This window comes from Burkholderia sp. MBR-1, from assembly GCF_013822785.1.
Taxonomy (GTDB): Bacteria; Pseudomonadota; Gammaproteobacteria; order Burkholderiales; family Burkholderiaceae; genus Burkholderia; species Burkholderia vietnamiensis.
The window spans coordinates 622649-737991 of record NZ_CP053611.1; the positions used below are offsets into that span (position 1 = coordinate 622649).

At 65.9% G+C, this 115343-nt stretch carries 100 protein-coding genes (2 of these 100 running past the window's edge); 47 read left to right on the forward strand and 53 right to left on the reverse strand.

From position 1 onward, the window contains the following. On the forward strand, positions 1 to 1407 hold the 3' portion of the coding sequence (locus MBR110_RS27295) for an efflux transporter outer membrane subunit (RefSeq protein WP_060043629.1). It extends 96 nt beyond the left edge of the window; 1407 of the gene's 1503 nt are visible here — the last part of the coding sequence; the start codon falls outside the window, past its left edge; it ends in the stop codon at positions 1405 to 1407. Positions 1408 to 1451: 44 nt separating this feature from the next. On the opposite strand, the gene MBR110_RS27300 is transcribed toward MBR110_RS27295, so the two are convergent. After that, on the reverse strand, positions 1452 to 1892 hold the full coding sequence (locus MBR110_RS27300) for a hypothetical protein (protein WP_181709525.1): 441 nt from the start codon (positions 1890 to 1892) through the stop codon (positions 1452 to 1454). A gap of 285 nt (positions 1893 to 2177) precedes the next feature. On the opposite strand from MBR110_RS27300, the gene MBR110_RS27305 reads away from it, so the two are divergent. Continuing rightward, positions 2178 to 3614, forward strand: a complete 1437-nt coding sequence (locus tag MBR110_RS27305; RefSeq protein ID WP_176043277.1) for an MBL fold metallo-hydrolase RNA specificity domain-containing protein — start codon at positions 2178 to 2180, stop codon at positions 3612 to 3614. 326 nt (positions 3615 to 3940) lie between these two features. Here the strand turns inward: MBR110_RS27305 and MBR110_RS27310 are convergent, their stop codons facing one another. From MBR110_RS27310 to MBR110_RS27335, 6 genes are all read right to left on the reverse strand, one after another. Beyond that, entirely contained in the window at positions 3941 to 4426 is a 486-nt protein-coding gene (locus MBR110_RS27310; protein ID WP_052691600.1) for a hypothetical protein, read from the reverse strand. Between the two features lie 953 nt (positions 4427 to 5379). Beyond that, positions 5380 to 5742, reverse strand: coding sequence for a hypothetical protein (locus MBR110_RS27315; RefSeq protein ID WP_034193941.1), 363 nt, complete (start codon positions 5740 to 5742; stop codon positions 5380 to 5382). Positions 5743 to 5944: 202 nt separating this feature from the next. Next, entirely contained in the window at positions 5945 to 6985 is a 1041-nt protein-coding gene (locus tag MBR110_RS27320; RefSeq protein ID WP_181709526.1) for a zinc-dependent alcohol dehydrogenase family protein, read from the reverse strand. Positions 6986 to 7004: 19 nt separating this feature from the next. After that, on the reverse strand, positions 7005 to 8819 hold the full coding sequence (locus MBR110_RS27325) for a PHA/PHB synthase family protein (RefSeq protein WP_059896010.1): 1815 nt from the start codon (positions 8817 to 8819) through the stop codon (positions 7005 to 7007). 133 nt (positions 8820 to 8952) lie between these two features. Beyond that, positions 8953 to 9699 carry an acetoacetyl-CoA reductase gene (gene phbB / locus MBR110_RS27330; protein WP_014726023.1) on the reverse strand — a complete coding sequence of 249 codons (747 nt, stop codon included), beginning with the start codon at positions 9697 to 9699 and terminating at the stop codon, positions 8953 to 8955. Then, a complete protein-coding gene (locus tag MBR110_RS27335) occupies positions 9689 to 10219 on the reverse strand; it encodes a hypothetical protein (RefSeq protein WP_045579796.1) in 531 nt (176 codons plus the stop codon). Before MBR110_RS27335 ends, phbB begins: the two co-directional genes overlap by 11 nt. Before the next feature lie 188 nt (positions 10220 to 10407). Between MBR110_RS27335 and MBR110_RS27340 the strand changes: the two genes are divergently transcribed. The 4 genes from MBR110_RS27340 (at position 10408) to MBR110_RS27355 (ending at position 13858) form a co-directional block, all read left to right on the forward strand. Beyond that, positions 10408 to 11247, forward strand: coding sequence for a universal stress protein (locus MBR110_RS27340; protein WP_011880390.1), 840 nt, complete (start codon positions 10408 to 10410; stop codon positions 11245 to 11247). Positions 11248 to 11255: 8 nt separating this feature from the next. After that, positions 11256 to 12455, forward strand: coding sequence for an acetate/propionate family kinase (locus tag MBR110_RS27345; RefSeq protein WP_181709527.1), 1200 nt, complete (start codon positions 11256 to 11258; stop codon positions 12453 to 12455). A gap of 69 nt (positions 12456 to 12524) precedes the next feature. Next, positions 12525 to 13028, forward strand: a complete 504-nt coding sequence (locus tag MBR110_RS27350; protein ID WP_011880392.1) for a universal stress protein — start codon at positions 12525 to 12527, stop codon at positions 13026 to 13028. Further along, positions 13025 to 13858, forward strand: coding sequence for a universal stress protein (locus MBR110_RS27355; RefSeq protein ID WP_014726026.1), 834 nt, complete (start codon positions 13025 to 13027; stop codon positions 13856 to 13858). Before MBR110_RS27350 ends, MBR110_RS27355 begins: the two co-directional genes overlap by 4 nt. Before the next feature lie 60 nt (positions 13859 to 13918). Here MBR110_RS27355 and MBR110_RS27360 read toward each other — a convergent pair whose 3' ends face one another. Beyond that, a complete protein-coding gene (locus tag MBR110_RS27360; RefSeq protein ID WP_014726027.1) occupies positions 13919 to 14389 on the reverse strand; it encodes a universal stress protein in 471 nt (156 codons plus the stop codon). A 612-nt stretch (positions 14390 to 15001) separates the two neighbouring features. On the opposite strand from MBR110_RS27360, the gene MBR110_RS27365 reads away from it, so the two are divergent. Both MBR110_RS27365 and fnr read left to right on the forward strand, forming a co-directional pair. Then, on the forward strand, positions 15002 to 15649 hold the full coding sequence (locus tag MBR110_RS27365) for a response regulator (RefSeq protein ID WP_011880395.1): 648 nt from the start codon (positions 15002 to 15004) through the stop codon (positions 15647 to 15649). 381 nt (positions 15650 to 16030) lie between these two features. Next, the gene (gene fnr / locus MBR110_RS27370) at positions 16031 to 16804 is read left to right on the forward strand and encodes a fumarate/nitrate reduction transcriptional regulator Fnr (RefSeq protein WP_014726030.1); all 774 of its coding nucleotides are present in this window, start codon (positions 16031 to 16033) and stop codon (positions 16802 to 16804) included. A gap of 134 nt (positions 16805 to 16938) precedes the next feature. On the opposite strand, the gene MBR110_RS27375 is transcribed toward fnr, so the two are convergent. After that, positions 16939 to 17928 (reverse strand): zinc-dependent alcohol dehydrogenase family protein, encoded by a 990-nt coding sequence (locus tag MBR110_RS27375; RefSeq protein WP_045579798.1) that lies wholly within the window; start codon positions 17926 to 17928, stop codon positions 16939 to 16941. A gap of 176 nt (positions 17929 to 18104) precedes the next feature. Between MBR110_RS27375 and MBR110_RS27380 the strand changes: the two genes are divergently transcribed. The 6 genes from MBR110_RS27380 to MBR110_RS27405 all read left to right on the forward strand — a co-directional run bounded on the left by MBR110_RS27380 (position 18105) and on the right by MBR110_RS27405 (position 24410). Further along, positions 18105 to 19106, forward strand: coding sequence for an Acg family FMN-binding oxidoreductase (locus tag MBR110_RS27380; protein ID WP_059621894.1), 1002 nt, complete (start codon positions 18105 to 18107; stop codon positions 19104 to 19106). Positions 19107 to 19125: 19 nt separating this feature from the next. Beyond that, entirely contained in the window at positions 19126 to 19461 is a 336-nt protein-coding gene (locus MBR110_RS27385) for a c-type cytochrome (RefSeq protein WP_014726033.1), read from the forward strand. 22 nt (positions 19462 to 19483) lie between these two features. Then, a complete protein-coding gene (locus MBR110_RS27390) occupies positions 19484 to 20524 on the forward strand; it encodes a TIGR00730 family Rossman fold protein (RefSeq protein WP_181709528.1) in 1041 nt (346 codons plus the stop codon). Between the two features lie 140 nt (positions 20525 to 20664). Continuing rightward, positions 20665 to 20886, forward strand: a complete 222-nt coding sequence (locus MBR110_RS27395) for a hypothetical protein (protein ID WP_059463993.1) — start codon at positions 20665 to 20667, stop codon at positions 20884 to 20886. 201 nt (positions 20887 to 21087) lie between these two features. Then, positions 21088 to 22845, forward strand: coding sequence for a SulP family inorganic anion transporter (locus tag MBR110_RS27400; protein ID WP_059463994.1), 1758 nt, complete (start codon positions 21088 to 21090; stop codon positions 22843 to 22845). Between the two features lie 401 nt (positions 22846 to 23246). Beyond that, the gene (locus MBR110_RS27405; RefSeq protein ID WP_059605271.1) at positions 23247 to 24410 is read left to right on the forward strand and encodes a GGDEF domain-containing protein; all 1164 of its coding nucleotides are present in this window, start codon (positions 23247 to 23249) and stop codon (positions 24408 to 24410) included. Between the two features lie 141 nt (positions 24411 to 24551). Here the strand turns inward: MBR110_RS27405 and MBR110_RS27410 are convergent, their stop codons facing one another. Continuing rightward, a complete protein-coding gene (locus MBR110_RS27410; protein ID WP_181709529.1) occupies positions 24552 to 25463 on the reverse strand; it encodes a LysR family transcriptional regulator in 912 nt (303 codons plus the stop codon). Positions 25464 to 25575: 112 nt separating this feature from the next. Here MBR110_RS27410 and MBR110_RS27415 point away from each other — a divergent pair, with 112 nt between their 5' ends. The 4 genes from MBR110_RS27415 to MBR110_RS27430 are packed head-to-tail and all read left to right on the forward strand — an operon-like array spanning position 25576 to position 28699. Continuing rightward, entirely contained in the window at positions 25576 to 26022 is a 447-nt protein-coding gene (locus MBR110_RS27415; protein ID WP_059562306.1) for an ester cyclase, read from the forward strand. 47 nt (positions 26023 to 26069) lie between these two features. Continuing rightward, positions 26070 to 27014, forward strand: a complete 945-nt coding sequence (locus MBR110_RS27420) for an NADP-dependent oxidoreductase (RefSeq protein ID WP_309486122.1) — start codon at positions 26070 to 26072, stop codon at positions 27012 to 27014. A 15-nt stretch (positions 27015 to 27029) separates the two neighbouring features. Continuing rightward, positions 27030 to 27962 (forward strand): SDR family oxidoreductase, encoded by a 933-nt coding sequence (locus MBR110_RS27425; RefSeq protein WP_181709530.1) that lies wholly within the window; start codon positions 27030 to 27032, stop codon positions 27960 to 27962. Next, a complete protein-coding gene (locus tag MBR110_RS27430; protein WP_014726043.1) occupies positions 27959 to 28699 on the forward strand; it encodes an SDR family oxidoreductase in 741 nt (246 codons plus the stop codon). The genes MBR110_RS27425 and MBR110_RS27430 overlap by 4 nt, the downstream gene beginning before the upstream one ends. Before the next feature lie 573 nt (positions 28700 to 29272). Here the strand turns inward: MBR110_RS27430 and MBR110_RS27435 are convergent. Continuing rightward, positions 29273 to 29923, reverse strand: coding sequence for a BON domain-containing protein (locus MBR110_RS27435; RefSeq protein ID WP_059562314.1), 651 nt, complete (start codon positions 29921 to 29923; stop codon positions 29273 to 29275). A gap of 229 nt (positions 29924 to 30152) precedes the next feature. Between MBR110_RS27435 and MBR110_RS27440 the strand changes: the two genes are divergently transcribed. Further along, complete coding sequence (locus MBR110_RS27440) at positions 30153 to 30818, forward strand: nitroreductase family protein (RefSeq protein WP_060122195.1); 666 nt, start codon at positions 30153 to 30155, stop codon at positions 30816 to 30818. A gap of 128 nt (positions 30819 to 30946) precedes the next feature. On the opposite strand, the gene MBR110_RS27445 is transcribed toward MBR110_RS27440, so the two are convergent. The 4 genes from MBR110_RS27445 to MBR110_RS27460 form a co-directional block, all read right to left on the reverse strand. Continuing rightward, a complete protein-coding gene (locus tag MBR110_RS27445; RefSeq protein ID WP_034193566.1) occupies positions 30947 to 31381 on the reverse strand; it encodes an Hsp20/alpha crystallin family protein in 435 nt (144 codons plus the stop codon). Positions 31382 to 31562: 181 nt separating this feature from the next. Beyond that, positions 31563 to 31838: a DUF1488 domain-containing protein gene (locus MBR110_RS27450; protein ID WP_045579812.1), complete on the reverse strand. Its 276-nt coding sequence runs from the start codon at positions 31836 to 31838 to the stop codon at positions 31563 to 31565. Between the two features lie 41 nt (positions 31839 to 31879). Further along, on the reverse strand, positions 31880 to 32350 hold the full coding sequence (locus tag MBR110_RS27455) for a universal stress protein (protein WP_011880410.1): 471 nt from the start codon (positions 32348 to 32350) through the stop codon (positions 31880 to 31882). 128 nt (positions 32351 to 32478) lie between these two features. Next, positions 32479 to 32919, reverse strand: coding sequence for a hypothetical protein (locus MBR110_RS27460; protein WP_181709531.1), 441 nt, complete (start codon positions 32917 to 32919; stop codon positions 32479 to 32481). A 373-nt stretch (positions 32920 to 33292) separates the two neighbouring features. On the opposite strand from MBR110_RS27460, the gene MBR110_RS27465 reads away from it, so the two are divergent. Further along, positions 33293 to 34894, forward strand: coding sequence for a bifunctional aminoglycoside phosphotransferase/ATP-binding protein (locus MBR110_RS27465; protein ID WP_176043283.1), 1602 nt, complete (start codon positions 33293 to 33295; stop codon positions 34892 to 34894). A 39-nt stretch (positions 34895 to 34933) separates the two neighbouring features. Here MBR110_RS27465 and MBR110_RS27470 read toward each other — a convergent pair whose 3' ends face one another. The 5 genes from MBR110_RS27470 to MBR110_RS27490 all read right to left on the reverse strand — a co-directional run bounded on the left by MBR110_RS27470 (position 34934) and on the right by MBR110_RS27490 (position 37817). Beyond that, positions 34934 to 35383 carry a CBS domain-containing protein gene (locus MBR110_RS27470; RefSeq protein ID WP_011880413.1) on the reverse strand — a complete coding sequence of 150 codons (450 nt, stop codon included), beginning with the start codon at positions 35381 to 35383 and terminating at the stop codon, positions 34934 to 34936. Between the two features lie 228 nt (positions 35384 to 35611). After that, positions 35612 to 36076 (reverse strand): hypothetical protein, encoded by a 465-nt coding sequence (locus tag MBR110_RS27475; protein WP_014726050.1) that lies wholly within the window; start codon positions 36074 to 36076, stop codon positions 35612 to 35614. 517 nt (positions 36077 to 36593) lie between these two features. Next, on the reverse strand, positions 36594 to 36776 hold the full coding sequence (locus tag MBR110_RS27480) for a hypothetical protein (RefSeq protein WP_146230240.1): 183 nt from the start codon (positions 36774 to 36776) through the stop codon (positions 36594 to 36596). Positions 36777 to 36824: 48 nt separating this feature from the next. Beyond that, complete coding sequence (locus MBR110_RS27485; RefSeq protein WP_045579989.1) at positions 36825 to 37289, reverse strand: hypothetical protein; 465 nt, start codon at positions 37287 to 37289, stop codon at positions 36825 to 36827. A 78-nt stretch (positions 37290 to 37367) separates the two neighbouring features. Further along, the gene (locus MBR110_RS27490) at positions 37368 to 37817 is read right to left on the reverse strand and encodes a CBS domain-containing protein (protein ID WP_014726054.1); all 450 of its coding nucleotides are present in this window, start codon (positions 37815 to 37817) and stop codon (positions 37368 to 37370) included. 560 nt (positions 37818 to 38377) lie between these two features. Between MBR110_RS27490 and MBR110_RS27495 the strand changes: the two genes are divergently transcribed. Then, positions 38378 to 38593: a hypothetical protein gene (locus MBR110_RS27495; RefSeq protein ID WP_045579814.1), complete on the forward strand. Its 216-nt coding sequence runs from the start codon at positions 38378 to 38380 to the stop codon at positions 38591 to 38593. A gap of 109 nt (positions 38594 to 38702) precedes the next feature. Then, entirely contained in the window at positions 38703 to 39896 is a 1194-nt protein-coding gene (locus tag MBR110_RS27500) for a Crp/Fnr family transcriptional regulator (RefSeq protein ID WP_258569997.1), read from the forward strand. Positions 39897 to 39915: 19 nt separating this feature from the next. Here MBR110_RS27500 and MBR110_RS27505 read toward each other — a convergent pair whose 3' ends face one another. Next, positions 39916 to 40293 (reverse strand): hypothetical protein, encoded by a 378-nt coding sequence (locus tag MBR110_RS27505; protein ID WP_258569998.1) that lies wholly within the window; start codon positions 40291 to 40293, stop codon positions 39916 to 39918. A 103-nt stretch (positions 40294 to 40396) separates the two neighbouring features. On the opposite strand from MBR110_RS27505, the gene MBR110_RS27510 reads away from it, so the two are divergent. Next, a complete protein-coding gene (locus MBR110_RS27510; protein ID WP_014726061.1) occupies positions 40397 to 41788 on the forward strand; it encodes a PAS domain-containing sensor histidine kinase in 1392 nt (463 codons plus the stop codon). Between the two features lie 88 nt (positions 41789 to 41876). On the opposite strand, the gene MBR110_RS27515 is transcribed toward MBR110_RS27510, so the two are convergent. Beyond that, complete coding sequence (locus MBR110_RS27515) at positions 41877 to 42767, reverse strand: amino acid ABC transporter substrate-binding protein (RefSeq protein WP_181709533.1); 891 nt, start codon at positions 42765 to 42767, stop codon at positions 41877 to 41879. 306 nt (positions 42768 to 43073) lie between these two features. After that, positions 43074 to 46451: a YadA family autotransporter adhesin gene (locus tag MBR110_RS27520; protein ID WP_181709534.1), complete on the reverse strand. Its 3378-nt coding sequence runs from the start codon at positions 46449 to 46451 to the stop codon at positions 43074 to 43076. A gap of 987 nt (positions 46452 to 47438) precedes the next feature. On the opposite strand from MBR110_RS27520, the gene MBR110_RS27525 reads away from it, so the two are divergent. Continuing rightward, complete coding sequence (locus tag MBR110_RS27525; RefSeq protein ID WP_014726065.1) at positions 47439 to 48254, forward strand: response regulator transcription factor; 816 nt, start codon at positions 47439 to 47441, stop codon at positions 48252 to 48254. A 351-nt stretch (positions 48255 to 48605) separates the two neighbouring features. Then, entirely contained in the window at positions 48606 to 49514 is a 909-nt protein-coding gene (locus tag MBR110_RS27530; protein ID WP_059696755.1) for a LysR family transcriptional regulator, read from the forward strand. A 216-nt stretch (positions 49515 to 49730) separates the two neighbouring features. Here MBR110_RS27530 and MBR110_RS27535 read toward each other — a convergent pair whose 3' ends face one another. The 4 genes from MBR110_RS27535 to MBR110_RS27550 all read right to left on the reverse strand — a co-directional run bounded on the left by MBR110_RS27535 (position 49731) and on the right by MBR110_RS27550 (position 53062). Then, a complete protein-coding gene (locus MBR110_RS27535) occupies positions 49731 to 49883 on the reverse strand; it encodes a hypothetical protein (RefSeq protein WP_155624700.1) in 153 nt (50 codons plus the stop codon). A gap of 31 nt (positions 49884 to 49914) precedes the next feature. Beyond that, positions 49915 to 50328, reverse strand: a complete 414-nt coding sequence (locus MBR110_RS27540) for a DoxX family protein (protein WP_059740356.1) — start codon at positions 50326 to 50328, stop codon at positions 49915 to 49917. Positions 50329 to 50519: 191 nt separating this feature from the next. Further along, entirely contained in the window at positions 50520 to 52316 is a 1797-nt protein-coding gene (locus tag MBR110_RS27545; RefSeq protein WP_176044280.1) for an ATP-binding protein, read from the reverse strand. 320 nt (positions 52317 to 52636) lie between these two features. Beyond that, complete coding sequence (locus MBR110_RS27550) at positions 52637 to 53062, reverse strand: DUF3331 domain-containing protein (protein WP_046422863.1); 426 nt, start codon at positions 53060 to 53062, stop codon at positions 52637 to 52639. A 407-nt stretch (positions 53063 to 53469) separates the two neighbouring features. On the opposite strand from MBR110_RS27550, the gene MBR110_RS27555 reads away from it, so the two are divergent. Then, positions 53470 to 54450 carry an alpha/beta fold hydrolase gene (locus MBR110_RS27555; protein WP_011880429.1) on the forward strand — a complete coding sequence of 327 codons (981 nt, stop codon included), beginning with the start codon at positions 53470 to 53472 and terminating at the stop codon, positions 54448 to 54450. Between the two features lie 89 nt (positions 54451 to 54539). On the opposite strand, the gene MBR110_RS27560 is transcribed toward MBR110_RS27555, so the two are convergent. Beyond that, positions 54540 to 56117 (reverse strand): MFS transporter, encoded by a 1578-nt coding sequence (locus MBR110_RS27560; protein ID WP_059456650.1) that lies wholly within the window; start codon positions 56115 to 56117, stop codon positions 54540 to 54542. Between the two features lie 83 nt (positions 56118 to 56200). On the opposite strand from MBR110_RS27560, the gene MBR110_RS27565 reads away from it, so the two are divergent. Then, a complete protein-coding gene (locus MBR110_RS27565; RefSeq protein WP_176315263.1) occupies positions 56201 to 57250 on the forward strand; it encodes an HlyD family secretion protein in 1050 nt (349 codons plus the stop codon). Next, a complete protein-coding gene (locus tag MBR110_RS27570) occupies positions 57247 to 58680 on the forward strand; it encodes an efflux transporter outer membrane subunit (RefSeq protein ID WP_181709535.1) in 1434 nt (477 codons plus the stop codon). Before MBR110_RS27565 ends, MBR110_RS27570 begins: the two co-directional genes overlap by 4 nt. Before the next feature lie 39 nt (positions 58681 to 58719). Here the strand turns inward: MBR110_RS27570 and MBR110_RS27575 are convergent, their stop codons facing one another. From MBR110_RS27575 to MBR110_RS32655, 11 genes are all read right to left on the reverse strand, one after another. Further along, on the reverse strand, positions 58720 to 59985 hold the full coding sequence (locus tag MBR110_RS27575; RefSeq protein ID WP_046422868.1) for an NAD(P)/FAD-dependent oxidoreductase: 1266 nt from the start codon (positions 59983 to 59985) through the stop codon (positions 58720 to 58722). A gap of 258 nt (positions 59986 to 60243) precedes the next feature. Then, positions 60244 to 60723: a type VI secretion system lipoprotein TssJ gene (gene tssJ, locus MBR110_RS27580; protein ID WP_226246230.1), complete on the reverse strand. Its 480-nt coding sequence runs from the start codon at positions 60721 to 60723 to the stop codon at positions 60244 to 60246. A 53-nt stretch (positions 60724 to 60776) separates the two neighbouring features. Next, the gene (tssF, locus tag MBR110_RS27585) at positions 60777 to 62537 is read right to left on the reverse strand and encodes a type VI secretion system baseplate subunit TssF (RefSeq protein ID WP_258570019.1); all 1761 of its coding nucleotides are present in this window, start codon (positions 62535 to 62537) and stop codon (positions 60777 to 60779) included. 146 nt (positions 62538 to 62683) lie between these two features. Beyond that, on the reverse strand, positions 62684 to 66256 hold the full coding sequence (locus MBR110_RS27590; protein ID WP_181709536.1) for an ImcF-related family protein: 3573 nt from the start codon (positions 66254 to 66256) through the stop codon (positions 62684 to 62686). Then, positions 66237 to 67586: a hypothetical protein gene (locus MBR110_RS27595; RefSeq protein ID WP_176315266.1), complete on the reverse strand. Its 1350-nt coding sequence runs from the start codon at positions 67584 to 67586 to the stop codon at positions 66237 to 66239. The genes MBR110_RS27590 and MBR110_RS27595 overlap by 20 nt, the downstream gene beginning before the upstream one ends. A 2-nt stretch (positions 67587 to 67588) precedes the next feature. Next, positions 67589 to 67849, reverse strand: coding sequence for a PAAR domain-containing protein (locus MBR110_RS27600; RefSeq protein WP_083854929.1), 261 nt, complete (start codon positions 67847 to 67849; stop codon positions 67589 to 67591). Beyond that, positions 67846 to 68214 carry a hypothetical protein gene (locus tag MBR110_RS27605; RefSeq protein WP_148278614.1) on the reverse strand — a complete coding sequence of 123 codons (369 nt, stop codon included), beginning with the start codon at positions 68212 to 68214 and terminating at the stop codon, positions 67846 to 67848. The genes MBR110_RS27600 and MBR110_RS27605 overlap by 4 nt, the downstream gene beginning before the upstream one ends. A 329-nt stretch (positions 68215 to 68543) precedes the next feature. Further along, positions 68544 to 69080, reverse strand: a complete 537-nt coding sequence (locus MBR110_RS27610) for a hypothetical protein (protein ID WP_148278615.1) — start codon at positions 69078 to 69080, stop codon at positions 68544 to 68546. Between the two features lie 19 nt (positions 69081 to 69099). Further along, a complete protein-coding gene (locus MBR110_RS27615; protein WP_258569999.1) occupies positions 69100 to 71388 on the reverse strand; it encodes a M23 family metallopeptidase in 2289 nt (762 codons plus the stop codon). A gap of 74 nt (positions 71389 to 71462) precedes the next feature. Next, positions 71463 to 72848, reverse strand: coding sequence for a DUF2345 domain-containing protein (locus tag MBR110_RS32650; protein ID WP_408913050.1), 1386 nt, complete (start codon positions 72846 to 72848; stop codon positions 71463 to 71465). Between the two features lie 38 nt (positions 72849 to 72886). Continuing rightward, on the reverse strand, positions 72887 to 73816 hold the full coding sequence (locus MBR110_RS32655) for a contractile injection system protein, VgrG/Pvc8 family (protein WP_408913051.1): 930 nt from the start codon (positions 73814 to 73816) through the stop codon (positions 72887 to 72889). 184 nt (positions 73817 to 74000) lie between these two features. Here MBR110_RS32655 and MBR110_RS32660 point away from each other — a divergent pair, with 184 nt between their 5' ends. After that, the gene (locus MBR110_RS32660) at positions 74001 to 74390 is read left to right on the forward strand and encodes an integrase core domain-containing protein (protein WP_155626609.1); all 390 of its coding nucleotides are present in this window, start codon (positions 74001 to 74003) and stop codon (positions 74388 to 74390) included. Beyond that, positions 74362 to 74484, forward strand: coding sequence for a hypothetical protein (locus MBR110_RS32665; RefSeq protein WP_407061761.1), 123 nt, complete (start codon positions 74362 to 74364; stop codon positions 74482 to 74484). The genes MBR110_RS32660 and MBR110_RS32665 overlap by 29 nt, the downstream gene beginning before the upstream one ends. Before the next feature lie 16 nt (positions 74485 to 74500). Here the strand turns inward: MBR110_RS32665 and tssJ (MBR110_RS27630) are convergent, their stop codons facing one another. From tssJ (MBR110_RS27630) to tssB, 12 genes are all read right to left on the reverse strand, one after another. Next, positions 74501 to 75031 carry a type VI secretion system lipoprotein TssJ gene (gene tssJ / locus MBR110_RS27630; protein WP_155624669.1) on the reverse strand — a complete coding sequence of 177 codons (531 nt, stop codon included), beginning with the start codon at positions 75029 to 75031 and terminating at the stop codon, positions 74501 to 74503. Positions 75032 to 75112: 81 nt separating this feature from the next. Beyond that, positions 75113 to 76210, reverse strand: a complete 1098-nt coding sequence (tssG, locus tag MBR110_RS27635) for a type VI secretion system baseplate subunit TssG (protein WP_059696856.1) — start codon at positions 76208 to 76210, stop codon at positions 75113 to 75115. Continuing rightward, positions 76207 to 78021, reverse strand: coding sequence for a type VI secretion system baseplate subunit TssF (gene tssF, locus MBR110_RS27640; protein ID WP_060123102.1), 1815 nt, complete (start codon positions 78019 to 78021; stop codon positions 76207 to 76209). The genes tssG and tssF (MBR110_RS27640) overlap by 4 nt, the downstream gene beginning before the upstream one ends. An 11-nt stretch (positions 78022 to 78032) precedes the next feature. After that, positions 78033 to 79613, reverse strand: a complete 1581-nt coding sequence (tssA, locus tag MBR110_RS27645; RefSeq protein WP_181709538.1) for a type VI secretion system protein TssA — start codon at positions 79611 to 79613, stop codon at positions 78033 to 78035. Then, a complete protein-coding gene (locus MBR110_RS27650; RefSeq protein ID WP_258570000.1) occupies positions 79610 to 83140 on the reverse strand; it encodes an ImcF-related family protein in 3531 nt (1176 codons plus the stop codon). The genes tssA and MBR110_RS27650 overlap by 4 nt, the downstream gene beginning before the upstream one ends. Further along, the gene (locus MBR110_RS27655; protein ID WP_181709539.1) at positions 83137 to 84249 is read right to left on the reverse strand and encodes a hypothetical protein; all 1113 of its coding nucleotides are present in this window, start codon (positions 84247 to 84249) and stop codon (positions 83137 to 83139) included. Before MBR110_RS27655 ends, MBR110_RS27650 begins: the two co-directional genes overlap by 4 nt. A gap of 72 nt (positions 84250 to 84321) precedes the next feature. Further along, positions 84322 to 84585, reverse strand: a complete 264-nt coding sequence (locus MBR110_RS27660; protein ID WP_181709540.1) for a PAAR domain-containing protein — start codon at positions 84583 to 84585, stop codon at positions 84322 to 84324. Between the two features lie 107 nt (positions 84586 to 84692). Beyond that, complete coding sequence (locus MBR110_RS27665) at positions 84693 to 85760, reverse strand: formylglycine-generating enzyme family protein (RefSeq protein ID WP_181709541.1); 1068 nt, start codon at positions 85758 to 85760, stop codon at positions 84693 to 84695. Between the two features lie 2 nt (positions 85761 to 85762). After that, positions 85763 to 88135, reverse strand: coding sequence for a hypothetical protein (locus MBR110_RS27670; protein ID WP_181709542.1), 2373 nt, complete (start codon positions 88133 to 88135; stop codon positions 85763 to 85765). Further along, on the reverse strand, positions 88128 to 90605 hold the full coding sequence (locus MBR110_RS27675) for a type VI secretion system Vgr family protein (RefSeq protein ID WP_181709543.1): 2478 nt from the start codon (positions 90603 to 90605) through the stop codon (positions 88128 to 88130). The genes MBR110_RS27670 and MBR110_RS27675 overlap by 8 nt, the downstream gene beginning before the upstream one ends. 83 nt (positions 90606 to 90688) lie before the next feature. Next, positions 90689 to 92221 carry a type VI secretion system contractile sheath large subunit gene (tssC, locus tag MBR110_RS27680; RefSeq protein WP_014726091.1) on the reverse strand — a complete coding sequence of 511 codons (1533 nt, stop codon included), beginning with the start codon at positions 92219 to 92221 and terminating at the stop codon, positions 90689 to 90691. Between the two features lie 73 nt (positions 92222 to 92294). Further along, positions 92295 to 92807, reverse strand: a complete 513-nt coding sequence (gene tssB / locus MBR110_RS27685) for a type VI secretion system contractile sheath small subunit (RefSeq protein WP_014726092.1) — start codon at positions 92805 to 92807, stop codon at positions 92295 to 92297. 594 nt (positions 92808 to 93401) lie between these two features. Between tssB and tssK the strand changes: the two genes are divergently transcribed. The 17 genes from tssK (at position 93402) to MBR110_RS27770 (ending at position 114063) form a co-directional block, all read left to right on the forward strand. Next, the gene (tssK, locus tag MBR110_RS27690) at positions 93402 to 94754 is read left to right on the forward strand and encodes a type VI secretion system baseplate subunit TssK (protein WP_059740255.1); all 1353 of its coding nucleotides are present in this window, start codon (positions 93402 to 93404) and stop codon (positions 94752 to 94754) included. Beyond that, a complete protein-coding gene (locus MBR110_RS27695) occupies positions 94751 to 95482 on the forward strand; it encodes a DotU family type IV/VI secretion system protein (RefSeq protein WP_176327133.1) in 732 nt (243 codons plus the stop codon). Before tssK ends, MBR110_RS27695 begins: the two co-directional genes overlap by 4 nt. Beyond that, complete coding sequence (locus MBR110_RS27700) at positions 95479 to 97200, forward strand: OmpA family protein (protein WP_181709544.1); 1722 nt, start codon at positions 95479 to 95481, stop codon at positions 97198 to 97200. Before MBR110_RS27695 ends, MBR110_RS27700 begins: the two co-directional genes overlap by 4 nt. A 97-nt stretch (positions 97201 to 97297) precedes the next feature. After that, complete coding sequence (locus MBR110_RS27705) at positions 97298 to 97783, forward strand: Hcp family type VI secretion system effector (RefSeq protein WP_014726096.1); 486 nt, start codon at positions 97298 to 97300, stop codon at positions 97781 to 97783. Positions 97784 to 97921: 138 nt separating this feature from the next. Then, positions 97922 to 100645, forward strand: coding sequence for a type VI secretion system ATPase TssH (gene tssH / locus MBR110_RS27710; protein ID WP_181709545.1), 2724 nt, complete (start codon positions 97922 to 97924; stop codon positions 100643 to 100645). A 15-nt stretch (positions 100646 to 100660) separates the two neighbouring features. After that, positions 100661 to 101086 carry a type VI secretion system baseplate subunit TssE gene (gene tssE, locus MBR110_RS27715; RefSeq protein WP_181709546.1) on the forward strand — a complete coding sequence of 142 codons (426 nt, stop codon included), beginning with the start codon at positions 100661 to 100663 and terminating at the stop codon, positions 101084 to 101086. A 170-nt stretch (positions 101087 to 101256) separates the two neighbouring features. Beyond that, positions 101257 to 101730, forward strand: a complete 474-nt coding sequence (locus MBR110_RS27720) for a VOC family protein (RefSeq protein ID WP_011880434.1) — start codon at positions 101257 to 101259, stop codon at positions 101728 to 101730. Between the two features lies 1 nt (position 101731). Beyond that, positions 101732 to 102958, forward strand: coding sequence for an FAD binding domain-containing protein (locus MBR110_RS27725; RefSeq protein WP_181709547.1), 1227 nt, complete (start codon positions 101732 to 101734; stop codon positions 102956 to 102958). Positions 102959 to 103022: 64 nt separating this feature from the next. Then, on the forward strand, positions 103023 to 103382 hold the full coding sequence (locus MBR110_RS27730; RefSeq protein ID WP_014726100.1) for a DUF485 domain-containing protein: 360 nt from the start codon (positions 103023 to 103025) through the stop codon (positions 103380 to 103382). Then, complete coding sequence (gene actP / locus MBR110_RS27735; protein WP_034193605.1) at positions 103379 to 105052, forward strand: cation/acetate symporter ActP; 1674 nt, start codon at positions 103379 to 103381, stop codon at positions 105050 to 105052. Before MBR110_RS27730 ends, actP begins: the two co-directional genes overlap by 4 nt. Beyond that, complete coding sequence (locus MBR110_RS27740) at positions 105049 to 106197, forward strand: amidohydrolase family protein (RefSeq protein WP_181709548.1); 1149 nt, start codon at positions 105049 to 105051, stop codon at positions 106195 to 106197. Before actP ends, MBR110_RS27740 begins: the two co-directional genes overlap by 4 nt. Before the next feature lie 260 nt (positions 106198 to 106457). Beyond that, entirely contained in the window at positions 106458 to 107744 is a 1287-nt protein-coding gene (locus MBR110_RS27745; protein ID WP_011880439.1) for a c-type cytochrome, read from the forward strand. Further along, a complete protein-coding gene (locus tag MBR110_RS27750) occupies positions 107741 to 108241 on the forward strand; it encodes a (2Fe-2S)-binding protein (RefSeq protein WP_011880440.1) in 501 nt (166 codons plus the stop codon). Before MBR110_RS27745 ends, MBR110_RS27750 begins: the two co-directional genes overlap by 4 nt. Next, complete coding sequence (locus MBR110_RS27755; protein ID WP_046429384.1) at positions 108241 to 110502, forward strand: xanthine dehydrogenase family protein molybdopterin-binding subunit; 2262 nt, start codon at positions 108241 to 108243, stop codon at positions 110500 to 110502. The genes MBR110_RS27750 and MBR110_RS27755 overlap by 1 nt, the downstream gene beginning before the upstream one ends. Before the next feature lie 85 nt (positions 110503 to 110587). Next, a complete protein-coding gene (locus tag MBR110_RS27760) occupies positions 110588 to 111505 on the forward strand; it encodes a LysR family transcriptional regulator (RefSeq protein WP_014726104.1) in 918 nt (305 codons plus the stop codon). 181 nt (positions 111506 to 111686) lie between these two features. Beyond that, positions 111687 to 112904: an MFS transporter gene (locus MBR110_RS27765; RefSeq protein WP_011880443.1), complete on the forward strand. Its 1218-nt coding sequence runs from the start codon at positions 111687 to 111689 to the stop codon at positions 112902 to 112904. A gap of 46 nt (positions 112905 to 112950) precedes the next feature. After that, positions 112951 to 114063: an alkene reductase gene (locus tag MBR110_RS27770; RefSeq protein ID WP_181709549.1), complete on the forward strand. Its 1113-nt coding sequence runs from the start codon at positions 112951 to 112953 to the stop codon at positions 114061 to 114063. Positions 114064 to 114151: 88 nt separating this feature from the next. Here MBR110_RS27770 and MBR110_RS27775 read toward each other — a convergent pair whose 3' ends face one another. Together MBR110_RS27775 and MBR110_RS27780 are read right to left on the reverse strand one after the other, a co-directional pair. Then, positions 114152 to 114826 carry a hypothetical protein gene (locus tag MBR110_RS27775; RefSeq protein ID WP_014726106.1) on the reverse strand — a complete coding sequence of 225 codons (675 nt, stop codon included), beginning with the start codon at positions 114824 to 114826 and terminating at the stop codon, positions 114152 to 114154. Between the two features lie 84 nt (positions 114827 to 114910). Beyond that, positions 114911 to 115343 carry the final stretch of an amidohydrolase gene (locus MBR110_RS27780; protein ID WP_181709550.1) on the reverse strand. 1475 nt of this gene lie beyond the right edge of the window, so 433 of the gene's 1908 nt are visible here — the last part of the coding sequence; the start codon falls outside the window, past its right edge — the gene reads right to left on this strand; it ends in the stop codon at positions 114911 to 114913.

Sequence of the window (115343 nt, forward strand, 5' to 3'; positions counted from 1 at the left end):
CTCGCGGGCGGCTGCACGGTCGGGCCGAACTTCGTGCCGCCGCCCGCGCCTCGCGTCGAGCGCTTCGTCGCGCCCGACGATCCGCACGCGGCGTCCGGCCCGTGGACCGGCGACGGCCGCACGCAGGCGTTGTCGCCCGACGCGCCGCTCACGCGCGACTGGTGGACGCGCTTCGGCAGCCACGCCATCGACGCGAGCGTCGACGCCGCGCTGACCGGCAGCCCGACGCTCGCGCTCGCCGAAGCGACGCTGCGGCGCAGCGAGCACGCGTTGCGGGCCGGCCAGGGCGTGTTCTTCCCGCAGATCGACGCGCAGGCCGGCGCGGCGCGCGAGCGCGCGACGCCGTCGCGCGGCCCGGCGTTGCCGGCGTCGATCTTCAACCTGTTCACGCTGTCGGCGACCGTCAGCTACACCCTCGACCTGTGGGGCGGCGAACGGCGCCAGGTCGAGGCGCTGGCCGCCGGCGTCGACGCGCAGCGCCACGCGCTGGCCGGCGCGTATCTGATGCTGAGCGCCAACGTCGTCAACACGATGATCGCGCGCGCCGCGTATCGCGACGAAGCCGCCGCCACGCGCGAGACGATCGGTCTCGTCGACGAGCAGATTCGCCTGACGCGCGCGCAGGTGACGGCCGGCGCGGCGGCCTACGTCGCGGTGCTGACGCTCGAGTCGCAGCGGGCGACGCTGCAGGCAACCTTGCCGGCGCTCGACCAGAAGCGCGCGCAAGCCGACGATCTGCTCGCGCTGCTGGCCGGCCGATATCCGGCCGACTGGCGGACGCCGGAGCTGTCGCTCGCCGCGATCGAACTGCCGGCGAGCCTGCCCGATACCGCGCCGTCGTCGCTGGTGCGCCGCCGTCCGGACATCCAGCAGGCGGAAGCCGAACTGCACGTGGCGAGCGCCCAGGTGGGCGTCGCCACCGCCGCGCTCTACCCGAACCTGACGCTGTCCGCGTCGGGCGGCTTCGACAGCGGCGTCGCGGCCAATCTGTTCTCGCCGGCCGGCCGTGCTTGGAGCGTCGGCGCCGGCGTCACCGCACCGCTGTTTCACGGCGGCGCGCTGCTGAACCAGCGGCGCGCCGCGCAGGATGCCTACGACGAGGCCGACGCGTCCTACCGGCAGGTCGTGCTGGCCGCGTTCTCGCAGGTGGCCGACGCGCTGCGCGCGCTCGCGAACGACGCCGCGGCGCTCGATGCGCAGGCTCGCGCGATGGCCGCCGCCCGCGATGCGCTGCGGCTCGCGCAGGCCGGCTACGACGCGGGGATCACCGGCTACGTGCCGTTGCTGGTCGCCGACGTGCAATATCACCAGGCCCGCATCGCATGGCTTCAGGCGCTCGCGCAACGCCTGCAGGACACGGTGGCGTTCTACGTCGCGCTCGGCGGCGGCTGGGGCGAAGCTGGTTGACGGACATGGCGCGGGCGGGCCGGCTGCTCGACGGTGCGATGCGCTCAGGCGACGATGTCGGGCCGTTCCCAGCGCGGCAGTTCGGCCCAGCCGAGCGGCGCGTACACGGTGCCGCCGGCCGCGTCGATCGTTTCGACGAATGCGGCGAGCGTCGCGCCGGCCGGTACCGTGAGCGTGGTCGCATCGACGAAATCCTCGCTGCGCAGCCACGGCGCCGCGCCGCGGTTGATCTGCTGGACGCTCCACGCGTGGCCGTGGCGCCCGGCTTCGGGCGGCAACAGCCCGGGCGCCTCGAACGCGACCCGCAGCAATTGCGCGCGCGAATCGCTGTACGGCGGTTTCGCCGCGTTCTGGTACGGCACGTCGGCCCAGTTCTCGCCGCATTGCTGATTGAGCAGCAGGCACGTAAACCACGCCCATGGCGAACGAACGAAGCACAACCGGTACAGGTGCGCGGCGCCGTCCAGATTGGCGATCAGCGTCATGATGGATCGATCCCGAGAGACTCGCGATGCCGATGCGCAGCGCGCGCACGGCAGGCGCGGATCATCGAATCATGACACCGCATCCGCGCGCCGGACCGCCATGCGCGGGCCGACGCGGCCGACGATTGATCGTAGTCAAACGGCGCGAGCAACCGCATTGTGCGGCGCAGGCGGTGCGGCCGGCGCGGCATGGAATCCTGCAATTGCTGACTTCGGTCAAGCGTCGCCCGCGCGTTCGCGCTGTAATCGCCTTACCGATCCGTCGATTCCCGGCGAGGCTATCTCATGAAACTGACTTTTCTCGGCGCGACCGAAACCGTGACCGGCTCGAAATACCTGGTCGAGCACGGCAGCCGGCGCATCCTGGTCGATTGCGGCCTGTTCCAGGGCACCAAGAACTTGCGGCTGCGCAACTGGCGGACGCTGCCGTTCGCGGCCGACACGCTCGACGCCGTCGTGCTCACGCATGCACACATCGATCACACCGGCTATCTTCCGGTGCTTGCACGTGAAGGATTTCGCGGGCCCGTGTACTGCACGGCGGCCACGGCCGAACTGTGCGACATCATGCTGCGCGACAGCGCGCGGCTGCAGGAGGAAGAAGCCGACTTCGCGAACCGCCACGGCTATTCCAAGCACCATCCGGCGCAGCCGCTCTATACGCTCGACGATGCGCAGCGCGCGCTGCACCTGCTGAAGCCGGTGGCGTTCGACGAATGCACGTCGCTCGGCGGCGGCGTGTCGTTCCGGCTGCTGCCGGCCGGGCACATCCTCGGCGCGGCGAGCGTCGTGATGCACTGGGATCACAAGGTGCTCGCGTTCTCGGGCGACCTCGGCCGCTACAACGATCCGATCATGCAGCCGCCGCGGGCGCCCGCGCATGCCGACTATCTGGTGGTCGAATCCACGTACGGCGACCGGCTGCACCCGGCGTCGGACCCGGAGACCGAACTCGCCGCGATGTTCGACAAGACCTTCGGGCGCGGCGGGGTGGTCGTGATGCCCTGCTTCACCGTCGGCCGCGCGCAGGAAATCCTGCACTACATCGCGCGGCTAAAGGCGTCCGGCCGCATGGCGCGCGTGCCGGTGTTCCTCGACAGCCCGATGGCCACCGACGTGACGGAGATCTATCGCCACCATATCCTCGAACACCGGCTGACCGTTTCGGAAGCGAACGCGCTCGGCCACGCGGCGACGATGATCCGCTCCGTCGACCAGTCGAAGGCGATCTCCGATCACCACGGGCCGATGGTCATCATCGCCGGCAGCGGCATGGCGACCGGCGGACGCGTGCTCCATCACCTCGCCCGCTATGCGCCCGATCCGCGCAACACGATCGCGCTGGTCGGCTATCAGGCCGCCGGCACGCGCGGCGCGGCGCTGGCCGCGCACGAGCCGACGGTGAAGATTCACGGCGAATACGTGCGCGTGCGTGCGCAGATCGAATCGATCACGACGCTGTCGGCTCATGGCGATTACGAGGACGTGCTCAAATGGCTCGGCACGATGCAGGGCGCGCCGGTGCGAACGTTCGTCACGCATGGGGAGCCGGCTGCCGCGGATGCGCTGCGTCGGCGCATCGCTGACACGCTGCACTGGACTTGTGAGGTGCCGGTTTATGAGCAGTGTGTCGATTTGAATGAGGGGGATGGTCTCCATCAAGAGGCAGCCGAAGCCGAACCGGCCGACGCCGCGCAGCAGCCCGCTGCACGCTCGTCCTGACGCTTAGTGGCGCCGGTGAAGCGCCGCATACGCATGACGCGTATAGGCCGAGACCTGACCGGTCAGTCAACGTCAGGTTAAGTCTCGGACAATACGACTGTTCGTCGCCGTTGGCGGTGATCGACCCTAAAGAGACCGTCAGACCTCCCGCAAGCGGACACTCGGCGCATGAGCAGGTGCCGGAGCGAATTCAGGCGCGAGTTCCAGTCGATGACCTCGCTGGTCATGTGCGTTTTCCAGTCCGTGTGCGTTTAGAGCGAACCAGTGACAGAAAACGTACGACGAGGGAAGGACAGGCGAGGCGGCGGCTGCTATAGCCGCCGAGCCTAGTCGTTCCACCACCCAGGTGTGGGCAGCTTCTTGGTGTAAGGCGAGCACTGCTCGCGAAGAAGTCGCATGCCCTTGTAGTCCAACGTTACGACCGAAACGGCAGGGTCGGTTGGCCACTCCGCAATCGCGAAATCAGCCTCGTACTCTTTGCCTTCAATGCACGCGATATAAGGCTCGCCCTTGAAAGGCACAGCCGTAATCGCCCAGATACGCGCTTCTCCATGTCGATCGAGGGTGCCATCGAAGACAGTCGATTGGTAATGATTGCAGGAGGCCTCGGACAATCCGAACATCGGGATGCACGGCGTCTGCCATGTCGTTTGGTAAACCGTGACATCTGCTCCCGATAGAGGGTGCCCTTCTCCAGCGACTACCCGTAACGTAAAGTGCCGGGGGAAGACCCAAGGCCCCGCGTGCCCCCACACCAGGAAAAAGAGCGCCGCAGGAATGGCAACGAAGAGCCAACTTTTTCTAAGCTTCATTCGCGCCTACGCGTCAAATCCCTGCGCGTTCAAAGCCGCAGCGCCCCCAAGAGGCAGCGCGCGATGCGCCGCCTCCAAGGTCACCATGTTGAATGCGTCGCGGCTTTTTGCATCCGTCCGAATATGCGCTATCCACTTTCTGATGCTCATCGTTCCAACGCCATGCCTGGTTTAGAAAGCCAGTGCCATCGGTTTGATTTGAGGGGGCGTGGCTGTGGTTTGGGCTTGCATTGTCGACGATTCAGATTTCGTTGTCGAACGGCCGATTCTGGCCGCCTGTTGCCGCAGAGCTACTCGGTTCCGTCAATCGCCGACGCAGCGAGTACAGAGCCTTTATACCTATATGCGTCGAAAGAAAACGGTCCAAACGCCTCAACTATCTGCAAGTCAGATTCACTTGTCTGGTAGGCGAAGCTCTCCCAAACGTAGGATTCGCGTTCACGCCGTACAAGGGCCGAATATGCACCGCACGCGACGTCGCCACACTCAGGGCAGATGTAGAGTAGTACGCGCTTTCCGCTCTCCGGCGGAACGTCGAGCAGCATAGCGGACATGCGTTCGCATTCCTTCGCGTAACCACTCACGAAACAACCCATGAAGTCGGCATGTCCACCGGCACTTTTAACCAGCATTTCCAGCAAAGACTGTCCGTCTATCAGAAAGTCCGCAGAGGTTCGCTCTGTGCAGGTGGCGCCTCCCGACGAGGTTGCTGGTCGATGCAGTCGGCGATGCCCAAGTAGGTTCATGTTCGTGTGCGGAATAGGTATGACGTGCCAAGATTGTCACCGATCGCGGAGCCTGTGTCGAAGGGCCGTTCCTGGCCGACCTGTGACCGACGACGCCGTCGCACCGTGCCCGGTCCGGCGGACGGCCCGCGTCGACCCGGAGCGGTCCTTCGGATTTCTCGAAACCGGTCATTGGGGCAGCGCTAGACCGCCGCCACTTTAGACAATCTAATCGCCTTGGTTGCCCTGCCAGTCGATATACGCGGCGGTACCCATTGCGTCGAAGTTCGGCATTTCACCGACCTGAACGTGCTGGAAAAAGCCCAAGCAACGGCCCCAAGACGACATTCCCGGGTTGGGCTCGACCCAGCACGAATATCCAAAGCGCGTCCAATCCAACGACCTATCGTCATTGCAGCGGCATAGAAGCTCCTGGGCGATTGCCCTGCACCAAATCAAAGCTTCTTCTGCCGCCGCCGCTTTGATGAAGACTCCAGTCGTCGACTCGTAGTCTTCGATCACTCCGCGGTCGAATAGCTGTCGCGGTTCGGGCTCGTGGTACTGGAAAATGACAAGGTATTCGTGTGACATGTTGCAGGAGCTTGTTTAACGACTTCATAGTTTCGTCCGTCACGCCGGTTCTAGACGATCTTGGCGGAAACATCGGACGACCGGTAGTGCCCGAACTGAGTCAGCCAACCCGCCACTGCCCGTTTAGTCCGGTCCAAGCGCTTTCCGCATGCGCCCTACAACCCGGCGCAAGCACCGGCCCGTATCGCACCCAGCCCCACCCTCAACTAACCTCAATAATCACCTTCAACGCATGCGTTTGCGCCGCGCGCCTGAACGTGTCGTAAGCGTCCTCGACATCATCGAGCGCGAACCGGTGCGTAATGAGTTGCGCCGGATCGAGGCGCCCCGCCCGCACCGTTTTCAGCAGCATCGGCGTGCTGACCGTATCAACGAGCCGCGTCGTAATCGCGATGTTGCGATCCCACAGCTTCTCCAGATGCAGATCGGCCTTGACGCCATGCACGCCCACGTTCGCCACGACGCCGCCCGGCGCCACGATCGACGTGCACAGCTCGAACGTCGCCGGAATGCCGACCGCCTCGATCGCGCAATCCACGCCGATGCCGTCGGTCAGCTTCATCACGTCCGCCGCCGCGTCGCCGCTGCGGCCGTCGACGCAGTCGGTCGCGCCGAAGCGCCGCGCGATGTCGAGACGGTTGCTGTCCGGGTCGATCATGATGATCTGCCCCGGCGAATAGAACTGCGCCGTCAGCAGCGCGGCAAGCCCGATCGGCCCGGCGCCCACGATCGCCACCGAGCAGCCCGGCTGCACCTTGCCGTTCAGCACGCCGCACTCGAAGCCGGTCGGCAGGATGTCGGACAGCATCACGAGCGCGTCCTCGTCGGCGCCGGCCGGGATCGGATAGAGGCTCGTCTGCGCATGCGGAATGCGCACGTACTCGGCCTGCGTGCCGTCGATCCGGTTGCCGAGAATCCAGCCCCCGGTGGTGCAGTGCGAATACAGGCCGCGCCGGCAGTATTCGCAGCGGCCGCACGACGAAATGCAGGAAATCAGCACGCGGTCGCCCGGCTTCAGCGCATCGACCGCAGCGCCAACCTGCTCGACGACCCCCACCCCTTCGTGGCCGAGCACGCGCCCCGGTTCGCAGGTCGGCACGTCGCCTTTCAGGATGTGCAGGTCGGTGCCGCAGATCGTCGTGCGCGTCACGCGGACGATCGCATCGGTCGGCGACTGCAGCTCGGGTTTCGGACGTTGTTCGAGCGCCATGCGCCCAGGGCCGTGATAGACGAGTGCTTTCATCGGTATTCCTCCATGGAAATCATGTTTCTAGCACGTATGCGCCAGGCGCTGCCGCGAAGCCGGCCGCCGGCACGCGGGCCGGCACGTCGCCCGACGAATGCGTGCGCAACCAGCCGCTCCAGCAGGTCCACCACGAACCTTCTACGGGCGGCGTGTCGCGCACGAAGTCGTGCCCGCTGCGGTAAGGCGCGCCGTGCTCGCGCGTCGCGCAGCGGTAGTGGCGGCCGGGATGGCCCGGTTCCGACACGATGCCGGCGTTGTGGCCACCCGACGTCAGCACGAACGTCAGCGCGTGGTGCGTCATCAGATGGAGCTTGTACACGGAACGCCACGGCGACACGTGATCGCGTTCGGTGCCGACCACGAACGTCGGCACGTCGAGATCCGACAGCGCGACCGGCCGCCCGTCGACGCAGTAGCGGCCGGCCGCGAGATCGTTGTCGAGAAAGAGCCGCGTCAGGTATTCGGTATGCATCCGGTACGGCATGCGCGTGGTGTCGGCGTTCCACGACATCAGGTCGTTCGGCTTGGTGCGCGTGCCGAGCAGGTATTCGCTCATCATGCGCGACCAGATCAGGTCTCGCGCATTCAGCAACTGGAACGTCGCGGCCATCTGCGCGCCGTCCAGATAGCCCTGCCGCCACATCAGCGCATCGAGCGCGGACAGCTCGCTCGCGTCGATGAACAGCCCCAGCTCGCCGGGTTCGCTGAAATCGGTCTGCGCGGCCAGCAACGACACCGAGCGCAATGCCTCGTGTTGCCGGCCGTCGCGCGCGAGCGCGGCCGCGGCGATCGCGAGCAGCGTGCCGCCGAGGCAATAGCCGACCGCATGCACGGCTTCGCCGCAGATCGACCGCGCGGCGTCGAGCGCGGCCATGCAGCCGTCGCGCAGATAATCGTCGAGCCCGAGCCCGCGCGCTTCGGCGCCAGGGTTGTGCCACGACACGGCGAACACCGTGTAGCCGGAATCGACCAGGAAGCGGATCAGCGAATTGTGCGGCTGCAGGTCGAGGATGTAGTACTTCATGATCCACGACGGCACGATCAGGATCGGCTCGCGTGCGACGTCGGTGGTCGTCGGGTCGTATTGCAGCAGCTCGCACAACGCGTTGCGCCACACGACGCGGCCCGGCGTGACCGCGACGTCGCGGCCCGGCAGATAGGGACGCGCATCGTGCGCGCGCTGCTCGCCGGTGTGCTCGAACAACGCGCGCGCGTCGTCGGCCCAGTGCCGCAGACCAGTCGCCAGATTCGCCCCGCCGCTGCGCATCGTAGTGTCGAGCACGACCGGATTGGTCGCGAGAAAGTTACCGGGCGAGCACGCGTCGAGCCACTGCCGCGCGGCGAACCCGACCAGTTCCTCGTGATGGCGCTCGACGCCCGGCACGCCGCTGGTCGCGTCGCGCCACCAGCGCTGAATCGCCAGGAAATTGTCGCGATAGACGTGAAACGGCCAGGCGTCCCACGCGGGCGCGGCGAACCGCGGATCGGCGTCGCCCGCGTGCACGGCCAGGCCGCCGGGGTCGGCCGCAGCGGCGTCGCGCACCTGCGACGACGGCGCGACGGCCGCCTGCCACGCCTGTGCCGCAAGCTCGAAGCACTTGCCGGGCGCGACCGCGAGATGCGCGCCCCAGTCGAGCATCGCGAGCGCCATCGACACGGGAGACAGGCCGAGCGTCAGCGCGGCCACGTTCGCGTGGGCCGCGCGATTCCATTGTTCGGCCGGCGTCGCATCGGCCGGCGCAACGGCGAGCGCACACGGCGCCGGTTCGTTCGGCTGCGGCAGCCGTATCGCTTCCTGCGCGAGCGGCGCGCGCATCGCGGGTGCATTCATCAGATTTGCTCCGGGAAACCGGCCTGCCGGTCGCAAGACGCGTACAGTGGAGCGCGTATCGCGCCGGACCTTCAACGCGGCGCACGCGCATCGCCGAATGAGGAAAGCCTGCGTCCGCGGACGCAGGCACACGTCAATGCATGTGCATCCCGCCGTTGACGTCGAATTCCGCGCCGGTCGAGAAAGCGCCGGCGTCGGAGCACAGAAACGCGATGAGCTCGGCGATCTCGTCCGGGTGGCCGAGCCGACCGACCGGAATCTGCGGCAGGATCTTCGTGTCGAGCACTTCCTTCGGCACCGACTCGAGCATCGCGGTCGCCAGATAGCCGGGCGCGACCGTATTGACCGTGATCCCGTGGCGGGCCAGCTCGAGCGCCAGCGCCTTCGTGAAGCCGTGAATGCCGGCCTTCGCGGCCGCATAGTTGGCCTGCCCGAACGCGCCGCGCGAGCCGTTCACCGAGCCGATGTTCACGATCCGCCCGAAGCCGGCCGCGATCATGCCGGGCACGAACGGCTTGGTCATGTTGAACATGCTGTCGAGATTGGTGCGCAGCACCGCATCCCACATGGTCTTGGTCATCTTCACGAACGTCGCGTCGCGCGTGATGCCCGCGTTGTTGACCAGCACGTCGACGTGCCCGAACTCCGCCAGCATGCGCGCCGCGCAGTGCTGACACGAATCGTAGTCGGCCACGTCGACCTCGAACGCATGAAACGTGCGGCCCGCCTCGCGCTCGCGTGCGATCCACGTCGCGAGTTGAGCGTCGCCGTTCATGTACGACACGGCCACGGTGATGCCGGCATCGTGCAGGCGCCGCGCGATGGCGGTGCCGAGGCCACCCGTCCCGCCGGTGACGAACGCAACACGTTCAGCGCCCATGGCCGCTCTCCGGTGCGTCGACCTTGCCCTTCAGGCGGCGTACGGCAGTCGGTGCGCCGTCGGTCGCGTCCTCGATCCCGTGCTCGAGCGCCGTCATCCATTCCGCCCACGGCATGCTCGCTTCGTTGACGGCGGCGAGCCGCTCCAGGTCAGGCAGCCAGTCGGTCTGACTGCGCGACAGCACACCCGCGCCGTATTCGCGCAGCCAGGTACGCCACACGCCGGCATGCTCGAACTGCGCACGCATCGACAGCTCGCTGGCGTCCTGCCACAGCGCGACGCTCGCGAGCGCGTAATCGCTCATCACCTGCCGGCTCGCTTCGCCGAACGCGGTCCATTCGCCGCTGCCGGCGAGCGCCTGCTGCAACCGGCGCACCGCGTCGCGGTCGCGCTCGATGCCCCGGCCCGCCAGTGCGTGCCATTCGTGCTGCCAGTCGCGGTTCAGCGCCGCCATCCGCAGCGCGAGATCGCAGCTCGCGCGGCAAACGTCAATCGGTGTCGTCAAAGCGTAGGTGCTCATCGGCTTCCCTCGTTCGGTCCGGTCAATCGGTTGGCATGCGCCCGGTGCCCGTACGTGGCCTCGGCGGCGCGACCGCCTAACTGTGCGGGCAAGCCGCGCAGCGCCCGTTGATCTGAGTCAAGCACGCGGAAAGCCCGCTCCGTAGACTGGATTGCACTGGCGGATCACCCGTCGATGGAGCGATTCCGATGAGCTACAAGAGCATAGTCGTGCACCTCGATACGAGCGTCCGTGCGCATGCGCGCCTCGAGTTCGCACTGCGCGTCGCGCGGCGCTTCGGTGCCCATCTGACGGGCCTGTTCTCGGTCTACACGGCCGAGCCGCATTCGTTCTACGTGATGGCCGGGTCCGCCGATTACTTCCGCGAGCATCGCGCGCAGCGCGACGAACGCCGCGCCGCGCTGGAGCGGCTGTTCCATGCCGAGACCGCGCGCGCGAAGGTGCACGCCGCGTGGGTCGAGGCGGACGCGCGCGCCAACGTCGCGGTGCCGCGCGCCGCGCGCGTGGCCGATCTCGTGATCGTCGGCCAGAGCGACCCGAACGATCCCGAGAGCTTCGTCGACAACCAGTTTCCGGAGAGCCTCGTGTTGTCGGCCGGCCGCCCGGTGCTGTTCGTGCCGTATGCCGGCGCCTTCACGTCGATCGGCGAGCGCGTGTTCGTCGCGTGGGACGGCAGCCGCGAAGCGGTCCGCGCCGCGCACGACGCGATCCCGTTTCTCGCTCATGCGAAGCGCACGACGGTCGCCGCGGTGGTCGACGGCAATTCGGCGGCGGCGGCCATGCGCATTCCGGCCGCCGATGCCGCGCTGATGCTCGCGCGCCATGCCCGCGACGTGAGCGTGCTCGACATCGATGCGGGCGACGGCCGCGCGATCGGCGACACGTTGCTGTCGCGCGCGTACGAGACGGGCTCCGACCTGCTCGTGATGGGCGCGTACGGCCATCCGCGCTGGCACGAGCTCGTGATGGGCGGCGCGACGCGCACGGTGCTCGCGTCGATGACCGTGCCGGTCCTGATGTCGCACTGAGCCGGCCGATGCGCACGCTTGCGTTGCTGGTCGTCAACGCCGGTTCGTCGAGCGTGAAGTTCGCGCTCTTCGCGTATCCGCCGCACGGCGATCCCGCGCGGCGGCCGCTGCACGACGGCGAGGCGGTCGCGGCCGGCAACGGCATCGCGATCCGCTTCGACGCCGATCGGGACGGCACGCTGCCGCTCGGCGCCGGCGACCCGTACCGCGCCGTGTTGGCGCAGGTCGCGATGTGGATCCGCGAGCGCCTGCCGCACATCACGCTCGCCGCGATCGCGCATCGCGTCGTGCACGGCGGCGCGCGCTTCGCGGAGCCGGTGCTGGTCGACAACGACGTGCTGGACGCGCTGCGCACGCTGACGCCGCTCGCGCCGCTGCATCAGCCGCACAGCATCGACGCGATCGACGCGCTGCGCGATGCGTTCCCCGACGTGCCGCAAGTCGCCGTCTTCGACACGGCGTTTCATCGCACGCTGCCGCGCACCGAGCTGCTGCTGCCGTTGCCGCACGAATGGTTCGACCGCGGCGTGCGCCGCTACGGATTCCATGGGCTGTCGTACGAATATCTGTCCGTCGCGCTCGATGAAGCGTTCGGCGCGCAGGCGCACGGGCGCGTCATTGCGGCGCACCTCGGCAGCGGCGCGAGCCTGTGCGCGATGCGCGACTGCCGCAGCGTCGCGACGACGATGGGCTTCTCCGCGCTCGACGGGCTGATGATGAGCACGCGCTGCGGCACGCTCGACCCCGGCGTCGTGCTGCACCTGCTCGATGCCGGCCAGTTGTCCGGCGACGCGCTCGGTCAGCTGCTCTATCACGAGTCGGGACTCAAGGGCGTGTCGGGCGCGTCCGGCGATCCGCGCGTGCTGCTCGCATGCGAGGCGGCCGGCGACGCGCGGGCGCACGACGCGCTCGCGCTGTACGTCCACCGCATCGTGCGCGAGGTCGGCGCACTCACTGCGCTGCTCGGCGGGCTCGACATGCTGGTTTTCACGGCCGGCATCGGCGAACACGCGGCGGTGCTGCGCGAGCGGATCTGCGCGGCGCTCGGCTGGCTCGGCGTCGAGCTGGACACGTGCGCGAATGCGGCCCATGCGCACGTGGTGTCGGCGGCGGCGAGCGCGGTCACGGTCGTGGTCGAGCCGACCAACGAGGCGTGGGTCGCGGCGCGCGCGGCGGTGCGCGTGCTGCGCGGCAATCGCGACGGTTGATCCAGATCAGCGCGACCGGCGTGCATGCGCCGATGATGATTGCATCGATCTCCGTTCAAGGAAAACGCCATGTACTCGAACATCCTGGTTGCGCTCGACGGCAGCGACACGTCGTCCCGCGCGCTCGACGCCGCCCTGGATCTCGCGGCGCAAACGGGTGCGCGGCTGACGCCGGTCTACGTCGTCGATTTCCTGGTGCCCGCGTACGACACCTACGGCTACGATCCGTCGATCCTGGTCGACGCGTTCCGTGAAGAAGGACTGCGCGTCACCGACGACGCAGCCCGGCGCATGAAGGCGCGCAACGTGGCCGGCACGCCGCAGATCTCGAACGTCGCGCCCGAGGGCGACGACATCCCGCAGCGGATCGTGACGGTCGCCGGCGAGATCGGCGCCGATCTGATCGTGCTCGGCACGCACGGCCGGCGCGGCTTTCGCCGGCTCGTGCTGGGCAGCGTCGCCGAGCGCGTGCTGCGCCACGCGAAAACCCCGGTTCTGATGATTCCGGCCGGTTGCATGTCGAACCACCCGGCCGAAACCGCCACCGCATCGACCGAAAAGGAGCCGTCATGAGCTACAAGACCCTGCTCGTCCATCTCGACGACAGCGCGCGCTGCGCGACGCGCGTCGACCTCGCGCTCGAACTCGCGGGACGCTGGAACGCGCATCTGATTGGGCTCTACGTCGTCTGCCAGGATCTGTTCGAGCCGCTGCGGCGGCCCGACGAGCCGCTGAAGCTGGCCGTCTACGAGCGCCTGTGCGAGGAGCGCCGCAAGGAAGCCGAGCAGCGCTTTCTGACGGCCGCCGAACGCGCCGGGCGCAGCGTCGAATGGCAGGCGCCGACCGGCAACGCGACGGAAGCCGCGATCCTGCATGCGCGCCACGCCGATCTGCTGGTCCTCGGCCAGGTCGATCCGGACGATCGTCTGACCTATGTCGCGCGTAATTTCGTCGAGGATGTGGTGATGGGCAGCGGGCGCCCCGCGATCGTCGTGCCTTACGCGGGCGACGTGCGCACGCTCGGCGAGAACGTGCTGATCGGCTGGGACGGCGGGCGCGAAGCCGCGCGCGCCGTGGCCGACGCCGTGCCGCTGCTCGCCCGCGCGCGCTTCGTCAACGTCGAGACCGTCAGCCACGGGCAGCCCGCTACCGACGAGACGCCCGCCGGCGTGGACGTCGCCGCCTATCTCGAACGGCACGGCGTGCGCGCGTCGTTCTCGACGACGCCGCGCGAACCGTCGGTCGGCGTCGGCGCGACGCTGCTGAACCGCGCGACCGATCTGCATGCGGATCTGCTCGTGATGGGCCTGTACAGCCATACGCGCATGCACGAGCGCGTGCTCGGCGGCGCGACGCGCACGATCCTCGAGACGATGACGGTGCCGGTTCTGCTGTCCCACTGAGCGGGTTTATCGGGCGGCCGTCTGCTGGCCGCCCGTCTCTCCTTTGACGAAGCGTCGCCGTCACAGCATGCCGGCGCCCGCGCCCGGCCCTTCCCGGACGACCAGCACCGGCCGGTCCGCCTCGCGCAGCAGCGCTTCCGCGACGCTGCCGAGCACCGCGCGGCGCACGCCGCGGCGGCCGTGCGTGCCCATCACGATCAGATCCGCATCGCATTCGGCGGCCGCGCGCGCCAACACGTCCGAGACGTCCTGGCCGTTCGCTTCGACCGTTTGCGCGATGCCGCGCACGCCGGACAGCTGAAACGCCGTTTCGGCGTCCGCGACCGCGATCGCGGCCTTGTCCGCATCCAGCCCGGCCGGGTCGCGCTGCTCGACATAGCCGCTGTCGACGTCGGTCAGCCGCGGCGCATCCGACACCACGCACATCGCGATGACGAGGCCGCCCGACTCGCGCGCGAGCGAAATCGCCTCGTCGAGCGCGAGCCGCGAGCCGCGGCTGCCGTCGAGCGCCGCGAAAATTCTTCGATACATGGTGCCTCCCTGCCGTCATGCGGGTTCGATGGATTCGTGAAGCCAGTCTGATCGCGGCCGGCGGCGCGCGATTGACGCCGGTCAAGCAGATACGGCGGCGCCCGTATCCGTCGGTCCCGATTGGCGAACGTCACCGTGACGCGCATAATTCCGACGACATCGCAGTTCCGGGCGGTGCCGCGTGTCGTGCCACGCGCCGCCAGCCCGCCGACGACCCGCTCCGTCAGGATGAACGGCAATGACAGTGAATCCCCGCCCCTTCAGGGCCGGACCGGTTATGCCCGGTGCCCGACCCGCCCGATGTGCCGCGACGGCCGCGCCGCGGACGCTCGCAGCGCGCCATCTTCCAAGCACGTGCCGCCTCGGCGCTGCCGTATCGGGAGGCGGCACGCGTGCTTCCGTGTTACCGCCTGTCGGGCCGCGATCCGGGGCCGCATCACGCCGCCGGTTCGTGAGTCTTGCTTCGGATGAACGGCGCGAAATTGTCCACATCGGCACTTCGCAGCCGGGCGATGCACCCGACGCCCGGTCAATGCGGCGGCTGCCGCGCACGGCGCGAACGCGGCCGGCGGCGCCGGCCGCAAACGATATCCGGCAGGAGGACGCGCCGACATGATCACGGTACTCATCGCCGACGACCACGCCCTCGTCAGGGACGGCCTGCGGCACATCTTGAAGAGCGCCAGCGACTTCGAGGTGGTCGGCGAAGCGCGGGACAGCGCGTCGACGATCGCGCTGGTGCGCGACCGCGACGCGGACGTGCTCGTGCTCGACCTGTCGATGCCCGGCCGCAACGGCGTCGAACTCATCAAGCAGATCAAGGACGAGAAGCCGGCGCTGCATATCCTGGTGCTGACGATGCACGCGGAGCAGCAATACGCGGTGCGCGCGTTCCGCGCGGGCGCGGCCGGCTACATGACGAAGGAAAGCGCGAGCGCCGAACTGGTCGCGGCGCTGACCAAGATCGCGGCCGGCGGCGTCTACGTGAGCCTGACGATGGCCGAGCAGTTCGCGCAGAGCCTGAACGAGCCGACCGATCTGCTGCCGCACCAGCGCCTGTCGGACCGCGAATTCGACGTGTTCCGGCGCGTGACGACCGGCGAGTCGATTTCCGAAATCGCGCACGCGCTCAACGTCAGCGTGAAGACGGTCAGCACCTACAAGATGCGGATCCTCGAGAAGATGCAGATGGCGAACGACACGGCACTCGTGCGCTATGCGATGCGCCACAAGCTGTTCGACGACCCCGACGAACTCTGACGGGCGGCGCCGGCCGCCCGCGCCGGCGCGCGCCTTCCGCGACGGCGCGGCTCCCGACGCCGCGGCGGCGACCCGCGCGGCAACGCGCCGCGCGCGTGTAGGAAACGCCCTACAAGGCTTCCATCTCGCCTACCGCAACTTCAATTCCGGCTGATTTCCTTGACGTCGCGCAACATCCATACTCCATTTCAACAAAAACACCGAACGTGCCTCGCGGAGCATGGGCGGCATCGAGGAGACCGGCGTAGCGGTCTCCCGGCGCGCCGGACGCGTCAGCGAGGCGTCCCCACAGGAAGGCGGCAGAAACCAAGGCCGCCGGTACAACGGTCAGCGCGAGTCCGCCCGATGGCGGGCCGACGCTGCCCCCAACTGGAGCCGATCATGCAAACCATTGCGAATGTTGCGACGAACCTGCCGTCCCGCCCGTTCATCCCGCTGCACCGCGTCGAGCCTGCCGACCAGCCGAAGCGCGCCACGTCCCGCTGCTCGTCGTGCGCATTGCGCACCGTATGCATGCCGGCCGACCTGTCGACCGAAGAATTCGCACGCATCGACGCGATGATCTGCACGACGCGCAACGTCAAGCGCGGCGAGACGCTGTTCCGCGCCGGCGACGCGTTCAACAGCATCTATGCGGTGAGAACCGGGTCGTTCAAGACGATCGTCATGCATCGCGACGGCGACGAGCAGATCACCGGCTTCCAGATCGTCGGCGAATCGCTGGGGCTCGACGGCCTCCACGCAGGGCAGCACAACGGCGACGCGATCGCGCTCGAAGACAGCACGGTCTGCATCATCCCGTTCGGCCAGCTCGAGCAGATGTGCCGCGAAGTCCGGCCGATGCAGCACCACCTGTACCAGATGATGAGCGGCGAAATCGTCCGCGAATCGTCGCAGATGCTGCTGCTCGGCACGATGAGCGCCGAACAGCGCGTGGCCGCGTTCCTGCTGAACCTGTCGGCCCGCTTCAAGGCGCGCGGCTACTCGGCCGCCGAATTCGTGCTGCGGATGACGCGCGACGAGATCGGCGAATATCTCGGGATGAAGCTCGAGACCGTCAGCCGCATGCTGTCGAAGTTCCAGCACAAGGGGCTCGTCGCCGCGCAAGGCAAGCAGATCCGGATCGTCGATTCGGAAGGCCTCGGGCAAATCTGAGCGCGCGGCGCCAAACGGATCCACGAGGATCCCAACGGCGCCGAACCACTCGGAGCGGACCGAAACGGCGCGCGCGGCGCCGTTCAACCAATCGGCCCACTCAGCCCATTCGGCCCATTCGGCCACTCAACCGCTCACCCGCCCATCCCGAGCACGGCCGCGCCCGACACGCGGCCGGCGCGCAGATCGTCGAGCGCGCGGTTCGCATCGGTCAATGCATAGCGCACGGCCTCGACGCGCAGCGGCATCGCGTCGGCGAGCCGCATGAATTCCACCGCATCCGCACGCGTGAGGTTCGCCACCGACGCGATCCGGCGCTCGCCCCACAGCCACGCGTACGGAAAGCTGGGGATGTCGCTCATGTGAATGCCGCCGCACACGACGATCCCACCCTTGTCCACCGCGCGCAGTGCTGCCGGCACCAGCGCGCCGACCGGCGCGAAGATCAGCGCGGCATCGAGCGGCTCGGGCGGCATTTCGTCGCTGCCGCCGGCCCACACCGCGCCGAGCGACAGCGCGAGCTGCTGCGCTGCGGCATCGCCGGGGCGCGTCAACGCGAACACCTTGCGTCCTTCGAAAAACGCGACCTGCGCGACCAGATGGGCGGCCGCCCCGAAGCCGTAGATGCCGATGCGCTGCGCGTTGCCGGCCATGCGCAGCGTGCGGTAGCCGATCAGCCCCGCGCACAGCAGCGGCGCGGCTTCGAGGTCGGAATAGCGCCGCGGCAGATGCACGCAATAGCGATGGTCGGCCACGGTGCGTTCCGCATAGCCGCCGTCGATCGTATAGCCGGTGAAGCCGGGGCTGTCGCACAGGTTTTCGCGGCCGGACGCGCAATACGCGCAGTGTCCGCACGTCGCGCCGAGCCAGGGCACGCCCACGCGATCGCCGACGGCGAAGCCCGTGACGCCCGCGCCCAGCGCGCGCACCGTGCCGACGATCTCGTGCCCGGGAATCAGCGGCCGCTTCGGATGCGCGAGCTCGCCGTCGACCACATGCAGATCGGTCCGGCATACGCCGCACGCATGGACGTCGATCAGCAACTGGCCGGCTGCGGGCACCGGGTCGGGCACGCGCGCCTCGCGCAGCGTGGGCGTCGTGCCGTCGAACATCATCGCAAGCATGCTTTTCTCCTTCGCGCGAATCGCTTTCGCGCGCTTCGTGTTGCAACGCTAATCGCAGCGCAGCCGGTCTGCACGGCGCGGTGACGCGCGCTTGACGTGGGTCAACGGGCACCCGGCCGTTCCTGACACGATGAAGTGGCGTGACGCCGCCCGAGCGACGCGTTGGAGATGACCGAATGATATCCGTTCCCCCCCTTGCCGCGAGCGCCCATCCCGAAGACCAGCTGAAGGCGCTGCTGGCCTATGCGGTGCTGGCCCCGTCGAGCCACAACTCGCAGCCGTGGCGCTTCGTCGTCAACGGCGCGACGATCTCGGTGTGCGCCGATCGCATGCGTGCGTTGCCGGTGGTCGATCCGTTCGACCGCGAGCTGATCATCAGTTGCGGCGCGGCGCTGCTCAATCTGCGCGTCGCGCTCGACCACGCCGGCCTCGCGCACACGATCACGACGTTTCCGTCGGAAGTCGATCCCGATCTGCTGGCGCTCGTGCGCGTCTGCGACGACGGCTATTCGGACGCCGCGCTCGGCGCGCTGTTCGATGCGATCCCCGAGCGCGTGACGACGCGTGCACCGTTCGACGCGAGCGCGGTGCCCGACGACCTGCAGCAAGCGCTGATCGCGGCGGGCGTCGCGGAAGGCGCTGAGGTCGCGTGCATCGATGCGCTCGCGAATCGCGCCCGAGTGGCCGAGCTGGTCGCCGAAGCCGATCGTCAGCAGTTCGCCGATCCGCGCTTTCGCCGCGAGCTGGCGAGCTGGATCGATCCGCGCCGGCATACCGACGGGATGCCGGCCTTCGCCGCGGGCGTACCGACCTTGCTCGACTTCGCCGCGCCGGTCGTCACGATGGCGGTGCGGACCTTCGATATCGGCAACGGCCTCGCCGCGCTGCATCACCAGCTCGTCGACGCGTCGCCGTTGATCGTCTGCATCGCGACCGCGCGCGACGACCGCGACGCGTGGCTCGCCGCGGGACAGGCGCTCGAGCGGATCCTGCTGGTCGCGACGCGCGGCGGCTATACGGCGTCGTACCTGAACCAGCCGATCGAGACGCCCGCTTTGCGCGCGCACCTGTGCCACGTGCTCGGGCTGCACGGCGAGCCGCAGTTGCTGCTGCGCGTCGGGCGCGGCCCGCAGGCGCCGCGTTCACCGCGCCGCCCGCTCGACGAAGTGATCTCCTGATTCCTGCAAGGACCACCAGATGAAACTCCTGCGTAGCGCAGCGTTGTGCGTGTTCGCCGCGACGGCCGGCCTGGCCGCCGCGCAGACGGCCGTGCCCGAGCCGACCGAGCTGGTCGAAGCGCAGCACTGCATGTTCTGCCACACGGGCGACATGGCGTTCCTCGGGCCGTCGTTCCACGCGATCGCCGAACGCTACCGCGACGATCCGCACGCCGCCGCCGAACTCGAACGCAAGCTGCGCGTCGGCGGCCGCGCGCATTGGGGCGACACGCCGATGCCGTCGGCGATCGATCGCGGCGGCCCGTTGTCCGCGGACGACGCGCATCGGCTCGTGCAATGGGTGCTGAGCCAGTGACCTTCGCATTGCCCTTCCGCTCATGTCGACCGTAGTCAAACCCCCGCTCAAACGCGGGTCCGCCGCTGCCGTGCAGAGCAAGACCGCGCGCCGCACGCCGCGCGACCGGCCTGCCGCGAAGGCGCGCGGCAAACGCGCATGCCGGCGCCCCGGCGCGCTGGTCGGCCACGACGATCGGCTCGGCATCGCGCGCCAGGTCCGGCGCATCACGAAGCGCGCGGCGCGTACACCCGTGGACGAAGACGCGACGCTGCTGCAGGGCGCCGGCATGCGCGGCATCCGGCTGCAATTCGACTACTGGAAGGCCGAGGAGCGGCTGCAGATGGAGCGCATCGGCCATGCGGTCGTGATCTACGGCAGCACGCGCATCGTCGCGCCGTCGGTCGCGAACGCACGACTCGACGACGCGAACCGGCTGCTCGCGGCACGCCCGCACGACGCCGTCCGGCGCCGCGCGGTGACGGCCGCCAGCCGGCTCGTCGAACACAGCGCGTACTACCGCGTCGCCCGCGAGTTCGGACGCATCGTCGCCCATGCGGACCGGTGCGCGCGCAGCGCGCGGCTCGCGGTCGTCACCGGCGGCGGCCCCGGCATCATGGAAGCTGCCAATCGCGGTGCCTACGAGCGCGGCGCGCCGAGCATCGGCTTCAATATCGAGCTGCCGCGCGAGCAGCGGCCGAATCCGTACATCACGCCGTCGCTCTGCTTCAGCTTCCACTATTTCGCGATCCGCAAGCTGCACCTGCTCGAGCGTGCGAAGGCCGCGGTGTTCTTCCCGGGCGGCTACGGCACGTTCGACGAGCTGTTCGAGGTGCTCACGCTGCTGCAGACGCGCAAGATCGCGCCGCTGCCGGTGATTCTCGTCGGCGAGGCGTACTGGCGTCGCGCGGTCGACCTGCCGTTCCTCGCCGACGAAGGCATGATCGATCGCCGCGATCTCGAGCTGTTCACCTACTGCGAGACTGCGCCCGAGATCTGGCATGCGATCGGCAGCTGGTACGCGCAGCGCAGGCCGACACGCGCGGTGCGGCGCAGGGCTGCGCCGAAGCCGCGGGCCGTGTAGGAATCGGCCGACGCGCCGTGCACGATTCCTACCGCGACTTCGGGGCGCGCTGATTGAATCGCGCACGCGCGGCGTCGATACTGAATTCACGGATACCGGCCGCCCGGCACCCCGCTCGCACGGCAACCAGGAGAGACGCCATGTCATACGCCGACTATCGTTCCGATTCTGCGATGCAGGCCGACACGCGCGCGGCTGCACTCGACACGGCCGCGCTCGTCGCGCTCGCCCGCGACGCCGGCATGCTCGTGACGCTCGACGGACAGATCGGGCGCGAGCGCTACGAAAGCGTGACGGGTTCGATCGCGACGCTGGCGCGGTTCGCGCAGGCGCTGCAGCGGTCGGTGCTCGAGGCGACGTGATGCCGCGCTTCACGCTGCCGCGCCGCGGCCTCCACGACCCGCGCGATGGCGCCGCGCGCCACGTGCGTATGCGTACGCGTCGGCTCGCCCGCCGAAGCTGGCGCCGGCTCCGCTGCGCGGTGCGGGCCGCGTCGCGCTGATGCGACTGCCCGTCGGAGCACGTATCCCATTGCACGCCCATCCCTGCCCGTCGAACCCGCGATGAACCGGCCTTGGTCCGCGCGCGTCGCGCGCATGCTCCCCGGCCTCGCACTGCTTACCCACTACCAGCGTGCGTGGCTGTCGCGCGACCTGTACGCGGGCCTCGCGCTGTCGGCCGTGCTGCTGCCGGTCGGCATGAGCTACGCGCAGGCGGCCGGCCTGCCGGCCATCACCGGGCTCTACGCGACGATCGCCGCGCTGCTCGCGTATGCGTTGTTCGGCCCGAGCCGCATCCTCGTGCTGGGGCCCGATTCCGCGCTGGCCGCGCTGATCGCCAGCGCGATCACGCCGCTCGCCGCTCACGATCCGCAGCGCGCGATCGCGCTGGCCGGCGCGCTGGCGCTGTCGGCCGGGACGATCTGCATCCTGCTCGGTGCGCTCGGTCTCGGCTTCGTCACCGATCTGCTGTCGCGCCCGATCCAGTACGGCTACCTGAACGGCATCGCCGTCGCGCTCGCGATCGGCCGCTTGCCGGAGCTGCTCGGCATGCAAACGTCGGGCGGCGACGTCTTCGCCGGCGTGCAGCACATCGCGCATGCGCTCGTCGACGGCCGGTTTTCCGTCGCCGCGGGCGTGCTCGGCGCAGGTGTGCTGGCAGCCATTTTCCTGATGAAGCGCGCGCTGCCGCGCTGGCCCGGCGTGCTGCTCGCCGTGATCGGCGCGACGATCGCGACGAGGCTGTGGCCGCTGCCCGGCGTCGCGACGATCGGCGCGTTGCCGGGCGGCATTCCCGCGCCGCGCCTTCCGGCCGTGTCGCTCGCCGACCTCGGCGCACTGGCGTCCGGCGCGTTCGCCGTCGCGCTGGTGTCGTTCGCCGATATCAGCATGCTGTCGCGCGCGCTGTCCGCCCGTGCGGGCGACACGCCGGACCGCAACCAGGAGCTGATCGCGCTCGGCGCGGCCAACTTGCTGACCGGCGTGACGCAGGGTTGCGCAGTCAGCAGCAGCGCGTCGCGCACGCCGGTCGCGATCGCCGCGGGCGCACAAAGCCAGCTGACGAACGTCGTCGCGGCGGCGTGCATCGCGATCCTGCTGCTCGCCGCGCCGACGCTGCTCACGTACGTGCCGCGCACCGCGCTGGCCGCCGTGGTGATCTACGCGGCATGCGGGATCGCCGACTTCCGCAGCGTCGTGCGGCTGTACCGGATGCGCCGCGGCGAATGTCTGATCTCGGTGCTGTGCTTTGCCGGCGTGATCGCGATCGGCGTCGTGCCGGGCATTCTGCTCGCGAGCGGGCTGTCGCTGCTGTCGTTCGTGTGGCGCGCGTGGCACCCGTACGATGCGGTGCTCGGGCGACTGACCGGTGTGCGCGGCTATCACGACGTCGGCCGGCATCCCGACGCGGCGCAGACGCCGGGGCTCGTGCTGTTCCGCTGGGATGCGCCGCTGTTCTACGCGAACGTCGAGATCTTCTGCGAACACCTGCACGCCGCGATCGCGCGCTCGGCGAGCCCGGTCACGCGCATCGTGGTGGCCGCCGAGCCGGTTACCGACATCGACGTGAGCGCCGCCGACCGCCTCGTCGCGCTGCACGCCGAACTGGCGGAGCAACGCATCGAACTCGATTTCGCGGAGATGAAGGGGCCGGTGAAGGATCGGCTGCGCGCTTACGGGCTGTTCGACGTGTTCGGCACTGCGAGCTTCTTTCCGACCGTCACCGATGCGGTTGCCCGGCACGTTCAGCGAACCGAGGGGCATGCGCGCGCGTGCAAGAAGAAACGCGCGATGCGCAAGCGGGCGGCGCGGAAGGCGCGTTAGGGGTGCTGGAGGTGTCGGCTGCGTCGAGCATGGTCTGCGTTAGGCAAGACTCGATCTCTCAGTCAGCGGGAGTTCAGGTCCGGGATTGCCTGGTCGTCACTTCGTCACGGGCCGCGATCGACCCGGCGCCGCCGTTCGACTCGAGCGCAAGCGATCACTCGAAGGCTGCTAACACCGGATCGCGCGATGCCTGATTCTGCCTCGGACCGGGAACGCGACTCCAGCGATGGCAATGCCCGCGCATGATCCATACATACTTTCCAGACCCGCACATGCGATACGATGCGCACTCGCCGCCGCAGCGGTGCCAGCGAGTCGATTCGTTTTCGTATGACTTTCATTCGTCGAGCGCCGTCTCGTTTATCCTGCTGCGTCCTTCTCTTGTCACCTGCCCCGATCTCATGCTCACCCCGCTCGCTCTGATAGGTATCGTGATCCTGTCTTGCCTGATGAGCGTCGCCGTCCTTGGTTCGCTGCTCCGGACTGCGGTGCCGGGCATAGGCCGCTGGTGCGTGGCTCACGCGCTGCTTACCGCTGCATCGTCGTGGGTGTTCATCGCAGGCGCTCAGCCAGGACAGATCGTGACCCTCGGCGCTGCGCTCATCACGCTTGTGGCGGTGCTGCTGCTCGTGCAGGGGATGCGTCAGTTTTTCGGCAAGGATCCGGCGTGGCACGTAGAGTCGGCGGCGTTCGCCATCGTCTGCGTTGCGTTGGTGTACTTCACGTGCGTGTCGCCGAACATCGACGCGAAGGTCGCGCTCACATCGAGCCTCCTCGCCTATGCACGGATCGCCGTGGGTACGTTGGCGCTGCGTCACGCGCCGCGTGACGGAGCGCGCTACCCCTATCGCTTCGTCGCCGCCGCCGCTTATCTGGGTGCGTTGTTCCACGTCACGCGAGCCGTCGCGGCCGCCTTCGGCATGCCGCACATGGCCTTTCCGCAACCGTCACCCTGGAATGTCCTGTTTCTCGGGCTCGCGATCGTCACGTTGCCGTGCATGTCGACCGGCATGGTGATGCTCGCGCACGATCGGCTCGTCCGAAAGATGGAACAGTTCGCGAGTATCGACGAACTGACGGGCGTACTCATGCGGCGTGCGTTCATGGCGAGGGCGAGCGTCCTGCTTCGCGAAGCGCCGGAAAAGGGCAAACCGCTGTCGATCGCCATTCTGGACATCGACAAGTTCAAGGCCGTCAACGACGGCTTTGGCCATGCGGTCGGCGACCGAATCCTCAGACATGTCACGTCGGTGGTGTCCGCGCGCCTGCGGTCGTGCGACCTTTTCGGGCGTCTGGGTGGAGAGGAGTTCGCGATCGTGTTCGTGGACGCGGGCATGACCGACGCAGCGGCATTGACGAACGAACTGCGGCTCGCGGTAGAACGATCGCCAAACGAAGGCGTGCGCTGCACGTTCAGCGCGGGGGTCGAATGCGTCACGCCCGGCGATACGCTGGCGGGCGCCCTGGCGCGGGCCGACGCGGCGCTTTACATGGCGAAGGCGACAGGGCGCAATCGAGTCGTGACGGCGTCCGAGGTCGACGAGCGCGACCTCGAAACGCATTGAACTACTGGCACGTCAAAGCCGATCCACCTCGGTGTGATCGCGGCGGCGCACTGAGGCGCCCGATTGGGCTTCGGATGGTCCAAGAGTGAAGGCCAGCGGCGTTCACTCGGGCTTGTTCCCGCTCGCTTTCGCCGCACCGCTTCATAGCGCTTGCGCCACCGACTCGATGAGCGCTCTCAACCATTGCTGCGCCGGATTGCCTTCGCTACGCCGATGCCACATCACGTGAAAGACGATATCCGGCAGCGGCATAGGCGGCGGAAACAACACCAGCTTGCCGCCTGCGGGCGAATTGAGCGCGACCCGTTTCAGGACCGTCGCGGTCATCGCCGTGCGCGCGACGACCGCCGGCACGGCGAACATCTGCGGTAGCGTCAGCGCGAGCGTGCGCTGCATGCCCTGTTGCGCCAGCGCCTCGTCCACCAGCCCATGCCGTTGCCCTTCCGGCGACACCAGCGCATGCGGCAGCGACAGATAAGACTTCATGCTCATTCCGCGCCGCGCCGCCGGATGATGACTCGCGACGATCGTCACGAACTCGTCGCGCAGGATCGGACGAGTGAGGATTCGGCCAACCGGCTGCGTAGGCGGTACGCCGATGGCCGCATCGACCTCGCCTGCATCGAGCATGTCCACCGCATCGTCGCGGTCGTTGAACGCATGCACGTTGATCGCGATGCCGGGCGCCTGCTCGCCGAGCGCTTCCAGCAGCGCGGGCAGAAGCACGAACGCCGGGTAGTCCGACAACCCCAGGTTGAACGCGAGCGCCGCCTTGCCCGGCACGAACTCCGGCTGCTTCACCAGGGTCGCTTCGATCTGCCGTAGCGCCTGCGAAATGGGCTCGGCCAGTTCGCGCGCGCGCGGCGTGGGCAGCAGGCCATCCGCGCTGCGCAGAAACAGCGGATCGCCGAGCAGGGTACGCAGCCGGGACAGTGCTGCGCTCATCGCCGGCTGACTCACGCCGACCAGTGCCGCCGCCCGGGTGACGTTGCGCTCGCTCATCAAGACGTCGAAGGCGGCCAGCAGATTCAGATCGATGCCATGAAAATCCATAAATCAAATAATCATTTATATCGGTTATTTGTTTGATGGATTCTACCGGCGGCGCACACTCTCGTCACCTCCAACCGCAACGTCACGACGACGCCACCACGAGAGCAAAACCATGACCGCCATCGACTCCCAACTCTCCGAGCGCCTGCGCATCGAACGCGTGGCCGTGGAAACGCTGTACCGCGCATTCAGCGACAACGACCCCGACCTTGTCGACACGGTGCTCGCCCCTGACTGGGAAGATATTCCGCTTGCGCCGGGCCAGGGTCCTGGGCCGGCCGGCATCAAGCCGATCATTGGCAGTTTTGCGCAGGCCTTCCCCGACGTGCGCATCGTCATTCACGACATGGTCCAGGTGCCGGGGCAGATCGCGGTGCGCGCCGAAATTACCGGCACGCATCGCGGCGAACTGTTCGGAATCGCCCCGACCGGCAAGCAGGTCCGCTTCCGCCTGCACGAATTCCACGCGCTGGACGGTCAGCGCGTAACCACCACGTGGCACATGGAGGACTGGTTCGGCCTGTTCCTTCAACTCGGCCAGTTTCCGACGCAAGCCTGAGCTGCCTCGTTCCGAAATCTCGAACCTCTGAAACCTGGACGGGACCCGTGAGCATCGCCCTCAAGCAAACCATGAAAGCAGCAGTCGTCACCACCTTCGGCCATCCCGATGTCGTCAGCATCGGCGAGACCGCACTGCGGGACATGCGGCCCGATGAGGCCATCGTCCGCATCGAAGCGGCGGCCGCAAATCCGCTCGACCTGAAGATCGTCGCAGGCTACATGCAACAGGTTTTCCCCGTCGCCCTTCCCTACACGCCGGGCACCGATTTCGGCGGCGTGGTCGAGGCGATCGGCGAGCATGTCACGCATCTGCAGCCGGGTGACCGCGTATTCGGCCGCAGTGCGCCGAGTGCGGGCGGCGCATTCGCGCAGCAGCTGGTGATCGCGGCCGCCGAGCTGTGCGCGATTCCTGCCGGAATGAGTTTTGAGCAGGCGGCGTCGCTGCCGACCACATTCGGCACAGCGCGTCAGGCGCTGTTCGATTCAGGGCGCCTGCAACGGGGACAGCGCGTGCTGATCCATGCGGCAGCCGGTGGCATCGGCAGCATGGCCGTGCAGCAGGCGCACCTGGCGGGCGCGTATGTGATTGCCACGGCATCGGCAGGCAATATCGAACTGGTGAAGAGCCTCGGCGCGGACGAAGTGATCGACTACCGCACGCAGGACTTTGCACAGATGCGCAATATCGATCTGGTGCTCGACCCGATCGGCGGCGAGACGCTGGAGAAGTCGTGGGCGGTGTTGCGCGAGGGCGGCCGCATCGCGACGCTGGTGGAGTTCGGCATCGCGTCGCGAAACGGGCGTATCGGTGAGGCGGTGTTCTTCGGAAGCGCGACGCCTTCGCTTCCCGAAGCGGTCAGGCAGTTCCGGGCGGGGCAGTTGCAGATCGTCATCGATTCGATCTTCCCGCTGGAAGACACGCGCGCCGCGCTCGAGAAGCTCGCGACGGGTCATACGCGCGGCAAGGTGCTTATCCGCACGCGCATCTGATCGAGGAGCCGGACGATGACATACGAAACGAATCAGGTGGTGCTGGTAACGGGCGCAGGCTCCGGCATCGGACGGGCGATCGCGCTCTCGCTTGCACGCGGAGGACATAGGGTCTATGCGAGCATGCGCGATCCGCAAGAGAAAGATCGCGAACGCAGCGACGCGCTGCAGCAGCTCGCACGACGGGAATCGCTCGCGCTCGACGTGCTCGAACTGGACGTGCTGTCGGAGACGGCCTGCCGTGCCGCCGTCGATTTCATCCTCGCGCAGCAGGGACGCATCGACGTGGTCGTGAACAACGCCGGCATGTTGATGGTGGGCCTGACGGAAGCATTCTCGGTGGAACAGGCGGCGCAGATCATCGATACCAACGCGCTGTCGTGGCTGCGAGTGAATCGCGCGGCGCTGCCCGCGATGCGTCGGCAAGGCCGCGGTCTGTTGATGTACGTGGGCAGCACCACGTCGCGCCTGCACGAGCCGTTCCTCGGGCCGTATACCGCGAGCAAGGCGGCGGGCGATGCTCTCGCCGAGATCATGGCGATGGAAGTGCGGCCGTCGGGCATCGACAGCGTGATCCTCGTCCCCGGCGCCTTTACTTCAGGCACCGAACATTTCTCCGATGCGGGTTCGCCTGCGTATTCCACCATCGAGCGGCAATACGGCCCGCTGGCACAGCGAATCGCGGGTCTCGGCGAGAAGCTCGCTTCCATCGATGCGGTGAACGGCGGCGCGCTCGATGTATCGGCGGTCGGTACGGCGGCGCTCGATGTATTGGCGATGCCGCACGGCCACCGGCCATTGCGCGTAACCGTCGATGGCCAGCGCAAGGGTACCGAAGCAATCGATGCGGTTCATCACGAGAAGCAGGTCGCGTTTTTGCGCAGGATGGGCCTGGAAGACCTGATCTTGCCGCCGCCCGTCGCAACACGCGAGGAGATGAAAGCATGAGGACGCAACCCGATCGCGCCGCTATCGTGACGGGCGCATCTCGCGGCATCGGCAAGGAGATCGCGCTGCGGCTCGCCGACGACGGCTTCGCCGTCGCGGCAGGTTATGCCGGCAACCGTGCCCAGGCCGACGCGACAGTCGCGGCAATCAAGGCGCGCGGCGGCACGGCCATTGCAGTACAGGGCGACGTGTCCGACGCGGACGATGTCGCGCGCCTGTTCTCGGCGGCGCAACAGGCCTTCGGCCGACTCGATGCAGTCATCAGCAATGCCGGCGTAATGAGCATGGCGAAGATCGAGACCGGCAACGCGGCAGCGTTCGATCGCATGATGTCCATCAACGTGCGTGGCACCTTTCTGGTACTCGCCAAAGCCGCCGAGGTGTTGGGCGATGGTGGGCGCATCGTAGCCTTGTCCACCAGCGCAATCGCCAAGGCGTCGCCGGGCTACGGGCCGTATATCGCCTCGAAGGCGGCCGTCGAAGGCCTGGTCCACGTGCTCGCCAACGAACTACGCGGACGCAACATCACGGTCAATGCGATCGCGCCTGGCCCCGTCGCAACCGAACTGTTTTTCGACGGCAAAACCGAAGAACAGGTGGCGATGCTCGCGAAAATGGCGCCGCTGGAACGACTTGGACAACCGGTAGATATCGCCAATGCGGTCTCGTTCCTCGTGGGTCGGGACGGAGCGTGGATCAATTCGCAGATCGTGCGGGTTAATGGTGGATTTGCGTGACGGACGGTCGTACGCACGGCATGTATGGTATCGGCGTGGGGACCGCTGCGTGCATACGTCGTGCGGCGGGCGTCTCATGGATCTCATGGAATCCGGGAGGTGCGACTTGATCGGCCGCTCCTGATATTTGATTTGCGCGGCACCATGGAACCGATCATTTGATTCGGCCAATGAGTGAGGCTTTACCGCATTGAATGGCCGATAGCGGATCAGCTTCGGCTTTCCGAATGACTGAGTGACGCAATGCTTGGGTGTAGCGTCCTGGCCGAACCGAGTCAGACGATCTGGCACTGTCTGTCTGGTCCAGTCCAGACTTATACATGATCCGGCGTGGCAATCGGCGCAGTGTGCCGATTGCCGCCCCGCGCTCGTTGCGCTCAGAGTGGGTTCCGCAACCATCGGCTCGCAAGAGCCATCGATTCGATGATGATGGATATTCCGCAGCGAAGGCCGCCCGCGTCGGTCGCGATGGTGTCGATCGCGACCGACCGCCTCGCGTCCCGCCCTGCACACCGAAGCATCACCCATCCGACGTAACGTCTCGCCGCGAGCCGCCTTTCACCCGTGCGCGCGTTACTCGACCACCAGATCGTCGACGACCGCACGCACGCCGCGCGCCGACCACGCAGCACCGCGCACGGCCTTGCGCTCGGAAAACGAGCCGACCTTGCCGGACAGCCGCACGGTGCCGTCGTGCACGTCGATCGTGATGTGCTTCGCCTCGCGCTCCGCGTGGCGCATGATCGCGCGCTTGATGTTGCTGCCGATGTCGTCCGCGCCGACCGTGCCCAGCACCACGATGTGGTCTGTCACGCCCGTCACGCTGCGCATCTGCGAGATCGCCCGCACGGCCAGATGACTCTGGTACGCCCAGTCGACGGTGCCTGACAGCGTGATCCAGCCGCGCTCGACCTGCACCTTGATCGCGTCGTCGTGCACCCCGACCGTCCAGTGCAACACCGACCGCACCGCCTTCGCGATGTCCTCGTCGGTGCGCACGTCGTCGTCCAGCAGGTGCACGGTCATGTCGACGACGAGCGCCTTCACGCCGGCCACACGGTTCGCCGCGCGTTCGATCGCCAGCTTCTCCGCATAGCTCGGCGGATGCCCCGAAAGCGTCACGATCCGGTCGGCCACCTCGACGCCGATACGTGTCGCATCGATCGCCGGGTCGGACTCCAGTTCGTCCTGGACGTCCTGCTTCAACTGCTTGTCGGTTTTCATCGTTGCTCTCCTGTGAGCCGCGGCGCGCCTGTTCGCCGCACTCAGCCAGATTTGCACACGCGCGGCGGCGGCTCGCTGACGCAGGTCAACGGATGCGTCGCGCGGCTTCGTGCGCCGGGCCGGCGCGTCGGTTGACGGAGGTCAATGCGGTGCCGCCCCGCCGCCGTATCGTGAAATCGAAGATGCGCACCGTTCCAGGCACGCGCATCCAAGCCTGAAGGAGACTCGTATGACCGAACCGCAACGATTGGCCTACTCGCCGGCGCCCGCTGCACTGCCGGCCCCTGCGCACGGCGAGTCGCCGGAGATCGTCGATCTGCCGAGCCCGATGCTCGACAGCGACGTGCCGCTGATGGCGGCGCTCGCCACCCGGATGAGTTCCCGCGAATTCGCGGCCGCGCCGCTGCCGCCCGCGACGCTCGGCACGATGCTGTGGGCCGCGAACGGGATCAACCGCCCGGCGAGCGGCGGCCGCACGGCGCCGTCCGCACACGCGTTCAATGAAATCGACGTGTACGTCGCGCTGCCGTACGGCGTCTATCGCTACGACGTGCCCGCACACCGCCTCGTGCTGAAGCACGCGGTCGATGCGCGCAACCTGACCGGCTATCAGGACTTCGTCGGCCGAGCGCCGCTCGACCTCGTCTATGTCGTGCGCACTTCCGCGATACTCGACATGCCGCCGCAGCAACGCGACGTGTTCGCGGCAGTCGCGGCCGGCGCCATCTCGCAGAATGTGTCGCTATATTGCGCGTCGGCCGGCCTCGGGACGGTCGTGCGCGGCTGGATCAACCACCGTGCGCTCGCCGACGCGCTGCGGCTGAACGAGGACGAGTTGCCGATCCTCGCGCAGACGGTCGGCTTCCACGTCGGCAACACTGCGACACACGGGTGACGCATGCGCCGGCCGCTGCAACGAAAATGAAACGAAACGGCGCACGGATCGCTCCGTGCGCCGCTTATCGTTTCTCGTTGCTCGCGACGGGCGATGCGCAGATGCGCTTGCCCGCCACGCGCTTGCGCTCAGCTGATCGTGAGCTTCTTCTGCCCGACCGGCGCCTTCTTCGGCAGCGTCAGCGACAGCACGCCATCCTGGTACGTCGCCGTCGCATTCGCGTCGTCGATGTCCGCGGCCAGCGAGAACGAACGGCTGATCGCGCCGCTATAGCGTTCGCGCCGGATCACGCGCTCGCCGTCCTTCTGTTCTTTGTTGCGTTCGACCTTCGCGTTGATCGAGACGGTATTGCCGGTCACCTGGACGTCGATGTCGTCCTTCGCCACGCCGGGCAACTCCGCCTTGACCGTGTACGCGCCGTCGTTCTCGGTGACGTCGATCTTCATCGACGCGAGGTCGGGCTGGTCGGCAAGCGTCATGCCGCGCAACGGCCTGAACAGCCCATGGAACAGGTCGGAAACGGGCTCGATCGAAAACGGATCGTAACGGGTCATATTGCTCATGGTTCGTAACTCCTGAGACGGTTGACGTGCGGCCGGCGCTTGCGTCCCGACAGGCGCGGCCGCGCTGAAGATCGAATGGCGCGACGACGCTGCCGCGCCAGGGACGAATGATCGTTCGAAACGCAACGTACCGGCCCGCCGCCGCGCGCGCTCGAAGCGCGCCGACGGCGGCGGCCGGCACTCATCTGCAGAACCTGAAATAGCCGCTGTGCAGCAGGATCGGCCGCCCGCCCATTTCCTCGAGCAGCGAGCGCGCGGCGCGCTCGATCGCAGGACGATGGCGCGCGAACGCGTCGACCAGATCCTGCTCGCGCGGCGAGGCCGCGCGAAAGTGATCTTCCAGCGCTTCCGCGGTGATCGCGCAGCGCACACGCCGGCCTTCGACGAGCGCCGGGAAGATCAGCGCGGGATCGAGGCCGGAATACGTCGGATGTTCGGATGGAAACGAGATCTGCATGATGGTGACCTGACCAGGTAGCGCGCAGTTCGTCGCGGCCGCTAGGCGGCCGTCTTGGCCGGCGCGGGATCGTCGCTGCGCAGCAGCAGGACCGGGCAACTCGAGCCGCGCAGGAAGCGCTCGGCGACGCTGCCGAGGAACAATCGCCGGACCCCGCGTCGCCCGTGCGTGCCGATGACCGCGAGGTCGATCGCGTGCTCGGCGACATAGCGTTGCAGCCGCTCGGCGACGTCCTGCCCGAGTTCCGTCTCGATGAGCTCCGTGTCGCCGTTGACGGCCGCATGCGAAATCGCGCGTTCCGCGTCGTGCAGCACGGCCGTGCCGTCGCGGCGCACGTCGTCGAGCAGCGCGTCGGGGTCGATGCGCCCGCCGTACGCGAGCAGGATCGACTTGTCGACGGCGAACACCGCGAACAGGCGCGCGCCGCACGACGCAGCGACCTTCAGCGCTTCGTCGAGCGCCCGTTTCGAAGACGGACTGCCGTCCACGGCGACCATGACGTTCTTGTACATACCGACCTCGCTGGGAGAACCGACGCGCCTGTGGCGTTCGGTGCAATTCCATCATCGGCGCTTGCCGCCGGCGGGCGTTGACCGAAGTCAACGGTTTGGAAGCGTGAAGCGATCGGCAGCGCGGCGCGTTAGCCCGGCAGATTCCCGTCCGCGCGGAAGCCGCGCTCGATGTCGAGAATTTTCCGTGCGCATGCATCGTATTGCCATCCGGGGCCGCCGGCGCTGTCGTACATGCCTTTGCACATCGCCTTGAGCCGGATCACCGACGCGCCGTCGCCCGCTGCGGTGCGCGACGCCCACAGATAGACTTCGCCGGCCAGATGCGGCTGCGCCGTTTCGATCCGGTCGGCGCTCGCGCGCGTGATCCGCGTCGCCGAATGGGTTTCGATGTAGCGCCGCACGCGAGCCCACTCGCGGTCGCATTCGGATGCCGTCGAACATTGCACCGCGGCGGACTGACGCGCGGCCAGCAGTTGCGTCTCCGACTTCCTGAACGCGGTCGCCTGCTCCGTGTCCGCACACGCGGCCAACACGAGCAGCATGCCGATCGCCAATACCCGTCGCTTCATCGCCAACGCCTCTCCAGACCAATCATTCCGCACACGATCGTGCGTCGTGAACGCATACGGCCGCGGCCGTGACGCAACGCACATGCCGCCAGCGTGCACGCTCGCGCATCGCTGCGCGACTACTGGCACCGACTGTATTGCTGCTGCGCGGAATGCGGTTGACCTGCATCAAGCGTGCCTCTGCACGGCGGCGTTGACCCGTATCAAGCCGGATCGCGCGCCGATCGGCTGCAATAGCGAGGTCGCGTCGCCGGTCGCCCGATGTCGCTCGATCCGGCGACGTCCGGCCAACAGGCGCACGCTGCGGCTTGCGCGCGAATTCCACCCGCGGGGCGTCGACGAACACGCGCCTCGTCCGACCGCTCCGTTCACCATGTCCCGAACGCGCCACGTATCGTTCTCGCTGGGCCGCGCCAACGCACGACGCAAGGCGATCCAGTTCGATCGCGCATTGCGCCGCCCGGCAACCTATCCGCACCCCGCAGGCCGCATCGAGCGGATCGAAACGCATCTGTCCGTCGTCTATCTGGCCGGACGCTACGCGTACAAACGTATCAAGCCGGTGCGCTTCGCGTTCGTCGATCTCGTGCAGCCCGCGCAGCGGCGCCGCTGCGCGCTCGCGGAATACACGCTCAATCGCGCGCTCGCTGGCCCGCTGTACCTCGGCGTCTGGCCGCTCGTCGCGCGCGGCCGACACTGCGCATTCGGCGAGCCGGTGCAGACCGGCGCGCGCCGGCAACGGCAGCCAACGCCCGGCGAGTACCTCGTACGCATGCGCCGGTTCGACGCCCGCGCGATGCTGTCGATTCGCAGCGCGGCGCACGACGCCGGCCTCGTGGATGCCGATGCGCTCGCCGCCACGCTGGCCGGCCATCATCTGCACGCGCCGCGCAACGCACCGCGCAGCCACTTCGGCAGCGCGGCGAGCGTGACCGCGCAGTGCCGGCCGCTGCTCGATACGCTCGACGTCGCGCTGCCGCGCGAAGCCGCGCTGCACGCGTGGTACGAAGCGGAACTGACGCGCATCGCACCGCTGCTCGCCGAGCGGCACGCGCAGGGCTTCGTGCGCGCATGCCACGGCGATCTGCATCTCGACAACATCGTGCGCTGGCGCAACCGCATCCTGATGTTCGACTGCATCGAATTCGACGACGCGCTGCGCTGGATCGACGTGGCGAGCGATCTCGCGTTCGCGCTGATGGACTTCTCCGCACACGGTCGGGACGATTGCGCGCACCGCTTGCTGTCCGGGTGGCTCGCGCGCACCGGCGACTACGCGGCGCTCGGCGTGGTGCCGTGCTATTTCGTCTATCGCGCGCTGGTGCGCGCCCTGACCGCGCGACTGCGGGGCGACGATGCAGCGCGCGACCGCTATCTGCGCATTGCAGCGGCGATGGCCGACACACGCCGCGACGCGCAACCGCTGCTGCTCCTGTGTCACGGCGTGTCGGGCTCTGGCAAATCGCTGGCCAGCCGCGCGCTGGCCGAGCGGCTCGGCGCGATCCGGCTGTCCAGCGACGTCGAGCGCAAGCGGCGCGCGGGCGTACCGGACGAAACGCGCCTGTCCGCCAGCGCCTATTCGGACGCGGCGATCGAGCGGATCTACGAACGGCTGCTGGCAGCGGCCGCGACCGTCATCGACAGCGGCTACACGGCGATCGTCGATGCGACGTTCCTGCGCGAAGCCGACCGCGCGGCATTCGTGTCGCTCGCCGCACGGCGCGGCGTGCGCATCGCGATTCTGGATTTCACCGCGAGCCCGGCCACGCTCGCCGCACGCGTGGCCGCAAGGGCAGCACGCGGGAACGATTCTTCCGATGCCGACACCGCCGTGCTGGCGCGGCAGCTCGAGCATGCGGACGCGCTGACCGACGCGGAGACTGCGATCGCGATTCGCTTCGACACCGACTGCGATGCCGCGGCATACGAAAGCAGCGAGTTCTGGGCGCCGTTGTTCGAGGCGCTGCACGCGTAAAAGCGGGCTGCGCGCGCCGCCGCAAGGTTTACGCGTGGCTCACGTGCGGAACCGGTGCTCCTCGATCTGCTGCAGCTTGCCGACTTCCGCGACGCCGCCGAGCAATCCGGCGAGATGCTCGACGAGGTCGTCGAGCGTCACGATGCCGACGAGGCGGCCTGCGTCGTCGACGACCGGCAGCCGGCGGATGCCGGACCGGCGCATCTCCTCGAGCGCGACGCCGATCTCGTCGGTCTCCGCCACCACGACCAGACCGCGCGACATGATCTGCCCGGCCGTCACGTCGGCCGGATCGTCGCCGCGCGCCATCACCTCGACCACCAGATCGCGGTCGGTCACCAGACCGATCGGGATGGCCTCGCCGTTGCGGTACTCGATCACGACGATATCGCCGACATGCCCGTGCCGCATCCGGTCGGCCAGTTCGAACGCGCTGCATTCGGCCGTGCACGACTCGACCGGCTGGGTACAGATTCTTCCGATGTGCATGATGACGCTCCCGTTGCCCGATGCATGGGCGATCCCCGCGCCGCGACGACGCGTGCCCACGAATTCAGAGTAAGCGCGACACCCGCGGCCGGGTTGACTCACGTCAACGTGCGTCCGGCGTGCGGGTTTTGGCGGGGTTCGGGTGGCGATGCGGCAGCTGCGACGCCTCGCGCGACGGATGTGCGCGGCGTGTGTCGTCGGCCACGCACGCGCTCCGCCCGGTGCGGCCTAGATGCTGAGATAGCCCTGGAATAGCCACGGAGGGCCGCTTCGCTCGCCTGTCGCGCGGCCGCTGGCTGTCGGTGCGCAGATTCCCGAGAAGCCCGGTGAACCGTCCTGCCAGAACGTCGGCACGAACGAAAACTCGCCGTTGACGGTCATCACGAAGTCGGAGTTGAACGGCGACGGCGCGAAGATCGTCACCTCATGGAAGAACGATGCGGCGTCGTCTCGCGCCGTGCTGCGCGCGGCGAACAGCCCGCGTGCGTCGTAGCGCGCCGGCAGCGTATAGATATTGCCGTCGCGCTCGACCGTTTCGCCCGGCGTGTACACGAGTTCGACGCCCGGATAGGGCAACCGGTACGGCTCGCGACAGACCGGGCCGTCCGGCCCGAGCGCGAGCGGCGGATGCGCCCACATGGAAAGCGCCAGCGGGCTCGTGCGCTGCGCGAAGTATTCGGCAAGCCAGTTCATGATCATTCCTCCCGTAGGCGGTTATTGGAATCGGATGGCGCGGACGACGCGCCGTCGTCGAACGATGCAGTGAGGCTCGCGTGCATCGACGCTTCGGGCATCGGGAAGCGGCGTTCGAACGCGCTGCAACGGCGTATCCGTACCTACTCATCCTTGCGTCTCTCTTCGTTGCTCTCGCGCTTTTCGCTGCGGATCGATGCGGCCGGCATTCATGATGCGCAGTTCCACCGTGACCTCATATGCGTATGCGGTTTCGGCCCGACATGTCGAGCGGGTGTCTGAACGAAGCCGTCGACGAACGCTCGGCGCGGGCCGCCGTCGGCTGCGTTGGCAGGAACCGCACATGTCGCCGCTACTGCGCGAGAACGCTGCGATCATTCTCGATCGCGCTGCGCGATGGGGGTTGACGGAGGTCAATGTACCGACCCGCATGCCGCGCGCGTGTTCGAACGCGCTGGAACGCGCGTGCCGATGCGTTACAACGTGAAGGCGTCGGACTTCTTCGTCTCGCACCACGTCATGGCAGTTGCGCAAGGTCTTCAGCGCCGCGCTCGGCCTTGAATATCGGTGACGTGTCGTACTTGCCGTTTGGCGTGGGACGCATCACACGGATGCGGCAGCGATAACGTCCCGCCCGGACGATACTCGTCTCGATCGCCATCAAGCAATGCGCGTCGTGCAATTCAGCTGAAATCGTCACGGTCGTTCTGGCGTTCGTGCCGTCTGGCCGATGCCACAGCGGCGATGCTCACGTATCGATACCTGCGCCGCGATCAAAACGCCGCAGCCACCGCCGGATCAGCATGACCGTCCCCGCGACGACGACCAGAATCGTCGCGCACAGCAACAGCACATAGCCGACCAGATACCGGAATTCGGCGATGCGCTGCTGGAGTACCCACGTGCGGTACGACGCGACGTCGCTCGCGGCGTCCGGATACGACGCGCGATACACGAACAACGGCATGCACAAGTCATTTTCCGGAAGCGGTGTGGTCAGCAGCGAGCCGGCCGGGCGCACGCCCACGCGCGCACATTCCGACGCGTTCATGCCGGCGACGACACCTTCGCGTACAGGATGGTCGTAGATCGCACCGAGCCATGTGATGGCTGCCGACAGCAGCACGCAGAGACCGACGCAGCCGAGCCACCAGCGCAGCCGGGCGGGCGTAGCGGTATCGGCCTCCGTATCGGGATCGGGATCGCGCGTCATCGCATCGCGCACGCACGGTCGATGAGGCGCGCCGTTATCGAGCCGGCTGCTGCGCCGCACACCGCGCACCGCCCCCGCTCACCCACGCTGCTTCTCCTCGAAATACACCTGACGCGCAGCGACGAGACGCAATTCATCGAGCAGCGCCGCGGCCGCGCGCAGCATGTCGTCGAGCGACACGACGCCGACCAGTTCCCCATCGGCGCCGACGACCGGCAAGCGACGCACGCCATGCTGGCGCATCCGCTTCGCGAGCAACCAGATGTCGTCGTCGGCGTTCGCGAGCGCGACGGGCGCCGACATCACGTCGCCGACGAACAGCGCGCCGGGCGCCGCGTCGGCGCGCACCACGGTCAGCACGATGTCCCGATCGGTGACCATCCCGACCGGCACGCGCCGCCCGTCCTGTTCGCTCACGACGACGAGATCGCCCGCGTGGGCGTCGCGCATCATGGCGGCCGCCTCGACGACGGTAGCCTGCGTCGTACACGTGGCGACATCGCGGGTGCAAAGCATCGCGGCATTCATGTCGATTCTCCCGTCAGCAGTTCAGCGCAACACCGGTCGATGCCCGTCGCGACGCACGACGCCCTGCTTCGGCTCGCTGTCGCATTGGATGGCCACCGGCTCGTGTCCGCATCGGATACGAACAACGGTACATGCGGCGTCGCCGCCGCGGATTGATGCTAGTCAGCGCGACACGGCGGCGTCGGAACGCGAAATCGTCGGGCGATTCGGCACATTCGCGAGCAACGCGCGCACGATCCCTGCCGCCTCGTCGACGTGCATGGGAAGACGGCACCCGACATGCCGACGCGGATCGCGATCGACATGCGGGAACGTCGATCTTCGCTCCGACGTGCCGATCGACCTTGACGCAGGTCATCCGGCGAGCTTCGGCGATCGAAGCAATCGAAGCGGTCAACGACGGATCCGACGCGACGACAGCCGAGCACTGCGGCGATGCAGCATGCCGATTCGGCTGAACGTCGCCGCGAAAAATCGGATGAATCGCTGCGTTGAGCGGCATCAAGACACGACCGCGTCGCGAGGCTCAGCATGCACCGGTCAACCTCGGGAGACCACGAATGAACTGGTACTGCGACGTCGAACGCGAGCTGTCCCATATCGAAGGTTCCATTCGTCTGCTCGAGCAGACACGCTCCTACTTCCCGAGCAGCGCATCCGTGAGCGATCCCGCGTACTGGCGCGCGAGACTGAACGCGGTCAGGGAGACCGTCGAGCGCAATAATGCGCTGCTGCGCCGCACCGACGAGATCTTCGCGCTGCTCGACCGCCTTTGAGCGCGACGCGCGAGTCGATCACGGCGTCGCCGTCCGGCGTTTGCGCACCGCGCGTGCGCGCACCGCGAAAGCTGTGCGAAAGACACATGAAAGCCGGTATAGACGCACGGTGGAACGAAGCCGCCCCCGGCCCGACGCCGCCATCACACGATTCGCGTCCCGGTCGACCGCGCCGACCATTCGCGCGCTCGCGATCGCGGATTCATGCGTCATTTATGCTATAAATGGGCGCCTGATCCGATCCCCTGTTGCCCTCGCGACGGGACTGCGTCGCAGGCTGAACATCGTGCACGACTGGTATGCATTATTCGACGAAGTAAAGAAGCTGGGCGGCTATCCCAGCGACGCCCAGCTCGCGGAGGCGCTCGGGTTGACCCGCGCCCAGATATCCGCGTGGCGCACCGGTAAGAGCGACCTCGGCACGCTGTCGAAGCTGCGCATCCTCGATGCGCTCGGTCAGGACGACGTGCGCTCCGCGGTCCTGAGTCTCCTGCCGGAAAGCAACCGCGACATCCTGATCCGTCAGCATCTCGAACTCGTCGCGCGCGTGGCGCAAGGCACGCAGTCCGATCGCGGCAGTCGCGACGGCGCGCGCGCAGCCGGTGCCGCGCCTTCGGACAACCGGCTGCTGCGTGCGCTGCCGGCCGACGAACTCGACCGGCTAGCACCGCATCTCGTACCGGTGGATCTCGCGCCCGGACAAGTGCTCCACAAGCAAGGCGACAGCCTGAGCCACCTGTATCTGCCGACCACCGCGGCCTGCGTCGTCTTCCATTCCACGAAAGCGAGCGCACCGCTCGGCCTGGCCATGATCGGCAACGACGGGCTCGTGGGCTTGTCTGCATGTATCGGCGAGCCGCGCGCGGCCAACCGCGTGGTCGTCCAGGGCGCGGGCCATGCATACCGGCTCGACGCCGACGTCGCCAAACAGGAATTCTCGCTCGGCGGCACGTTCCAGCGACTGCTGCTGCGCTATACGCAGGCATTGCTCGCGCAGATGTCGCAACTCACCGTGTGCGGGCATCACCATTCGCCGCTGGAGCAGCTGTGCCGCTGGCTGCTGCAAACGCTCGACCGGCTGGACGGCAACGCGATCCAGTTCAGCAGGAAAGTCTTTCCGGGGGTACTGGCGTTCGACGGCGCGCTCGCCCGCAATACGCTGCGCAAACTGGAGACCGACGGCGCGATCCGCTATCGTCCCGGCCTGATCACGATCGTCGATCGCGACGCGATCGAGCACCACGCGTGCGAGTGCCACCGCATCCTGTGTCGCAACGACGCACGCGTGTTCGCCATGCGCTGACCCACGACGGGAAACGCGTTCAGGCGGGCGGCGTGTCGCGCACCGCACTGTGCCCGCGTGCCGCGAACACCGCGTCGATGATCTGCTGCAGCCGCATCAGGCAGCCTTGAGCATTGCCCGGGGAGTTCAGTTCGAGCGCTTCCAGCACGTTGACGATGCCTGCCAGAAACGCGTCCCCGACCGGATCCTCGCGGCCGCACGCGCGCAGGTACTCGGCGCGCCCATACAGCGCACAGATGAAATCGACCTGATGGGCCGCAAACGATTCATCGTCCTGCGCGTCGACCTCGAAACGCTCGTGCGCGTGTCCCTGCAGCGCGATGGGCAGACGAAAAAACATGTTCATACCACTGGCCTCGAATGAGAAGGGACCGCTAGGCCGGAGCGCCTGCGACACCCCTCTCTGCCATTGAAACTTTCGCCGGACCCCGCCGGCTCGCCATTTTTCTTCCGCGGCGATCCCTTCGTCAAGTATATTTGACACTCGGAGACTCGCGAAGATGATGCACAACGATTCGATGGACGTATTGACCGTCGCCGGGCTGTTCGTCACGCTCGGAACCTGGGCCTGGGTTTTCTGCAAAATGCAGCGCGTCGCCGCCACGGACCATCAGACGAATGCCGCGTGCGATACGCCCGTCGCGTCCAGCAATCGCGATCACGTCGTTCTGTTCAATCCGGCAGCCGAACGCATGGTCGGACGCAGCGCGCGCATGCCGGCCCACCCTACCATCGCGACGTGTCGATCCGCTGAAACAGAGCACGCGCGCCGTATCGAACCGGACTCGGCACCGCTCGCAAACGCCGCCGGCATCGCGACGTGCGTTCGCGCCATCGACGCATCGCCGGCGCGCGCCGCGCACCCGCGCGCATGTGCCGAACACAACCCCGTTGCGACGTGGCTGATGCGCGACGGCGTGATCGTCGGGGTGAACGACGCATGCCTCGCGCTGCTCGGCGCGCTCGCGCCGGCAGACGTGATCGCCACAGCGGCATCCGCGTGGCTCGACGCGGACGGCCTGAAAGGCGTGCGTCGACAACTGGCGATGGCGCCAGTCGCGCCGCACGGGCGGACCGAGCCGACGGCTGGCGTCCTCACGCGCCGCGACGGTCGGACCCGCGACGTCGACGTGTTGGCGACCGTATCGAGCGACGCAGTTCATGCGCCGGTGCTGTTGACGTTCCACGACGTCACGCGCCGCAATGCGACCGAGCGCGAGCTGCGCGAATCGCGCCATGCGTTGCGCGAGCTCGCGCGCGGCGTGCAGCGTGAGCGCGAGGCCGAATTCGCACGCGTTGCCCGCGAGCTTCACGAAGGGCTCGCACAACCGCTCGACGCGTTGAAGATCGAGATCGCCGCGCTGAACGCACGTTATGCGCAGCTGATGCAGCGAGACGGAACCGCGGACGAAGCCAGCCGGAAGATCGACGCGCATCTGGACCATCTCGCCGCGCACGTGCGGCAACTTACCGCCGACCTCAGGCCGCCGATGCTCGACGAGTTCGGGCTCGCCGCCACGCTCGAGTGGCTCGCGCAGGATCTGTTCGCCCGATACGGCGTGAAGATCGACACCGACCTCAGCGCGACCGTGGTGGACGATGCGGCCGCGTCGGTGCTTTATCGGATCGCACGCGATGCGCTCGAATCCGCGCGGCTGCGCGTGCCCGTTGCGCGCATCGGCGTGCAGTTGCGGCAGGCCAGCGGTTTCGTCAGGTTGACGATCCGGGAGGACGGCGCGCTCGACGACGCCTTCGTCGACCGGCAGCGCCCTCCGGCGCTGTTCGCGATACGCGAGCAGGTCGCGACGATCGGCGGCGACGCCGACTGGAAGACGCTCGCCACCGGCGGGCAGGAACTCGTCGTGCACTTGTCGTCGTTGTCGCGCCGCTAGCGCACACCGGAGGCCGTTCATGACGGTGAGGCGAGCGTAGCGGCAGTTGCGCGTTCGACCGCTGCGCGCACGTCGCCTTCGTCGTCGATCATTGGGCCGGCCGATCGCTGCGCGTGACGAGATTCGCCTTCAGCGCCGCGCTCATCGGCATGTCGAGATTCGCGCCGCGCGGCGGAATCGGCGCTTGGAACCACTTCGCATAGAGCCGCGCGAACTCGCCGCTTCTGATGAGCCGCGTGAGCGTGCCGTCGACGAGCCGCTTGAACGCTGGATCGTCCTTGCGCACCATGCATGCGTATGGCTCGACCTGCAGCGCGTCGCCAGCGACGACCCAACTGCCGGGATCGTCGGCATTCGCCCGCAGTCCGTACAGCAGAACGTCGTCGAGCGCGAGCGCGGCGACCTTGTCGGTCGCGACCATCTGCAGTGCATCCGCATAGTCCTTCGCGAGCACCACGTCGGCATCGATGTGCCGCGCGGCGAGTTCGCGCCGCAACGTCTTCTCGTTCGTGCTTCCGGCAACCGTCGCGACGGCCTGGTGCGCAAGGTCCGCGTAGTCGCCGATGTGCGACGCGCGCTTCGCCATCAGCCGCGTGCCAGCATAGAAGTAGTTGATCGAGAACGCGACGTCCTTGCCGCGCGCCGACGTATTGGTCGTCGATCCGCATTCGAGGTCGTAGCTGCCGTCGACCAGCAGCGGAATGCGGTTCTGTCCGGTCACCGGCACGTAGGCGACCCGCAGGTCGGGCCTGCGCAGCGTCTTGCGGACGTCGTCGACGATGGCCTCGGTCACGTCGACCGAAAAGCCGACGGCCTTGTGCGGCGTCAGCAGATAGCTGAACGGCACCGCGGCTTCGCGGTACGACACGACGATCCGGCCGGAGCGCGAGATCTTGTCGAGCGTCTGCGCGCATGCGGCCGTCGACGCGACGCACGCCGCGAGCAATGTGGCGAGCACGGCAAAGGACCGATGTCTCATGACTCCCCCTTTCCACGATGGGCACCCCGCAGGCGCGGTGTCGCGAGCCGTGCGGCGACGGGCGGAACGCATTCCGCAGCCGTCGCCGCGCGTGTTCGAGACCCGACGTGAATTCACTGTAGGCGCCGCCCCTCGCGTGCCCTTGACGCAAGTCAACGGCGCGGCGGCGCCGTGGCGCAGGGCCGTCCGGATTTTCCCGATCGACAATGCAAACGGCCCGAGGTCGATCGACGACCTCGGGCCGCGCACGCGCCGGGCATCCCGCCTGCCCGCCGCGCGCCGCCGTTCAACGGGCTCGCGCCCGCATCAGAACTGGTAGCCGGCGCCCACGACCGCACCGAAGTCGGAGCGCGTATTGCCCGTCACCGACGCCTTGACGACCCAGCGGTTGCTCTCCGTCACGTACGAATAACCGGCCGCGAACCCTTGCTGCCCGTGATAGTTCGACGTCGCCGCCGACACCATCGAGCGCCCCGCGCCGGTCGGCTGCGGCAAGCCGGCCACCGCCATCGCCGAGGCGACGCCGCCGTACATGTCTTTCTTCAGATCGTTGAACGCGTTGTACACCTGCCCGACGCGCTGGTCGGTGTAGCCGTTCGCCTGCGTCGACGCAGCGTTCAGGTTGTCGTTCAGCTGCTGCACGTTCACCGCGTCGGTCGGCGCCGTGCCGGCCGCGACGTTGGTGATCTGCCGCTCGTTGCCCTGCGCGCCGACCGAGAACGAATTGTCGCGATCGGCCACCGAGCCCTGCCCGACCGCCACCGCGTTCTTGCCGGTCGCGGTCGCCGTCGAGCCGATCGAACCGGCATCGGCACGCGCGATCCACGTGGTGTTCGCATCGGTCGCCGCCGCACGGATCCGGTCGTTGGCCGCCGCGGTGTTCAGCGCGCTGTTGAACTGCGCCATGTTGACCGCGTCGTTCGCGTTCACGCCGGCCGCGACGCCGCTCAGCACGCGGTCGCCCGAAGTGCCGGCGAAGTTCACGCTCGTGCCGCCCGAGTCCTTGCCGACCGTGATCGCGCCGTTCGCGTCCTGCTGCTGCACGAGCCCGGCCCGGCCGTTCGCGATGTTGGTCACGTTGCTCTGCAGGTTCGAGATGTCGGTCGTGTTCTGCGCGACCTGCTGGTTCGTCGCGTACAGTTGCGAGCCGTTCACCGCGTCGGTGCTGGTCGCATTGAGCGCGCCGGCCTTCACGTTGGTGATGCGCGTGCCGCCCGCGCCGCCGAGCGTGATCGAGCTCTTCGAGGCATCGTCGTACTGCACCGCGAGCGCGCCGAGCTGGTCGAGGTTCGACTGCACCGACTTCAGCTGCTTCACGTTCACCGCATCCGTATCGTCGGTGCCCGCCGCGACGTTCTTCAGCACGACCGCCGCGCTGGCGTTGCCGCCGACCAGCGACACCGAGTTCAGCCGGTTGCCGTTGCCGTCGACGTCGTACTTGACGACGTTCTTCACGGCCTCGCCGGTCTGGTTCGACACCTGGGTGATCTGCTGCTCGAGATCGGTCTTCACGCCGTACAGCTGGCCACCGTTGACCGCATCCGTGCTGCCGGCCGCGATCCGGCCGTCGGCGACATTGGTCAGCTGCGTCGGCGCGCCGTCGCGTGCGGCGCTGTAGGCGCCGAGCGTCGGGTCGAACTGCAGCGCGTCCTTCTGCAACCCGGCGATCGCGGTCGTATTGCCGGCGATATGGGTTTCGGCGTCGCCGAGGCGCGTTTCGTGATTCTCGAGCGTCGTCGTGTTGCTGCCGACGCGGCCGTCGAGGTTCGTCAACGCGTCGCCGACGTTGTTGAACGCATCGCCGCCAACCCGGTACGACGGCGCGCCGAGCGAGCCGTCGGCATTCGCCGTTGCACCGCCGCCGAGCGCGGCCGCCGTGGCGTCGGTCGCGCGGCGCAACTGCGCGCCGTTGACCGCGTCCGTGCTGCCGGCCGACACGCTGCCTTCCGCGACGTTGGTCACGCGCACCGGCACGCCGCCGTTGCCCGCGCCGAGCGACACCTGGCGCTTGCTCGCATCGTCGTACTTCACCGCGAGCGCGTCGAGCTGGCTCGTGCCGTCGTGGATCGCCGCATTCAGCTGATCGACGTTCACCGCATCGGTGCCGTCGCGGCCGGCCGCGAGGTTGCCGATGCGCTGCGGCCCGTTGCCGCCGTGGCTCGCGTCATAGGTGCCGAGGCCCGCGTTCCATTGCAGCGCGTCCTGTTGCAGCGCGGCGATATTACCGGTGTTCACGTTCACCTGATCGCCGAGCTTCGTCACGCTGTTGCCGACGTTGGCGATCGACTGGTTCAGCGTATCGGTCGCCTTGCCGAGCTGGCCGACGTTGACCGCGTCGTTCGCGGCCACGCCGTCCGCGACGTTGTGCAGCGTCGTGCCGTTCGGGCCGGCGAACGTGACCGAATCGAAGCCGCTCGCGCCGTCGTACTTCACGTTGCGCGCGTCGGCCGCCTGCAGGCCGCCAATGTTCGACGCCGCGGTGCTCAGCGACGCGCTCAGGCCGGTCACGTTGTTCTGCAGGTTCGTGATGTTCCCGACCGCGGTCGACAGCGACGTCTGCAGCGGCGCGACGGTGCCCTTCAGTTGCCCGACGTTCACCGCGTCGGTATCGGCAACGCCGGCCGCGAGCCCGCTGATCGTCGTGCCGCTCGCGCCGTCGAGCGCGATCGCCGCATGCGAATCGTCGGTGTATTTGACGACGTTCTGCGTCGCGGTGACGATGCTGGTGCTCAGGCTGTTGCCGACATTGGTCACGCGCTGGTCGACGCTGGCGATCGACGTCGACAGCGTATTGCCGACGGAGGTCACGCGCGCATCGACGTTCGCGATGCCGGTGCTCAGCGTACCGTTGACGTTCTTCAGCTGCTCGACGTTCACCGCGTCCGTATCGGCCGCGCCGGCCGCGACGTTGCGGATCTGCCGTTCATGGCCGACCGAACCGAACGACACCGCGCCGCCGACCGGCGCCGCGGTGCCGCCGAACACGGGCGTACCGCCGTTGTTCACGCCGATGCTGCCGGAGCCGATCGCCACCTGGTTGTTGTCGTTCGTCTGCGCGCCCGCGCCGATCGCGACCGACTGCGTGCCGCCCGCACGTGTCTGCGTCGCCGCGTCGTAGGAAGCGCCGTTGGAGACGCCGTCGCTGGTGGTCGGATTCGCGCCGCCGATCGCAATCGAACGATCGCCGCTCGCCAGCGCCGAGTGACCGAGCGCGATGGAGCTCGTGCCGTGCGCGTCGGCGACGTTGCCCAGCGCCATCGAGTAGTCGCCGATCGCGGCCGACTGGCGGCCCACCGCGAGCGCCGTGTTGCCTTGCGCGAGCGCCACCGTGCCGATCGCGGTCGCCGAGTTCGCGAGCGCCTGCGCGCCGACGCCGATCGCAATACCGCCGCCGCTGCTCGAGCCGCCCTGGCTGCCGGCGTTCGACTGGTCGCCGATCGCGATGCCGCTGGAACCGGCCTTGGCGTTCGCGCCCGACGTGAAGTTCGTGCTGCTGGTCGCGACGTACGTGCCGCTCTTCGTCGCGACGCACAACGGGTTCGTGCCGTCGATGCATTGCCCGGTCAACGCGTTGTCCGGATTGCCGCGGTCGACGAAGTTGTCGGCGTGGGCAGCCCCCGCGACCAGCACACCTGCGCTTGCGAACATGGCGGCGACGAGCGCCGATATCTGGTTCCTCTGCATTTTCTGCTCCGTTATATATGGCTTATGGTTTATGGACTACTTACGTTCATTCACACCGTCGAATCCGACTTCTCGTTGCTCGCGCGGCGCGCCGGGCCGTGTTCGCCATTTGCCAGAACCTCAGCAATGCGAAGTTCAGGTTATGGACGAGTTCGTCCCGGCCGATTCTCGCGATTCAGCCTGCTGCAATTGACAATCCGAATGGGACGCACCGCGCGGCGCGACTAACCCCGTTTTTTCTATTTCGTCCGTCGCGCCCCGACCGACTGCTTTACGCGACACATTGTCACCAAGGCAATTCGTTCTGCACCGCTAATGCAGATACGAAGATTGCCGCGCCGAATATGTATCGTGGTACACATCGATTAGCGAAACCGATTTGGTTTCATCAGCGCCAGACTTCTTTGTCAGACCGACCGATCCGGTGAATCGATTCGCCATCCAAAGTTCGGACGAATTATGGGACAGCACCTTGCGTTCGAGAAGATGTCATTCTTTATAAAATGACAAATCCTGTATTTTCAATGACTTACATTATAAAAACGGTATGCGCAAACGATTGCGCATTTCCGCGACCAATAAAAATGTTTTCTGAAGCGGACAAATGCTTTGCCGGAGCGAATCCGAGGGAAACGCAATCAAGTTAAAAAACGTAAAACCGGAAAACCTTCCTGCGGCACTTTCGCCACGCGTCCGAATAATCCATGCCGTTATGCTGGTGAGGATTCGAATCTCCCCCTACAATCCCATTCGCATCGATTCCGGTCGCGACCATGATCTGCCGCTTTATCGCGTCAGCAATAGAAAGAGACAACGCCGGGTATTGGGCCGAGATACTGCCTGCCGTGCAGACCGGCCGATTCTGTTTGTCGATGCGCGCGTGCCGCGCCCGTTCGTGAAGCCATGTCGCAGCTTCCGACGATTTTCCCGCAGTGGAATCGATACGCACGGCAACGCAGCCCGCGGCACTTCCCGAACAGGTAAACGATGCAGCCCTCGACATCCGTATTGAGCAATGCCCATATCCTGATCGCCGACGATCAGCCCGACCAGTTGCGCTTGCTGGTCGACCTTCTGCGCGACACCGGGTGCCGGATCAGCATCGCGCACGACGGCGTGCAGGCGTGCCAGCGCGCGCAGGCGCTGTTGCCCGATCTCGTGCTGATGGACGTGCGGATGCCGCGCATGGACGGGTTCACCGCGTGCCGGCGGCTGGCGGCCGACCCGCTGACGAGCGCGATCCCGGTGATCTTCCTGACGGTGGCCGGCGAACTGCACGAGCGCATCGAAGGGCTCGAGATCGGCGGCGTCGATTACATCGTCAAGCCGTTCGAGCCGGCCGAAGTCATCGCGCGGATCCGCGTGCAGCTGATGCGAATGCGGCGCCCGCTGCCAGACGACGCATCGGACGCGCCCGCCGTGGCTGCGGCCGGCAGGGACGACGGCATCATCGTGCGCGCGGCGATCCGCCACCTGTCGCGTTCACTGCACGAGCCGCCGACGGTGGAGCAACTGGCACGCGCAGTCGGTACGCACGAGAAGCGCCTGTCGCGCGCGTTTCGCGACAATCTCGGACAGACGGTGTTCGAATACGTGCGCCACGAGCGGCTGCGCGTCGCGCGCGATCTGCTGGATTCGACGTCGCTCAGCATCGCCAGCATCGCGAAGGAGATCGGCTTTGCGACGCCCGCGAATTTCGCCACCGCGTTCCGCGAACGGTTCGGCATCACGCCGACCGAATGGCGCAGGCAGCGCGTCGCGGCCGCGCCCGCGACCGGCCGCAAGCGGGAACGCGACGCGTAACCGCGGCGGCAACGACGGCTGCGGCTGCCCCGCCCTGTTTCGCGCTTGGCAGCCCGTGCGGGCATTGCCGAATCCTCACACCGCGAACGAGTGATAGCCGCTCACGGCGAGACGCTCGAACAAGTTGGCGACTTTCATCGCGAAGCGCCGTTGGCATAGCTCGTCGTGCGCACCTACGCCTGCCATCGGCCGAACGAAGTCGTATGAAGAAGTGTCCGACCCGCGAGCCGTCACAAGCCGCGCCAGCGAGCCGACGACGACGCGCACCAGCCCTGCGAATCGCGACGACCCATGCTGCCCGCGCCGCGCTGGCGCTGGTACCATACGCCAGCCTCTCTACCGGAACCCGCGATGAAGCTGTCATTCGAAGCGCTCGAAGCCCTGGACGCGATCGACCGCACCGGCACGTTTGCCGAAGCGGCGGAGCTGCTGCACCGCGTGCCGTCCGCGCTGACCTATCAAGTGCAGAAACTCGAGAGCGACCTCGGCATCGCGCTGTTCGACCGCAGCGGACGACGCGCGAAGCTCACGCATGCGGGCCGCGTCGTCGTCGAGGAAGGCCGGCGCCTGCTGCGCGCGGCCGAACAGCTCGAGCTGAAGGCGCTGCGCGTGCAACAGGGCTGGGAAACGGAAGTGCGCGTCTGCATCGACGAAATCCTGCCGTTCGACTCGCTGTGGCCGTACGTCCATCGCTTCTATGCGCTCGGGATGGACACGCGGCTGCGGCTGTCGACCGAAGTGCTCGGCGGCGCGTGGGACGCGCTGATTTCGCGTCGCGCCGATCTCGTCGTCGGCGCGGCCGGCGAGCCGCCCGAGCTGCCGGACATCATCGCGCGGCCGATCGGCTCGCTCAAGCACGTGTTCGCGGTCGCGCCATCGCATCCGCTCGCCGCGCTGCCCGAACCGCTGTCGATGGCCTCGGTCGTCCAGTATCGCGGCGCGGTGATCAGCGATACGTCGCGCGAATTGCAGCCGCAGTCGATTGGGATCGACCCCGGCCAGCCGTACCTCGCCGTGCCGACGCTCACCGCCAAACTGGAGGCGCAATGCGCGGGCCTCGCGGTCGGCACGCTGCCGGAATGCATCGCGGCGCCCGCGATCGCCAGCGGCAAGCTCGTCGCGCGCGAGGTGACGGGCATGCGCGACACCACGCACTGCTATCTCGCATGGCGCGGCGACGAAGCCGGACGCGCACTGCACTGGTGGGTCGAGCAACTCGACAAACCCGACCTCGTCGATTGCTTCACCGCTGCGCACTGACGCTGCCGTTCGACGGCCCGCGCGCGGGCGCGTTCGCCCTGCGCGGCACGCATGGCGCGTGATCACGCCCGCTTCCACGCACGGCCTCGGGCGCCCCGTGCCGATCGTCTGACACGCCGCTCAGGGCTTTAATCGGCGTGGCCTCTGCCCCGGCTGCATCACGCTGCTCTCCGCTCCCGCTTGCGCCCGGCCGACAGCGCCGCGACTCTGCCGGCGTCAGCCGAGCGTATCGTGCAGGCGCTTCATCTCCTTCTCGAGCCGCCCGATCAGGCTGAACGACGCGTGGGGCTTCTCGGCCGGCGGAACCAGCATCCGCTCCTCGGCGGCGATATGTTTCGCCAGGCCGTCCGGCGACGCGGCGAAGGTCAACGGGCGCAGGCCGGCCGCGCCTGCGCTCGCGCTACGCGCGCCGAAGCGGGATGCGCGGCAGCGCATAGCGGCCAGCGCCGGCGATCGCGATCGTACCGAACAGGATCAGCAGCATCCACGCGAACTGCCCGTCGCGCAGCGACCAGTCGGGATGCACGAACACCAGCGCGACGACGGTGATGATCATCACCGGCAACGCGGCGAGCCTCGGCCACAGGCCGACGATCATGAAGATCGGACACACGACTTCCGCGAAGATCGCGAACAGGATCGACAGCGTGCGCCCGAGATGGAACGGGTCCTCGATCGCGGCCGCTTCGGCCGTGTAGTGGACGAGCTTCGGCAAGCCGTGCACGACGAGCAACAGCAGGCTTGCGCTGACGCGCAGGAACAGCAGGCCGAGATCGACGGCCATGCGGGCGGGGGCGGGTTGGGCAGGATTCATGTAACGGTCGTCCGGATGGGCGGATGAGGCGCCGACGCGCCCGTTCGGTGGCGTCACGCCACCGCGAGCGAACGCGGGCGATCGCGGCACGCACGCCGACATGCGGCCTGCGTGCGCCGTTCGCACAATCTACGCGCGCGAACCGGTGCCGTCCTGTAGCCGGACTGAAACCTTCTGAAGCCTGCGCGGCGTTACGGTTCGCGCGACTGCGCGTCGGCGTCGAGCGCATCGTGGCCGAGGCGATGCACCTGCAGCCATGCGTGATGTGCGGCCTGCGTCGAGCCGCCGGTATGAGCGAGCGCCGCCGCATACGCGGCGAGCAAGCGCACGCGCGCATCGGCGCAGGCCGGCGTCACGTCGGCATCCTGCATCGCGTCGAGCGCCACGCGCGCGCGCTCGCGGCATTCGTCGACGAGCGACAGGTCGAACAGGCACGGCACCGCCACCGCGGCGAGGTCGATGCCGAGCGCGCGGTCACCGCCCGTCGAGAATGCCCAGTCGAGCGCGGCGCGCAGGTTGCCGAGCTCGCGCCGCACGACTTCGAGCCGCACGCTGCCACCCGCGCCGTTGCCGCGCCCGCCGGGCGCGTGCCTGAACAACTTCAGGAAGTAGCACAGATGCGAGCGCGCCGCTGCCGCATACTCGCCGTGCGCCTCGAGCTGCTGCCGTGCATAGGCGCGGGTGGTCGTGAGCAGCCGGTAGCGCGGGCCGCCTTGCGAGGTCTCGAGGATCAGCAGCGACTTCGACACGAGGCCGGCGATCGTATCGAGCAGATCGGTGCCGGACGGCCCGTTCGCGCCGACGACCTCGCGCACGGCCTCGATCGTGAAGCTGTCGCGGAACACGCCGAGCCAGCGCAACAGCAGCTGCTCGTCGTCGCCGAGCAGCCGGTAGCTCCAGTCGTACATCGCCTGCAGCGTCTGGTGGCGCGGCAACGCCGTGCGAAAGCCGCCGGTCAGCAGCCTGAAGTGATCGTCGAGATGCGCGGCCAGCACGTCGATGCCGAGCACGGCGGCGCGCGCGGCCGCCAGCTCGATCGCGAGCGGCAGCCCGTCGAGCCGGCGACACACCGATGCCATCAGCGCGAGGCTGCGTTCATCCAGCGGAAAGCGCGGATCGGCCGCACGCGCGCGCGCCGCGAACAACTGCACGGCGCTCGCGTTCATCGCATCGCGCGGGTCGGCGTCGGCAGCGGGCACGTCGAGCGGCGGCACCGGGCACACGCGCTCGCCATGGATGCGCAGCGCCTCGCGGCTGGTCGCGAGCACGCTCAGCCCGTCGTCGGCATCGGTCAGCGCGCTCGCGATCCGGGCGGCGTCGTCGAGCAGGTGTTCGCAATTGTCGAGCACGAGCAGCATCCGGCGCCGCGCGACACTGGCCAGCACGGCTTCGAGCGTCAGCGCGCCGGCCGGCTGCGCGATGCCGAACGCGCTGGCAAGCGCGTCGGGCACGAAGTTCGAGCAGGCCACCGTGGCCAGCGATACGAACACCGTCCCTTCCGGGAACCGCTCTTCCGCACGCGCGGCCGCCTCGATCGCGACGCGCGTCTTGCCGATCCCGCCGGCGCCCACCAGCGTGACGACGCGCGCGACTTGCAGCGCGGCCTGCACGTCGGCCAGCATCGTTTCGCGGCCGAACAGCGCACCGGGCACCATGGCCGGGCGCAGCGTCTCCGTGCGCACCGGCGGCTCGGCGCCGTCCCGCTCGACCACCAGCCGGTAGCCGCGGCCCGGCACCGTCACGATAAGGTTGCGGTCGGCGGCCAGCGCCTTGCGCAGCGACGCGATATGCACCTGCAGGTTGTTTTCTTCAACAACGGTATGCGGCCAGACGCGCTGCATGATTTCATCTTTCGATACCAGCGCACCGTCCGCCCGAATCAATAATTCGAGAATTTCGAATGCGCGGCTGCCGATACGCAGCAACGTGCCGTTCGAACGAATTTCACGTCTGTCGAGAAAAACGTGAAGTGTTCCTATCCGGATCATGAGAATTTCGCGTTGGTGACGGTCAACCGCGCGCCGCGGGGGCAGCGCGCGTATCCGGCGTCAATGCTACGGTATTTGCATGATCGAATGATTCAAATTATCCGAATGGAACGATCGCATTTTTTGAAATGACCGGAAATTGGTAAATACCGGTATTGGATTCGCCGAATCGGCTACCGCCCCACGCAGGTGCGTTTCACGCATGAAAGCGGGGCTGCGTCGATGAATTTATCGGCCAATAAGCGATGAAAAGGCTTTCGACCGAATGCCGATTTTTATTCGTCCAACGAATACCGGTCGATCGGCTCCCCAGCGTCGCGTCACGCGTGCGGCTGCCGCACGGCGAAGCGGTCGAGCGCCGCCGCGAGGATCATCTCGCGGCAGTTGGCCGGGCGCTTCGCGCCGCGCCATTGCGGCTTGTAGATCGCGTCGCCGGTCGCGATCGGCAGCCCGGTCAGCGCGCAGCGGCCGCGCGAGCGCGCCTTCGCGCTGATCCAGCGCTGCTCGTCGTAGCGGCAGTGGGTCGAGTCGCTCCACGACACCAGCACCGACGAATCGGTCTGCCGTTCGGCGGCGATGATCGCGCTGCGGCGCCGCGCGTCGCCGCTCGACGGGATCGGCGGGTCGTCCCGATGAAGGCGGCTGCGGCCGTCCGTCTGCGCGGCGCGCGGCGTCGGCCGCAGCCCCGCGACGGGCGACGGCCCGAGCGATGTGATCATCAGCTCCCAACGAGTGAACGCGTCCATGGCGGCATATCCAGGCAAGTAACGGGCGGGCCCGCGATTCGGTGATCCGGGCGATCCGGGCTCGTTCGCGTCGCGCGGCGCGGGCTGCGGCCGACGCCAGCCGACGCGACGTGCGCCGGGCGGCCCGATGTCGACGATAGTCGCCGTCCGCTGAAGAGTCTCGGTGACGGACTGAATTGTTCTGCAGCGCGGCCTCCCGCTCGCACGCGGGCGCGTTCAAGAAAATTCAGCCGGATTTCAGTACGGCGCTCGCGGCGCCGGGATACGCTCCTGACGGCATTCGCTCGTCCGCGCCGCGTCGGCCGGCACGTGGCGGCGCAGACCGGCCGCACGACGGGATGGCGGAGGCCGGTCGCACCGATTCACCATCCCGTGCGGCAACGCCGCCGCATACCCCAGGAGTCCAGATGCATCCCGAACAGACCGATGCCGTACCGTCGGCGCGCCGCCGCGACATGCTGCTTGCGGGGGCCACGGCCGTTGCGGCAGCCGCGCTGCCCACGATGGCGGCCGCGGCCGGCAAGCCGGCCGGCAACGCCTCTTCAGCCCACCCAGGAGCTCATACGATGAACACGATCACCACGAAAGACGGCACGCAGATTTACTTCAAGGACTGGGGCGCGGGTCGCCCGGTCGTGTTCTCGCACGGCTGGCCCTTGTGCGCCGACGCGTGGGATGCGCAGATGCTGTTCCTCGTGCAGCACGGCTATCGCGTGATCGCGCACGACCGCCGTGGCCATGGCCGGTCGAGCCAGCCGTCGCACGGCAACGACATGAACACGTACGCGGACGATCTCGCCGCGCTGCTCGACGCGCTCGACGTGCGCGAAGCGACGCTCGTCGGCCACTCCACCGGCGGCGGCGAAGTCGCGCGCTACATCGGCCGCCACGGCACGAAGCGCGTGTCGAAGGCCGTGCTGATCGGCGCGGTGCCGCCGCAGATGGTGAAGTCGCCGACCAATCCGGGCGGCCTGCCGATGGACGTGTTCGACGGCATCCGCAAGAACGTCGCGGAGAATCGCTCGCAGTTCTACAAGGATCTCGCGGTGCCGTTCTTCGGCTACAACCGTCCGAACGCGAAGGTGTCGCAAGGCACGATCGACGCGTTCTGGTCGCAGGGCATGATGGGCGGCATCCACGGCCAGTATCTGTGCGTGAAGGAGTTCTCCGAAGTCGACTACACGGACGACCTGAAGAAGTTCGACGTGCCGACGCTCGTGCTGCACGGCGACGACGACCAGATCGTGCCGATCGACGATTCGGCCCGGCTGTCGTCGAAGATCGTCAAGCACGCGGTGCTGAAGGTGATCGAAGGCGGCGCCCACGGGATGTGCGTCGTCAACGCCGATCGCATCAACGCGGAGCTGCTCGCGTTCCTGCAGGCGTAAGCGTGACGTCCGTCGCGGCGGCGAACCCGCCGCGACGACGCACGCCGCCACAGATTTTTTCAGGAATTTTCAGATGCGCGGTCGCGCACTCACGGCGCACGCGCCGGGCGCAGTACCAGGCCGATCGCCGCGCCGACGAGCGCGAACGCCATCGCGACGCGGAAGTTGTCGGCGAGTGCGAGCGTGGTGGCCTGCACGCGCACCGCGCGATCGACGAGCGCGTAGGTGGCCTGGTTGCCGGTCGCGAACGTCGCGCCGTGCGCCACCAGCGACGCCGCCCCGGCCCGCAGCCGCTCGAGCGTCTCCGGATCGGACAGCGACACGTGCAGACCGACGAGATTCGAATGGGTTGCCTCCCTGATTCGCTGGATCACCGCAATGGCCGTCGTGCCGAGCTGACCGCTCAGCAGACGCGTGGTCTGCACGACCGCGCCGAACGTCAGCGCATGCTCGGCCGTCACGTGCCGGCCGAAGAACACGATGACCGACGTGAGCGCCATCGTCTGCCCGAGCGCCTGCAGCAATTGCGACGGAACGAAGTCGGGCTCGGCCCACACCGGCGTGAGCTGCGCGCCGAGCGCGAACGCGATCGCCACCGTCACGAACCCGGCGACGATCAGCCGGCGCGGATCGACGCGTTGCAGCAGCAGCGCGACGCACGGCGCGAACAACAGTTGCGGTATCGCGATCCAGTGCAGCGTATCGCCGATCTGCAGCGGACGCAGCCCGTAGGTGCTCGCCAGGAACAGCGACGGGATGAAGCTCGTGTTCAGCACGGTGAAGCGCACGAGGCCGACCAGCACGATCAGCAATGCGATGTTGGGGCGCACGAGATAGCTCAGATCGATGCCCGCGCGCGGCGACACCAGCTCGTGAATCAGGAATGCGGCGATCATCAGCGTGCCGATTGCGAGCAGCGCGACGATCAGCGGCGACTGCAGCCAGAACAGCCGCTCGCCCTGGTCGAGCGCGATGCACAGGCACGTGAAGCCGCCGGCGCCGAGCAGCATGCCGCGCGCGTCGATGCCGGATGCGAAGCGGCGGACCGGCTCGTCGGCGAGCGACACCATCAGGCACGCGATGAACGGCACGGTCAGCGCCGCGTTCTGCCAGAACAGCCAGCGCCAGCTCAGGTGTTCGCTGTACCAGCCTTCGAGCGTGGCCGACAGGTTCAGCGACATCTCGAGATTCATCGCGTACGCGGCGATGCCGAACGGAATCAGCCGCGGCGGCAGCGTGCGCACGACGAAGCCGATCGTCAGCGGGACGAACACGCCCGACGCGAGCCCGGCGATCGCCTGGCACACGATGAATGCGCCGAACTGCGTGCACAACGGCAGCGCGGTCTCCGCGCACAGAAACACCGCGGCGCCTGCGAGCAGCACGCGGCGTGTGCCGAACAGGAACGCGGCCGCGATCGCGAGCGGCCCGACGAACATCTGCGATGCGGTGAATGCGGTGTTGATCCACGCGCCTTCGTCGAAGCCCGCGCCGAGCGCGCCGCGCACGTCGGCGAGGCCGAGCGACGTGATGCGCGACGTCAGCGTCGCGATGATCGCGCCGAGCAGCACGGCCGCGATCGCCGCGATCGAACGAAACGTCGGGATGTCGGAAGCGGGGCCGACAGCCGGCGCCGCGGCACTACCGGGGGCGAACGTGGTGTTCATCGTCGAGCGGCTCCCGCCTGTCAAGCTGGCGCAAGCATAACGCGATGCGCCGAAACCTGCCCGTACGATGGAGTTTGCCGAACATGACGCCGCCCCCGTCCCCCACCCCGCCCGTTGCATCGGCTGCGACTGCGCCCGCGCCGTCGCGTGCGCGCGCGCCGGCGATCGTCGCGATCGCGGTGCTCGCGCTGCTGCTCGTCGGGTCGTTGCTGTACGCGTTCGATACGCGCGACCTCGGCACCGACGATGCGTACGTGACCGGCCACCTGCATGTGATCTCGCCGCGCGTGGCCGGCACGGTCGAGCGTGTGCTCGTCGACGACAACCAGTTCGTCCACGCGGGCGAGGCACTCGTGCAGATCGATCGGCGCGACTTCGACGTGCGCGTCGCCGCGCAGCGCGCGCGCGTCGCGCAGACCCGCGCCGATGCGAGCCGCGCCGTCGCGCTGATCGCGCAGGCCGACGCGGCGCTCGTTGCCGCGCGCGCCGATGCCGAGAAGGCCGAGCTCGATTACGCGCGGGCCAGCGAGCTGGCGCACGAGACGCCGCGCGGTTTGTCGAAGCAGGAGTTCGACGCGGCCGATGCCGCGCGCAAATCGGCGCGGGCGCGCGTCGCGGCGGCCGACGCGCAACTGCGCAGCGCCCTCGCCGCGTCGCAGGCCGCCGATGCCGCGGCTGCCCAGAACGACGCCGAACTGCGCGACGCGCAGCTTCAGCTCGGCTATACGACCGTCGTCGCGCCGTCGGACGGCTACGTCGGCAAGAAGACCGTCGAGACCGGCGAGCACGTCGCGCCCGGCCAGGCGCTGCTCACGCTGGTCGAGCCGCATCCGTGGATCGTCGCCAATTTCCGCGAGACGCAACTGCGCAACGTGCGCACCGGCGACGCCGTGCAGTTGCGCTTCGATGCGCTGCCGCAGCGCACCTTCAGCGGCCGCATCGACAGCCTGTCGCCGGCGACCGGCGCGCAGTTCGCGCTGCTGCCGCCCGACAACGCGACCGGCAATTTCACGAAGGTCACGCAACGCGTGCCGGTGAAGATCCTGCTCGACGGCCCGGCGGCGACGGAGCCGCGCATCCGGCCCGGGCTGTCGGTCGTCGTCACGCTGCAGCGCAGCCCTGACGCACGATGAAGCGCGCATCCGCCCTGCTCGCCGCGAGCCTGTTGAGCGCGTGCTCGATCGCACCGCAGCCGCTCGCGCCGGTGGCGCTCGGGCACGACCGGTTTCAGCATGCCGACGCGTCGGCCGAGCATGCGCCATCGATGCAAGCGTGGCCCGCATGGTTCGGCGACCCGCAACTGCACTCGCTCGTCGACGCCGCGCTCGCGCACAACTTCGACGTGCGCGCCGCCGCCGCGCGCGTCGCGCAGGCGCAAGCGCTGCTCGGCATGCGCGACGCCGCGCTGTGGCCGAGCGTGCGCGCCGATCCGTCGTTCAGCCGCGCGCGCGTATCAGGCACCGTCGACAACGCGTTGCCGAAGCGCACGATGCACAACTGGTCGGTGCCCGTCGCCGCGAGTTACGAAGTCGATCTGTGGGGCCGGCTGCGCGGCGACACGGATGTCGGTGCGCAGAACGTGCTGCAGGCCGCGGCCGATCGCGATGCGGTTCGGCTGCGGGTGGCGACCGAGGTTGCCGTCGACTACCTGACGCTGCGCTACGTCGACGACGATCTCGCGACGCTCGACAGCGCGATCGGGCTGCGCCGCACCGAGCTGGACGTGATCGCCGCCCGCGTGCGGGCCGGCGCGGCGAGCGACCTCGACGCACTGCGCGCGTCGGCCGATCTCGATACCGCGCGCGCCGATCTCGCGGACAGCCGGCGCTTGCGCGAGAATCTCGTCGATGCCATTGCAGTGCTGACGGGTGCAGCCCCAAGCGCGTTCGAGCTCGAGGCGAGCACCGTGCCCGTTCGCGTGCCGGACGTGCCGCCCGGCCTGCCGTCGACGCTGCTCGCGCGCCGCCCGGACGTGTTCGCCGCCGCGCGGCGTGTCGATGCCGCGTCGCTCGAGGTCGGCATCGCGCGCACCGCGTGGCTGCCGACGCTGACGCTGACCGCCGACGGCGGCTTCGCGACCCGCGACCTGCGCACCTTCATCGATCGCAACAGCTCGCTGTGGAGCCTCGGCGCGAACGTCGCGCTGACGCTGTTCGACGGTGGCAAACGCGATGCCGCGGTGGCGGCCGCGCGAGCCGGCGTCGAGGTTGCCGACGCGAACTACCGGGCGACTGCGATCGGCGCGTTGCGCGACGTACAGGACGCGCTCAATGACATCGCCGCGCAACGGGAGCGGATCGCGCGCTACGGCGACGCCGTGCGCGCGACGGATGCCGCCGCGCGGCTGTCGCTGAGCCGCTATGCGCATGGTTACGTCGGCTATCTGGAAGTCATCGATGCGGACCGTGACGCGTTGAATGCCCGGCGCCAGTTGATTCACAGCCGGCAAGCGCTCGCGATCGCGACGGTGAGCCTCGTGCGTGCGCTGGGTGGCGGCTGGACGGCGCCCGCGGGAGCGGGCCGGCAAGCGGCGCGCGATGCGGTGCAAACCAATGCGCAGTGAAGCCGCGCTCGTCGTGCGGTGCGCGCATGCACGCGCGCATCATGCGAGCCGGTGCGCATCCTCGCCGAGAAACCGGTGCACGAAGGTCACGGCCATCGCGCCTTCGCCGACTGCCGACGCGACGCGCTTGACCGACCCGGACCGTACGTCGCCCGCCGCGAACGAGCCCGGCACGCTGGTCTCGAGATAGTAGGGACGGCGTTCGAGCGGCCACACCCGTTCGAACGCCGGACAGTCGTACAGATCGGTGCCGGTGACGAGATAGCCGCCGGGATTGCGGATGATGGCGGTGTCCTTCGCCCATTCGGTATTCGGCGCGCCGCCGATGCAGACGAACAGGCGCGTGGCCGGCACGCATTCGGATGGGCCGTCGTCCGTGCGGATTCCGATCGCATCGAGCCAGCCGTCGCCGTACAGTGCGTCGACCGCCGACCGGTAGCGCACCGTGATGTTCGGCGTGCGCTCGATCCGGTCGATCAGATAGCGCGACAACGTGTCGGCGAGCGATGCGCCGCGCACGAGCATCGTGACCTCGCGCGCATGGCGCGAGAAATTCATCGCGGCCTGGCCGGCCGAATTGCCGCCGCCGACGATGAACACGTGTTCACCGGAGCACATCGGCGCCTCGCTCGATCCGGCGCCGTAGAACAGCCCGGCGTTGAGAAACGCGGGCTCCTCCGGCAGCCCGAGGCTGCGGTATTCGATGCCGGTCGCGCAGATGTTCGAGCGGGCGACGAGCACCGAGCCATCGGCGAGATCGACGTGAATCTTGCCGTCGACGAAGCGCGCGTGCACGCCTTCGCGCATCGTCAGCAGTTCGACGCCGAACTTCATGGCCTGTTCTCGCGCGCGCTCCGCGAGTTCCGCGCCGGGAATGCCGTCCGGGAAGCCCATGTAGTTCTCGATCAGCGAGCTGGTGCCGGCCTGACCGCCCACCGCGGCGCGCTCGATCAGTACCGCGCGCAGCCCTTCCGATGCCGCATAGACGGCCGCCGACAAACCGGCCGGCCCCGCGCCGTAGATCGACACGTCGTATTCGACGAAGCGCGGCTGCGCGACCCAGCCGAGCCGCGCGGCGATTTCCGCGAGCGTCGGCTGGTACAGGCGCGAGCCGTCCGGAAAGATCACGACCGGCAGCCGGACGTCGCGCAACGGTGCGATGCCGAGCTCGCGCGTGCAGTCGGCGTCGGAGGTGAGCTCGCACCAGTCGTACGCGACCATGCGACGCTGCAGGAAATCGCGGATCGCATACGCGTCGCGGCTGCGCGGCATGCCGATGATTCGTATGTGGTGCGGCTGATTCATGCGCGGCTCCCGATGTTGGCGATGGGGACGCGGCCGGCTGGTGGGATGATCGCCGCCGCAGTCGCGAATGTACGCCGGGGTGGCGCGGCGCGCGGCGGGGTTCATAACAATTAAGGTGGGGGTGGGTGGGGAATGCTGGCGGGATTCAGCGTCGAGGTGGCTGGACGTTTTCCCTCATTTCGTCATGCTTCGTCATTGGCTACCGCTCGCCTCGCATGGTCGATGTATCGAGAATCGCCGCGCTCATCCGCTGCATCGTCAATGGTTCGCGCCCAATTCAATCTGGTTGCCCGTCACGATGAGTTTCACCGGGTCCGTTTTCTTCCACTGGGACTTGGGGATCACCAATTGCCACGTGGCGCCGTCCTGATCGCGGAAAAATCCCACGACACCCACCGCCTGGACTTCGTCCGCCATCGGCGCCGACAGCTTGACCGTTGCGCCCGGCCCAAGTACGGCCTCCATGCTGCCGGCGAGATCGACCTTCAGCAGTTCACGATCATCGTCAAGCAGTCGGCTGTAGGATGCCTTTTCAAAGGCCTTCGTATCCTTCAACTGATAAGCGCGCACTACGACGGGCAATGATTGGCCCCGCTCGTTCGGATTCAGCGCAGCGCGGCTCTCGATCACGAGGTTCATCTGCTTGACCTTGCGGGTGAATACCGCGCGCGTTGCGTCGACGGTCGTTTCCTTTGCCGACTGCCACATGCCGCAGCCGGAGAGCAGTGCAGCGGCCATTACCCATGCGCCCGCAAGCTGGCTCCGTCGTCGCGTCCGTTTCGTCTGCTGTGTCACAACCAATCTCCCGCCTTGACTGCGCTTGGATAACGGCGAACCGGTCCACCCACACCTTCATGCAGCACGAGTCGCACCGCGTAATGGAAACAGGCGTAACGACCGACGAAGCGGCTCATCACGTCGCCGAACAGCGCGACATCGCCCGGACCGGCGAAGCTCGATGGCTCGATGCCAACATTCACGTTCATGATTCTGTCGACGCGTGCACCCACGATTTCAGTGTCTTCATCCAGCCATACATCGCGAATCGCCTCGATACGCCGCCGGTTATCGTCCTGTGCCGACCAGTCGTACAGCGACAGCGCACCGCGCAGCACACTCGCATCCATCATGTTGAGTTCAGTCGAACCCATCGCATTGAAGTGTGAAACGACTTTCCAGTCGTATTCGCTGCCACGCGGCGGATAAAGCGGCATCGTCGGCGCCGTGAGATTGCGCACCCGCTCGACACCTGCAAACGCCGATACCGGCTCGGTAATCATCGATTCGCGTAGCGCCATACGCGGCAAACGGCCATTATTTGCCAGCACCCGAACCGTTACGTGCCCGTCCGGCAGGCTGTCGGGTTCATCCCATAGATGGCCGCCGAGCGTGATCCACATCTCTCGCTGGCCGGTTACGCCGTGACGAATCGACGCGTGGTAATAGCGCTCGGGCGACTCGTAGCGCATCATCCCGCCGCGGTGCCGAAACTCCTTGAACGACTGGTATTCGAATTGCATCGCATGGCGAGGATCGGCTGCCACGACCGACAAGGCGTCGTAGGGCTCGACATGATCGCCAGCGGAAACAGGTGGACGTACCGGATAATCGCGGTCATGGGCATTGGGGCGAATCGCCTGCGCATCCACTTCGAACAGGTTGATCACCGGCGTGCAGAACAGACGGATATTGTCCGCGTCGAACGTCACGTCGCCGGCCATGCGGCCGTCGATCACGATCTCGAACTCCATGCGCGTCTCACCGGACGGCACGCTTGCCGTGTTGAATCCGCAGAGGTCGACGAAGTGAAATTTTTCCGGGAACGAGAAATACTCGAGCAGTGTCTGTTCACGATCGAGCTCGGCGTCGCGTGCGCCGTGGTCGACCGGCCACAATCGGGTATCGGGACCGAATCCGGCTGCCTCAAAACGCACATCCGGTTGTGGTTGCAACTGACCGTCGAGCACGCGTGGCATACGCACACCGACCGATTCGACCTGCCGTGTGAACACTGCGTACAGCGCCGATGCGGTCGGCCGGTCACCATGGAGATACAGGCGAATACGCGACAGATCGTCGAGCAGACGCTGCTCGCGATGCAGCAGATTGAATGCAAGCCGGATCACCGTGCGGCCGTCCTCTCGCATCCGCACGCCGGCTTCGCGGATCTCGAGCGGCAGCAAGCGTACCGGTTGAGTGGTGCGATAGACACACACCGTGGCGTCGGACCCAATCGGCGTGGAGCGCACCCGCAGCCCCGCCGGTAAGGTATCCAGAATCCGGGCCTCGCCCGTGCGTGGCTCGCACTGAAGGATTGCCAGCGACGGAATGGTACGGCCCGCATGCGGCCACAAATGGTCGATCAGCGGATCAGTCACTTCCGGCAGCGCATCATCGAGCTTCATTCGCAGCCGACTCGCTAGAAATGCGAAGCCCGCGTATGCAGCTTCCACTCGCTCGTCCCGTGCACCGGGCGAAGTCATCCCCAGTTGGCGCGCGGCCTGTGGCTGCGCTTCGGCGAATTCTCTGCCCGCTTCGCGCAGGTAGCGCATTTCCGAATCGAAATACTTCAGAAACGGATCGTCTTGCTGCGTTATCCGCTCGGCATCCATGCGCACTCTCGCTCCATAGTCCACAGTGACGTCCTGCGAAGCGCCGGACTCCCCTGGTAGGGCCGGCGGTCTGTTCCTGCGTTCGTTCATGGCTGGAGCTCCGGCGGGAGGGGCGGCAGCAGCACCGGCATGGCACCCGCTTTCCCGACGATAAAAATCCGCTCGGGCATTCGGAAACCTCGCAACTTCAGCAATTCGAGCGGCCCGGCGCCGATCCGCGTACGCATCACATAGGACAACGGTTCTCCGGCGGCCGCGTTCCACGTCAACTGATAGCGGGTGCTGTCGAGTTGCTTGATGTCCGCTTTGCCAAGAAGGCGCAGCAATGCCCAATCACCGGTCGAATCGAATGCCTGGCGTAGGCCGGCATTGAGCGTCTGCCATGTCAGTCCCGCATGCCCATTCAAGCCGGTACCGGGCCACGAGAGCGGCTTCCAGCTTTCCTTCTGGTTGAAGTACACGATCTGTTTGCCGTCGACCGACAGCTCCAAGCGCGTCACGTTCGGAGTGGGCAGTGCCATCATCTCGAAGCGCTCCCCCGCATCGCCTTGCACGTAAAGCTGCGCGCCCACCGTCGACAATTGCCGAATACCGGCCAGAAACTTCGGATCGAACTGTAGTGCCTGCGGTGCCAGCTCGTTCGGTGCCCAGTGATCGCCTTCGAGCTTCAGCACCCCCGCAAGCTGCGTGGTGACGAAGCGTGCGATCAGCCCCGTGTCGGGCCGCACATAGCGTCCGAGTTCGGCAAATGATGCGTCGGCATTCGTGTCAAAGAATGGATACCTGCCGCTCATCGCCGCGTTGAACGGTGCCGCGACACTCGCCCGCCACGCCTCGTTGAGGCTCGCCGCCGCCGGCTGCAGGATCGTTTGCCAGGCTGCCTCGAGCGGTTGTGCGAACGCCGCATCGCCAAAGCCGGACCACGCCGTGCCGAGGGCTGCGGCTGTCAGCGCCGCGTCGTCACGCGCCTGTGACAACTCCGAGAGCTTGCCCTGGAACACCGCCTGCGCGAGCGAACGTGCCATCGCTTGCGAGTCGGAACTGCTTGCAATCTGCTGCAGCTTCAGACGCATCGTCGTGACCGCCGTCAGGTACCGCGACAAACTCACGCCGTTCAGCGCGATGTTTGCCGCCGCATTGCCCTTGCCTCCGCCGTCGCCGCCTGTAGCCGGTGCGGTACCGGCGTCGCCCATCAGCGCGAGCAGCGGGCCGAACGGTTTGTCGAGCGGGTTGACGCTTAGCGCCGTTGCCTGGTCGTCACTGCCGATCAGACTCTGCGCCTTGCGCACCAGCGTGTCGGTCAGGGCTTGCGATGGCCGCCCTGCCTGCGCCTGGTATTGAACCGCCTTCATCAGTGCGATGAGCGGCGAGGTTTGCGCATCGGCGAGACGTGTCAGTTGCTCGATCGCGTCGCTCAGGTTCGCCGCCGGCTGCCAGCGCACGCTATTGAGCAATCCCTGCCAGGCAGCCGTGTACTCGGCGAAATAACGGGCCGTCAGGCGCTGCTTCAGTTCCTCAGCCGCACGCTTTTCGTCGATCATGGCTGTGGTCCGGATCGCACCCTGCGACAGCGTGTTACCGATGGTCTGCGCCGGTTGTGCACCGGTCAGCACCCAGTCGCCGCTCACGCGCCGCTCGCTCGCCGCCTTTTCGATCGCTGCGCCGATCATGCCGTCCCATGCCGCACGCGTGTATATACCCGGCACTGTCTGCGCGGCCGTAAACAGGCCATGAGCATCCGCACCGGCAAGCAGCGTTTGGAGCGATGAATCTGCGTACTTGCCTTTCGCCTCTTCGATGATGCCCTGATAGACCGTATCGTCAGCCGACGCGAGTCCCATTTGGGTGAGCAACATATTGCGAGTCGATGTCACGAGACCATCGTTCAGTGCAATGCGCCATTCAGGATGCACCTTGAGGTGATCGGCATAAAACCCCGCCAGCCGCTGCCCCGTATCGTCACGCTCACCCAAGGGCATCTCGACCGGACGCGGCCACAGGGACACCAGCATGCGTTTGAGGAACGCCGGTTCGGCACGGGATGGATCGCCCAGCATCAAGTACGTCTTCAGCGCGTTGTAGGTACCGCTACGCGTGTCCTGCGATTCGAGACTATCGGCGCGCGCCTGGCCGGCAGCCTTGAACAGATCGTCAATCGTCTGCATGACGGGCGTCTGCAAGTTGCGGGTCGCAGCAGTCCGATATGGCAGCCACAAACCCGCCAGCACCTCGTCGTTGCGCGAGAGGCCGCCGCGCAAGTACCACGGCGCGCCATGCTGCTGGCGGTACTCGAGCTTTTCGATCAACTGCTGCAACGCGAGTTGTGCGCGCCAGGCCACTGCGGTCTGCGGCCGGGTATTGATCGCAGCATTTGCCGTCGCTTGCGCTTCGCGTGCGAGCTGCTGGTTGCCGACGAACGATACGGTCATCCACACGCACCACGCGACTGCAGCGACAATCACCGACCATGCCAGCACGTTGGGCCAGTAGAAGCCGACCCGCCGGCCGGTCCCGCGCCGGAGCGCGATGGTTTGCCATGCTGGTAGCAACGCGGCCGGTTGATTCTGGAGCAGGCCCGGTCGTTGCGTACCCGCCGACACGAACGCTTCCGCCCCGGCCAGCGCAGTCGATGCCAGTGGGACGGGCGCCGGCGCAGCGACGGTACTCTCGAAGACAGGCGCGAACATTACACCGGTCAGTTGGGACCGATGCCAGTGCGAGGCGAATAGTGCATTCCAGCCCGAGATGATGCTTTCGCACTGTTCGTCAATGTAATGGGAGATCTGGGCCAGATATGTGACCCGTGCGGGTGTGGCGCAGAGCTGCACGCCCGCATCCGCAGTGAACCGCTCAATCGCGGTGAGCTGCTCGCGCAATGCCGAAGCCGCTCGCGAGCCGCGGAGCGACGACGCAGGGAACGCGCCGATTGCCTTGAACGCATCAGGGGAAGCGCCCTTACTCGGTACCGCATGCACGAACGTCACGGGCGCAGCCCAGCCGAGATCCGTCGCGAGCCCGGCGAATGCGCGCGGCAGTTCGGTCTCGCGCGCGTTCGCATCTGTGACATGGACGACGCTGTCGACGGGACGTCGGCGGCGTAGCTGCCGGATCTGGCGGCGCCATTCTCCGGCATCGATGCCGTCCGGTGCTGCATGCACGAGGATCACGGCGCCGACCGGCATCGCGCCCGCGTGCTTCAGGCCCGGCGCGACATCGTCGATCAGGGCGTCCGTACCGTTCAGAAGCAGCCAACGTGTTCGGTAACGCCACGACCAGCCGCGCGTGGCGCGCAGTTCGTCACAGAGGGTCTGCAGGCGAGCGTCGCGTTTGAGCCTTTTCGTCTGCTTTACTGCGGCTCCCCGATCGCGAATTTCCGCGCGAAATGCCCTCCCAACAAGGCGGTACGCTCCACCGAACAGCAGCCCCACGTGCAACAGAAGCACCGCCACGAGCGCCAGGAAAATCCAGACTGATGCGCCGAGCTTCGCCTCGCGCGTGAGCACGCCGAACAGGTCACCCTTGAACCACACCAGCGCGCAAGCGATTCCGGCCAGGATCAGTGTCAGAAATATGGGGCCCCAGGCGAGCAGCCTGCTGGTGTCGGTCGACTCCGCCTCGGCCGTCCCGAGAATCTGCATGTTATTGCGAGCGTTCATCATCAGGTTCTTCGTAATTCATTCGGTCGTTGACATGCAGGATCGCGGCCTGTGCGATCGACGTTGACGATGGTGAATGGAGAATCAGCTGGGTTCCGGCGGTCGCCTCGAGCGCCGCGGCAACCGACAACCACCCGCCAGCCGCGCCAGCGTGCCCGATGATAGAGTCGGGCCGGCGCTGGGCTTCCGGTTTCGCGATGGCCGCGAGGCCGGAGGTACGCAGCGCCGCCAGCAGTTTTGTATCGCTCGATCCTTCCAGGCCGCTGATCCACGCCGTCGCGACGGTGTCGGAATCGGTTTTGCCCCACAGCACGCCGTTCGCCAACACCGCATCCAGAGCATCAAGCTCGTCGTCGACCGGACGGTGCAGTTGGCCGAGCACGCTTATCGGCTCGGGCAACTGGAACACGCCCGGGCCGAGCAGCACGGCGACCGCGCCCTCAGTACTGCCCGGCTGTGGCGCGTCATGCCATTCCGCTGCGATGATCAGCAACGGTCGCTGATCGCGAGCATCCAGCCAGGCATCGGCCACCATCAGACCGTCTGTGGCCGGCACGGCGAAGCACTCGAGGTCCGGCAGGCCAACCCATTGCAGTGCCAACCCGACCTGCTCCACATCCACACGGGCCGTTTCGGAGGCCGTCAGTACGCGCACCGCAGGCGCGTACTTCACGCCGTACTGCGAGAGCGCGAGCAGGCTTTCCACGAGAGGTGTCAGCGCCTGTGCAATCAAGCGCACGGCGGGCGATACGGTTGCGCGGGGATCCTGCGCTTCGACCGGCGCGAAAGCCTCGACATGCCCGGCGTCGAGGTCCTCCGGCAGCTCGGTATCAAATAGAGCGGGCGCATCCGCGTCTTCGCGGAGCGCGGGGTCCTCATCGGCAAAACGGTTGTGCACGACACGACCGGTGCCGCTACGAGGCACGCGTGCCTCCAGTAGTGACGTCTTCCCGGCGAGTACCTCGCGTAGCGGCTTGCCGCCCAATGGCAGACAGTAGCCGGCGCCGAGCACCTGCAGCGGCCGCTGCGCCGTAAGGATGCGGTCGCGGAGCCAGGCTGCGCGATGCCTGTTGCGGAACAGCGCGTGGAGGTAATTCGCCTCGTAGATCGTCCGCGCGATGGCCAGCGCTGCGAAAAACACGGCGTTCGGGATGCCGAACAGGCATAGCCAGAACCGCGTGCCGCGCGCTGGCGTGCCCGTTGGCCACAGCAACAGCACCGCGGCCGCGCCGAGCCCGCAGCATAATAGCCAGCCGAGCAGCCACGGCCAGAAGCGCGGCCCGTGTGCCGGATACGCTGATGGAAGACCGGCTGGCGAGAGATCGACGGGCATGCTCAGCCGATGTGTACGTTCTGCAACGACGAGATCAGCCGACAGCCGCACGCACAACGATGCAGATGCATCGCCACTGGCCTGCCGTCCTGGTCAGGAAACGATTCGTCGCCCTCATCGATGACGGTTTCGCCGTGCCGGTCACAGAGCGCAGCATCGCCTTTGCGGGCCAGCGGTCGGCCCATGAATTCCATGGTCGACGAACCGCCCGTTACCCGGCCGCCGTGCTCCAGTTCATCATCCTTACGAATTGGTGATCTCATTTGCCGTCCGACGATTTATTACCGCCTTGCCCAGAAAATCCATTGCTACATTTAAACTTTTTTGATCGCGAAGAGGGATCGCAAAAAATTCCGGCGCGCCTATCGCAAAATAGTTCAAACCACATATCATTCAGTGGGCCGTCATGTGATTGCCTAATTTTTTCAGTGAATTTTATACTGAAGGAATTTTTATTGGATTCACCCGATGGATTGGAAAACCAACAGAATGGCTGGCCATTCACAAATTCAAAATCAGAATCCCCAATTTTTTCATAGATTGCGCAACCAGCAGATCGACCTATTCCCTCGCGAGCTGCAACGATCATTCCGTGCCCCGCTATTCCGTCCCACGTAATAATCTCCATCACCTTCCTATTTGCATCGGAATTTGATAATTTCCTTAGTGATCGCTCCGTTTCATGGCGAAGAGTGTTATTTATTTTCCCCCTCCTTTTACATTTATATTGATGGAATCCGTGGATTTCGCGACTCCGACATCAGAGAATACCGACGTTGACAGCATGAACCCAAGCCCAAACATCGATGCCAAAAAAATTTTCACCAGATTGCCACCCATTTAATTCCCGCGAGCGAGGCGATTGGATTTCCGAAAAGCCCATCGTCCAAAATATTCAAAGTTGATATGCAGCCAATCCCCCACCTTTGGAGGGGAGTGGGCGCGTTCGCCCGCCACTTATTTGATCATGCGAAGAAATGATCTGTAATCCTTTAATTCCCTCTTTCCCAGGGCGGTATTTGGAGTGCAAAACCGAGATTTGAGGGACCGGGATTCGTCTCCGATTACGTCAATAAGGCAAGAAACTCTACCAGAATACGGTGCGGCATTTTTCCATTGCGCCTTGGGGATGACTTGGACGAAGAAATCAGCTCGCCCCTCGAAACCACCCATTCCATTAACGCGGATAGGTGTTGCCTGATACTGCTTGACCACTTTAATTGTGACATTCGAGTCATCAACATCCTCATTCACGAAATATTGCTTGCCACCTTCATTAACAAGGAACGTGTTATCGGAAAGCACATCTGCTACGTTCGAGCTGAGCAACGTAAGGTAATTCAAGCCAGCCGGATTTATAATATTTTGTGCGACCATAGAGCAGTCACCACCGTTTTCCAAAACAATCGCGCCCACCCTATCTGGCAGCGTGAAACCACATTGGGATACTGCCGACGCGCCCGTTGCAAAGCACATCAGCAGACTGCCACCCAAGACACGCAATTTGTACGACCTAGTCAGGAAGAACTTTATACCCATTAGGAAATACAGATAAATCCGAAAGATAAGCGTATGCATTTTTGAAGTACTCCCGTCTATCATCTCGTCCATCAAGCACAGAGTTAACGCATCTCGTAACGTCGTCGACAGCTCCGTTAATTTGAACGACGTTATAAAAACTTGAAATCTCAACCCTATCAGCCCAATAATTAACACCCAGAGATCCAAGCGGCACAAGTCGGTTTGTTATTGTGTCTTTGCGATACCTTTGTTTGCTCGCCCAATAGTACCCGCCAGCGTCGCATGCGTCATGAGGGTCATTAATTATGTTTTCAGGCCCAGGGTCAACTGTAAAATTTATCCCGCCGTGATACTTTTGATAGGCGCGGTAATTATCACCACCTGTCAGCTGTATCATCCCTTTCCCAGAAAAACGAACACCATCCCCGGGATTGCAATTTCCGAGTGGGCTCAATACCTTCATTGACCCGTTTATTAGTCGACGCACCGGGGTGTTACAACGTCCCTCATAGTAATTTGTCAGATAAGGCTCTTCTCCAAGCTCGCGCATATACGAGAACAAGCCGGTCTCCCGAAACGTTTGCCCAAACCAATGAGCCATCCGCAGGGGTGTATTGATTCCGTACTTACGCATGGTGTCGGGCAAGGCGGGATATAGATTCGCCGGCCGCATGAGTCGATGATGGCGATCTCGAAGTTCGCTCACGAACAGGCGCGAGACTGTTGTAATTGTTCGATGTTGGTCGGCAGGAACCGTTTGTGCCAGCTCTCGCATGTCCAACCACCCACATTTCCTGAAATGCCGGATGAACGCGAGCGGATGGAAAAACCATACCGTTCCGCCTGCAGACAAACCCGTCTTATCCCAGAATTGAAGCTTTTTGACGAATTCCAGAAACTGGTTGTACGCGTTCTGGTTTCCCTCGAAATGCTCCCCTTCGTCCAGCAGGTTGCGATAGCGAGGTTCAAGATTGGCACTATCCCATTCACTGGGCGCTTCGCAGATAAAGCCATGCAACAGCTGCTGTACCGCCTTGTGGTCCGGATCACTGATGTAATGCCGCATGGACTCGTTTTTCTGCTGTGCGGTTTGCAGTGCCACTGGCGCGCCGCTGCCGGCTGCCCCGACGTTCCAGATCGATGCGCGGACCAGCGCTTTGAGCTTATCGAGGTCCCATAGCCCGTTCTGATCAACCGGTGCGGTCTGCGTCTGGATCTTCCGCCACCCCATAAAGAACGGGAAATCCGCGTCCGACAGTTTCTTGATGCTCGACTTGCTAATGTCGATATATCCCTGCTGTCCCCTTGCGAACGGAATGCAATACCATGTCGCGCGCGGATTCAGGGTTGCGGGCGTCGCCTGATCTGGGATCGGCGGCAATGTTGCCGGTTGGCTAAGAATCCGCCCGAACCGCAACATTTCGTACCCGTCGCTCGCACAGAATGAGTACAGTGCAGTTGCACGCTTGTACAAGTCGTATTCGAACTGTGCTTCACACACCGGAGCAGGGGTGAGGAGCATGCGGCTACCGTCGGCCGCAATGCTCCAGACGTTAGTGAATTTGTCCCCCTTGTTGAAATACACCTCAACGTACAAGGGATGTTCATTCTGCCCTTCTTGCTTGGGGGCGAATTGGATCCCGTGCAATTTGTGGTGCGCGTCCACGCCGGGCGGCTGCGCGCGGAAAGTTTGGTTCGCAGGAATCACGTAGTAACTGCGGCCCCAGCAATCACTCCCTTGTGACGTCTCGACCTGCTGGTGCCCTAGCTGCGTGGCGCCAAAATAGCCATCGAAATCGCCGGGCGTCATGAAGATCTCGAAGTGCAGATGCCGTTTGCCCTGACACCGCCCCGTATATCCGAGGATATCCTTGCGCCGAACCTTCCTGCCCCCGCCCGAAACAGCCGCGCCAGTTGAATGCCGGAGCCAGTCGGACATGCTGTGGGGCTCATTGACCGCAGGCGGCTGAATACCATCGGTCGTCATGCCATCCAGATCAAGCAGGTGCATGTACAGCGAGTAGAACGTCAATTTGCGGTTTTCGCCTGTCTCGCTGCTGTGCTTGAGCAGCACGAATCCCGCGTTGGTATTCTTGTCGTCGAACACGTCGGCTATTGGCTTCTGGTACACACCATAGGCCACAACCTCCCCGTCCGCGATGGCTCGCACTGGCAGCGAGCGGTCATCCGACGGAACGAGATGCACACCTGTATGCCATCGGCGATCGAAAGCGACCGGATAGATGCCGCCGCTATCGGCGATCTTGTCGAGTTCGTCCATCAACAGATCGTCCTTCGATCGATCATTCGAAGCAGGAACGGGCAGCAGGAGAGGCGGACTGATAATCATAGGCTTCAGTGCGAAAGCGGGTAGTCGTCGGGTGAATTCAGATTGCTTTTGGGCAGAACGGGCAATGGCGGATTGACATTCCCGGGCCCCTGGAACACAAACGATCCGGCCTTGATCTTGAAGGCTCCCGGACCGATGAATTCGAAGGTGCCGTCTTCGATCTTGAGTGCGGCGCCGCCGCTGGCCAGCACGATTTTCTTGCGGGCGACCACCAGCACGTCTTCGTCCGCACTTGCTAGCTTCAGCTGTTTGGCCGCAACCAGATTCATCGCATCGCTCTGCGACTGGATCTCGACCTTGCCATGCGTGGCAAAAACTTTCAGGCCGAGTTTGTGTGCGCACAGCGAAATCAGTTCGCCCGCGGCGACGGTAAAACGCTTGACCACGCTTACGTCCGCGTGCTGACCAGCCGTCACGATCACGTTCTCGCCGGCGGCCTGCTGGATCGATTTCGGCGTGACAAACGCCATGCCGGCCGGCGCGCTGGCAAGCAGTCCCGCGTCCTTCAACTGGTCCAGCACGTCCATCAGGTTCGATTGCGTTGCCTTATCGGCCGACGTGGCCCTTGCCTGCCCGGTCGCATTGGCCAGCGCGGTCACGCGCTGAATAGCGGCCTGCAGCTGTTTGATCGCGACCTGCATTTCAAGGTGCGGAGCGGTCCGGTTCACCGGGTCGGCCGACCAGAACAGCCCCTTTGCCGCACGCACTACGCCCCAACCTTGCGTGGTGAGCTCGTAGCCTTCCCCGCGCTTGTTCTTCTCTCTGTCGACCAGATAACCCATGTTCAGCGACGACTGCCCGAACACCGTCGCGAGCCGAATGCCCTCGTGATCTTTCAGATCTTCGAAGCGCAGCTTGTTGCCAAGCAGCGGCGAGCGGAACACCGCACGGCTGTACCAGCCCTCCTTGCCATGCACCAGGTCCCGTCGCGCATAGTCGTGGGTGGCCCCAGCGATCAGTAAGCGATCACAATTCCCCTGAGTCGCAATGACGCGAACTTCCGTGTTCGGCAGCAATGGAACATGCAGGCCGCCTTGATATGAGGCCGACGTACGCAGCAAGCGCAAAGACATACTGTTTGCACCGCGCTTGCCAGTGTGCCGCGTAAACAGAAGCCGCACCCGATAACCGCCATACTCGTCCATCCACGCATACGGCTGGTCGTCACCGGATTCCACGATGCCAATAAGTGCACCAGCTACCCAACGCCAATGCCGTTCCGGCACATAGTCGGGCCGGTAGGTTAGATGCGACGGAATCGCCTCGAACTGATTGGTCACCGACTCCTTGCGGCTGCCTGTCGTGACGAGCTTCGTGATCACGAAGCCATGTGGCGCTTCGGGCGTGACGTCGTTCATCACGCGCACCACCATGCCCGGCATCATGCCCATCACATTGCTCTTGCCCGCGATACGCGTCTGACGCGTGATCAGCCCGTCACGTCGCGATCCGCAAGTGCCTGCCCTTCCTCGGCCGTATGAAAATGCTCAATGCTGCGATTGACGCTGCCGTATACCGAGCGGTCGCCCTGTTCAGCCACAGCCGACTCGACCTGCAATGGATCATCGGGCTGCCGGTAGTTGTGATCCCACTCACGTACCGTCTGCGGCACGAGCGAACGCGTCACATTCAGTTCAAGAATCGCCTCATGCCAGCTTACGAGCCCCGAATTCGGCAGCAGCGGAACCTCGATCTCTCGCATGTATCCGCGCGCCGTGTTACTGAATACCAGCGTGTCCCGCTGCGGTCCGTCTTCCTTCTTTGCGTGTTTGAAGTAATAGAAGACACCGGCACGCCTGCAATGCCGGTCGATGAAATTCGCAACCGTCTCCTCGTACATGACGGTCTGATCCAGCTTCGCATCAAGTCCATCCAGTTCGAACTCGACATCGTAGGATTGAAACAGTTCGCGGTCGATAATCGTGTCGGTCAGTAGTTCGCGAAACGACCGATCAAGGAACACCGCCGAATCATGTACCTGCTCGAGCAATGCAAGACGCGGCTTGAGAAGCACCTGGTAAGTCGCCTCATCGCGCGATGTCTTGATCCGCGTCCACTGGGTCACGATGCCGTGCACCGTGCGCGCTGCACGCTGGAAAGGATTGATCAGTTCGGACAATGACGGCACCGACGCATGTTCTTCAATCGTGAAGATGGCGGGGCGCCCGACTACGGCGGCGCCGTCGATATGCTTGTCCTTCGACGTAACGGTAATGTCCGCGACAAACGGTGCATTCATTTCTTCCGTCAGGACAAACGAAAACACAGAAACGGGCGACTGCAGCGTCGCTATCTCGAGATGAAGAGGCTGTGTGACGATCGCGCTCGGGTGAGCAAGCACGTCCTGGATAGTTTGCATGGTCGCCGTAGGATCGAGTGGTTTCACACTGACAAAGTTGCCCGTCAAGAGGTTGGGGACGCAACGCCGTCGACTTCTTACAAGTACATCAAGTCTCGGAAACAAAGTCCATCGGACCGATCCGAATTTGACGATACCTGACAGTAGTTATTTCAGGACCACGATATTTATCGAAATAACGAGGTTGTCACTTGGCATTGACCGTAACAAAAAGATCCTTCATGGCGATCTTCTCCGTGTCGTCGAGGCGTCAGCTTGTAACTCGATCGATTCTTCGTTAAGCGTAAGCTTGAGCGGCTTTTCGGCATCGAGCTTCTTGCTGTCGATTACGCGTTTCACGGTCGGCAACGGGCCAGAGTTCGCTGGCAAGGTGCTGGCTGCACGGGGCTACGAAGCCAGAGTCACGCCGCCGTTCATTCGGCCCCGCAAGCCGGTGGAGAATGCCTATATCGAGAGCTTCAACGGGCAGTTCCGCGATGAATGCCTGAACGAGGAGCACTATTCGTCTCAATCGCCAAGCCAAGTGGCTGATCGAGGAACGACGTATCGAGTACAACATCAAGCGGCCACATAGTTCACTCGACTATCTGACGCCTGTGCAGCTCGCTCATGCGCGCGATGCAAAACACCAGTCTTTAGCCGCGAACTCTAACGGCAGTTCGGGCTAATACCGACGGCAGGCCACTATCGCGAAATGCTCCGACGCGCATCGCCCGACGCAATGAGCAACTGGTCGACCAGCTCAAGCCTCAACGGCTTGTCCGCGCCGAGCTTCTTTTTCTCGATCACGTATTTCCAGCCGTCGCCATCGCCGGGGTTCCGGTAGAACGCGACGATTGCCACGTACTTCGTGTCGGCCTGCATCGGTTGCGTGAGACTCGCGGATGCTCCGGGGTTCAGCACGGCACCGATACTCGTCTGCAGGTCCTGCGCAAGCACCGTGCGGTCGTTCCGCAAAAGGTCCTCGTACGACGCCCCGTCGAACATCTTGCGGTCTTTAAGCTGATACACGCGCACCGCAACCGACGTGGGGCGTCCTGCATCATCGGGATTCAGCGCTTCGCGGGCCGACAGATCGATGTTGAGCACCTTGACCTGCTTGAAGAACACGGCGTGATATGCACTGGACGACGCGTCCGAGACGGACTGCCATGCGCCGCAACCTGACAGCAGCGCGAGAGAAGCAAGCGATGAAGCAACGAAACGGATGGACATCGACGTTCCTGAAATTGTCATGTATTGGACCGGGGGAAAGCACGGCGGCCGTGGGCGGCCTTGCCTTCTTGCTGGCAGCAATTACGCAGCATGCGACGCGGTGTGGCGCGGATTTGGCCTGGGCGCGGGAAACGCTTCGCAGACGCCGAGTGCGATGCTGATAAAGCGCTCTTCATCGCCCGGCAGAACGGTCGTCCAGCCGAGGCGCGGCGACGGATCCGTTAAGGCTGACCCGATCGCCGGCCTGGGCGCATGTCGCGAAGAAATCTCCATACGCAGATGAACGTCCGCCTTTACGCCCACATACAACCGCACCACCGCCATCAGCTCTCGATGCAGCCGAGCACCGGGCAGCAGATCCTGGGCCTGTCGCGCGTCGGCCGGCTGCACCGTGACGAGCACCGCGCGACAGCGATAGGCAAGCCTGCGGCCGAGCACGTAGCCGCCCCCGAGCCCCCGGCGAGCAGCGCCGTCGGACACCGGGGCATGGCCCGCGGAAGTCAGTGGCCGCGGCCGTCCAGCCCGCGTGAGCACCGGAAAGAACTCGTCGACCCGCACACCGACGCCGGGCACCGCGAGCGCAACGACGCCTGCGAGACCTTCGGGCGTTCGCGTTCGCTGAATCAACAAGCCCAGCAGCGCGAGCATCCGCGAATCGGGCAGTCCTGCGCGCTGCGGCTTGTCGCCCCAGCCGAAGCCGGCCAGGCACAGCAGACTGCGCGAATGCGCGTCGGCTCCGCCGTCGCGGAAACTCTCCGGATAACGGTACTTCTTCCACGCACGGTACAGCAGCGTGACGAAGCGGTGATTGAACTGGTCGAGAAACGCTTCGACCACTTCGTGCCCATCCTCGCGCAGCACGATGTCGTCAATCATGTGCGACGGCATCGCCGCATCGACGCCGTATAGCCCCATGAAAGTCGTACGCACGGTCGGCGGCGCATCGGGCCGTTCGTCATCGAAGTCGACCGACGCGACCTCGCCCGCCGGAAAACCCGTACGCGGTCGCGGCCGGAAGCGCACGGATTCGTGCTCCAGCGCATCGCGTGTACCGAACCCCGGCCGCTCGGGAACACGCAGCTCGAGCAGCCGGCAAAGCTGCATGAAGTTCATCAGCGGTGCGCGTGCCATCAACGACGCGACCAGCGGGTCGAGATTCGGCAAGTTCTGCGGCTTCATAGCGGCGCCCGCTCGGCCTTGCTGCGGGGCCATTCGGTGCGCGCCTGCGCCGGCAGGCTGACGATCGCGAGCTTCGTGAACAGGTTGATGTCGGCGTAGAGCGCGAAGAATCGGTGCAGCAGCTCGCCGAACAGCATCACGTCGCCGTCGCCGGCGAACGCGTGGCTGTCGAGCGTCACCTCGATCGACACCCCTCGCTCGACCGCGCCGCCCGACACTTCCTCGATCAGTTCCTGTGACACCCACAAGATGCCCGCGAGACGTCGGCGGTTCAGTTCGTCGTTGGTCCAGTCGTACAGCGCGAGCGCCCCGCGCAGCACTTCCGCGTTCATCATCGACAGGAAGTTCGGCGCGAGATGCGACAGCACGCGCCACTGGAAGCGGTCTTCCGTCGGCGGATACAGCGGCAAGGTCGGCGAAACGAGATTGCGCACACCTGCGACGTTTTGCGTGCTGGTCGCGAGCTCGTTCAGGCTCGCTTCGCGCAGTCCCTTGCGCGGCAGCAACCCGTTCGTGCCGGTCACGCGCAGCGACAGGCTTTCCTCGGGCAGCGCGTCCATCGTTTCCCATGCATGGCCGCCGAGAATCACCCACGTTTCGTGCAGCCCGGAAACGCCCGGCCGCACACGCGTGTGGAAATACCGCTCCGGCGCCTCGTGGCGCAACATGCCGCCGCGGTGGCGGAACGTTGCAAACGGCACGTATTCATACCGCTCGGCCGTTTCGTGGTCGAACGCTTCGATCGCGTCGACGGAATACGTTTCGACGTGCTCGCCTTGATGCCCGGCCGGCACCACGCGGTATTCGGTTTCGTGATGGTCGATCTCGATCGGCTCGGCATCCAGCTCGAACAGGTTGATCACGGGCGAGCAGAATAGCCGCACGTTTTCAGCGCTGAAGCGTTGGTCCGATGGATACGCATGCTTCAGCACGATCTCCAGCTCGAACTGCGTCGAGCGCTCCGGCAGCTTCGTGACGTCCAGTCCGCACAGGTCCACGAACAGGAACTTCTCGCGGAACGTGAAGTACTCGAGCAGCAGTTGATACCCGGAAAACGCAGCATCGGCCTTCGGCCACAGCCGCTCCTCATTCGAAAACCCGGCCGGCTTGATCGTCACGCCGTCGAGCGGCACGGCTTCGCCGTCGCGAATCTCCGGTATCCGCCAATGGATCGCATCGACGTGGCGCGTGAGCGCGACGTGCATCGCGAACGCGGTCGGCAGGTCCGCGCTCAGGTGCAACCGCAGTTGCGACAAATCAGTTTCCGTGCGGCGTGCCGACTCGTCGAGCGTGAAGCCGAGGCGGATCACCGAGCGGCCGTCGTGACGTACGCTTGGACTCGCGTGCGCGATCGCGACCGGCTGCAGCGTCACGGGCTGTGTGGTTCGGTACACGCATTGCACGGTCTTCGGCATCGCGCCTTCCCCACCAGCCGCAGCCGGTACCGCGATCGGCGCAGAGCGCACGGGCACGCCCGCCGGCACGACTTCGGTCTTCTGCAATTTTTCCGCGAGCGGCACGAGCTCCACAATCGACAGCGACGGAATCATCCGCAGATAGTGCGGCCATAGCAGGCTCACCAGTCCTTCGGTCAGTTCCGGAAGTTCGTCGTCGAGCTTCTGTCGCAGTCGGCCGGTCAGGAACGCGAAGCCTTCGAACAATCGCTCGACGTAGGGATCGCGATCGCCTACGCGATCAAGGTTGAGCAGGCGCGCGCGGTCGGGATGCGCCTTCGCGAACTCCTTGCCGGACTCCCGCAGGTAGCGCATTTCCGCTTCGTAGTAGCGCAGGATCGGATCGTCGTTTTCCATTGATCGTGTCGTTATGAAAGTGTCAGTGCCCGAGCGGGATCGAGTACGGTAAGCTCGGCCTGCAGTTCGCCGATGCGGCGCGCAAGCGTCGGCTTGTCGGCGTCCTTGCGGGCACTCATCGCTTTCAACGCTCGCACGAGTTGCTGCTTGACCTCGAAAACCAGCGCCGGCTCCCAGCGGACCAGCGGCAGCGATCGCGCATGCATATCGAGTTCGGCAAGCAGGGCGTGCGCGGCATCGGGCCGGCCGGCATGATCGGCCAGGCGCGCCATCACGAGCCGCTGCAGGTAGCGATGACGATCGGTCTTCATGCCGGGCAGCGCCTCGAGCCACGCGAATGCCGCCTCCACGCCTTCGCGCACGGCGAGATCCCGCGCTTGCGCTTCGATTTCCGGCCAGTCGCCGGCATCGCCTTCGCTATCGGCCGACACCGGCAACGGCGCCACGGCCTCGCCCGCTTCGAGGTCGCGCACGACCGCGTGGCGCGCAATCCATTCGAGCGTCGCGTCTTCGGCGAACGGCGTGCCGTCGTTGAATGCCAGCCGCTCGATGCCGGGCAGGCGCTCGAGGAATAGCGCGAAGTCCGCGCGCAGCAGCTCGCTCCACGCGTTATAGGGCGCGCCGACATGGTCGAGCGCGACGTGCTGGAAATACTGGAGATCGAACCAGAGGTGATTCACGCCCTCCATGAACGCCCCTTCGACGCGTTCGAGCAGTTCGTGCCATTGCTTCTGCAAGACCAGCCGCTTCATCTGCTGGCGCAGCTCGCCGCGAGGCGGCACGAGCCGCGTACGTGCGGCGGCGTCCGTCGGCGGCACCTCGTGCAGCGTGTCCCAGCGGACGCTGCGCACGAGCCGGACCGACGGCAAGTAGCCGTTCTCCTGATCGCGCAACCAAACCGCCATCGCACGCGCCTGATCCAGCAGGTCGCGTGTCGATGCGATGGTGCTCGTCGACGTCGACGCGAACGGTATCGTCGACGCAACCGCTTCCGCCTCCGCGCTGCGCACGGGTTCGCCGCTGCGCTCGAAACGCGCGACGAGCGGTTGCAGGTTCGGACGCGCGGCTTCCGGCCATGCGCTCGTCCCCGCGACGAGCACATCGAGCGCGGCAAGTGCACGCTCGAGGTCGGCCGGAAGGAATACGCCGCGGCTGTCGAGCAGGTCGACCACACGTGCGGTGGCGAGCATTTCGAGCGCGCCCTTCTTCGCCTCCGCGCGCGCGGGCAGCACGGCCTCGCCGAAACGATCGACGAGCGCGGCCGCGAGTTCGAGCGCGTCCGCGAAGCCTGCGGGGCCGTCCTGCCGCAGCCGCGCAAATGCGTAGTAGCCGGCCAGACGCAGATCCTTGCCAGTTTCCTTGAGCAACTGCTCGCAGGACCTGACGACGAGGCCGTCGTCGATGCCGGAAAGCTTCTGCGTCTCCTCGCGCAGTTCGAAAAACACGTCCTCGTAGCCTGGGTCGCGGCCGACGCCGCCGTCGCCCGCAAACGGCAGCAACCATGCATTCCAGGCATCGAGCCTGGCTTGCACCAACTGCTCGGCGTCGACGCGAGCAGGGAAAAGCTTCTGGAACAGTCCGCCGAGTTTCATTCGACCTCCGACAATGCGCCACGCGGGAGCGGTACCGCGGCATGCGTCGCCGCTTCGATCATCGACCGAGGCAGCGGCGGCGGACTCGCGCCCGAAAGTTTCGGTCCCGACTTGGCCGAACCCGTCAGGAAAACTCGCGCCGGCAACGTGAAATTGCGTAGTTGCAGCACGTCGAGCGGACCCGCGCCGGCCTCGCTGCGCAATTGAACCTTGAGCGGGATGCCCTGGCTCGTATCGGGCGTCCAGGTCAGCAGATAGCGCGCGCTGTCCTGCTGCGACACCTTTGCGCGCTCCAGCAGCCGGATCAGGCCGAAGCGACCCTGCGAATCGAGCGCGGTGCGCAGGCCGCCGCGCTCGGTCTGCCATTCGATGTGCGACAGATTCTCCAGTGACTGGCCCGGCCATTCGAACGGCATCCATTCCTGCTTCTGGTTGAAGTAATGCAGTTCGCGGCCGGACAGCACGAACTTCATGTCGGTCACGCCCGGTGTGGGTACCGCTTGCAGTTCGTAGTGCACGTGCGCGTCGCCGGACGGGAACAGCACGGTCGAGATGCGCGTCAGCTTGTTCAGCGCGTTCAGAAAGGATGGATCGATCGTCAACGCCCCATGGTCGGCCCCTTGCGCGGCCACCCAACGGTCGCCTTGCCGTTCGACGACGCCGGCCAGCTGCGTCGCGACGAACTGCGCGATCACGCCGTTGTCGGGCCGCATGAAGCGCGCCATTTCGGGCAGCGACGCGTCGTTGTCCGAGTCTGCAAATGGATAGCGCGCACCGAACGTCTTGTTCCAGTCGGCCACGATCGCGGTGCGCCAGATTTCATTCAGGCTCGATGCGGCCGGCTGCACGACGACCTGCCAGGATTGATCGAACGGTGCGCGAAGCAGTTCGCCGAAACCCGACCATTGTTCGCCGAGGCTCGCGGCCACGCGGCTCGCGTAGTCGCGGCTGTCGGCGATGTCGGATGTCTTGCCTTGCAGCACGGACTGCGCAGCGAGGCGCGCGATCGCGTCCGGATCTGCGCCGGCGACGATTTGCGATGCTTTCAGACGCATCGCGGTCACGCGCTCGAGGTAGCGCGCGAGACTCAGGTCGCCGGTCGCGGCGAGTTGCGCGGCTGCCTTGCCGTTTGCCGGGGCGCCCGACACCAGATCGCTGCCGGTCAAGCGCAAGATCGGACCAAAGGCGGCGGCCAGCGGCGCGAGCGGCGGCTGGGCCTGCTTCGCCGGATCTTTCTCCGTCGCGCCGACGAGCTGCTGCGCCTTGTTGATCAGGCTGTCCGACAGCGACTGCGTATTCGCGCCCGTGCCCGCCTGGTAGACGACCGCGTTCATCAACGCGACGAGCGGCGAGCGCTGCGGGTCGCCCAGCAGCGTCAATTGATCGGCTGTCGCCGACAGCGTCGGTGCAGATTGCCAGCGCAGGCTGTTGAGGAATAGCGCCCACGCGCGCGCGTAATCCTCGAAGTAGCGCTGGCGCAGTTCGGCCTTCAGCGTCGACGGCGTCTGGTTGCTGGCCTTTGCGTCAGACAGCACCCAGTCGCCCGACACGTCGCGCTGCGCGCTGGCGTCGTCGATCGATTTCGAAATGCGTTCTTCCCACGCGGCGCGCGTGAAAACGCCGGGGACGTTCGCCGTCGTGTTGAACAGGCCACGACTCGTCGTGTCGCCGAGCAGCGTGGCGAGGGTAATCGGCGAGTACTTGGGCGTAGCTTCGTCGACGATCTGGCGGTAGAGCGCATCCGTCGAATTCTGGATGCCGCGCACGCCAATTACCGTTTGGCGGGTCGACGCAATCAGGTTGCCGTCGGGCACGATCGCAAGCGCGGAGACATTCGATGCAGTGTCCCGGCCGAGATGGCTCGCGAAAAACGCGATCGTGTGATGGCGCAAGTCTTCCCAGCTGCCCGACGACAGCGACGAGTTTGCGGGGCGGGCGGGTGCGGCAGTCGCGACGAGTTGCGGTGCCAGGAATGCAGCGACAGCCCGCTGCGGCTTCGCTAGCATGAGATACGCCTTGAGCGTGTCGTAGGCGGCTTGAACCTGCGCATTGCCGCCGCTGGCGATTTGGGCATCGGACAGGGACGCGAGCTGGTGCAGGCGTTGTTCGAGTTCCTGACGGATCGGACCAACGAGGATGCGGCTTGCGGCGTCGGCGTAGTTCGGCCAGAGCGCGTCGAGCAGCGCTTCATCGCGGTTCAGGCCGAACCTCGACGTCCATGGGGCGCCTTCGCGCTGATGGACTTCGAGCGTATCAACTTGTCGGTCCAGGTCATTAAGGCCCTGCAAAGCCCGTGTGCGGTCCTGCACCACGGAGAGATTCGTGACCGTGTCTGCTGCGTTCTGGATCGTTACGCGGTTGACGAATCCCGACAGCATCGTGCCGGCGATCCAGCAACCAATGAGGGCCGTCGCGAACCATGCGGCCGCGGTAGAAAACGAGAAGCCTACGCGGCGGCCGTGAATCTTGCGGCTGTGCTCGCCGACGGTCTGCCAGATCGTGCGCTGTTGCGGCCCAACGGCTGGCTCGTCATCATTTGCGTCGGCGGGCACGGCAGGCGCCAACTCTCTTTCCTTGAACAGCGGCGCAAACAGCAAACCATGGACCGCATGCCGCCAGACACGTGATTGGGAAGTTTGTAGCACCAGCCCCGACAGCGCGCTGCACAGATTAGTAATGTGCACAGACAGCTCGGCTGGGTAGCGGTCGTGGCCATCGTTCGTCAAACGCACCACACCCGCGTCAGCGAGGCTGAAAGCCAAGTCCCGCAACGATGCGTCGATCTCGTTGGTGTTGACGCGCGCGTTTGCCCACGTGAAGCCGATGGCCTCGTCGGGACTAGAGGTTTCGCCGCCAAAATCTGTCACGTTGAGCAGATAGGTGGGCGCGGCCCAACGCAGCACGCGCGCGTGCCGTGCAAGGCGCTGAGCGAGACTGTCTGCGTCGAATTGAGAATTGGACGAGCTGCGGTTGCGCGTCACAGCGACGACCGCGTCGACCGGGCGCCGGCGACGCAACCGGCGGATCTGGTTGAGCCAATCAGTGTCGAGCATGTCGCTCGTTTGCTTCGCATACAGCAGAATCGCATTGCCGGTGATCGCATAACCGGTGTCGACGAGGTCCGGCGCCAAGCGCTTAATCAGTGGGGCGTCGCCTGCGATTAGCACCCATCGTTCGCGATAGCGCCAGCGCCAGCCGTGACGGTCGGTCAGGATGCTTCGAAGGTTATCGGCACTAGACTGTGCCTTGCGAGATTGAGCGTCTTCGACAGTCGCCTCGGCCTGCGGCGGCTCAAGACCTTGCGTCCGCGATTTGCTATGTAGATATTGACGAACCTGCCGCCGCTGCGGCAAAGCGACCGCCAACAAAAACAAGACCACAAGAGTGGCCACGCTGAGGATTTTTCCGTACTTCGAAAACCACTGATTTAACTGCGCACCATCAACAGTCAAATAGACGAAGGAAGCCGCAATGACTGCAATACCGACAAAAATCAGCCACCTGCCCCACGTATACTTGTTGTTCAATTCGATACGTCCTTTTTTGTTGACGCCACGGCACACATCAGGGCCCGCGTCCCGCTGTCGCCTACTGCCACTAACTGCGGATATCCCGTGCGTGACCCAATATCGAGCGCCAGAGCTAGCGCGATCCAAGAGCTGACGGGCCCCGGAATCCCAAGTACGGCATCGACGTTGCGTACACACGCGCCGTCTGTGACGGGATGGTTGCCCGCTTCCACCTGCGCTGCGGAGCACATCTCGTCCCCCAATCCGGAAAGCCACACGTACTCGACTTTCTCGTTCGCCAACTGCATGTCCAGAAGCTGACGGAAGTCGCCTTTGAACTCATCCAGTCCAGACACCATAGGACGAAGCACGCGTCGGCCCGTTGAGGGTACGTCCGACTGGCGCAAATGACTCGATCTTGCCTTCCGCTGAAGCAAAATGGCAGCCACGCCCTCGCTGTATGGCTTCGCCTGTGCTTCATGCCACAGCTGACAGGCGACGAACAATTTCGCACGCGCAGCCTCCGTATCGATTCGCGCCTGTAGGCTTGCCAATTCGGTGGAAGCGGGGAGCGTCTCAACTGCCACTCGGCACCCCGGCTGCAAAAAAACTGTACGTGCGGCCTCTTCCCATTTCTCGCGATCGTCGAAGCACTTTTCGTCTAGCAATAAAACGATTTCGAGATTCCGCGTCTGCACCAAATACTCCGACAGACGGTCAAAAATCAACTCGAACAGTGTCTTCCTGCGTTGATCTTCGTCCATCAGAGTGATCACCGCAATTCCACATGGACGGTCCAGATTGACGGGTAGTGCTGCGTCGGGACGTTCCCACTCTTCCGTATTGCTGATACCGCCGAGTATCGTCGTTGCATGGACCACCTCGACATGGCCGTTGGCCCACCCGCGCCACAAAGACATCAGTCTGTTGTTCTCACATGCGGCTTCTTCGTACTCCAACTTCTCCTGCTCCCACCGGTTGAGCCTCAGGCCAAAAAGCACGGCGAACAAGCTTGACGGAAGGCCAAAAAGCAGAATCCAAAACGTCTCCGAATGCGTCGCTCGCCCCCGTGGCCACATAAACAAGAATGCGGCCACACCTAAGCCAAGAATTGCAAAAAACGCCATCAACCATATCCGCCCGTCAATCGGACGCGGCGGTTTGGGAGGCGGGAGTTCGGGGACCGGCCAAGGCATCGATCAGCCAGCGAGCAGAGTGGTTCGGCGTGCCAATACTCGGCATCCGCACGCAGCTCGGCAGAGATGCGTCACAAGTGCTTTCCCATCCGAAATCATGGTCGGATCGCCTTCGACATTCGGGCTAACTCCATGCCCATCGCGAGGGCAATAAACGAGATCGCCGACAAGCGCCGCACGCTTGCCATTCTCGATAATTGTGGACGTTGCCGTCTTGACATAGCCACCGTGATCGGTGGGGTCGCCTTCAAAAACAAGACCTTTCATTGGGTCCTCTGCTTAACCTGAGACACGTTTAACCACTGCTCCGATTGCGAATGCGAAACCATCTGGTCGCGCAATCGTGACCTGCACCTGAACGATGTCGGCTCGCATCAGTTCTTCGAATCCACCGGGCGGTCGACATTGGCCACGCAACGTACCGCAAACCACGCGGGTGAAGACGGAACTTTCTCACCAGTAATCAGATTGATTGCCACTGTCGTGTCCGACCGGTGACGCATAACATTATTCATTCCGCTTGGCCCTTCCCCCGTAATCGTCGAGCGAGTGACCTTCCATCTTCCGCTCGACGGCCCCTGAGGATTCATCTCCGGACTGCTCTTGTAATAATCATCGGCATACCAGTCATTGGTCCATTCCTCGTTATTCGAATTCATGTCGTACAAACCCATTGGGCTGGGTGGAAACATGCCGACTGGATAGTCCCAGACCTGCGGATGCTTACCCCAAATATCGACGTTGTCGGAAGCTGGACGGATAAACTTCAGTTGGTTGTAGTCGTCGATGTTTCTCCCAAAATCAAGACTCCCATTGTCCGTTCCGAAGAGGAAGAATTGCCCGCGACTCCGAGCAGCGTATTCCCACTGTGCTTCAGTCGGAAGATCCAATGCCAGCCCGGTCTGCTTGCCGAGCCATTGACAGTAATCTTTAGCTTGATACCAAGTCATGCCCGCAGGCACGAACGCATTGCGACGAGGCGTGGCTTTTCCGTCCAAATGCGGTTGAGCTGTCGCGTCCAGATACACATCGTATTCGGCGTACGTAGTCTTGTAACGGCTAATACTGAACGACGTGAGCGTCGTTTTATGGACCGGCTTCGTGTTTTTCTCGATCGTATAGGGCAAACCATCGGGCGACCACATCGGGCCAAAATCGCCCATCATAAATGTGCCGCCGCGCATGAAAATAAGATCTCGAAATACTTTTACTTTTAATTTTGCAATTCTTTCGTCAAGCGTGCCCTCCTTCAAACCGCTTAATGTGTCGTGCAGTGCGACCGGTTGCGCCAGCGGCGGCAATGCTTGCGCTTCCGCCTCGGACAGATCCGGCGAAATATGAGGTAGCTTCGGCGGTCGAACACCCTGCGGGTTTTCCGCTCCTGCCGACCAAGCCAGAACAAGTGCAGTCAACGGCAGCCATGTCCAGAATCGTAACGTCATGCTCAGGCATCCTCTTGATAAAATGCGTTCAAGCCGATCGACGTGAACAGCGGATGATCAGTAGCGTCGCGCAAAGCTTCGTACGCGACTGAACCGGCTGGCGCAATAGAATATCCGCGCGGCAAGCTGTCCGCCAGTTGAGACCTGAAAGCGTCGTACCATCCGCCGAAATCGCCGGACAGCGCAACTTGGTCACTTTCACTAATTGCCCCGTCGTCGATACTGAATGCAGTTTCGATCGGCGATGTACTCTGCCCGGTCATCCCAAGCTTAAATAAATTTCCGAGCTCCGCCATCACGGCATCCACACTGGTCTTCCCTCCATCCGGAGTCGAATGCTGAATGATGTTATCTAGCTCTGGGACAATCACTGCAGTTTTCAGGACGGAAAGAATCCCCTCTTGGGTATCTTTCAACGTGGAAGGGTCACCCGAAGCAATCTGCGTCTGGCACATCGTGCAGATCAACATCCCTTTCGATTCCGGCGGGGCATAATCAAGAAATTTCGCTGCGGATGCTAGTTGCTGGGGCGTCGCGGAAGCCAGCTGCGTCGCCAAAGCGCTTTGGATTTCAGCAGGTCTTTGACCGTAATAGGCAAGGAACGAATTACTACCATCGAGAGCAGCCAAAAGCTTCAGATGTTTAAGTACGTCAAAAGCATCTCGGCGGAATAGTCCGGTATTTTCAAATCTGGCAATGATCAGTTTGTAGAATAGACATTTTCCGAACAATGTCGCCTGCTCCTTGCTGACCGCAAATGTCACTAGACCCTCGGCGCCAGGACCAAAGCACAGGCTTGCATGTGCCGCCAGACGGAACATGCCGCCCAGATATTCGATTGATAGATTGAACCCCGCCGCAAGCCCGACCATTCCACCGACACCTGCCGAAATACTCGCTATCGCCTCAAAACCCTTCTTCTCGTTTTCCGGATCTCGCCATTTGAGTGCGCCCTCGATTGAGCCATCGGCCTTTGCACCAATGAAGACATTCGCGCCAGCCTCTAATCCGACTGGGCGCACCTTGTCACCTTTCTTCAGTTCCATTCGGTTTTGCCGACGGGTTCCGCGCCCCTTGGGCCCGGGCTTTCCCTTGACTTTAGGGGGCTTCTCCGTGACTTCCGATGCGCTGGACTGAAGCGACAGCTCGACCGCGACGCTTGCGCCAACCAATGCGGATGCGCTGATCGTCAGCGTACATACAATCGCTACGATTGGTTGCTCAACGCCCTTCTTATCAGCGAGCGTCCAAATCCAACCTTCCTGCCGAGGAAAGCTCAACGTCGCTTTAGCTTCACCCTTCGCGGCATTGATCTCGGCATGCCCTTCGGCACGAACCGAAATTTTTTTTTCTGAAAAAGAGAGATCGGGATCCAAACTCACGCCATACGAATACCGCATGAGTTGAGCATTTGCGCTGAGATTGATATCTGATCCCACGTAATGCTTCCCATTTTTTTCGACGTGAAGCTCCTTGTTCCAGCTATCGCACACCTTGAATATCGCCCAATCGGCCGTATCACTACGACTATACTCAAGATCTTCCTTAAAATGCTCCTTCAACAAAGAAACGCCGAAATCTGAAGCCTTTGACGCCACATATTTTCCCAGCCTTACTCGATCAATCGATTTCTTTCCAGTTGTCGAATCCTTAACAAAAACATCTTTCCAGCCTTTGTTATCGAGAACCTTCATCTTCGGCCAGTGAATTTTGTCACGCCGAACGTAAAGAATCATTTCCGGCGGAGCCACTGGATTCTTTGCTTTATCCTTGAGATACTTTACGGATTTTGCTTCAAGGAGAATTTTCGTATAACCAGACTCGTCGAATTTACCTTTCTTTTCATCGGCCTTTTTCTTCGCGAGCTCTTCCGGACTGAGCCTTTTCAAAGAGACTAGCTCGGTCATTTTCTTCGCCGTTCCGTTTAACTTGAGACTGTCCTCTTTCTCTTCCTTCGGTTGCTCAGCTGCCTTCTTGCTCCCATTGGCCTGTTCGAGACCGGCGTCGTCCGGCAACTGCTCGAGACCGGCGAAAATATCGTGATACGCTTGATGCGCTTCGTCTTGCCATTGCAAAGCAAACTCCAACGCGGCATTTGCTTTTGTGCACTCGGCTGTGTTGTTGAAGTGCTGACGACGATATTCATCGAGTGTTTGAACGGCCAAATTCGCCGAATGGAACTGCGCAACTGCATCACTAAGCACTCTCGATTCGGTAAGGAGGTTTCCGCTCTCTTCGGGAGGAACAACTACGATCTCGCCCGTTCCAGTATGGAGAAACGCGAGTGTCTCGCCTTCAACATCCCGCCGAATATTGCTTCGCCCAAGATCCGTACTATTGAGTTTGCCTTCACCGATGAGCTGCTGGTTACTCATGGCCGTTTCCTTTGAAAATCTTCAAGCCGTCTGCCTTGGCGCCAGTGACACGAACGGTGCGCCCGTCTGCGTCCGTGACCCCATGAACCACGCCTCCTGAACCTGACTCGATTCGGTACGGCATATGCGGCATGATCTTCCCGGTATGTTTATCGACCAAAGTGAACTGCTCATCGTACAGTCCGCCAGGCGCAGGTGGCTCGGGAATAGCGTCATTTAGTGACGACGCCCCTTGTTTCTGCATCGTGATTACCTTCAGGATGAGATCTCCTGGCCCGCCAATCGTGACGTTGCCATCTGCAATACGAACGAATGCACCACCCGACTCGAGAACGATCTCGCGCTTGCCCTGAATTCGGACGCTGCCCTGAACACTTGTGACAACCAGGTCCTGACGTGCCAACAACCCCATTGCATCGCTCTGCGCCTGAATGTCCACTCGGCCGCGACTAGCGAATAGCTTTATCCCTAGCTTCTGGGCAAAGAGCGAGATCGACTCGCCTACAGTAACGGTGAGCCGCTTGAGGGCGCTGACCTCGACGCTTTTGCCGGCCGCAGCGACAAAATTGTCACGCGCGGCGACCTGGACCCCACTATTGGAGGCCAACCCGATAGCGGCCGGTGCGCTGACGAATATCCCTGGCGCCGCCAATTGCTTCAGTTCAGCACTGACTTTCTGCTGTAGGGCTGTGTCTGGAGTATTTGCCCCTGCGGCTTCTGCCGAGGCCGCGAGAGACTTGGAAAGTTGGAGCGCACTTTCAAGTTGGGATTGACCGTCGGCCATGTCGAGTTGCTTACCTCCAGCTCCACTTTGCGTCTTCGCAGTCACAAAGATTCCGTTTCCACGGACGGCAACCGGTCCATCCGAACGGAGCTCAGCACCTTGCCCCCGCTCTTTACGGGTCTCGTCAACCATATGCCCAAGATTGAGCTCGCTGGTCTGAAACGGCGTGGTCAGATGGATATGCTCGACGTTCTCCTTATCCTCCATCCGCAGTTCATTCTGCGCGGCCGTGCGAACGATGTTGCGCGTGTGATTGAGGTTGTTGACGAGATCCGGATGCAAACTGTCATGCATGGCCCCGATGATCACGGGCCGATCCGGATGACCGTCGGTAAAGACGATCGCCACCTCCGCCCCATCGATCAACGGGAAATGATGCCCATAGTTGTCCCCGCTATAAGGCTTCGCGAACCGCACCGGCCGGCTCGTCCCACCCGGACTCCATTCATCGAGGTCGAACGGCAGCTTGATCACGTACCAGCCTTGCTCGGTCAAGTACGCATATTTGTAGTTGCCCGGCGAAGTGATGCGGGCCGGCAGAATGCCGTCGACGGCTGGCCTCGATATCGACGCCATCGAAGTACGCCACACGCGATCGGACGGAATCCCCTCGAAGGTCACCCAATACGACTGATCGCGTCCGCCGTGCGACTCCACCGACGTGACGAAGATCCCATGCTTCGCGTCGGAGGGATTGGGCTCGAGCCGCATGACTTCACCCGCCTCGAGCCAGAACGGATTGCCGGTGCCCTTGAAGGTGATCTGCGCAGCCAGAAACTCCTCATGCCGCCGGCGAGCGACACGCTTGCCTTCCTCCGGCGTCTCGTAGTGCTCGCCCCAGCTGTAATCGATGCCGCTCGTCGTCTTGTCGTCGCGCGCAGCATTTTCCTCGACCAGCAGCGACACACCGGCCTGCCGGTGGTTGTAATCGTTCAGCCGCACGGCTTCGGGTACGCGCCTGGTGCGCTTGTCGAGCGTCTTGATCGCGTCGGCACCCGAACTCTCGAGCCCCGCATCTCGCCGGTACGCCAACGTACGTTGCTTGCGCGAATAGGCATCCAGATCGTCGCCAAACACGAGCACGGCGTGATCCTTCTTCTGCTCCCAGCGAAACCAGATTCCCTCCTCCGTACAAATGCGCCTGATGAAGGCAAACGTGGTCTCGTGATACTGAGTGACGTACTCGCGACGCTTGTACTGGTCACGAAGCTGGAACTGGAAATCGACGCCTGCCCGGTAGCCGTAATGACGCAGCGTGTCGGTCACGATTTCGTCGACCGACTGCTTCTGAAACAGTCGGCTCGTCACACCGCGGTTCAGGTCGGCGAGTTTGGGCTCGAGCCGAACCCGATAATGCGTCTGATCGTTCGAGGTGCCGAACTCGTCGAACTCGGTGATGATGCCGTGGATCGTATACGCCGTCGGCAACGCGCTGAACTGCTCCGCATTCTCGCCGAACATCCTGCGCAGATAGTTCATGTTCGGATCGACCGGCGAGACGATGAACTTCGCCGGGCGGCCAACCACCTGGTCCATCGGTATACCTGCCACCGGGCTCGTGAACTCGATGTCGTAGTGGTACAACTCGCTCACCGCGTCCCGCCCGGTGAAGCGGAGGACGGAGGTCGGCGCCGGGTGCGGCGCCAGCTTCAGTTCGTAAGCCTGTGACGGCAATATCATCGACATGGATTTTCTCTCAGGTGCACGGACACAACGGCACCACCGGGGCGACCTCGGCCGCCCCGGCCGGTCATGCATCAAACGGCAGGTCAGCCCTTCGCCTTGGGCATCTGCGACACCAGCGACAGCCCGATATCCATCCCCTCCACCTGGAAGTGCGGAATGATGAACAGCTTGATGCGGAAGAAGCCCGGGTTGTCCTCGATGTCCTCGACCGTCACCTTCGCCTCGCGCAACGGATGCGATGCCTGCAGCTCGTCGCCCGGATCCTTCATCTCGGTCACGAGGCCCTTGATCCAGTTGTTCAGCTCGAGCTCGAGCAGACGCCGGTCCTTCGTCGTACCGATGTTCTCGCGCTGAATCAGCTTGAGGTAATGGGCGATGCGCGACAGCAGGAAGATGTACGGCAACCGTGCATTGATGCGGCTGTTGGCCGTCGCCTCCTTGGTCTCGTACAGCGCCGGCTTCTGCGTCGAGCTCGCCGAGAAGAAGCACGCGAAATCGTGATTCTTGTAGAACGACAGCGGAATGAAGCCGAGGTTGGCGAATTCGAACTCGCGCGTCTCCGGGATCAGCACTTCGGTCGGAATCTTCGGCTGCACGCCGGTACCGAGGTCATACAGGTGCACCGGCAGGTCCTCGACCTTGCCGCCTGCCTGCGGGCCGCGGATCTGCACGCACCACCCATTGCTCACGAAGCTGCGCACCATGTTGGCCGCGAACGCGAACGACGCATTGACCCACAGGTACTTGTCGTGGTCCGGGCCTTTCACCGCCTCTTCATAGTTGAAGGCGCGCACCGGCGTCGTATCCTTGCCGTACGGCAGGCGACCGAGCACGCGTGGCATCGTCAGGCCGACGTAGCGCGCATCGTCCGTGTCGCGGAAGCTCTTCCATTTGATGTATTCGGCGCGATCGAAGTAGTTGCCGATGTCCTGAATCGCAGCGACCTCTTCCATCGATTTTTTGCCGAAGAACGCGGCGCCGACCGCCCCGATGAACGGCATGTGCGCCGCGGCCGCAACCTTCGAGATGTTGCGCAGCAACGCGACGTCCTGCGGCGAATGCGTAAACTCGAAGTCGCTGACCATCGCGCTGATCGGCTGGCCGCCCGGCGTGTCGTATTCCTCGATGTAGGTGAGGCGGTACAGGCCGCTCTGGATCAGTTCGGGCGTGTCCTCGAAGTCGCGCTGCAGCGCATCCTTCGACACGTCGAGCACTTCGATTCGCGCGTTCTTGCGGAAGTCGGTGCGCGAAACCAGCATCTTCAAGCCGCGCCAGCGGCCCTCGAGCGCCTGGAATTCCGACGAATGCATGACCGCGTCGAGCTGCCGGCTGATCTGCCGGTCGAGCTGGCCGATGTAGAAGTCGAGCAGCGATTTGTCGAGCCGCTCGACCGGCTTGCTCTCCTTCGCGATGAGGTTCAGCAGCGCGTCCATCCCGCGCGCGACGCGTTCGTCGGCCGATGCCTCCGACAGCGTGTCGTTGTCGCGGAACGCCTCGAGCGGCCGCGCTTCGGCCACCGGCTTCAGGTTGATCTTGTTGCACAGCGCAGCGTAGACGCTGTCGTTTTCGAGCACCACCGTTTCCGATGCGCCCTGGCTCGCTTCATTCTGCTTCATGGTTCTCTCAGTCCCGTTTCGTATGGCTGCGTGGTTGCGTGATGCGGTGACGGCTCGCTTGGGCCGGCCGCGCTCAGGCATGACCTTCCTGTTGCGTCGCGGCCGTGACGATCTGCGCCAGCTCGCCGCGCAGTTTCGCCGTGAGGCGCTTGTCCTTCAGGATCTTCTCGAACTCGCGACGGAACGTGCCGTTGTCGAGCAGATTCGACTTCAGGTCGCGCAGCAGATTGCGCATCGCCAGCATCGCCTGCAGTTCGGGGATCTGGCGCGCGACCTGCTCCGGCTCGAAATCCTTCATCGAGCGGAACGAAAGATTCACTGGCAGCTCCGTGCCGTCGTCGGCCAGCGTGTTGTCCGCGGCGATCTTCAGATCGGGCGCGTAGTCGGCCAGAACGGCATCGAAGTTGTTCTTGTCGATATTGACCTTCTTGCGCTCGGCCAGCGGCGCCTGCTCACGGCCCGCACTGAAGTCGCCCGCGACCAGCAACTTCAACGGCAGCTCGACCTTCTTCTGAGCCCCGCCCGTATGCAAATCCAACGTAATTGAAACGCGACTCTTCGGAATCTCTCTCTGGAAGCTATCCATTTGCAATCCTTATTTGATAATGGGCAAGCGTTTGGCAGGCAATCGAACCATTCCCGTACGACGATGCCGCCCTCGATTCAGCGCGCACACGCGCAATGCACGACATGCAGCAAACCGATTCGGCATCGTTCCCCGGGTTCGTACGGCGAAGTGGCATGGCACTTATACACGGTAAACCGACAGGCCGTCAAAGCACGAATCACTCGACCCATCCGGATTAAATGTCATAGACAGTTAAATCTCAAAATAACCTGTCAGTTCACTCCAGCGCCTTATCTCGAAAACAAAAAATACATAAACGTCGTCAAATCGTCGCCCCGTCGCGCCGACCTCACCAAACCGTTGTGCCACAAGACGGAGGCCGTTGCACGATTGTCTACCCTATGCTTTTTCACCAGCGCACGCCACGATCCATAAAACACGACATCAAAACAAATAATCCACTTTATTTAACATTTAATGGCACACAACTCCGCCACCATTAGTAAACCAAACTACTTGGTTTTAGTCTCATCGCCTGGCTCTTTCAATAAAGTTCGTGTATAGGTTACGCCGTTGTACCGAATAGCGAACCGCCGCACCACACGAGAGACCATGCGAATCGATAAGCCACTTTGGCACGAGGGCCTAATCCTGACTCAGCAGCATTTTCAGCAGCAGGACAGATGGGCTGAATTTGCGTTACGTCAGTACGCCTCTGCGGCAATTGCGGAACCGTGGGGCACACTCGCCGTCGAGATCGACGAAGAAGCCCTGGCGACAAGCCGCCTGAAACTCACCCGTCTGAGACTGTGCTTTCCCGACGGCACCCCGATCGACACGACGATCGCCGATTCGCTGCCGCCCGCGCGCGACCTGACGCGAGGTGTGCCGACCGATCTTCAAAGCGTCGTGGTGCTCGCGGCGCTTGCGCTGCCCGATGCAAACGGCAGCAATTGCCGCTTCGACGAAGCCGTGCTCGCCCGTCCGCGGCGCTCGTACCGGGAGTTCGTCAAGGTCCCCGATCTGAATGGCACCACCGAGACCGAAATCGCAGCCGAACGGCATGCGGTGCGGCTGCTGTTCGACTTCGAGTCGCACGCCGACGACACGGTCTGCGCGATCGCGCGGCTGACGCGCGGCTCGAGCGGTCAATTCCAGGTCGATCACCGGTTCGTGCCGCCGTGCCTGACGCTCGGCAGCCATCCGCTGCATCTCGAACGGATCCACCGCATCGCCGACATCCTGCACGCCAAGAGCCTCGCGTTAGGCGCTCGCCGCAGCGAGCGCCTCGAGCAAGTCGCCGAATATGGCGTGGCCGACGTGCAACTTTTCTGGCTGCTGCACTGCATTCACGCAGCGTGGCCGCAACTGCGCCTCTTCGTGACGCACCCCGGCCGTTCTCCTGAACAGCTGTATGCGACGCTCGCTCAGCTGGCGAGCGCGCTGATCACGTTCTCGACCACGGTGCAGCTCACGGACATTCCCGCCTACGACCACTCGCGCGCCGACGAGGTATTCGCGCGACTCGAAACGATGATCCGCGAGCTGCTCGACGCAATCATTCCGTCGCGCGTCGTGTCGATCGGTCTCACCCGCAACGGACCGACGACCTGGACCGGCCAGTTCCTCGACGAGCGGATCGTCGCGGATGCGGCCGACTGGTACTTGTCGGTCAATGCGCCGATGCCTGCATTCGAGCTTGCCGAGCAATTTCCGCGGCTGTGCAAGATCGGCGCGCCGGACGACGTCGAACACATCATCAACTCCGCGCTGCTCGGCGTTCCGCTGAAGGCGGTGCAGCGCGTGCCGTCCGCGATTCCGGTACGTCTCGACAATCACTACTTCGCGCTCGATTCGGCCAGCGTCGTGCACAGGAAGATGCTTGCCGCACGAGCGTGCCAGATCTATCTGCCCGCGTCGATTCCGGACGCGTCGCTCGAACTCTACGCGGTGCTGCGCTCATGAAAGCCCTGAAGCTCAATCGACCCGCTGCAGCGCTGATGCAAGGCGCGGCAGGCCCGGGAAACGCGCCCGCCGACGGCATTCGCGACCTGCTGCGCGATACGGCGCTGCTGGTCACGACGCTGACGTCGGGCGGACAGGTTCCGGACGCAATCGCCCTGCGCGCCCGCTGCAAGCAGCTCGTCGAGCAGTTCGCGAGCGCGCTGGAGCGCCGCGGTTTTCCCGACGACGTTCGCAACGAGGCGCTGGTCGCGCAGTGCGGGCTGCTCGACGAGGCCGCGCTGCGGCATTTGCCTGCCGAATCGCGGTCGGGATGGGAACAGAAGCCGCTGCAGGTCGAACAGTTCAACTTGCACGAGGCCGGTGAGCGGGTGTTCGAGCGACTCGACGCGCGCATGCGGGAAGCGTCGCCGTCGGTGGCCCTGCTCGAGTGCTACGCGGCGATTCTCGGGATGGGCTTCGTCGGCCGCTACGCGCGCGAGGGCGAAGCGAAACGCGCCGCGTTGATCGCATCGCTCAATGCCAAGCTGGAGACGCTGCGCCCGCCGTCCGAGCGGCCGTTCATCGCGGATCGTGCCGGGCGGCGTCTCTCCGACTGGTTTTACCGGCTGTCGCCATGGGCCATCGCAGGCCTCGCCGTGATTGCGGCGGCGATCATATGGGGCGTCTGGTCCGCCGTGCTCGACGCGCAACTCGCGCAGCTGATCGCAACGAAGGCCGTCCGCCCGTGAAATCCGACCTCCCTGTTCTTTCGTCGGCGTCGCCGCGCACGCCCGACCGTGGCCACGAAGGGCTCGGCTATCCGTCCCGGCTCATGATCGCGTTCGCCGCGGTGCTGGCGCTCGCGGTGGTTTGGCTCGTGCTTCCGCTCGGTTCGGGCGTCGCGTGGGCGATCTCGGCATTGGTCGGCGTCGCCGCGCTCGCGATGATCGCGTGGCACACGCGCAGGCTTGCACGCGCGCGCGGCGACAGTGCGCACGTGCTGGCCGCGCTCGGCGCCGCCACCGCAGACATTCCGGTGAAGCTGCGCACGCGCATGCCGCTCGTGCTGGTGACCGGAGACGGCCTGCCCGCACTGTTCGACCGAACGACGGAAACCCGCCATGCGCACGTCGGCGACGGCGGCATCTGGCTGCGCGTCGACCGCGTGCAGGATCTGCCGCGCCTGGCCGTGGCGGTCAGACAGTGGCGCGACGGCCGCGCGCCGGATGGGATCGTGCTGTCGGTCGCGCCTGCGCTGCACGCGGACGCCGAAGTACTTTCGCAAAAGTTGCGGGTCGTTCGTCAAGCGGCCGCCGATGCCATGCGCATGTTGGGCGTGCGGCTGCCTGCGTACGTTGCGGTCTATCAGCGGCTCACCTGCGGCCCGCTCGGACTGTCGACGCCCGAGTGGTACGGCGTGTCGTCGGCCACGCAGCTGGCAGGCGGCGCGCGTTTCGAGCCCGCGATGCGCACCGCCGAAGACCAGGTCCGGCGCGCGGCCGACGCCCGCGTTGCCGCCACGCGCGCCGCCGCGCTGACATCGGTGATCGGCTGGACCCAGCGCGTGGTTTTTGCCGCGCTGGCGGACCGACAGCAGCCGGCTACCGGGTGGCCGTTGTTCGGCGCCGGCTGGATCGACTGCGGACCGGCCAGCGATTCGGAAAAGCCGTGGGAACGCGATGTCGACATGCAGGCGCGCGTGAGCCGCGCGGGCTCGGCCGCGTCGCCCGCGCCGTGGCCGTTGCCGCAGCCGCTGATCGAAGCGATGCCGCGTCGATACTGGATGTCGCCTCGTCTCGCCGCCACTTTCCACGCGCTGGCATTGCTCGCCTGCGCCGCGGGCGCTGCGTTCTGGGGCGCTGCCCGCAACAACGAGGCGCTGTTGAATCGAGTCGGTGCGGATCTCGGTCGCTATGCGGCGATCCCGGGCGATCATCATGCCGCGAAGCGCGATGCGTTGACGGCGCTCGTCGCCGATCGCGATCAACTCGATCGTTACGCGCGCACCGGCATTCCGCTGCACCTGTCGTTCGGCATGTATCGGGGCGCACGGCTGATTGCGCCGTTGAACGACGCGATCGCCTCTTACGTACCACCTGCCCCGCCGCCGGCGATCGTCACGCTCGACAGCATGTCGCTGTTCGACAGCGGCAGCGCACGGTTGAAGCCCGGCTCGAACCGCGCGATGGTCGGCGCGCTGGAAATGATCAACGCGCATCCCGACAAACGCATTCTCGTCGCGGGTCATACCGACGACACGGGCGACCCGAACGCCAACCTGAAGCTGTCGGCCGCGCGCGCGCAAGCGGTACGCGACTGGCTGGTCGACGCGTCGGGCATTGCGTCGACCCGGTTTGCGATTCAGGGCTACGGCATGACGCGGCCGCTCGCCAGCAACGATACGGCCGAAGGCCGCGCGCGAAACCGTCGCGTGGAAATCACGCTGGTCCCGGACTCGGGCAAATAGCGATTCACGTTTGGCCCCCGAAGCGGTCCGCTTCGGGATTCCGAAGCTCGGGGGCGAGCTCCGAGCAGGTTTAGTAGTGCAAAAAAGGAGTAAGACAATGGCAATTCCCGCATATGCGTGGTTCAAGGACGACGGCGGCGCCGACATCAAGGGTTCGGTCACGGTTCAGGACCGCGAAGGCAGCGTCGAAGTCGTCGCGTTCGATCACGGCGTGCATATCCCGACCGACGGCAACACGGGCAAGCTGACGGGCACGCGCGTCCACGCGCCGATCACGTTCACGAAGGAAACCGACGCGTCCACGCCGTACCTGTACAAGGCGGTGACGAGCGGCCAGACGCTGAAGTCGGTCGAGATCAAGTGGTACAAGATCGACGACGCGGGCAAAGAGAAGGAGTACTTCAACACGAAGCTCGACAACGTCAAGATCGTCGCGGTGCGTCCGAAGATGCTCGACATCAAGATCCCGGACTACGAGAAGCACAACCACCTCGAAGAAGTCGAGCTGCGCTACGAAACGATCACCTGGTCGTACAAGGACGGCAACATCGTTCACAAGGACACGTGGAACGAGCGTTCCTGACCGGTCCGGTCTCGTGCCGGAACTGCTGACCTCTGGCGGTTCCGTTGCCGGCCCGACCGATTCTGGCCGGCTTTTTTCTACCTGGGAGCGGGCGGCGAGTACATCGTTGCCCGCTCCTCTTCGTGACCAAACTTCCCGATGATCTCGCGCGATACCACTCACCTGCTCCGCCGGCTCAATACGCATTGCGCGAAGGCGCTCGAAGCGGCAGCCAGTCTGTGCCTGGGGCGAATGACGGATGAAATCACCGTCGAGCACTGGCTGTTGAAACTGATCGAGGCAGGTGATGGCGACATCCCGGCGATTCTTCGGCACTACGCGATCGACGTCGACAAGGTGTGGGACGCGCTGATCGCGTCGATCGATCGGCTGCCGCGCAATCTGCGCGGCAAGCCGGCGATCTCGCTGCAACTGGCGACCGTCCTGCAGGACGCGCGGCTACAGGCGTCGCCCGACGGCGAAGACGCGTCGATCCGGTCGGGCAACCTGTTGCAGGCGATCGTCGCCACGCCATACGTTCTGCGCGCGCAAGACGCCTGGCCGCTGCTGTCGATCAGCAGCGCGCAGATCGAGCGCCTGCTGCCGCGCCTCGCGCATCGATCCTGCGAAAGCCGCGTCGAACCCGAAGCGATGGCCGACGCGGATGCCGACGCGCCGTCTGCGAGCGACGAACCGCACGGCCAGGCCGACGAGCACGCAACCGAAGCGGCATCGGCACGTAGCCGGTCCACCGACGGCGAAGCGCTCGCGCGCTTCGCGATCGATCTGACCGACAAGGCTCGTCGCGGCGACATCGATCCGGTCTTCGGGCGCGACCGCGAGATCCAGCAGATGGTCGACGTGCTCGCGCGTCGACGCAAGAACAACCCGATCCTCGTCGGCGAGCCGGGCGTCGGCAAGACCGCGCTCGTCGAAGGGCTCGCGCTGCGTGTCGCCAACAAGGACGTGCCGAACGTGATTCGCGACGTTCGGATCCTGACGCTCGATCTCGGCCTGCTGCAGGCCGGCGCCGGCGTGAAGGGCGAATTCGAGCAGCGCCTGAAGAACGTGATCGACGAGGTGCAAGCGTCGCCGGAGCCGATTCTGCTGTTCATCGACGAAGCCCATACGTTGATCGGCGCCGGCAACGCCGCCGGCGGCGCCGATGCGGCCAACCTGCTGAAGCCGGCCCTCGCGCGCGGCGAACTGCGCACCATCGCCGCGACCACGTGGTCCGAATACAAGCAGTTCTTCGAGCGCGACGCCGCGCTCGAGCGACGCTTTCAGATCATCAAGGTCGACGAGCCCGACGACGATGCCGCGTGCCTGATGCTGCGCGGGCTGAAGAACCACTACGCGAAATACCATCACGTCCACATCCGCGACGAAGCGCTCGTGGCCGCGGTCAAGCTCTCGCGCCGCTACATCCCCGCTCGGCAGCTGCCGGACAAGGCGGTCGACCTGATCGATACGGCGGCCGCGCGCGTGCGCATGGGGCTCGAAACGCCGCCCGCCGAACTGCAGCGCGCACGCGCGGCGGTGTCGGCGCTCGAGCTGGAGCAGACGACGCTCGACGCCGATGCGCAGGCCGGGATCGACGGCATCGAGAACCGGCGCGAAGTGCTGGCGCGCGCGCTGAGCGACGCGCGCAATGCGCTCACGCTGTTGCAGACGCGCTATACCACCGAACTCGAACTGGTTCAGCTGGTGCATGAGCAGCGCGCGGCGAAAGAAAACGCAGAGGCCGTCGCCGAACTCGGATCGCTCGACGACGCGCAGCAGCTCCTCGCCGATGTGCAGGGCAAAGCACCGCTAGTGTTCGTGGACGTCGATGCGGCGGCCATTGCGCGCGTCGTCGCCGAATGGACCGGCGTGCCGGTCGGCAGCCTCGTGGAGGACGAGCTGCAGAGCTTGTTGACGCTCGAACGGCAACTGGCCACGCGAGTCGTCGCGCAGGACGATGCGCTCGGCGCGCTCGCCGAGAGCTTGCGGACCGCCAAGGCCGGCCTCAAGAACGAGAACGCGCCGCTCGGCGTCTTCCTGCTCGCCGGCCCGTCGGGCGTCGGCAAGACCGAAACGGCGCTGGCGCTGGCCGACCTGCTGTTCGGCGGCGAAGCCGCGCTCACGACGATCAACATGTCGGAGTATCAGGAAGCGCATACGGTGTCGCAGCTGAAGGGCTCGCCGCCCGGCTACGTCGGCTACGGCCGCGGCGGCGTCCTGACCGAAGCCGTGCGGCAACGGCCGTACAGCGTCGTGCTGCTCGACGAGGTCGAAAAGGCGCATCGCGACGTGCTCGACATGTTCTATCAGGTGTTCGACCGCGGCACGATGCGCGACGGCGAAGGGCGCGAGATCGACTTCCGCAACTGCGTGATCCTGATGACGTCCAATCTCGGCAGCGCGCAGATCGACGACGCCACCGCCGACGATCCGCACATCGCGCAGGCGGCGCTGCTCGACGCGATTCATCCGCAGCTGGTCGCGCACTTCCAGCCCGCGTTGCTCGCACGCTTCCAGTCGCTCGTCTACCGGCCGCTCGACGCCGCCGCGCTGTCGTCGATCGTGCGGCTGAAGCTCGCGAAGGTCGCCGAGCGCCTGCGCCGGCAACACGACGTCGAACTGTCCTGCGACGACGCGCTGATCGGCTCGATGGCCGAGCTTTGTCTCGCTCGCGAATCCGGCGCGCGCAACGTCGACGCGTTCCTTAATCAACGCATTCTGCCGACCGTGTCGCGCGAGCTGCTCGCGCGCATGGCCGCCGGCGACATGCCGGCGAAGATCGTCCTGTCGAGTTCGGCCGACGGCAACCTGACGATCGATTTCGTCGCCCGGGACGCCGTCGCGGCCGGCCCGAGCGAGCCGGCATCGGCCGCCGCGTGACGGGAGAGGACCACCATGCCGGCCGGCCCTTCCCTCTACGACATGCTGCTCGGCCAGATCGGCGGCGAGCCGCTCGACGCCTACGACGACCGGACGCTCGAGTGCATGAGCGTCCAGCAGAACGTCCAGCGCATTCTGAACACGCGCGCGGGGGCGCTGAAACACCTGCCCGATTACGGCCTGCCGGACCTGACGAACATCTACAAGGCGCTGCCCGCATCGGCTCACGTGCTCAAGCAGCAGATGGAAGCGACGCTCGTGAAATACGAGCCGCGCATCCGTTCCATCGACGTCGACATCCTCGACAACGACGATCCCGGCGTGCTCGTCTGTTTCGAGATGACGTGCCATCTGAAGAAAGCCGGCCTAGTGCGGTTCGGCACCTACTTCGAGCCGCCCGGCCGCATGTGGCTGACACGCCGGGCGGCTGACCGCCGCTGATTCGACGCCCCGGGCCGCGCCAACCCGGCCCGAGCCGGCCCAATCCGGCCCAATCCCGCCCCATTCGACACCGAGGGTTAACACGGCGCACGTCCGGCTTTGTGCCGCGCGTCTTTTCGCCTAGAATTTATCGACCGATAACTTATCTTTCGATAAACAAGGAGTTCGCCATGCCTGTCTCGCGACTCGCGCACTACTCGATCCGCACGCTCGACCTCGACCGGTCGTGCCGGTTCTACGAGCGGGTGCTCGGCTTCAAGCGCGGCTACCGCCCGCCATTCGACTTCCCGGGCGCGTGGCTCTACGCCGGCGACGACGAAGCCGACTACGGAATCGTGCACCTGATCGGCATCGATCCGGCCGACCCGCGCGGCCTTGCCGCCTATCTCGGCGACAAGGCCGTGCCGGCCACGGGCACCGGCACCGTCGACCACATCGCGTTCCTCGCGACCGGCGTCGAAGCGATGTGGCGCACGCTGCGCGCCGAGAACGTCGCGTGGCGCGACCGCACCGTGCCGAGCCTCGGGCTGCATCAGATCTTCATCGAAGACCCGTCGGGCGTGACGATCGAACTGAACTATCCGGCCGCCGAAGTGGCCGGCCTCGACCCGCGCGGCGCAGCCGCGGCTACCCGTGGAGCGTGACATGAACGACCGCAATTCGACCAAGCGCAAGGCCGCCATCGTCGGCGGCTCACTGGGCGGCCTGTTCGCCGCGAACCTGCTGCTGCGCAACGGCTGGGACGTCGACGTGTTCGAGCGCGTGCCGGACGAACTGTCCGGGCGCGGCGCGGGCATCGTCACGCATCCCGAGCTGTTCGACGTGCTGCGCGCGGCCGGCGTCCGGATCGACGCGTCGATCGGCGTGAACGTCGACGCGCGCATCACGCTCGCGCGCGACGGTTCGCTCGCCTCCGAGCGGCCGCTGCCGCAGACGCTCACCGCGTGGAGCAAGATGTACCACGTGCTGCGCGCCGCGCTGCCGGACCAGCATTACCACGCGGGCGCCGTGGTCGCCGACGTCGCGGACGGCCCCGATCGCGCGTCGGTCACGCTCGCCGACGGCTCGGTGGTCCACGCGGATCTCGTCGTCGCCGCGGACGGCCTGCGCTCGGCGATCCGCGAAACCTTCCTGCCCGACGCGCGCTTGCAATACGCGGGCTATGTCGCATGGCGCGGGCTGGTCGACGAACGCGAGCTGTCCGACACGACGCACGCGACGCTGTTCGGCAAGTTCGCATTCGGGCTGCCGCCCCGCGAACAGATCCTCGGCTACCCGGTTGCCGGCCGGCACAACAGCACGCAGCCCGGCGAGCGCCGCTACAACTTCGTCTGGTATCGCGCGACCCGCGAAGACACCGACTTGCCGAACCTGCTGACCGACGCGACCGGCAAGCAGTGGGCCGGCGGCATTCCGCCGACGCTGATCCGGCCCGACGTGCTCACCGCGATGGAAGACGCCGCGCATGCGCTGCTCGCGCCGCAGTTCGCGGAAGTCGTGTCGCGCGCCGCGCAGCCGCTGTTTCAGCCGATCTACGACCTCGAGGTGCCGCACATGACGTTCGGCCGGATCGCGCTGCTCGGCGACGCCGCGTTCGTCGCGCGCCCGCACTGCGGGATGGGCGTCACGAAGGCGGCCGGCGACGCGATGGCGCTCGTGCAGGCGCTGGGCGCCCACGCCGATACGCTCGACGCGCTGCATGCCTACAGCGACACGCGCACCGCGTTCGGCGCCGCGATCGTCCAGCATGCGCGTCATCTCGGCGCGTACATGCAGGCGCAGTTGCAGAACGACACCGAACGCGAAATGGCCGAGCGCTATCGCACGCCCGAAATCGTGATGCGCGACACCGCCGTGCCGCCGCAACTGTGAATCGCGCAGGCCGCCTGCCCGACGTGCCGCACCACGTCATGACCGATACCAACCAGGAGACACCGTGAACCGCTCGATTCCGGCTTGTGCCGGCCCCGTCCCCGATCCGGACGCATTCGCCGCGCCCCAGCATCCGCTGCTGCGCGAGGCCCGCTTCCGCCAACTCGTCGCGCGCAGAAGGCGGTTCGCGTGGTCGCTGACCGCCGTCATGCTCACGCTCTACTTCGCGTTCATTCTCGCGCTGGCGTTCTCGCCCGCCTGGCTGGGCCGGCCGATCGCGCCGGGCCGCACGACGACGTGGGGCATCCCCGTCGGCTTCGGGATGTTCGTCGCGACCTTCGCGCTCGTCGCGCTGTACGTGCGGCGCGCCAATTCGGTACACGACGCGCGCGTCGCGTCGATTCGCGACGGAGGCGGCCAATGAAGCGCGCCGCCATCCTCGCTGCGCCGATCGTCGCGGCGGCCGGCGCAACGCCCGCATGCGCGGCCGCACCGGCCGTGCATGCGCCCGCGCACGATCCGCTCGCGATCGGCATGTTCATGCTGTTCGTCGCCGCGACGCTCGTCATCACGCGCTGGGCCGCGCGCCACAACCACAGCGTCGCCGATCACTACGCGGCCGGCGGCCGCATCACCGCGCTGCAGAACGGCTGGGCGATCGCCGGCGACTACATGTCGGCCGCGTCGCTGCTCGGCATCTCCGCGCTCGTGTTCACGAGCGGCTACGACGGGCTGATCTATTCGGTCGGCTTCCTCGCGAGCTGGCCGATCATCCTGTTCCTGATCGCCGAGCCGTTGCGCAACCTCGGCAAGTACACGCTCGCCGACGTCGTGTCGTACCGGCTGCAGCAACGCCCGATCCGCGCGTTCGCGGCGTCGAGCTCGATCGTCATCGTGCTGCTGTACCTGGTGTCGCAGATGGTCGGCGCCGGCAAGCTGGTCGAGCTGCTGTTCGGGCTGAACTACACGGTCGCGGTCGTGATCGTCGGCGTGTTGATGGTCGTCTACGTGTTCTTCGGCGGCATGCTCGCGACCACGTGGATCCAGATCGTCAAGGCCGTGCTGCTGCTCGCCGGCGCGGCCTTCATGGCGGTCATGGTGCTGAGCCGCTTCGGCTTCAGCCTCGACGCGCTGTTCGCGCAGGCGATACGCATCCATCCGAAGCACGCGGCGATCATGCGGCCGGGCGGGCTCGTGTCCGATCCGGTGTCCGCGGTGTCGCTCGGGCTCGCGCTGATCTTCGGCACGGCCGGCCTGCCGCACATCCTGATGCGCTTCTTCACCGTCGGCGACGTCGGCGCCGCGCGCAAGAGCATTCTCTATGCGACCGGCATCGTCGGCGCCGGCTATGCGCTGATCATCGTGATCGGCTTCGGCACGATCGCGCTCGTCGCCGCGGACCCGCAGTATCACGACGCAAACGGCGCGATCGCGGGCGGCGCGAACATGGTCGCGATCCATCTCGCGCACGCGGTCGGCGGCGACCTGTTTCTCGGCTTCATCTGCGCGGTCGCGTTCTCGACCATTCTCGCGGTGGTCGCCGGGCTGACGCTGGCCGGCTCGTCGGCGATCTCGCACGACCTCTACGCGAACGTGCTGCGCCGCGGCCGCGCCACCGACCGCGACGAAATGCGCGTCGCGCGCGCGACGACGCTGGTGCTCGGCGTGCTCGCGATCGTGCTGGGCATCGCGTTCCAGAAGCAGAACATCGCGTTCATCGTCAGCCTGACGTTCTCGATCGCGGCCAGCTCCAATTTCCCGGTGCTGCTGCTGTCGATCTACTGGCGCGGGCTCACCACGCGCGGCGCGGTAGTCGGCGGCGCGGTCGGCCTCGTCACCGCGGTCGCGCTGACCGTGCTGAGCCCGACCGTCTGGGTGCAGGTGCTCGGCCACGCGCATGCGCCCTACCCGTACGAATATCCGGCGCTGTTCTCGATGGCGGCGGCGTTCGTCGCGATCGTCGCGGTGTCGGTGACCGACCGGTCGGCCCGCGCGCGCCGCGAACGCGCGCTGTTCGATCTGCAGCTCGTCGCATGCGAGTTGGGCGTCGCGCCGTCGCAGTACGACCATCACAACCTGGAGACGACACGATGACCTGTACCTGCTGCATGTCCAGCGGCCGGCGCCGCGTGCTCGGCGCCTTCGCGGCGCTCGCCGGCGCGGCGGTTGCCGGACGGCCGGCGATGGCCGCCGAGCCGGGCTCGGTTTCATCGCTTGCATCGGCTTCATCGGCTCCAGCCACGCCGCCCGCCGCCCACCCGCGCGCGATCGACATTCACGCCCACTACTACCCGGAGAGCTTCTGCACGCTGGTCGGCGGCGAAGGCAAGCGGTTCGGCGGCGCGTTCACCTGCGACGACACGACCTTCACGTTCCGCACGCCGGCCGGCGGCCTCGGGCCGCTGCCGATGAAGTTCATCGACGTCGACGCGCGGCTCGCCGACATGGACGCATCCGGCGTCGACGTGCAGGCGCTGTCGCTGAGCGTGCCGATGGCGTACTGGGGCGACCGGCCGTTCAACGCGAAACTGGCGCGCACCTGGAACACGGCCGCGTCGCGCGTGCACCAGCGTCATCCGACGCGCTTCGTCGTGCTCGCGACGCTGCCGATGCTCGATGCGACCGACGCGATCGACGAGCTCGAACGCGCGTCGCAGCTGCCCGGCGTACGCGGCGTCTACATGGGCACCAACATCGACAACCGCGACCTCGACGACCCGCGCTTCGCGCCGGTCTTCGCCCGCATCGAGCAGCTCGGGCTGCCGGTGTTCCTGCATCCGCAGCAGACGGTCGGCGGCGCGCGGCTCGGCGATTTCTATCTGAGCAACCTGCTCGGCAATCCGTTCGACACCGCGATCGCCGGCTCGCATCTGATACTCGGCGGCGTGCTGGACCGCCATCCGGCGCTGCATTTCACGCTGCCGCATGCGGGGGGCGCGTTGCCGATCCTGGTCGGGCGGCTCGATGCCGGCTGGACCGTGCGGCCCGAAACGCGCCGGCTCGCGCAGCAGCCGAGCAGCTACCTGCGGCGCTTCAGCTACGACACCGTGTCGCATTCGGGGCCAGTGCTGAACTTCCTGATCGACACGGTCGGCATCGACCGGCTCGTGCTCGGCAGCGACTACTGTTTCGACATGGGCTACGCGCAGCCGGTGCGCTTTCTCGACCGGCTGGACCTCACCGCCGCCCAGCGCGCGATGGTGCTGGGCGGCAATGCCGGCCGGCTGCTGCGGATCTAGGCGCGGGCGTGGCGTGCGCCGCGCCAGGGCCTGTTCACCGGCCCGATGCGTTCAGAACGTTTCAGCCGGGCTTCAGGTCTTGATCGCGCCCCGTGCGTAGACTGCCATCCTGAGCTGCCGCGCAGCACCGCGCGTGCGCTCGTCATCGACTGCTGGAGTAATCACATGACCCCTGTCGCCCATCACAGGCGCGCGACAACCCGACCCGCACGACACGGCCTGCACGCGTCGTGCGGCGCCCCGACGCGCACGGAGCACGCATGAAGCACAAGCGACTCTGGATCGGCGCAGCCGGCATCGCGATCGCGGGCATCGCCGTCGCAATCGGCATCATGGTGCGGCCCGCGATCGCGCCGATCGATCCGCCGGCCGCCGCTTCGTTCGATCCGCAACTCGTGCGCGCGGGCGCGCGCGTCGTCGCGCTCGGCGATTGCGTCGTGTGCCACACCGCGAAGGACGGCAAGCCGTTCGCCGGCGGCCTGCCGCTCGCGACGCCGTTCGGCACGATCTACGCGACCAACATCACGCCCGATCCGGACACCGGCATCGGCCGCTGGTCGCGCGACGCGTTCGCCCGCGCGCTGCGCACCGGCATCGGCCGCAACGGCCAGCCGCTCTACCCGGCGTTCCCGTACATCCATTTCACGCGGATGTCGGACGACGACATCGCCGCAGCCTATGCGTACCTGATGACGCGCGAGCCGGTACACGCGAGCGCGCCGGCCAACGACCTGATGTTCCCGCTGAACTTCCGGCCGCTGGTCGCGTTCTGGAACGTGCTGTTCCTGCGTGAAGGCGCCTATCGCGCCGACCCGGCCCAATCCGCCCAATGGAACCGCGGCAGGATGCTCGTCGATGGCCTCGGCCACTGCGCGTCGTGCCATTCGCCGCTGAATGCGATCGGCGGCGAACAGGGCGGCCGCGCGTTCGACGGCGGCCTCGTCGACGGCTGGGAAGCGCCGCCGCTCAACGCGCTCGGCCACGCCGCGCGCCCGTGGACGCAGGCGCAGCTCGTCACGTATCTGCGCACCGGCCGCGCGAGCGAGCACGGCGCCGCAGCGGGGCCGATGCTGCCGGTCACGCGCGATCTCGCGACGGTGCCGGCCGACGACGTCGAAGCGATCGCCACGTACATCCTGTCGATCCAGAAACCGGCCGATGCGCGGGCGCGCGACACCGCGTCCGGGTCGGAACGCATCGCGAAGGACCCGGCCGCGCAGCGCGGCGCCGTGCTGTTCCAGGCATCGTGCGCGCAGTGCCACGGGCCGGGCGCGCCGATGCAGTCGATCGGCGAGCGTCCGACGCTCGCGTTCAGCACCGCGCTGAACGCCGATACGCCGCGCAACGCGATCCAGATGATGTTCAACGGCATCGGCTGGCACGGCGAGGACACGCTGAACTACATGCCGTCGTTCGTCGACCAGTACGACGATGCGCAGATCGCCGATCTCGCCGCGTACGTTCGCGCGGCATACACCGATCGCCCCGCGTGGACCGGTGCCGACGCGATGGCCGCCAAGCTCAGAAAAGAGGACACCGCTCGATGATCACCCTCACCGTCAACGGCGTGCGGCACACGCTCGACATCGATCCATCCACGCCGCTGCTGTACGCGCTGCGCAACGACCTGCACCTGCACGGCGCGAAGTTCGGCTGCGGGCTCGGCCAATGCGGCGCCTGCACCGTGATCGTCGACGGCAAGCCGACCTTCTCGTGCCTGATGCCGGTCGCCGCGGTCGGTTCGCGCAACGTGCGCACGATCGAAAGCCTCGGCACCGCCGAGCATCCCGGGCCGCTGCAGCGCGCTTTCGTCGAGCATCAGGCCGCGCAGTGCGGCTACTGCATCGCCGGCATGATCATGCGCGCGCAGGCGCTGCTCGAGCGCAATCCGAAACCGACGGAGCAGGAGCTGCGCACGCACATGGAGCCGAATCTGTGCCGCTGCGGCACGCACATGCGCATTCTCGCGGCCGTGCGCTCGGTCGCCGGGCTGCCGGCTCCGGAACCGGCTTCCGCTCCCGTCACGATCAGCAAGGCACTGTGATGAATTCCCACGACGACATCGACGAAGGCCGCCGGCATTTCATCGTTTCCGGCGCGCTGTTCGTCGCGTTTACGCTCGCGCCTGCCGCGCGTGCGGCGGCGCAGCTCGTGATCGCCGACGAAGGCGCGGCCGTTCACGTCGCCAAAGCCACGCAGGCGCTGGCCGGCAGTCTGAAGACGAATCCGCTGCTCGACGCGTGGATCAAGATCGCCCCCGACGGCAAGGTGACCGTCTTCACCGGCAAGGTCGAGCTGGGCACCGGCATTCGCACCGCGTTGCTGCAGGTCGCCGCCGAGCAGCTCGACATGAAGCCGTCGCTGATCACGTTCCTGACGGCCGACACCGGCGCGTCGCCCGACGAGGGGTTGACCGCCGGCAGCCACACGATGGCCGACAGCGGCTCCGCGCTGCTGAATGCGGCCGCGCAGGTGCGCGCGCTGCTGGTCGAGGGCGCGGCGAAGCGCCTGGGCGTCGCTCCGAATACGCTCACCACGGCCGACGCGGTGATCCGCGCGCCCGACGGCCGCACGATGACCTACGGCGACGCGATCCGCACGGTCGACCTGCACCGCAACGCGGCGCCGACCTCGCCGCTGAAGAATCCGTCGACGTTCGCGGTCATCGGCACGTCGCTGCCGCGCGTCGACATTCCGAACAAGGTCACGGGCGGCGTCAGCTACGTGCAGGACATGCAGCTGCCCGGCATGCTGCACGCGCGCGTCGTGATGCCGCCGGTGTACGACGCGAAGCTGCTGTCGTTCGACGAAGCCGCGATCCTGAAGCTGCCGGGCGTCGTGCGGATCGTGCGCAACGGCAGCATGCTCGCGGTGGTCGCGCAGGGCGAGTGGCAGGCGGTGGTCGCGCAGCGCGCGCTGGCCGCCGGCAGCCGCTGGTCGCCGGGCCGCAAGCTGCCCGATCGCGCCACCGTCCATGCGGAACTGAAGCGGATCTCGACGCAGCGCATCGAAATCGCGAACACGCACGCGGCGACGGCGCCGGCCGCGAAGACGCTGAACGCGACGTTCCTGAAGAACTACCTGCTGCACGGGTCGATCGGGCCGTCGTGTTCGGTCGCGCATCTCGAGAACGGAATGATGACGGTGTGGACCCATTCGCAGGGCGTCTACCCGCTGCGCGATGCGCTCGCGCAGATGCTGTCGATGCCGAAGGCGAACGTGCGCTGCATCCACACCGAGGGCTCGGGCTGCTACGGCCACAACGGCGCGGACGACGTCGCCGCGCACGCCGCGCTGATCGCGGCCGCGCTGCCAGGCAAGCCGATCCGCGTGCAGTGGATGCGCGAGCAGGAACACACGTGGGATCACTTCACGCCGGCGATGGTGACCGAGGTCAGTGCGTCGCTCGACGCGAGCGGCCGCATCGTCGACTGGAACTACGCGCTGTGGAGCAGCTCGCACAACGAGCGGATCGTCGACGCCGGCCGGCTGCTGCCCGCGCGCATGCTGGAGCCGCCGTTCGTGCCCGCGCCGTCGACGCCGATGCTGCAGCCCGAAGGCGGCGCCGACCGCAACGCGATCCCGCTGTACACGCTACCGAACCAGCACATCGTCAACAACTTCTCGCCGACGATGCCGCTGCAGACCTCCGCGATGCGCTCGCTCGGCGCGCACACCAACGTCTGGGCGATCGAGAGCTTCATGGACGAGCTCGCGCACGCGGCCGGCGTCGATCCGGTCGAGTTCCGGCTGCGCCACATGGACGACCATCGCGCGCGCCAGGTCATCAAGCTCGTCGCGACGCACTTCGGCTGGCCGCGGCCGCCGCGCGCGCGCAACCGCGGCGTCGGCTTCGCGTTCGGCAAGTACAAGAACCTGATGGCGTACGTCGCGATCGCCGTCGAGGTGTCGATCGTGCCGGAGACGGGGCAGGTCACGCTCGAGCACGCGGAAGCGGCCGTCGACGCCGGCCAGATCGTGTCGCCGGACGGCATCCGCAACCAGATCGAAGGCGGCATCGTGCAGGCCGCGAGCTGGACGCTGTACGAGGCGCTGAAATACGACACCGAGCGGATCCGCAGCTTCGACTGGAGCAGTTATCCTATCCTGCGTTTCTCCGCCGCACCGCAAAGCGTGAAGGTGCACCTCGTCAATCGTCCGGGCGCGCCGTTTCTCGGTGCGGCCGAAGCGTCGATGGGGCCGACCGCCGGCGCACTGGCCAACGCGATCTTCGATGCGACCGGCCAGCGCATGCGGGAGATGCCGTTCGCCGGCGACGCGCTGAGAAAACGCATCGACGCGTAGCGCGCCGCGCGACGCCCGACCTACCCGCGCCGCTGGCGCCGGCACGCACCGGCGCCACGCGCCCACCGCCTGGAGAACCCCGACGATGGATACCTTGCTTTCGATGCGCGTGTTCACGCGCATCGTCGAAACCGGCAGCTTCACGCGCGCGTCGGACACCACGGGCCTCACGACGCCGCGCGTGTCCGCGCTGCTGAGCGCGCTCGAACAGCACCTCGGCTGCCGGCTGCTGAACCGCACCACGCGCCGCATCTCGCTGACCGAGGACGGTCAGGCGTACTACGAGCGCTCGGTCGCGGTGTTGCGCGAGATCGACGACATGGAGGCGTCGGTATCGCACGCGCGCAACGTGCCGCGCGGCCGCCTGAAAGTGAACCTACCGCCGGCGATGGCGCGGCAGGTCGTGGTGCCCGCGCTGCCGGAGTTTCTCGAAGCGCATCCGGGCATCATGATCGAGCTCGGCGTGACGGACCGGCAGATCGACCTGGTCGGCGAAGGCGTCGACTGCGTGGTGCGCATCGGCGCGCTCGACGACTCGGGGATGATCGCGAAGCGAATCGGCAGCCTGACCACCTGCACGTGCGCGTCGCCCGCGTACCTCGCCCGCTTCGGCGAACCCGAGACCGTCGACGATCTCGCGCAGCACGTCGCGGTCAGCCACATCTCGGCCGACACCGGCCGGCCGCGCGTGTGGGACTACGTGGTCGACGGCGAACCGCGCATCGTGCAGATGTGCGGCACGGTGGCCGTCAACGATGCGGACAACTACATCGAGTGCGGCGTGGCCGGCATCGGCCTCATCAAGACGTCGCTGTATCTGGTGGACCCGTACCTGAAGTCCGGGCGGCTGCGCGAAGTGCTGACCGCATTCAACGCGCCGCCGCGGCCGATCTCGGTGCTGTATCCGCCCAACCGTCACATCCCCGTCAAGCTCAAGGTGTTCGTCGACTGGCTCGCGAGCCAGTTCGAGCGGATTCCCACCCTGCAGGGCCAGCGCGGCTGAACCCGCGCGGCGCGGCACCTTTGCGTGCCGCGCAACGCTCGATTGCGCGCTCGCTCGATTCCCGTTTTATCGAATGATCAATAGTATCGACGGCAATGCGGTGCATCGTCGCCCGCCGGGCCGACAGGCGCTGCCGGCGCGGTGATACGGCGCCCGCCCTTCCCTTTTTCAGGAGTCGACCATGTCAGCAGATTCAACGCCGCTCGCGGCGGGCGCGCACGGCGCCAAACTCACGCAGGGGCTGATCCTGCTGTTCGCGTTCAGTTGCGGCGCGATCGTCGCGAACCTGTACTACGCGCAGCCGATCACCGAACTGATCGCGCCGGGGCTCCACATGTCGGGCGACACGGCGAGCCTGATCGTGTCGCTGACGCAGATCGGCTATGCGCTCGGCCTGTTCTTCATCGTGCCGCTCGGCGACCTGCTCGAGAACCGCAAGCTGATGATCGTGACGGCCGTCGTGTCGATCGCGAGCCTCGCGGCGGCCGCGTTCGTGCACACCGCCGGGCTGTTTCTGGCGATCTCGCTGCTGATCGGCTTCAGCTCGGTGGCGGTCCAGATCCTGGTGCCGCTCGCCGCGCATCTCGCGCCCGATCATTCGCGCGGCCGCGTGGTCGGCACCATCATGAGCGGGCTGCTGCTCGGCATCCTGCTCGCGCGTCCGCTGTCGAGCGTGGTCGCCGACGCGTTCGGCTGGCGCTTCGTGTTTGCGGCGGCGGCCGTGCTGATGACGCTCGTCACCGCGGTGCTCGCGCTGACGATTCCGGCGCGCCAGCCCGACCATCGCGCGACCTACTTCGAGCTGATCGGCTCGCTGCTGCATCTGGTCCGCACGATGCCGATCCTGCGTCACCGCGCGTTCTACCAGGGCCTGATGTTCGCGTCGTTCAGCCTGTTCTGGACCGCCGTGCCGGTCGAGCTGACGCGCCACTACGGTCTGTCGCAAACGGCGATCGGCGTGTTCGCGCTGGTCGGCGCGATCGGCGCGACGTCGGCGCCGGTGGCCGGCCGGCTCGCGGACGCCGGCCATACGGTGCGCGCGACGCTGATCGCGCTGATCGCCGGCGCCCTCGCGTATGCGATCGCGCTGGTGCACGGCGCGGGCCTCTACGGGCTCGTCGTCACCGGCATCGTGCTCGACTTCGCGGTGCAGATGAACATGGTGCTCGGCCAGCGCGAGATCTATGCGCTGCATGCAGCGAGCCGCAATCGCCTGAACGCGCTGTACATGACGAGCATCTTCGTCGGCGGCGCGCTCGGCTCGGCGCTCGCCAGCCCGCTTTACGAACGCGGCGGCTGGCCGCTCGTCGCGGCGGTGGCCGGTGTGTTCCCGGTCGTCGCGCTCGCGCACTACCTCGCGATCGGGCGGCCGCATGCGCGCCGCCACGCCCAAGGCTGACCGCGCGGACGTCACCGCGCCCAACGTGAAACGAAAGGAGTCCACCATGTCTTCCCTGCTCAGTGCCTACGACCTGCGCGGCCTCGCGCTGCCCAACCGTGTCGTGATGGGGCCGATGACGCGTTCGCGCGCGCCGTCGCGCGGCCTGCCGACCGAACTGATGGCCGAGTACTACGCGCAGCGCGCGTCCGCCGGGCTGATCGTGACCGAGGCGACCAACGTCAGCACGGCGTCCGCGGCATTCGAATCGACGCCCGGGCTGATCGACGATGCGCAGGTCGCCGGCTGGAAGAAGATCACCGACGCCGTCCATGCGAACGGCGGGCGCATCTTCGCGCAGTTGTGGCACGGCGGGCGCGTCGGCTCGCTGGCGCTGCTCGATGGCGCCGCGCCGCTGTCGCCGTCGGGCGTGAACGACGACCTCGAGCAGCTGCAGGTGTGGGCGCAGCTGCACAACGGCTATTACACGAAGATCCACGCGACGCCGTCGCGCGCGATGACGACCGACGAAGTGGTCGCGGCGGTCGCCGAATTCCGCCACGCGGCAATGCAGGCGATGGCCGCGGGCTTCGACGGCGTCGAGATCCATGCGGCCAACGGCTATCTGCCGCACCAGTTTCTGTCGTCGACGCTGAACCGCCGCGACGATCGCTACGGCGGCTCGGTCGCGAACCGCGCGCGCTTTCTCGAGGAGATCGTCGACGCGGTGGGCGGCGTGATGCCGCTGAGCCGCGTCGGCGTGCGCGTTTCGCCGTACGCGAAGTACAACAACGTGCGCGACGCCGATCCCGATGCGACCTACGCATACGTCGGGCGCATGCTCGACGACGCGGGCGTCGCCTACCTGCACGCGGCCGACACCAACGGCTGGAGCGGCGAGCCCGATCTGCCGCGCATCGTCGCGCAGGCGCGCCGGTCGTTCGGCGGCACGCTGATCGTCAACGGCGGCATCGCGCCGGACGCGGCGAACGCGCTGATCGATGCGGGCGACGCCGATCTCGTCGCGTTCGCGCGTGCGTACATCGCCAACCCGGATCTCGTCGAGCGCATCGCGACGCGGGCGCCGCTCGCGCAGCCGAAGTCGATCGGCTGGTACGGCGGCGACCGCGCCGGTTACGTGGACTATGCGCGGCACAATGCGGCGGAAGCGGGGGTGTAGGGATGTGGGGGGCGGAGAGCGTGCAGTTACCCGTCGCCGCCCGCCCCGTCCCACGGCAGCCGGCCATCGCCCGGCCGCCCCGACGCCGTCACGCGTCGGTCCATCGCGCGCCCAGCACGCGCCCGCAGAAGTTCGGCCGATGAAAATCCGGGTCCGCGCGTTCGAGCACGTCGGCGCTCCACGTACCGAACGTCGACTGCGGCCGATGTTCGACGCCGCGCGCGACCGTGTCGAGAAACGCTTCGCGAAAACCGCTGCCGCGCGGGTACGCGGCCAGCAGCGCGGCCCGCTCGTCGGCCGTATAGGCGTCGAAGTCGGTCGCCATCAGATCGGTCGACACCGCACCGGCCAGCGCGCGCGCAAGCGGCGATGCGCGCACGGCCACGCCCGGCGTCGTATGCAGCGCGATCGCGTGCCACACGTCGTCGCGCATGCGCCGCGAGCGGCGATGCCGCAGCAGCAGCGCATGCGCGGCATCCGCCCCGTCGAGCTCGTAACGTGCGGTCGAGCGGCAGTACGCGTGGCTCAATCCCATGTTCACGTACATCGCGGCGACATACAGCGCATCGGCATCGCACGTGTCGCCCGCGCGCCGCGCGGCGAGCGACGCGAACACGAATACGCGCGCGGCGTGACCGGCGAGCGCGGCAGGCAACGATGCGCGCGCCGCGTCGGCCGCGTCGATCGCCAGCGGCGTGCGCGGAATGCGCACGCCGGCCACCTCGCCGCCGTCAGCCGGTGCGCGCGTGTGCGCAGCATTCATCTCGTCTCCTCATGCCCCGTGCACGGGGCGGAAAATCGTTCAATGCAACGCGCGGCCGCGCACGCGGCACGCCGGGGCGGCGCGCTAGAACGCGACGCAGCGGCAGCCGAACGCGTCGCAACGATCGCCGGCGGCGCTCGCCGTCGGAAAGCGCGAGCGCGCGAAGCGGCGTCCGTGGCCGCGGGTACGGCACGCGTCCATCCCCGGCTCGGCGCATGCGCCCGCCGCCGCCGACGCGCGCGCACGGGCTCGCGCGCCGCCCGCCGCATCATCGGCGCCGCCGTCTGCGCCGCGGTCGGCCACCGGCGACCACGCGGGGCTGACGGGCGGCAACGGCGGCGCGAGCGACGCGAATTCGGCGTCCGCGTGCACGACCTTGCCGTCCACGACCGTCAGCACCGACGACAACTGCGGAATGCGCGCGACGTCGATCGCGAAGTAGTCGTCGCTCAGCACCGCAAAGTCCGCGTACCGGCCGGGCGTCAGCGCGCCCTTGCGGTGCTCGTCCGCCGAGAAC

What these genes read in the sequence shown, in the direction of transcription:
- MBR110_RS27565 (WP_176315263.1), top strand. Translation starts at nt 56,201, where the DNA reads ATGACGCCGCCCCCGTCCCCCACCCCGCCCGTTGCATCGGCTGCGACT.
- MBR110_RS27305 (WP_176043277.1), top strand. Translation starts at nt 2,178, where the DNA reads ATGAAACTGACTTTTCTCGGCGCGACCGAAACCGTGACCGGCTCGAAA.
- MBR110_RS27750 (WP_011880440.1), top strand. Translation starts at nt 107,741, where the DNA reads ATGATCACCCTCACCGTCAACGGCGTGCGGCACACGCTCGACATCGAT.
- MBR110_RS27390 (WP_181709528.1), top strand. Translation starts at nt 19,484, where the DNA reads ATGTCGACCGTAGTCAAACCCCCGCTCAAACGCGGGTCCGCCGCTGCC.
- MBR110_RS27515 (WP_181709533.1), bottom strand. Translation starts at nt 42,767, where the DNA reads ATGAGACATCGGTCCTTTGCCGTGCTCGCCACATTGCTCGCGGCGTGC.
- fnr (WP_014726030.1), top strand. Translation starts at nt 16,031, where the DNA reads ATGCAAACCATTGCGAATGTTGCGACGAACCTGCCGTCCCGCCCGTTC.
- MBR110_RS27530 (WP_059696755.1), top strand. Translation starts at nt 48,606, where the DNA reads ATGAAGCTGTCATTCGAAGCGCTCGAAGCCCTGGACGCGATCGACCGC.
- MBR110_RS27430 (WP_014726043.1), top strand. Translation starts at nt 27,959, where the DNA reads ATGAGGACGCAACCCGATCGCGCCGCTATCGTGACGGGCGCATCTCGC.
- MBR110_RS27510 (WP_014726061.1), top strand. Translation starts at nt 40,397, where the DNA reads ATGATGCACAACGATTCGATGGACGTATTGACCGTCGCCGGGCTGTTC.
- MBR110_RS27705 (WP_014726096.1), top strand. Translation starts at nt 97,298, where the DNA reads ATGGCAATTCCCGCATATGCGTGGTTCAAGGACGACGGCGGCGCCGAC.
- MBR110_RS27310 (WP_052691600.1), bottom strand. Translation starts at nt 4,426, where the DNA reads ATGAAGCTTAGAAAAAGTTGGCTCTTCGTTGCCATTCCTGCGGCGCTC.
- MBR110_RS27400 (WP_059463994.1), top strand. Translation starts at nt 21,088, where the DNA reads ATGAACCGGCCTTGGTCCGCGCGCGTCGCGCGCATGCTCCCCGGCCTC.
- MBR110_RS27605 (WP_148278614.1), bottom strand. Translation starts at nt 68,214, where the DNA reads ATGGAGATTATTACGTGGGACGGAATAGCGGGGCACGGAATGATCGTT.
- actP (WP_034193605.1), top strand. Translation starts at nt 103,379, where the DNA reads ATGAAGCGCGCCGCCATCCTCGCTGCGCCGATCGTCGCGGCGGCCGGC.
- MBR110_RS27660 (WP_181709540.1), bottom strand. Translation starts at nt 84,585, where the DNA reads ATGAAAGGTCTTGTTTTTGAAGGCGACCCCACCGATCACGGTGGCTAT.
- MBR110_RS27445 (WP_034193566.1), bottom strand. Translation starts at nt 31,381, where the DNA reads ATGAGCAATATGACCCGTTACGATCCGTTTTCGATCGAGCCCGTTTCC.
- MBR110_RS27600 (WP_083854929.1), bottom strand. Translation starts at nt 67,849, where the DNA reads ATGAGATCACCAATTCGTAAGGATGATGAACTGGAGCACGGCGGCCGG.
- MBR110_RS27755 (WP_046429384.1), top strand. Translation starts at nt 108,241, where the DNA reads ATGAATTCCCACGACGACATCGACGAAGGCCGCCGGCATTTCATCGTT.
- MBR110_RS27495 (WP_045579814.1), top strand. Translation starts at nt 38,378, where the DNA reads ATGAACTGGTACTGCGACGTCGAACGCGAGCTGTCCCATATCGAAGGT.
- MBR110_RS27320 (WP_181709526.1), bottom strand. Translation starts at nt 6,985, where the DNA reads ATGAAAGCACTCGTCTATCACGGCCCTGGGCGCATGGCGCTCGAACAA.
- MBR110_RS27590 (WP_181709536.1), bottom strand. Translation starts at nt 66,256, where the DNA reads ATGATGAACGCTCGCAATAACATGCAGATTCTCGGGACGGCCGAGGCG.
- MBR110_RS27450 (WP_045579812.1), bottom strand. Translation starts at nt 31,838, where the DNA reads ATGCAGATCTCGTTTCCATCCGAACATCCGACGTATTCCGGCCTCGAT.
- MBR110_RS27520 (WP_181709534.1), bottom strand. Translation starts at nt 46,451, where the DNA reads ATGCAGAGGAACCAGATATCGGCGCTCGTCGCCGCCATGTTCGCAAGC.
- MBR110_RS27655 (WP_181709539.1), bottom strand. Translation starts at nt 84,249, where the DNA reads ATGGCGTTTTTTGCAATTCTTGGCTTAGGTGTGGCCGCATTCTTGTTT.
- MBR110_RS27595 (WP_176315266.1), bottom strand. Translation starts at nt 67,586, where the DNA reads ATGCCCGTCGATCTCTCGCCAGCCGGTCTTCCATCAGCGTATCCGGCA.
- MBR110_RS27385 (WP_014726033.1), top strand. Translation starts at nt 19,126, where the DNA reads ATGAAACTCCTGCGTAGCGCAGCGTTGTGCGTGTTCGCCGCGACGGCC.
- MBR110_RS27345 (WP_181709527.1), top strand. Translation starts at nt 11,256, where the DNA reads ATGCGCACGCTTGCGTTGCTGGTCGTCAACGCCGGTTCGTCGAGCGTG.
- MBR110_RS27435 (WP_059562314.1), bottom strand. Translation starts at nt 29,923, where the DNA reads ATGAAAACCGACAAGCAGTTGAAGCAGGACGTCCAGGACGAACTGGAG.
- MBR110_RS27440 (WP_060122195.1), top strand. Translation starts at nt 30,153, where the DNA reads ATGACCGAACCGCAACGATTGGCCTACTCGCCGGCGCCCGCTGCACTG.
- tssH (WP_181709545.1), top strand. Translation starts at nt 97,922, where the DNA reads ATGATCTCGCGCGATACCACTCACCTGCTCCGCCGGCTCAATACGCAT.
- MBR110_RS27555 (WP_011880429.1), top strand. Translation starts at nt 53,470, where the DNA reads ATGCATCCCGAACAGACCGATGCCGTACCGTCGGCGCGCCGCCGCGAC.
- MBR110_RS32650 (WP_408913050.1), bottom strand. Translation starts at nt 72,848, where the DNA reads ATGGGCATGATGCCGGGCATGGTGGTGCGCGTGATGAACGACGTCACG.
- tssB (WP_014726092.1), bottom strand. Translation starts at nt 92,807, where the DNA reads ATGGATAGCTTCCAGAGAGAGATTCCGAAGAGTCGCGTTTCAATTACG.
- MBR110_RS27725 (WP_181709547.1), top strand. Translation starts at nt 101,732, where the DNA reads ATGAACGACCGCAATTCGACCAAGCGCAAGGCCGCCATCGTCGGCGGC.
- MBR110_RS27760 (WP_014726104.1), top strand. Translation starts at nt 110,588, where the DNA reads ATGGATACCTTGCTTTCGATGCGCGTGTTCACGCGCATCGTCGAAACC.
- MBR110_RS27540 (WP_059740356.1), bottom strand. Translation starts at nt 50,328, where the DNA reads ATGAATCCTGCCCAACCCGCCCCCGCCCGCATGGCCGTCGATCTCGGC.
- tssE (WP_181709546.1), top strand. Translation starts at nt 100,661, where the DNA reads ATGCCGGCCGGCCCTTCCCTCTACGACATGCTGCTCGGCCAGATCGGC.
- MBR110_RS27745 (WP_011880439.1), top strand. Translation starts at nt 106,458, where the DNA reads ATGAAGCACAAGCGACTCTGGATCGGCGCAGCCGGCATCGCGATCGCG.
- tssK (WP_059740255.1), top strand. Translation starts at nt 93,402, where the DNA reads ATGCGAATCGATAAGCCACTTTGGCACGAGGGCCTAATCCTGACTCAG.
- MBR110_RS27665 (WP_181709541.1), bottom strand. Translation starts at nt 85,760, where the DNA reads ATGACGTTACGATTCTGGACATGGCTGCCGTTGACTGCACTTGTTCTG.
- MBR110_RS27470 (WP_011880413.1), bottom strand. Translation starts at nt 35,383, where the DNA reads ATGCACATCGGAAGAATCTGTACCCAGCCGGTCGAGTCGTGCACGGCC.
- MBR110_RS27325 (WP_059896010.1), bottom strand. Translation starts at nt 8,819, where the DNA reads ATGAATGCACCCGCGATGCGCGCGCCGCTCGCGCAGGAAGCGATACGG.
- tssF (WP_060123102.1), bottom strand. Translation starts at nt 78,021, where the DNA reads ATGGAAAACGACGATCCGATCCTGCGCTACTACGAAGCGGAAATGCGC.
- tssC (WP_014726091.1), bottom strand. Translation starts at nt 92,221, where the DNA reads ATGAAGCAGAATGAAGCGAGCCAGGGCGCATCGGAAACGGTGGTGCTC.
- MBR110_RS27695 (WP_176327133.1), top strand. Translation starts at nt 94,751, where the DNA reads ATGAAAGCCCTGAAGCTCAATCGACCCGCTGCAGCGCTGATGCAAGGC.
- MBR110_RS27560 (WP_059456650.1), bottom strand. Translation starts at nt 56,117, where the DNA reads ATGAACACCACGTTCGCCCCCGGTAGTGCCGCGGCGCCGGCTGTCGGC.
- MBR110_RS27340 (WP_011880390.1), top strand. Translation starts at nt 10,408, where the DNA reads ATGAGCTACAAGAGCATAGTCGTGCACCTCGATACGAGCGTCCGTGCG.
- MBR110_RS27335 (WP_045579796.1), bottom strand. Translation starts at nt 10,219, where the DNA reads ATGAGCACCTACGCTTTGACGACACCGATTGACGTTTGCCGCGCGAGC.
- MBR110_RS27575 (WP_046422868.1), bottom strand. Translation starts at nt 59,985, where the DNA reads ATGAATCAGCCGCACCACATACGAATCATCGGCATGCCGCGCAGCCGC.
- MBR110_RS27375 (WP_045579798.1), bottom strand. Translation starts at nt 17,928, where the DNA reads ATGCTTGCGATGATGTTCGACGGCACGACGCCCACGCTGCGCGAGGCG.
- MBR110_RS27425 (WP_181709530.1), top strand. Translation starts at nt 27,030, where the DNA reads ATGACATACGAAACGAATCAGGTGGTGCTGGTAACGGGCGCAGGCTCC.
- MBR110_RS27615 (WP_258569999.1), bottom strand. Translation starts at nt 71,388, where the DNA reads ATGGACGAACTCGACAAGATCGCCGATAGCGGCGGCATCTATCCGGTC.
- MBR110_RS27765 (WP_011880443.1), top strand. Translation starts at nt 111,687, where the DNA reads ATGTCAGCAGATTCAACGCCGCTCGCGGCGGGCGCGCACGGCGCCAAA.
- tssF (WP_258570019.1), bottom strand. Translation starts at nt 62,537, where the DNA reads ATGCGCTACCTGCGCGAAGCGGGCAGAGAATTCGCCGAAGCGCAGCCA.
- MBR110_RS27415 (WP_059562306.1), top strand. Translation starts at nt 25,576, where the DNA reads ATGACCGCCATCGACTCCCAACTCTCCGAGCGCCTGCGCATCGAACGC.
- MBR110_RS27740 (WP_181709548.1), top strand. Translation starts at nt 105,049, where the DNA reads ATGACCTGTACCTGCTGCATGTCCAGCGGCCGGCGCCGCGTGCTCGGC.
- MBR110_RS27675 (WP_181709543.1), bottom strand. Translation starts at nt 90,605, where the DNA reads ATGTCGATGATATTGCCGTCACAGGCTTACGAACTGAAGCTGGCGCCG.
- MBR110_RS27460 (WP_181709531.1), bottom strand. Translation starts at nt 32,919, where the DNA reads ATGAAGCGACGGGTATTGGCGATCGGCATGCTGCTCGTGTTGGCCGCG.
- MBR110_RS27475 (WP_014726050.1), bottom strand. Translation starts at nt 36,076, where the DNA reads ATGAACTGGCTTGCCGAATACTTCGCGCAGCGCACGAGCCCGCTGGCG.
- tssJ (WP_226246230.1), bottom strand. Translation starts at nt 60,723, where the DNA reads ATGGCCGCTGCACTGCTCTCCGGCTGCGGCATGTGGCAGTCGGCAAAG.
- MBR110_RS27525 (WP_014726065.1), top strand. Translation starts at nt 47,439, where the DNA reads ATGCAGCCCTCGACATCCGTATTGAGCAATGCCCATATCCTGATCGCC.
- MBR110_RS27485 (WP_045579989.1), bottom strand. Translation starts at nt 37,289, where the DNA reads ATGACGCGCGATCCCGATCCCGATACGGAGGCCGATACCGCTACGCCC.
- MBR110_RS27365 (WP_011880395.1), top strand. Translation starts at nt 15,002, where the DNA reads ATGATCACGGTACTCATCGCCGACGACCACGCCCTCGTCAGGGACGGC.
- MBR110_RS27770 (WP_181709549.1), top strand. Translation starts at nt 112,951, where the DNA reads ATGTCTTCCCTGCTCAGTGCCTACGACCTGCGCGGCCTCGCGCTGCCC.
- MBR110_RS27405 (WP_059605271.1), top strand. Translation starts at nt 23,247, where the DNA reads ATGCTCACCCCGCTCGCTCTGATAGGTATCGTGATCCTGTCTTGCCTG.
- MBR110_RS32655 (WP_408913051.1), bottom strand. Translation starts at nt 73,816, where the DNA reads ATGCAAACTATCCAGGACGTGCTTGCTCACCCGAGCGCGATCGTCACA.
- tssA (WP_181709538.1), bottom strand. Translation starts at nt 79,613, where the DNA reads ATGAAACTCGGCGGACTGTTCCAGAAGCTTTTCCCTGCTCGCGTCGAC.
- MBR110_RS27720 (WP_011880434.1), top strand. Translation starts at nt 101,257, where the DNA reads ATGCCTGTCTCGCGACTCGCGCACTACTCGATCCGCACGCTCGACCTC.
- tssJ (WP_155624669.1), bottom strand. Translation starts at nt 75,031, where the DNA reads ATGTCCATCCGTTTCGTTGCTTCATCGCTTGCTTCTCTCGCGCTGCTG.
- MBR110_RS27455 (WP_011880410.1), bottom strand. Translation starts at nt 32,350, where the DNA reads ATGTACAAGAACGTCATGGTCGCCGTGGACGGCAGTCCGTCTTCGAAA.
- MBR110_RS27315 (WP_034193941.1), bottom strand. Translation starts at nt 5,742, where the DNA reads ATGTCACACGAATACCTTGTCATTTTCCAGTACCACGAGCCCGAACCG.
- MBR110_RS27545 (WP_176044280.1), bottom strand. Translation starts at nt 52,316, where the DNA reads ATGATCCGGATAGGAACACTTCACGTTTTTCTCGACAGACGTGAAATT.
- MBR110_RS27360 (WP_014726027.1), bottom strand. Translation starts at nt 14,389, where the DNA reads ATGTATCGAAGAATTTTCGCGGCGCTCGACGGCAGCCGCGGCTCGCGG.
- MBR110_RS27465 (WP_176043283.1), top strand. Translation starts at nt 33,293, where the DNA reads ATGTCCCGAACGCGCCACGTATCGTTCTCGCTGGGCCGCGCCAACGCA.
- MBR110_RS27355 (WP_014726026.1), top strand. Translation starts at nt 13,025, where the DNA reads ATGAGCTACAAGACCCTGCTCGTCCATCTCGACGACAGCGCGCGCTGC.
- MBR110_RS27550 (WP_046422863.1), bottom strand. Translation starts at nt 53,062, where the DNA reads ATGGACGCGTTCACTCGTTGGGAGCTGATGATCACATCGCTCGGGCCG.
- MBR110_RS27410 (WP_181709529.1), bottom strand. Translation starts at nt 25,463, where the DNA reads ATGGATTTTCATGGCATCGATCTGAATCTGCTGGCCGCCTTCGACGTC.
- MBR110_RS27350 (WP_011880392.1), top strand. Translation starts at nt 12,525, where the DNA reads ATGTACTCGAACATCCTGGTTGCGCTCGACGGCAGCGACACGTCGTCC.
- MBR110_RS27300 (WP_181709525.1), bottom strand. Translation starts at nt 1,892, where the DNA reads ATGACGCTGATCGCCAATCTGGACGGCGCCGCGCACCTGTACCGGTTG.
- MBR110_RS27775 (WP_014726106.1), bottom strand. Translation starts at nt 114,826, where the DNA reads ATGAATGCTGCGCACACGCGCGCACCGGCTGACGGCGGCGAGGTGGCC.
- MBR110_RS27395 (WP_059463993.1), top strand. Translation starts at nt 20,665, where the DNA reads ATGTCATACGCCGACTATCGTTCCGATTCTGCGATGCAGGCCGACACG.
- MBR110_RS27570 (WP_181709535.1), top strand. Translation starts at nt 57,247, where the DNA reads ATGAAGCGCGCATCCGCCCTGCTCGCCGCGAGCCTGTTGAGCGCGTGC.
- phbB (WP_014726023.1), bottom strand. Translation starts at nt 9,699, where the DNA reads ATGGGCGCTGAACGTGTTGCGTTCGTCACCGGCGGGACGGGTGGCCTC.
- MBR110_RS27380 (WP_059621894.1), top strand. Translation starts at nt 18,105, where the DNA reads ATGATATCCGTTCCCCCCCTTGCCGCGAGCGCCCATCCCGAAGACCAG.
- MBR110_RS27670 (WP_181709542.1), bottom strand. Translation starts at nt 88,135, where the DNA reads ATGAGTAACCAGCAGCTCATCGGTGAAGGCAAACTCAATAGTACGGAT.
- MBR110_RS27490 (WP_014726054.1), bottom strand. Translation starts at nt 37,817, where the DNA reads ATGAATGCCGCGATGCTTTGCACCCGCGATGTCGCCACGTGTACGACG.
- tssG (WP_059696856.1), bottom strand. Translation starts at nt 76,210, where the DNA reads ATGAAGCCGCAGAACTTGCCGAATCTCGACCCGCTGGTCGCGTCGTTG.